This is a genomic window from Bradyrhizobium sp. HKCCYLRH2015 (assembly GCF_051168215.1).
Classification (GTDB): domain Bacteria; phylum Pseudomonadota; class Alphaproteobacteria; order Rhizobiales; family Xanthobacteraceae; genus Bradyrhizobium.
Map to the genome: position 1 here is coordinate 110,868 of NZ_JBNPUO010000002.1, position 113,549 is coordinate 224,416.

Below are 113,549 nucleotides of genomic sequence, written 5' to 3' on the forward strand. Positions count from 1 at the left end.
GCGTCATCTGGCCGTGCGGAACGGCCGATGAGCATTCGTCCTGTCACCAGGAAGCCGGTCACTGCGCGCGCTGGCAAATCGAAGAAGTCGACGCGACCAGACGCGACCTGAGCGATGCCGATTGCCGCCTTTGGCGGCACTCGGCATGACCGCAGTCTTCGGACGCACACCTCGATGCGCAGCCTCAACATGTAAATGCGATGGGGCATGACCGGATGTTGTCGAACATCGCCGCCTGATCTGCTGTTTTGCCTGCTTTGGTGTGACTCAAAAACCAATGCGTTTCGGCAATCAGGAGTTACGTCTTATCAATCGCTAAATTTATCTTCCGCGAATCAGTCCGCTGATTCATTTTCGCTGCCGGGGTCAATCTGGAGGCCAAGGTATGAACGTTATTGTTTTCGCATCGCGTAAGGGCGGTTCAGGCAAGAGCACCCTGGCCGCCCATCTCGCTGCGCAGATCAAGTCGAGCAAGTCTTGTCTGCTCATCGATGCCGACCCTCAGGGGTCGCTCACGCTTTGGCACAAGCTGCGCGGCACCAACGAGCCGCCGATCAAGACGGCCGTGAACTCGGTGAGCGCGATCGTGTCCGCCGCCCGCCGCGACGGCGTCGAGTGGGTGCTGATCGATACGCCGCCGACCATCTCGGCCGTCGTCGAGGATGCGATCAAGAATGCGACCATGGTGATCATCCCGGCCCGCCCCGGCGTGTTCGACGTCAACGCGGTGCAGGAGACGATCCAGACCTGCCGCGCCGCGCGCAAGCCCTACGCGGTCGTTCTCAATGGAGCGCCAGCGCGCCGCGACGATGCCGAAAGTCCGATCGTCACCATCGCCCGCGAGGCGCTGGCGAAGTTCAAGGCCCCGGTGTGGGGCGGCCAGATCACCAACCGCGCCGATCTGCTGATGGCGCTGGGCCAGGGTGAAGGCGTGCGCGAATATTATGCGGAGGGCCGTGCTGCGGCCGAGATCGCACGCCTCTGGGCTGCGATCGAGCGTTCGGTGCGGGCTATTCGCGGTACTGTGTCGGCCAACGGCGCCATGCACAAGCAGGCGGCCTGATCGCGGCATCAGATGGGGCATCGACGCGCGGTCCTCCGCGCGTTTTTTGCGTCGGGTCACAAGCTCTCGCGTGAGTGCCGAATTCGCGCCGCGCGAGAGGGCGCGGCGAGGTCAGGCAACCATCAGGAAATAGAAGGCGATTGCCGGCGTCAGGGTCAGGATCACGGACCAGATCCCGACCGCCCAGAGAATGTCTTCGACGCTGAAACCCTGATGCTCAGGGTATGGATGATCCTGCAAAGCCACGACGTCCTCGCGCTCTTTGACGTTTTCAACATCCATAGCGGAACATCTTTAAACACGAGGTTGCGGACTGCGCCGCTTTTGATCGCGTTTGTTAGCTCGGATTAACCACGGAGATTCTGCTCCGGCTCCGCAGCGGTGGCGCGGCTCTGCCTGGCCTTTCCGATCGGGAAGGCCAGGCAGAGCCGGCGAATAGGTCGGGGCGTGCTCAGGCAACGCGGTTCTGCGTGGTCGTCGGCTGGCGCCGCTCGATCTGCTGATCCAGCCGTGCGGCCAGCTCAGCGCCAACCTCCACCATTGGCAGCCGTACTTCGGGGCTCGCAATGACGCCGGTGCGCGCCAGCCAGTACTTGGCCGGTGCGGGGCTCGGCTCGGTGAACAGCAGTCGCGTGAGATGCTCGACCAGCGCCCAGCACGCTGCTGCCGCGTCGTGACGGCCGGCCTTCACGTGCTGCAGGATTGCGGCAAACGTCTCGGTCTCCAGATGTGCCGAGAGCAGGATGGCGCCGTCGGCACCGGCCTGCAGCGCATCGAAGCTCTGGGCGTCTTCGCCCGTCAGGATATGAAACCCTGCGCGCCGACGCGTGATCAGGTCGCGCGTCTGCGTGCGGTTGGCGCAGCAATCCTTGAGGCCAGCGATAGCGGGATGCTCGGCGAGCTGCAGCAATGTCTCGTTGTCGAGGCCAACCGCCGAGCGATAGGGAATGTTGTAGAGCACGATCGGATGGGCGGTGCGGTCGGCCAACGCGGTGAAATGCGCCAGCAGGCCGCGCTGCGACGGACGCACGTAAGGCGGACTCGAGATCAGATAGAAGTCGATCGGCCATGACGCGGTTCGGTCGAGCGCTTCGATCACCTCGGCCGTCGCCACGCCGCCGACACCGAGACAGATCGGCAGCGGCCGGCCGATGGTGTCGAGCTCGTCCCGGACCACGCTGATCAGACGGGCGCGCTCGTCCCATGACAGCGCCAGTCCTTCGCCTGACGTGGCACCGAGCACCAGTCCATCGATCGGCTTGGCGGCGTAGTGCCGAACCAGATTGCGTAAGGATGGTTCGTCGAGCGCGCCATCGCGGAACGGCGTGATCAGGGGCAGCCAGAGGCCCTGCAGTCGGGTCGTAACGTTGGTCATGGTCCATCTCCTTGGGTGGCAGGAGCCGGCGACGGGACATGCAAAAAAAGCCCCGTCCTCGCGGCGGGGCTGGTGATGCGGCGGTGAATTCGAGAGATTCTAGCGCGCGCGTCCACATGTCCCCGGGAGGGGAGCTTTTTTCGACAACAACTTGGCGTGCGAAGACGTGGACATGCGATCTAGATGCGCGGTGCAGGCGATGCTGTCAACGCCGCATCGGGCACGACACGGAAACATTCGGCAAAAAAATAGCCGGGCCCAAATGAGCCCGGCTGGAGGTATTGGCCAAAGAGGCCGACACAATCACCTTCCAAGAGGGATTTCTGAGCGCTCGCGCCACTGGAGGAGGGGGACAATGCGCAACGCCAACGCTCAGCACATGCTCACTATGGGCTCTCACATGGCGTCGCAGCAACCATGCAAGCCGCATGTCAGACATGCACAATGTCACGCCGGCCAGCGCTGCGCTTTGCTCACGACGAAGTCACGGAACACTTGAACGCGTGCGACCGTCTTCAATTCCTCGGGATAGACGAAGTAGGTGTCGAGCTGGATCGAATCCGACTCTCCGAACAATTGCACGAGACGGCTGTTTTCCTCGACGAGGTAGTCCGGCAGCGCGGCGATGCCGAGCCCTTGCTGGCAGGCGCGGACCAGGCCGAGAATGTTGTTGACCCTGAAATAGGCCTCGCGCGGACCGGATCCGTTGCGGCCGGCATCGACCAGCCAGCTGCGGTTCTGCAGATGCGGGGCGACCTGGCCGTCGGCCAGCATGATAATGCGATGATCATCGAGCTCGTCGAGGGTGCGCGGCGTACCGAAGCGCTTGACGTATTCCGGCGAGCAATAGGCGTGGAAGCTGATCGCGAACAGCTTGCGCTGGATCAGATCGGGTTGGGTCGGCTTGCGGGTACGGATCGCCACGTCGGCCTCGCGCATCGACAGATCGAGCTCCTCGTCGGTGACGATCAGCGAGATCCGGATCTCCGGATAGAGCGCGGTGAATTCCCCGAGCCGCGGGATCAGCCAGTTGATGCCGACGCCCGGGGTTGTCGTGATCTTCAGATCGCCGCTCGGCCGCTCGCGGCTGTCGGTCAGCTTGGCGCGCGCCGCCTGCAATTGCATGAAGACGTCATGCGCGGTCCGGAACAGCAGGTCGCCCTGCTCGGTAAGGATCAGCCCGCGGGCGTGACGGTGGAACAGCGAGACTGCGAGCTCCTGCTCGAGCGCACTGACTTGGCGCGACACCGCCGATTGCGACAGCCCGAGCTGCTCCCCGGCATGCGTGAAGCTGCCTGCTTCCGCCGCTGCGTGAAACACCTTCAGCTTGTCCCAATCCATATCCGTAAATCCATCCCGTGATCGTGGCATCGTCAGTTCATTCCGCCGCGGCGCGTTCGCTCGCGGCGTGGGCGAGGAAGCGTTCGGCTTCGAGGGCAGCCATGCAGCCCATGCCGGCGGCGGTGATCGCCTGCCGATAGGTTTCATCGGCGACGTCGCCGGCGGCAAACACGCCGGGAACGGAGGTCGCGGTCGAGCCCGGCACCACCTCGACGTAACCGGACGGTTTCAATTTGAGCTGACCGGCGACCAGCTCCGTGGCCGGCGCATGGCCGATCGCGACGAACACGCCGTCGGCGGGCAGCTCGGTGAGCGCGCCGGTCTTGACGTTCTTCAGCCTGACATGCGTGACCTTGGATGGCGAGCTCGCGCCGCAGATCTCATCCAGGGCGCTGTCCCAGACGACCTTGATCTTGGGATGCTTGAACAGCCGCTCCTGCAGGATGCGCTCGGCGCGGAAATGGTCGCGCCGGTGCACGACGGTGACGGCCGACGCGAAATTGGTCAGGAACAGCGCTTCCTCGACCGCGGTGTTGCCGCCGCCGACGACGATGACCTCCTTGCCGCGATAGAAGAAGCCGTCGCAGGTCGCGCAGGCCGAGACGCCGAAGCCCTTGAACGTCTCCTCCGACGGCAGCCCGAGCCAGCGCGCCTGGGCGCCGGTCGCCAGAATGACGGTCTCGGCGAGGTAGACGTCACCGGAGTCGCAGGTCAGGCGGAACGGACGCTGACCCAGCTCGAGCTTGGTCACGAGGTCGGTCTTGATCTGGGCGCCGACATGCGTCGCCTGCTTCTCCATCTGCTCCATCAGCCAGGGACCCTGGATGACGTCGGCAAAGCCCGGATAGTTCTCGACGTCCGTGGTGATGGTGAGCTGCCCGCCGGGCTGGATGCCCTGGATCAGCACCGGCTCCAGCATAGCTCGTGCCGCGTAGATCGCCGCCGTATAGCCGGCAGGGCCGGAACCGATGATGACGACTTTGGCATGGATCGGAGCTTGCATGTGACCGAAGACTCGCTGGAAGAGGGAGAATTGACGACGCAGCGAGCGGAATGCGCAAAAGAAACGCCCCGAAGCCCCATCGAAAATGTCAAATCCAAGTCTAAGCCATCTGGCAAGCTATGCAAGAATTGCAACGCATCTCGGCGAATTTTCCCTTCACGACCCGGTCAACGGGGGAAATCTAAAGTAATAAAATTGCGCAAATTGACCAGCCTGCGCTAAGAGAGTTGCCCATCGTCCCCCGGCGCCCCTGCGCCTCCTCCTATCCCGCCAGAGCCCACAATCCCCGTGTCCAAGAATCTTGATGAGATCGATCTCAAAATCCTGAGCGAAATCCAGGCCGATGGCAGGATCACCAATGTCGAGCTCGCCAAGCGGGTCGGCATCTCGCCGCCGCCTTGCCTGCGCCGGGTCAGGACCCTGGAGGAGGAAGGCTACATCACCGGCTACCGGGGCCTGCTCGACCCGCGCAAGCTCGGCTTCGATGTGACCGTGTTCGCCTCGGTCCACCTATCCAGCCAGGCGGACGCCGACCTGAAGGCGTTCGAAGAGTTCGTGCGGTCCGAGCCGCTGGTGCGGGAATGCTGGATGCTGTCCGGCGAGGTGGACTTCATCCTGAAATGCGTGGCACCGGACATGGCGACGTTTCAGGAGTTCGTGACCCACCTGACGGCGGCGCCCCATGTGCGCAACGTCAGGACCTCGCTGGTGCTGCATAACTCCAAATACGAGGCGGCCGTGCCGCTCGAGGTCAAGGGACGGAGTTAGGCCTCGAGGGTCATTCCGGGGCGGCCCCGCAGGGGCTGAACCCGGAATCTCGAGATGGCGTCGATAAGCTCTGGATTTCGGGTTCGATGCTGTCGCATCGCCCCGGAATGACAGTGGAGCGAGTGATCAGCTCTTCTTCCGCAGCAGCGCGTCCAGGCTGATCGGGCCGCCGCCGGCCGTCGCCAGATACAGGCAGGAGAAGCAGAACGCGATCGCCGCGGTGCCGTTGTTCAGGAGCGGCAGCCATACCGGCTCACCTGTCTTGAACATGTGGCCCATGAAGTAGGCGAAGGCCATCTCGCCAGCCAGGATGAATGCGACGGGCCGCGTGAGCAGACCGACCATCAGCAACGCGCCGAGCACCAGCTCGATCATGCCGGCCGTGTAGATCAGCGGCGGAATGTTGGCGAAGTACGGGATGACAGGAAACTTGAAGATCTTGGCCACGCCGTATTGAAACAACAGCAGGCCGGTGATGAAGCGAAACAGGCTGAGTGCAGCCGGTTGCCATTTCGAGAGCATCTGCTCCATGTGTGATCGTCCCCCAACAGAAAACCATGATGCGACGATGGCCGGTTCGGTCGTTGCCGCCCCGGCTCGTCGGCCGCAGATTTAGCTGATTACCGCAACTGCGTCACCGGCATGCGTCGTGACAGGCGATGAATTGGGCGTGTACTGCCGAAGTGGCGGCCCTTGCCGCCGTGCAACCGCCGGAAACGATGAAGGGCCGCGCCTCAGCGCAGCCCTTCGATTCGTTCAGCCGGGACGTTGCCCTGTCTCAGCGCCACTCGACCTTGGCGATCTCGTAGGACTTGGCGCCGCCGGGCGCCATGACCTCGACGGTGGTGCCCATCTTCTTGCCGATCAGTGCGCGCGCCAGCGGCGAGGTGATCGAGATCTTGCCTTTCTTGGCGTCCGCCTCGACCTCGCCGACGATCTGCCAGACCGTCTTCTTCTCAGTGTCCTCGTCGATCAGGGTCACCGTCGCGCCGAACTTGATCGTGTCGCCGGAGAGCTTGGTCACATCGATGATGTCGGCGCGCGCGAGCTTGTCCTCGAGCTCGGCGATGCGGCCCTCGTTGTGAGACTGCTCTTCCTTTGCGGCGTGATATTCCGCGTTCTCGGACAGGTCGCCATGCGAACGCGCTTCCGCGATATGTTCGATGATGCGCGGACGGTCCACCGATTGGCGCTGCTTGAGCTCGTTCTCCAACGCGGCGTAGCCCATCGAAGTCATGGGAACCTTTTCCACCATCTCTTCTCGTCCTTCAGTCGTGCGGGCGGGGGCGCGCACGATCAGCATCTTCAGAATAGGCCTTTGCGGCTCAAAGCAAAGCCTGAAGGCCCGGCAAGACCGTCCCGTCAAAGGCCGGTACAACATCGAACGGGGCGGCGAGTTCCTGCTGAAAGCTTCTATTGCCGATTGTTGCCAACCGCTTAGCAGGCGTTCGCCCGCGCGCTGCGATTAGTTTTCGGAAAAGTAACTCTGCAGGGTGCGGACCTCAAGGTCTCCCCCGAGATAGGCACGGATGCCTTGCGCGGCCGCCACGGCACCCGAAAGAGTGGTGTAATACGGCACTTTATGCAAGAGGGCAGCGCGCCGCAGCGAGCGGCTGTCAGCCAGCGCTTGCGGGCCTTCGGTGGTGTTGAAGACCAGCTGGATGTCGCCATTGGTGATGGCGTCCACGATGTGCGGCCGTCCCTCCAGCACCTTGTTGATCTTCTCGGTCGGCACGCCCTGGTCGGTCAGGAAACGCTGGGTGCCGGACGTCGCCACCACCTTGAAGCCGAGTTCGTGCAGCATCCGCACCACCTCCGTGATGCGCGCCTTGTCGCTTTCACGCACCGACACGAACACCGTGCCTTTGCGCGGCACGCGTGTGCCGCCCCCAAGCTGGCTCTTGGCGAACGCCACGGCGAACGAGCGGTCGATGCCCATCACCTCGCCGGTGGAGCGCATCTCCGGGCCGAGCACGGTGTCGACGCCGGGGAAGCGGGCGAACGGGAAGACCGATTCCTTGACCCCGACATGCTTCAGCGCGCGCTTCTTCAGCCCGAAATCGGCGAGCTTCTCGCCCGCCATGATCCGGGCCGCGATCTTGGCGACCGGCGTGCCAACCACCTTGGCGACGAAGGGCACCGTGCGCGAGGCGCGCGGGTTGACCTCGAGCACGTAGATCGTGCCGTCCTTGATCGCATATTGCACGTTCATCAGGCCGACGACGTCGAGCCCGAGCGCCAGCTCGCGGGTCTGCCGTTCCAGCTCGGCGATGGTCGCCTCGTCGAGCGAATGCGGCGGCAGCGAGCAGGCGGAGTCGCCGGAATGGATACCGGCCTCCTCGATGTGCTCCATGATGCCGACGATGAAGGTGTCCTTGCCGTCGGACAGGCAGTCCACATCGATCTCGGTGGCGTCGGACAGGTAGCGGTCGAACAGCAGCGGGTTCTTGCCCAGCACCGTGTTGATCTGGCCGGTCTTGTCGTTGGGATAGCGCGCCTTGACGTCGGCCGGCACCAGCTCCGGCAGGGTGCCGAGCAGGTAGTCGCTGAGCTGGTTGTCCTCGCGGATGATCTGCATCGCGCGGCCGCCGAGCACATAGGACGGACGCACCACCAGCGGCAGGCCGAGATCGGCCGCCACCAGGCGCGCCTGCTCGACCGAGTAGGCGATGCCGTTCTTCGGCTGCTTCAGATGCAGCTTGTCGAGGATGCGCTTGAAGCGGTCGCGGTCCTCGGCCAGGTCGATGGCCTCAGGCGAGGTGCCGAGGATCGGTACCTCGGCGGCTTCGAGCGCGCGCGCGAGCTTCAGCGGCGTCTGGCCGCCGAACTGCACGATGACGCCATGCACGGTGCCGTTCTTGCGCTCGGTGGCGATGATCTCGAGCACGTCCTCGGCCGTCAGCGGCTCGAAATACAGCCGGTCGGCGGTGTCGTAGTCGGTCGAGACCGTCTCCGGATTGCAGTTGACCATGATGGTCTCGTAGCCGGCATCGGCCAGCGCGAAACAGGCATGGCAGCAGCAATAGTCGAACTCGATGCCCTGGCCGATCCGGTTCGGGCCGCCGCCGAGAATGATGACCTTCTTCTTGTCCGACGGCGTGCTCTCGTCGCCGAGTCGGCCTGCAAACGGCGTCTCATAGCTCGAATACATGTAGGCGGTCGGCGAAGCGAACTCCGCCGCGCAAGTGTCGATTCGCTTGAACGCTGGACGGACGCCGAGCGCCTGCCGCTTGGCGGCGACCTCGGCTTCGGTGGTGTTGGCGAGCACCGCGAGCCGCGCGTCGGAGAAGCCCATCGCCTTCAGCGTGCGCATGCCGCTCGCGTTCGGCGGCAGGCCGTGGCGGCGGACCTTGTCCTCCATCTCGACGATTCCACGCATCTGCGCCAGGAACCAGGGATCGATCTTGCAGGAGTTGAAGATGTCCTCGTCCGACCAGCCGAGGCGCATCGCCTGGGCGACCTGGAGCAGGCGGTTCGGGGTCGGCGTGCCCAGGGCGGCGCGGATCGCATTCTTGTCGTCGCCGCGGCCGAGCCCCTCGATGTCGATCTCGTCGAGGCCGGTGAGACCGGTCTCGAGACCGCGCAGCGCCTTCTGCAGGCTCTCCTGGAAGGTGCGGCCGATCGCCATGACTTCGCCGACCGATTTCATCGAGGTGGTCAGCGTGGTCGACGCGCCCGGGAATTTCTCGAAGGCGAACCGCGGAATCTTGGTGACGACGTAGTCGATGGTCGGCTCGAACGACGCCGGGGTCGCGCCGCCGGTGATGTCGTTGGCGATCTCGTCCAGCGTGTAGCCGACCGCGAGCTTGGCCGCGACCTTGGCGATCGGGAAGCCGGTGGCCTTCGAGGCCAAGGCCGAGGAGCGCGACACGCGCGGGTTCATCTCGATCACGACCATGCGGCCGTCGGCCGGGTTGACGCCGAACTGCACATTGGAGCCGCCGGTCTCGACGCCGATCTCGCGCAGCACCGCCAGCGAGGCGTCGCGCATGATCTGATATTCCTTGTCGGTCAAGGTCAGCGCCGGCGCGACCGTGATGGAGTCGCCGGTGTGCACGCCCATCGGATCGAGGTTCTCGATCGAGCAGACGATGATGCAGTTGTCCTTCTTGTCGCGGACGACCTCCATCTCGTACTCCTTCCACCCGAGCACCGATTCCTCGATCAGCACTTCGTTGGTGGGGGAGGCATCGAGACCACGCTCGATGATGTCGAGATACTCTTCCTTGTTGTAGGCGATGCCGCCACCGGTGCCGCCCATGGTGAAGGACGGACGGATGATCGCGGGCAGGCCGATCTCGGACAGCGCCATCAGCGCCTGTCCCAGCGCATGCTCCTGATAGCGCTTGCGGCGCTCGTTCTCGCCGAGCGTCCATTGCCGGTCGAGCTCGTCGCGCGCGGCGCCCGACAGCGTCTCGCGCTCGGCCAGATATTTGTCGCGATATTGTTTCTTCAGCGCCGACGCATTGGCGAGCCGCGACTTCGGCGTCTGCAGCCCGATCTTCTCCATCGCGTTGCGGAAGAGCTGGCGGTCCTCGGCCTTGTCGATCGCGTCAGCCGTGGCGCCGATCATCTCGACGTCGAACTTCTCCAGCGTCCCCTGTCGGCGCAGCGACAGCGCGCAGTTCAGCGCGGTCTGCCCGCCCATGGTCGGCAGCAGCGCGAAACCGCCGGGGATGATGTGGCGTTCCTTCTCGATGATCTTGGCGACGATCTCCGGCGTGATCGGCTCGATATAGGTCGCATCGGCCAATTCCGGATCGGTCATGATCGTGGCCGGATTGGAATTGACGAGGACGACGCGATAGCCCTCCTCCTTCAGCGCCTTCACCGCCTGCGTACCGGAATAGTCGAATTCGCAGGCCTGGCCGATCACGATCGGACCGGCGCCAATGATCAGGATGGTCGAGATGTCGGTTCGTTTCGGCATTCAAGCTCACGGGCAAGAAACGGCAGAGAATTGGGCACAAAAAAAGGGCGCGCGTGCTGCGCGTCCCCGAAGGCCAAGGGCCAAGGCGCGACCAGTGCTCGCGCGCGAGCGGTCTTTAGACCAGTTTCCTCTGAGCGAAAAGGGTTTTGGCCCGAAATCAACGGTCAAATTGGCCGGAGCTGGCGGAAGGGCGGCGGATGGCTCGCAGAGCCGAAGCCGCGCAGCGGCGAAGGCTGGAGGCCCGGCCTGGACTTGAACCAGGTTCAAGAGCGTTGCACCGCTCTTCGCGTCGTAGCTTCCGCCACCGGGCCGGGAATGATCTTACCTCTCACGGCCGCGTGAGCCAGCCCGTGTTTCAGTTAACCCTAATCCGGTTGCTCGATGTTGGGCCAGCGCGCGGGCTGGTCGGCTCGGCCGGTCACGCGGTTCCCGTCACCGGCTGCGCCACGAAGGTCATGCGCCAGGGATTGTGGCCGATATTCTTCGGCGCTCGGACAGCGCTGAGGCCGGCCTTCTTCAGCCGCGCCAGGATCTCGGCCTCGCTGTAGCGCTGCAGGCCGACCTTCGTCCGCAGCTGCCGGTAATCGGACAGGGCAGTGGCGACCAGCCCGACCATGGCATCCTTGAGGAAGCCGTCCCGTGCGGCGAACATCAGCAGCGCGAGCACGTCGCGGCCCATGCCAACGTCCGGGCGCAGGACGTCGCCGAGGACGAACTTTCCGGACGGCTTCAGCAGCCGCCTGATCACGGCCAGGGCTGCGTCGAATTCCGCCTCGCTCATGTACTGTGCCACGGAGTTCATGACGACGAGGTCGATCGAGCCTTCCTGCATGTTGCGCAGCTCGTCCAGCGAGCGCACGCGGATCTTGGTGTTGGGGGCGAAACGCGCGATCAGCCGGCCGCGCACGCCCGGCGCCGGCTCGGCCAGGATCAGCGTCATGCAGGCGTCGGCGACCTTGGCGGCCGATAAGGCCTCTCCGCAGGAATAGTCGAGAACGACCGCGTCGGGCGAGGGGATATAGCCGACGATGTCGCGCGCAATCGCCTGGAAGTGCAGGTCGCGATGCAGCTTGCTCGCATAGATCGTGTGCGTGGAATCGTAATAGTCGATCCAGTCGTCCATGGCGGGTTCCGGCAAACACAGTTCCTTGATGGGAACTTGAGGGGTCAGCGAGCGTTAACGGGTCCGATCACCCGTGTCCATCGCTGCTTCTAACAGGAAGGCTGACCCGTGAGTAAAGCAAAGACCGACAAGACCGCCCCCGAGCTCGATACCCCGACCGATCTGTCGCCGGACGCCGTGAACAAGATTTCGACGGCGCTGAACACGCTGCTGGCCGATGCGTTCGCGCTTTACCTTAAGACCAAGAATTTCCACTGGCACGTCAGCGGCCGGCACTTCCATGACTATCACCTGATGCTCGACGAGCAGTCGGACGCGATCTTCGCCACGACGGACCAGCTCGCCGAGCGAGTTCGCAAGCTCGGCGGTACCACGGTCAAGTCGATCGGCCAGATCAGCAAGCTGCAGACCATCAAGGACAACAACGAGGAGTATGTGCCGCCGCGCGAGATGTTGCGGGAGTTGATGGAGGACAACAAGCACATGGCGGCCGCGATGCGGAAGGCGCACGAGCTGTGCGACGACAATGACGATCCGGCCACCGCGGGATTGCTGGAGACCTTCATCGACGAGACAGAGCGCCGCACCTGGTTCTTGTTCGAAGCCAGCCGCCAGGAAGGCAGCAACGCGGCGTAAGCGGGCCCGCGTCGAGTTGAGGCCCGGGCGCGCTGCGAGCACGCGGTGCGCCCGTCCAGTCTCTATGCCGGGCTATGCGGAGTGGCCGAGTGCCGACCAGCTCCGATAGATCATGTAAGCCGCCACCACGAACACCACAGTGGCAAACACCTTGTTCAGGGTGCCGCGCGTGCCTGACAGTCGAGCCGCCAGCTTCGCACCGACCAGGCCACCGGCGATGCCGGCGACAAGAAAGGTCGCCGCCAGCGTCCAGTCGACCAGTCCCGACAGCGCGTAGTTAGCCGCGGTCGTCAGTCCGAACGCCGTGACGGACACGAGCGAGGAGCCGATCGCGTAAAGGATCGGCATGCCCGTTGCAAACATCAGAGCCGGAACGATCAGGAAGCCGCCGCCGATGCCGAAGAAGCCGGACAGCGTTCCGGTGCCGAAGCCGAATGCCACTAGCGCCAACAGATTGTCGCGCGAAAGCTTGACGTCCAGCTGGCTGTTCGTGCCACGCTTGCGCAGCATCAAGAGTCCGATCACGATCATGACGAGGGCGAACAGCAGCAGCAGCTTCTGACCGTCGACCATCTTGCCGAGCGTCGAGCCGGCGAAGGCGCCGACCACGCCCGTTGCCGCGAACACCAGCGCACAAGGCCATTTGACGTTGCCGGAGCGGGCATGATTGGCGAGATTGGCCGCCGCGTTGATCGCCACGGCGACCGCGCTCGTGCCGATCGCGACGTGGGGATTGCCGACGCCTACCAGATACACCATGAGCGGCACGGCCAGCACCGATCCGCCCCCGCCGATCAGGCCGAGCGTGAATCCGACGAAAGAGCCGGACAGCGAGCCGAGCGCAAGCTCGGCAGCGGACAAGGTCATCCTGCGATGCTCCAGAGTGGCGTGCCGCGCCGGTGCCCGGCCGCTGCCAAATGGGAAAGCCGAGCCGCGACGTCTGCCGCGTGCTCGGTGGGGCGAGGGGTGTCTTAGAGTGCGTTGAGCGGCACTTTCAGGAAGCGCCGGCCGTCCTGATCGGGCGTCGGCAGCCGTCCCGCCTTCATGTTCACCTGCAGGGAGGGGATGATCAGTCTGGGCATGTCCAAGGTGCGGTCGCGCGCCTCGCGGGCGGCAACGAACTGATCCTCGGTGATGCCGTCGCGGACGTGGATGTTGTTCGCGCGCTGCTCGGCCACCGTCGTTTCCCAGCGGATGTCGCGGCCGTTTGGACCGTAGTCGTGGCACATGAACAGCCGCGTCGCGTCAGGCAGGTCCAGCACGCGGCGGATCGAGCGATACAGCGTGCGCGCATCGCCGCCAGGAAAGTCGGCCCGTGCCGAGCCGCCATCCGGCATGAACAGCGTGTCGCCGACGAAGGCGGCGTCTCCGATCACATGGGTCATGCAGGCCGGCGTGTGACCCGGCGTATGCATGGCGAAGGCGGTCATTGCGCCGATCCGGTAGCTGTCTCCATCATGGAACAGGCGGTCGAACTGGCTGCCGTCGCGCTGAAACTCGGTGCCTTCGTTGAAGATCTTGCCGAAGGTCTCCTGCACCATCCTGATGTTGGCGCCGATGCCGATCCTGCCGCCCAGCCGGGACTGGATGTAGGGCGCAGCCGACAGATGGTCGGCATGGACATGGGTCTCGATCAGCCAGTCCAGTTGCCAGCCGCGATCCTCGATCAGGCGGATGATCTTGTCGGCCGACTGCGGCGCGATGCGCCCCGAGGCATAGTCGATGTCCATGACTGAATCGATCACGGCGCAGGCCCGCGAGCCTGGGTCCTTGACCACGTAGCTGACGGTGTTGGTGGCGGGGTCGAAGAACGGTGTGACCTCGGGTTTCACCGACAGGTCGACCGGATGTGGCATGCCGGGCATTCAATCCTTCCTCATTCTGAAGTGACCGCGGCGAGCGAGGGCCGGCGGCGCGAGAGCATGCGGGCTGCGGCCATTCCGATCATCATGGCCGTGACGAACAGGACGACGGCAGGCGAGCCGTAGCCGAGCGCCACGAAGGCCGGGCCCGGGCAGATGCCGGCGAGGCCCCAGCCGATGCCGAAGATCGCAGGGCCGGTTGCGATCCGCCAATCCAGCATCTGCGAGGATGGCAGGTGAAATTGGTCACCGAGGACGGGACGCCGGCGCCGGAAAACCAATCGGAAGCCGATGAAGGCGACGCCCACTGCTCCAGCCATCACCAGGATCAGGCTCGGATCCCAGCCGCCGGAGCGGATCGCGGCGAAATCGAGGAAGTCGAGCACCTTCTCCGGATTGGACATGCCCGAGAGCAGCAGCCCGAGGCCGAAGACGAGGCCGACGATGAACTGGATGAAGATGATCATGGCGCCTCACAGCACGTGGCGAACGAGGAAGGTGGTCGCGACCGCGGTGGCCATGAACACCAGCGTGGCGACGATCGAGCGAGGCGACAGGCTGGCGATGCCGCAGACGCCATGACCCGAGGTGCAGCCGTTGCCCCAGACCGCCCCGAAGCCGACCAGCAGCCCGGCTGCAACCATATCGATCGGACCGACCTCCAGCTTCAGCGGCGGCAGGCTCCCGCTGACGATGCGGACCGCAAGGGCGGCCGCGACCAGGCCGCCTATGAAGGCGAGCCGGCCAGCGAGGGCGCTGTCCCAGGGCGGCAACAGCCGCGCGGCAATGCCGCTGACGCCGGCGATGCGGCCGGTCAGGCCCATCAGCATGACGGCTGCAGCGCCGATGAGGGCGCCGCCTGCGAGCGCCGTGACCGCTGTATACTCCGTGATCATATCGTCCTTGATTCCCTCGTCAGGGGGCATGTTGCAATCGGCTATCATGTGCATTATTGCATATATACGAAAATGAAGAAGTAACAATGATGACAACACAGGCCAGGCGCAAAACCCGTGAGGCCATGGTGGCGGCGCTCGACGTCAAGGCGGAGGAGGCGGCGGGCCTGCTCGCTGCCATGGCGAATTCGAAGCGCCTCATGGTGCTCTGCAACCTCATCGACGGCGAGCGCGCGGTCGGCGATCTCGCCGAGCAGGTCGGGTTGCGACAGGCGGCGCTGTCGCAGCATCTCGCCAAGATGCGCGCGCTGGATCTCGTCGCCACCCGGCGCGATGGCCAGACGATCTACTATCGGCTGGCGAGCCGCGAGGTCCGCGAGATCCTGCAGACACTGTATCGGCTGTATTGCGCCTGATCAGCGCGCCTGGTGCCACAGGCGCGTCAGTGGGCCGCCCGCACCGAGAACGGGATCGGTCGCGGGCAGCGGTACCGCCGGGATCGTCTTCAGGGCGCGCGCGTGGTTCTCCGGCGTCGGCCGCGTGATCTGCATCTTTGGTCCGGGCGGATAGGCGCCAACGATGCAGAAATCGCTGCTGGCGGAGATGCATTGATGTCCGGTGCCCGCCGGCAGGATGGCGACGTCGCCTGGCCGAAGCTCCAGTTCCCGACCGCGGTCGCCGCCGAAGCGGACCCGCGCCGTTCCGCTGGCGACGCCCAGCGCCTCATGCACGGTCGCATGATAGTGCAGATAGTCGTAGACTCCGTTGCGCCACATGTCGCCCCAGCCATTGGCGGCGAACATGCGCTCGATGTCGGCCGCCGGATCGGTGCTATCCAGATCGATGACGGCCTCGTAGACCAGGAACGGCAGCGGATTGTTGGGCACGAGGCCGTCGTCCGTGAATACGATGCCGAGCGGTTCGCTTGTCTTGACGCGTGGCGAGGGGGCGGCAGGCATGGCGACCTCGGAAAAAGATGAACCTCACCCCCATCAACCGGCCTGCGTGGCGGCCGTTCCAGTTCACGCCTTGGGCAGTTCGAACACCAGGCAAGTCGTAGTGGCGTGCGCCAGCAGGCGCCCTTGCGAATCGGCGATGCGTGCCTCGGCCGTCGCGGCGCGGCGTCCGAACGACAGCGTCCTGCCCTCCGTTCTCACGATGCCGGTGGCCTCGGTCATGGCCTTGATGAAAGAGACCTTGAATTCAAGCGTGGTGTAACCGCTGCCCCGCGGGCACATCGTGTGGACGGCGAGCCCCATCGCGGAATCCAGCAGGATCGCGGCGTAGCCGCCGTGCACCGAGCCGATCGGATTGTAGTGCCGCAAGGCCGGAACGCTGTGCATGACGACCTGGCCGGGCTCGGCGCTGCAGTCAAACGGCGCGACGGTCTGCATGATCGGCGGCTGCGGCAAAGTCCCGGCAAAGATGCCGCGCACGAAATCGAGCCCGGGCATCGACGCCAGCACCGCCAGCGGCACCACGCCGAAGTCACCGCGCAAATCCGTCTCGCTCATGTTGTCGACCTCCAAGGTATGACATCTATCATATAAATGCTGTGCGAAAAGATCGAGGACAATACCGACGCAGGCGATCACATGATTGCGGACAGAAAAATGCCCGGGACCAGCCCGGGCATTTCGAATTGTCTGGAGTCACCGGCCTCAGGCGGCGCTACGCTTCTTCTCGCGCATCAGCTCGGCAAAGCGTTGAAACAGATAGTGCGAGTCGCGCGGGCCGGGCGAGGCTTCCGGGTGGTACTGCACCGAGAACACCGGCTTGCCCTCGAGCTGGATGCCGCAATTCGAGCCGTCGAACAGCGAGATGTGGGTCTGCGTCGCGCCCGATGGCAGCGTATCCTGGTCGACAGCGAAGCCATGGTTCATCGAGGTGATCTCGACCTTGCCGGTGGTCTCGTCCTTGACCGGATGATTGGCGCCGTGATGGCCCTGATGCATCTTCTTGGTCTTGGCGCCGACCGCAAGTCCGAGCATTTGATGGCCGAGGCAGATGCCGAAGGTTGGCGTGCCCGACGAAATCACCTGCTGAATGACCGGCACGGCATATTTGCCGGTCGCCGCGGGATCGCCCGGTCCGTTCGACAGGAACACGCCGTCCGGCTTCATCGCCAGGATGTCCTCGGCCGGCGTCGTCGCCGGCACCACCGTCACCTTGCAGCCGACGCCGGCGAGCAGGCGCAGGATGTTGCGCTTGATGCCGTAGTCGATCGCGACGACGTTGAACTCCGGCTTGGTCTGCTGGCCGAAGCCCTCGTTCCACACCCAGGGGGTCTCGTCCCAGGTGAAGCGCTGGGCGGAAGTCACCATCGGCACGAGGTCCATGCCCTCCAGGCCCGGCCACTCCCGCGCTTCCTTCTTCAGGGCGTCGAGGTCGAAATGGCCGTCCCTGGCATGCGCGATCACGGCGTTCGGCATGCCCTTGGAGCGGATCAGCGCGGTCAGCGCCCTTGTGTCGATGCCGGACAGCCCGATGATCCCGCGCGCGCGCAGCCACTGGTCGAGATGGCGCGTGGCGCGGTAGTTCGATGGGTCGGTGATCGCCGTGCGCAGGATCACCCCGCGCGCGCCCGGCGTCGCCGCCATGTTCACCGTCTCGATATCCTCGTCGTTGGTGCCGACATTGCCGATATGCGGGAAGGTGAAGGTGATGAGCTGGCCGGCATAGGACGGATCGGTCAGGATCTCCTCGTAGCCGGTCATTGCGGTGTTGAAGCAGACCTCGCCCACCGCGTGGCCCTCGGCGCCGAGGCCGTAGCCTTCCAGCACCGTTCCATCGGCGAGCACGAGGAGCGCGGTCGGTTTATGGTCCGGCCAGGCGGCGTCAGTATCGATGTGTGTCATGAGGCCTCTACATAGTGCCCCTGGCGAGCGGCGTCAAAGCGGGAAGCGAGCGATTCACACGCGATTTCGGTCAATTTGCACGGAGAATGGCCTGGTTTACGAGTGAACGGCCGGAACGTATGCGGAACCGAGTTGTCTCGCCGGGACGAACCGCCTAGACCAGCCGCAACGGAATTCGAGAGGGCAAGATCATGCTGCGCGACGACATCAACAATGCGGTCAAGGAGGCGATGAAGGCCAAGGACGAGCGCAAGCTGTCCACCCTGCGCATGGTCAACTCGACCTTGAAGAACGCCGACATCGCCGCGCGCGGCGAAGGCAAGCCGCCCTTGACCGACGCCGACGTGCTCGCGGTGCTGCAGAAGATGATCAAGCAGCGTCAGGAATCGGTCGAGCTGTATGAAAAGGGCGGCCGCGCCGAGCTCGCCGCCGGCGAGCGCGAGGAAATCGCGGTCATCTCGGCCTATCTGCCGAAGCAGATGAGCGACGACGAGGTGAAGACCGCCATCTCCGCTGCGGTCGCCGAGACTGGCGCCGCCGGCATGAAGGACATGGGCAAGGTGATCGCCGTGCTGAAGGCGAAGTATACCGGCCAGATGGATTTCGCCAAGGCGAGCGCGCTGGTGAAGGCGGCGCTGTCGGGCTAGCCACCGCCTATTTTTGCGCACGGCGCGAGCCGCACGGGCAGTGCGCTCCCTCTCCCCGTTCTTCACGGGGAGAGGGTTGGGGTGAGGGGCAGACGCACGGGAAGTGCTGGTGGTGAGACCTGTACCCCTCACCCGGATTGCATCTTCGATGCAATCCGACCTCTCTCCCGCATCCGCCTTCGCTCTTCGAGCTACGGCGGACAAGAGCGGGGTGACGTAAGGAGACCGTGCAAGCGCCCATGCAATCGCCACCTCATGGGCGAAGCGCTTGAACTAACAACCGAGAGGGAAACGCCTCCTCCATGCTCAAGGAAACGTCCGACTACGAACAGCTCACGCGCGACTTCCGCTGGGACATCCCGGCGCAGTTCAACATCGCGGTCGCGACCTGCGATCGCCACGCCGACGGCTCCAGGCGTCTGGCGCTGATCGTCGTCGAGGAGGACGGCGCCGCACGGCGCGTCTCATTCGATGAGCTGCGGGAGCACTCCTGCCGCTTCGCCAACGTATTGAAGGCCGATGGTCTCGCGCAGGGCGACCGCGTCGCGGTGTTCCTGTCGCAGTCGCTGGAGCTGCCGATCGTCCATTTGGCGGCGTTTCGCGCCGGTCTCGTCTCGGTGCCGCTGTTCACGCTGTTCGGCGAGGACGCGCTGCAATTCCGGCTGCAGAACTCCGGCGCCAAGGTCGTCGTCACCGACACCACGGGCCTTGCGAAGCTTGCGCGCATTCGCGACCATCTGCCGGAGCTCAAGACGATCTATGTCACTGACGGCGACGGCCCCGGCGCCCGGCCGTTCTGGTCGACGCTGAAGCGCGCCTCGGATCAATTCCCGACCGTCGCCACGTCAAGCGACGACCCTGCCATCATCATTTACACCTCGGGCACGACCGGTAATCCCAAGGGCGCGCTGCACGCCCATCGCGTGCTGCTCGGGCATCTGCCCAATGTCGAGATGGTGCACGGCTTCCTGCCGAAGCCAGGCGACGTGATGTGGACGCCGGCGGACTGGGCCTGGATCGGCGGCCTGTTCGACGCGCTGTTTCCGGCCTGGTATCACGCGGTGCCGGTGATCGGTTATCGCGCGAAGAAATTCGAGCCGCAGGCCGCAATGCAACTGATGGCCGACTACGCCGTCCGCAACGTATTCCTGCCGCCGACGGCGCTGAAGCTGATGCGGCAGGCCAACGTCAAGCACGAGGGGGTCCGGCTGCGCAGCATCCTCACCGGCGGCGAGTCGCTCGGCGCCGAGCTGCTCGACTGGGTGCGCGCGACTTTCGGCATCGATGCGCACGAGATCTACGGCCAGACCGAGTGCAATCTCGTGGTCGGCAACAATGCAAAGCTGTTTCCGATCCGGCCGGGCTCGATGGGCAAGGCGACGCCCGGCTTCCAGGTTCTGATCGTCAACGACAAGGGCGAGGAGCTGCCGCGCGGCGAGAGGGGCATCATCGGCGTGCGCCAGCCCAACCCCTGCACCATGATAGAATATTGGCGCAATCCGGAGGCGACGCGGAAGAAGTTCGCGGGCGACGTGCTGCTGACCGGCGATCTCGGCACCCAGGATGACGACGGCTATTTCTGGTATGCGAGCCGCGAGGACGACGTCATCACGTCGGCCGGATATCGCATCGGCCCGGCGGAAATCGAGGACACGCTGCTCAAGCATCCGGCGGTCGCGCTGGCGGCCGTCGTGGGCATTCCCGACCCGGTGCGCACCGAGGCCATCAAGGCGTGGATCGTGCTGCGGCCCGGCTTCGTTGCAAATGACACGCTATCGCGAGAGATCCAGGACTTCGTCAAGGTGAAGCTCGCCGCGCATGAATACCCCCGCCACGTTGAATTCACCGACACCCTGCCGATGACGGCGACCGGCAAGGTGCTGCGGCGGGAGTTGAGGGCGCGGGGGTAGGGGCGGCGGTCCGACCGCCTTTTCGTCGGTAGTCGCTGAGATGTAAAGCAAGGTGGCGCGGCACGCTCGGTGCACCTCGCCCCGCTTGCGGGGAAGGTCGGATTGCATCGTCAGATGCAATCCGGGTGAGGGGGGACAGGTCTCGCCACGGACACTTCCCGTGCGTTTGCCCCTTACCCCAACCCTCACCCCGTAAGAACGGGAGAGGGAGCATACCGTCCGTGCTGTGAGAGCCTCATCGTCGGACGAGATGTGAAGGTCACGCCCTTATCCTCTGCCTACAAGTTGAAATTGAAATCCCCGCCCTCCCGCTGTTAGCATCGGTGCAAAGAACAACAGTCTGGAGGGTACGCCGATGACCGCATCCGTCTCGGGACGATCCGATCCCGTGGTGCGCCGCATCACCACGGCCGATATTGCCGAGGCCTTGACGCAAGGCCTCCGCGATTTTCAGGCTCAGCCCATGTTCGGCCTTGCTTTCGGGCTGATCTACGTGCTCGGCGGCATCAGCATCGTGCTGTGCGTCACCGCCTTCGGCATGGTCTACTTGGCCTATCCGCTGGCCGCGGGGTTTGCGCTGATTGGCCCGTTCGTCGCGATCGGTCTCTATGAGGTCAGCCGCCGCCGCGAACTCGGCCAGCCGATGTCCTATGGCGGGATCTGGCGCACGATCACTTCGCGCGGCGAGATCGGCTGGATGGCGTTCGTGACGCTATTCTTCTTCATCATCTGGATGTACCAGGTGCGCCTCCTGATCGCGCTGCTGCTCGGGCTCAATGCTTCTTTCTCCAGCATCAGGGAGTTCATGACCGTGGTGCTGACGACCAACGAAGGTCTGCTCTTCCTCGCGATCGGCAATCTCGACGGCGCCGCCCTGTCGCTGGTGCTGTTCTCGCTCACGGTCGTGTCGTTTCCGCTGCTGCTGGAGCGCGACGTCGATTTCGTGACGGCGATGATCACCAGCGTGCGCGCGGTCGTGACCAGTCCCGGCCCGATGATCGGCTGGGCCGCCGTCATCACCGTGCTGCTGATCATCTCGGCATTGCCGTACTTCCTGGGACTGCTGGTCACCGTGCCGGTGCTGGGCCATGCGACCTGGCATCTGTACCGCCGGATCGTAGCTCCGGCGTAAGGCAAGGGCGAGCCGCGACGAAGGTTCGATGGAGCATGGACGCCCTCGAACGGGCTCGTTTCGAAACGCGGCTCGCCGGTGGTCCTTCCGGCGCCAATATCGGAGGAGAATGATGCCGGACAACATCGCGTTGTTTGCCACGATCGTCTTGTTGCTGCCAATGTTCTATCTGCTGCTGGCCGCGCCGGCCTTTCTGCTGGTGCGGCTCGACATCGTGCCGGTCACCCGGCTCCTGCGCGGCATGTTCGACTCCTACTTCGTGGCGCTTTCGATCGCTGGTGGCATCGGCGTGCTGGTCGTTCTGGCCGACGGTCGCCCCGTTCTGGGGCTGGGCATTGGCCTGATCGCGGCGTTCGCGCTGCTCTCGCGCCGCTGGTTTCTGCGGCAGATGGACGCGCGCATCCGCGACAGGGATTCCGGCGATGCGACGGCCGTGCGTCGGCTGCGCCGGTTACATTGGGGTGGCATGCTGAGCAATGCGGTCCAGGTCGGCGTTGTTCTCGCCAGCATCCCACAGATCGCTGCGGTATCGTAGCAGGCCTTGTCGTTCAAGGCACTGCAATCCCCATCGCCTTCAGGGCCGCCAGCATGCGCGTCGGCGGCGTCATCTTCACCGCGAGCGGCTTGCCGGTCTCGAGCACGCTCTTGAGGCTCGACAGGATGGCCGGCCAGCCCTGGCGCCCGCCGGACAGGATGTCGTCGGAGAGCGGCCGCTCATGCGCTTCGGTCATCGTGAGACGGACGGCGTCGCCAGCCGGTTCGATCTCGTAGGTCACGAGCGTGCGGCCCAGTGCGTCGACGAGGCCCGGCCAGTTGACATCCCACGTGACCGTCAGCCGGTACGGCGGCTCGCAGACGATCACCTGGCCGCTGATGTGCTCGGAGCCGTCGGGCGCGCGCACGATGAAGGCGCCGCCCGCCTTCAGCTCGGCTTCAATCGCGAAGCCGAAGAAATATTGCCGGCTGAATTCGGCCGAGGTCAGCGCCTGCCACACCTTCTCCGGCGTCGCCGCGATGTAGATCGTGTACACCGTCTCCGGCTTGAAGTGCGCAAGATCGACGGCGTGGGTCTCCTTCGGGTCAGTCATCCCGTTCCTCCAATCGCTTCTTCAACTCACCGAGCGCGACGAGCTTGGCGCGCTCGAACTTCCTGATCCAGCGGTCGCCGATCTGGTGGATCGGCACCGGATTGAGGAAGTGCAGCTTCTCGCGGCCGTGCCGGAGCGTCGTGACCAGATTGGCCGCTTCCAGAATCGCCAGGTGCTTGGTCACCGCCTGCCGCGTCATGGCGAGGCCGTCGCAGAGCTCGGTCAAGGTCTGGCCGTTCCGCGCATGAAGCCTGTCGAGCAGCGCCCGCCGCGACGCATCCGCCAGCGCCTTGAAGACGTCGTCCATATGATGAAGAATAGGCAACCAAAAGGTTGCGTGTCAAGCGGAGCGCTGCAAGTTGTTCGACTTGGAATACGTCGAGATGTTGCAGCTTCCCTCTGCCGACATGCCGTGCATTAGTGACATCTCATCCACATCGAGGCGCCTCATGTCCCTGCAAGTCTATATCGCCTTCGTTGCCGCCTGCATCGGGCTTGCGCTGCTGCCCGGTCCCGTCGTGACGCTGCTGATCGCCAACGGTCTGCGTCACGGAACCCGTGCCGCGTTGATCAATATCGCCGGCGTGCAGACCGGGCTTGCGATCGCGATCGGCATCGTCGCTGTCGGCCTGACATCGCTGATGGCGACCATGGGCTATTGGTTCGAATGGGTGCGGCTGATCGGCGCGGCCTATCTGGTGTGGCTCGGCATTCAGCTCATCCGCTCGCCGATCGAGGGGATCTCGGCGGGCGAGGAGCCGCCTCCGCCGCCGCGCGGCGGCTTCTTCCTGCAGGGCCTGCTGGTGCTGCTGTCGAACCCGAAGGTGATGGTGTTCTTCGGGGCGTTCCTGCCGCAGTTCATGGACATGGGCCGGGATCACGTGCCGCAGGTCGGATTGCTCGGCGTCACCTTCATGGTGATCGCGGGTCTCACCGACGCGATCTATGCGCTGCTCGCGGGCCGTGCGCGAAAACTGTTCTCGGCCAGGCGGACCCGGCTGGTGTCGCGCATCTCCGGCGGCTTCATGATCGGGGGCGGGGTCTGGCTGGCGCTGACGCGGGCGCGGTGAGCCCGCATTGAGTTTAGGGCCTGCTCTCACCCCGGAGGGCCCGGGGGGGAGGGAGGAGGGGCCGTCGGCGTTACAGGCTGATCGTCCCCTTCACCACCGGCGCGACGTCGCCGCCGATCCAGATCGTGTCGCCGTCCTGCGCGACATGGACGCGGCCGGCGCGGCCGAGCACGGTGCCCTGGGACGCAACATATTGCTTCGGAGCAATTCCGGCTCCGATCAGCCATTGCGCCAGGCTTGCATTGAGGCTGCCCGTTACCGGGTCCTCGCCGCCGCCCCACATGAAGCCGCGGACCTCATAGTCGGCATCCGTGCCATCCTGCGCTCGATCCCATGGCGCGACCACGCCGATCGGCTGTTGCGGCAGCGCCGCCGGATTGAAGCGGATGTCGAGCAGCGCGCGGCGCGAGTCGAGGAGCACGCCGATCCAGCCCGGGCCGTTGTCGACCCACTGCACGGCGCGCATCGCGCTCGATTGGATGCCGAGCGCTGCTGCGATCCTGCTGGTCAGTTCGGCATCGACTTGGCCGGAGCGCCTGAGCGGCGGGGCTGCGAAGGCGAGCCGCTCTCCGTCGCGCCTGATGCGCACGAGGCCCGCGCCGCATTCCTGCACCACGTGTTCGCCCTTCGGCCGGCCGCCGAGCGCGAGCCATACGTGGCACGAGCCAAGCGTCGGATGGCCGGCAAAAGGCAGCTCGCGCTGCGGGGTGAAGATGCGCACGCGATAATCAGCGCCCGGATCCTGGGCACGCGACAGGAAGGTGGTCTCGGACAGGTTGGTCCAGTTGGCGATCGCCCGCATCGCCGCATCGTCGAGGCCGTCGGCCTCGGCGATCACGGCGAGCGGGTTGCCCTTGAAGGCGACCTTGGAGAACACGTCGACTTGATGGAACGTAAGCGTCGGCATTTCGGTGTCCTCCTCGTCGTCGTTGTCAGTCGCGCCAGAACGGCTTGTTGGCCTCTTCCTGGACGATCGCCGGATCAAGGCCGCAGTCGCGCATCTGGTCGCGGTCCAGCATTGCCAGTTCGGACCGCCAGAACAGGCGCTGCAGCCAGAGTTGCGGCACCCCGAGCAAATTGCTCTTTCCGTGGGCAACTTGCGGAGTTGCCCAACGCTGCGCCAGGGAATATGCCATGAGTCACCTATTGCTCTTCAATTGCGTTGTTCGAAGAGCAATCGCGCCATACATATCTCGGTGCAATCGAAACATTGCTCTCGGTACAATATAGCATGAATGCTTCGTATACGGCCCTGGTCGACGACATCGCCGAGGACATCGCCAACGGCAGGCTGAAGGCCGGTGACCGGCTGCCGCCGCAGCGCCAGTTCGCCTATGAGCGGGGAATTGCCGCATCCACGGCAGCCCGCGTCTATGCCGAATTATTGCGCAGGGGCCTGGTCGTGGGCGAGGTTGGGCGCGGCACCTTCGTCGCGGGTGAGGCGGTGCCGGTGCCACCCTCGCTGCGGCTGGAGCCGTTCGACGGCCGCATCGATCTCGAATTCAATTTTCCGACCCTGCCGGATCAGGCGGCCCTGATCGCGAAGTCGCTGGCCGCGTGGCAGCGGCCGGAGAAGCTGGCGCCGGTGCTGGCGCCGATCACGCAGCGTCGGCTGGCCGAGGCCGGGCGCACCGCCGCGGCCTTCTTCGCCAGCGAGCGCTGGCGCCCGCGCGCGGAGAATTTCGTCTTCGCCGGCAGCGGGCGGCAGTCGCTTGCCGCGGCGATCTCGGCGCTGGTGCCGGTCGGCGGCCGGCTCGGCGTCGAGGCCGTGACCTATCCAATGATCAAGGGCATTGCGGCGCGGCTCGGCGTGACCCTGGTGCCGCTCGCGATGGACGGCGAGGGCATCCGTCCGGAGGCGCTGACCAAGGCGCATCGCAGCAGCGCGCTCAACGCGATCTACATCCAGCCGGTGATGCAGAATCCGCTCGGCCTGACGATGAGCGAGGCGAGGCGCGAGGAGATCGTGCGTCTGGTGCGCAAGCACGAGCTGATGATCATCGAGGATCTGGTCTACGGCTTCCTCAGCGATCAGGTCTCGCTGGCGACGCAGGCCGAGGAGCGTGTCGTCGTGGTCGACAGCCTTGCCAAGCGGCTCGCGCCGGGGATTGCCGTCGGCTTTCTCTACGTGCCGGCAAGCATGCGCGAAAAATTCGCCGCCACGGTGCGCACCGGGGCCTGGTCGGTGACGTCGCTGGCGCTGGCCGCCGGCATGGGGCTGCTCGCCGACGGCACGGCGGCCGAGATCACCAGGCGCAAGCGCGCCGATGCGCTGGTGCGCCAGGCGATCGTCGCCGAGTGCCTCGCCGGCCATCACATCGAGGCCGATCCGCGCTCCTACCATGTCTGGCTGCACCTGCCGGAGGGCTGGCGCGCCGAAGCCTTGACGGCCGCAGCAGCCCGTGCCGGCATCGCGATCACCCCGGCGAGCGCCTTTGCGGTGGCGCACGGTCATTCACCGAACGCGGTAAGGCTCGCGCTCGGCCTGCCAAGCCACGAGGATCTGCGCACAGCTCTGTGGCGGCTTGCCGGATTGCTGTCGCATCACGACGCCTCCGACATGACGGAGTAGCAGGCTACGCGAGGCCCTTGCTGCGCAGCTCGGCCTCGATCTCGCCGAGAATGCGGATCAGCCGCTCGGCCCAGCGCTGCTGGCCCTCGGGCTCGGCGATTTCGTTCTGACGAATCTCGATGCCGGAATTGATCAGCCCGCGCGCCTCGCCATGCACGGGGATGGTGTAGTCGGTGCCGTCGCCGACCGCATAGGGCTGATTGTCGCCCACCACGAGATCGGGCTCGGCCCGCAGCGCCTTCAACAGCAGCGGCGGCAGCACACGGTCGTGCTGATACAGCGTGCCGATGTGCCAGGGCCGCCCGATGCCGGCATAGACGGGCGTGAAGCTGTGCAGCGAGACGAGGATGGTCGGCCGCCCCGCGACCTTGCGCGCATCGAGCACCGCGGTGATGCGGTCGTGATAGGGATCGAAGATGGCGCGCCGCCGCAGCTCGGCGTCCTCATGCGTCAGGCCCTCATTGCCGGGGATCGTGGTGCGCTCGCTGATCATCGGAATCGCGTTCGGCGCCTTCGGCGAGCGGTTGCAGTCGATCACCAGCCGCGAATAGCGCTGCGCGATCAGATGCGCATCTAGCGCGCGCGACACGGCCTCCGCCACGCCGGCGATGCCGATGTCCCAGGCGATGTGCCGCTCCAGTTCGCTCTCGTCGAGGCCGAGATTACCGAGTGCCCGCGGCAGCAGGCGGCCGTAATGATCGCAGGTGAAGACCAGCGCGGAGGCGCCATCCTGGTTCTGCTCGTAGACCGGCGGAACTTCGTCGCCCTGAAGGAGTCTTTTCGTATCGGTCGCGCGCGGCTGATTCATGATCACGTTCGTTGCTCATTCAGGCGGCATGACGATCTGCAATTGAGCAGGGGCCAATCTGGATCGGATCGCCGAAAACCGCGATGATGATTCGATGACGATGCCGATCCCGCGAGGCGATCACAAGGCCTGATATGGCCGGACCCGATCGGTTCTGTGGGTGGCGTTCGCGTCAGGCCGTCAGCGCCGCCGAGCCGCGTGCTGAGACCATCGAACACGCCGAGAGCCGCGCGTGCGGAAGAGGGGACTGATGGAGATCAAGGTCGGGTTCGAGATCGCCTACGCCGCGCCCGCGGCGACGCCGATGGTGATCATGCTGTCGATCCATCCCTCGCGCCGCCAGGACATCGTTGGCGCCGAGACCATCGTCGCCGAGCCGGGCGTGCCGATCAGCTTCTACCGCGACAGCTTCGACAACATCTGCGGCCGCCTGGTGGCGCCGAGCGGCGGTGTCACCTTCCACGGCAGCGCCATCGTGCGTGATACGGGCTTGCCCGATCTCGTCGAGCCCGCCGCGCAGCAACTGCCGATCGACCAGCTGCCGGACGATCTGCTGCTGTATCTGATGCCGAGTCGCTATTGCGAGACCGACAAGCTGACCGACGTCGCCTGGTCGCTGTTCGGCAGCGTGCCGGCGGGCTGGGCGCGCGTGCAGGCGATCTGCGACTTCGTCCACGATCATGTCAGCTTCGGCTATGAGCATGCGCATCACATGAAGTCGGCACACGACGTCTATCAGCAGCGCACCGGCGTCTGCCGCGACTTCGCGCATCTGGCGCTGACCCTGTGCCGCTGCATGGGCATCCCGGCGCGCTATTGCACCGGCTACATGGGCGACATCGGCATTCCGCCGGAGCCCTATCCGATGGATTTCTCAGGCTGGTTTCAGGCCTATCTCTCGGGCGAGTGGTACACGTTCGACGCCCGCCACAACGTGCCGCGCATCGGCCGCATCCTGATGGCCACGGGGCGCGATGCCGCCGACGTCGCACTGTCGACCTCGTTCGGCCGGATGACGCTGACCAAATTCCACGTCGTCAGCGACGAGATCGTGGCGGCCCGCGGCGTGGCGTGAAGCTGGCCTCGCCGCGCGAGGCCGGCTATGCAGGGCGATGACCTCCGACACGACATCCGATCTCCTGTTCGTCTACGGCACCTTGATGCGTGGCTTCGACCATCCGATGGCGCGGTTGCTGTCGGCCAACGCCGATTTCGTCGCCGAGGCCAGTTGCCGCGGCCGGCTGTACCGGATCCAGCATTATCCCGGCCTCGTGCTCTCGGATGACGCCGTGGATGCCGTCCATGGCGAGCTGTTCCGGCTGCGCCAGCCCGAGCCCATGCTGCGCGAGTTCGACATGTACGAGGCCTGTGGCGAGGGCTTCGCGCAGCCGACCGAGTACCTGCGTCAGCGCCTCAGCGTCACGCTGGCCGACGGCTCGGCCCGCGAGGCCTGGACCTATGTCTACAACTGGCCGGTCGACGAGGCCGCCCGCATCGCCTCGGGGCGCTTTCTGGCGCCTTGATCCCCTCTCTCCTCCCGTCATTCCGCGGCGCGCCCTGCGGTCGCCCCGGAATGACTGAAGGAGAGAGCAGGGCCTGTGAATAGCCCGGACAAGGGCGAGGAAGTTCACATTTCGTACACGGGTGCCTATATGCGTAAGTCCATCAACACAGGACCACCGCCTCACCCATGGCCCGCTTCACGCCGGAATTTCTCGATGAGCTGCGCGCCCGGCTTCCGGTCTCGGACGTCGTCGGCAAGCGCGTGAAGCTCAAGAAGGCCGGGCGCGAGTGGAAGGGGCTGTCGCCGTTCCAGCAGGAGAAGACGCCGTCCTTCTACGTCAACGACCAGAAGGGTTTTTATCACGACTTCTCCTCCGGCAAGCATGGCAACATCTTCGACTTCGTGATGGAGACTGAGGGCTGCTCGTTCCCTGAGGCGGTCGAGCGGCTGGCGGGGATCGCCGGCCTGGCCTTGCCCGCGGTGACGCCCGACGCGGCGCGCCAGGAGCGGCAGCGCAAGACGCTGTATGACGTGATGGAGCTGGCGGCGAAGTTCTTTTCTGACACGCTGGCGTCCCGTCATGGCGCGCGCGCCCGTGGCTATCTTGCCGATCGCGCGATCCTGCCGCAGACGCAGCTCCAATTCCGGCTTGGCTACGCGCCGCCGGATCGGTTCGGCTTGAAGGAATATCTTGGCGCCCAGGGCGTGCCGGTGGCCGACATGGTTGAGGCGGGATTGCTGGTCGGCGGCGACGACATTCCCGTGCCGTACGACCGCTTCCGCGACCGCGTGATGTTTCCGATCACCGATCTCCGTGGACGCGTCATTGCCTTCGGCGGCCGCGCGCTGCAGAAGGACGTGCCGGCGAAATACCTGAACTCGCCGGAGACGCCGCTCTTCCACAAGGGCGACAACCTCTACAACCTGCCGAGCGCTCGTCAGGCCGCGCATAACGGCGCGCCGATGATCGTGGTCGAGGGCTATGTCGACGTCATCGCGCTGGTGGCGGCCGGCTTTGCCGGCGCCGTGGCGCCGCTCGGCACCGCACTGACCGAGAGCCAGCTTTCGTTGATCTGGAAGATGGTGGACGAGCCGATCCTCTGCTTCGACGGCGACCGCGCCGGCCAGAAGGCAGCCTATCGTGCCGCGGACCTTGCTTTGCCGCATCTCAAGCCCGGCAAGAGTCTCCGCTTCGCGCTGCTGCCGGAGGGACAGGATCCCGACGACCTCGTCCGCTCCGGCGGCCGCGGCGCGGTCGAGGAGGTGCTCAAGGTCGCAAAACCTCTCGCCGAGGTGATCTGGTCGCGCGAGATCGAGGGCGGCAGCTTCAGCACCCCGGAGCGCCGCGCCGCGCTGGAGGCGCGGATCGGTCAGCTCACCGGCGGCATCGCCGACGAGGTGGTACGGCGCTACTACAAGCAGGATCTCAGCGACCGGCTGTACCGGGCGTTCGCGCCGGACGGTGGCCGGGGCTTTGGCCGCGGCTACGGTGCCGAATCAGGACGGCGGTTTGGCCCCCGCAGTCCCGGTTCCGGACAGCCGGGGCGGTTATCCACAGGGGGCGGCCGCCGCGGCGGCGCGCCATCCACAGGACCCGCGATGGCCCGCGGACCCTACCAGGCGGCGAGCCCCCAGCTCGCCATGAGCCCGATCATGCGCGGCCAGCGCTCGGCGATCTCGCGCCGGGAGGCGCTGATCCTGCAGTGCCTGATCAACCACCCCTGGATCCTGCACGACCACCTCGAGGAGGTCGCAGCCCTCGAACTGGCCCATCCCGAGGCGCACAAGCTCCGCGCCGCCATCATCGCGGCCTTCGCCCACGACCACCACCATTCGCCGGACCCGGACGAGCAGGCCGAGAAGATGCGGGCCGACCTGGAGAAGTCAGGCTTTTCCGAGCTTCTTCAACGGGTTGAGCGAGCGATCACGACCGCTGCGGTGTGGGCGGCGAAGCCCGGCGCGGCGCGCGATGACGTTCTTGCGACCTGGCACCAGCTCGTTGCCTTGCATCGGCAATGGCACTCCTTACTTAGGGAATTGAAGGATGCCGAGCTTGCCTTGGGCGAGGAGCCGAGCGAGCCGAACATGGGCTGGTTGAGGGACGTGAAGGCCAGGATGGCCGAGGTGGACGGCACCGAAGCGCTGATCGAAGGCTTCGGGGAACTGTCCGGTCGCACCAACCGCAACGTGTAGACCGGATGCCCGGCGCCCTGTCGCGAACTGAGCACATTTCGACCCGGTCCGCTTGCGCGGTCTCGGGTCCGCGCGAAAAGACTCGCCAAATCCATGGTTTGGCTGCAAAAACAGGGTTAATCGAAGTTTAAGAGGTCCGGGGCATTTTCTGCAGCAGATGGGTTGGTTTCGCTGTCGGACACCGCGCCTGCATGTCGGGCGCCGGATTCGATTGCAAAACCGGTATCGCTTTTGCAAGAAACGCGCGCCGGTCCGAAAACGGGACGACACCAGCGACAGACTTCAGGGGGTGGCGACGTTGAATGTGCGCCGCCCTTTCCGCGTCGAGAACAGTTTGAGTAGAGCAGGCGGGCGCCGCGATGCCAAGGGCGAAGATGCCACGGGCGGAGCGGGCGCGTTTCGGGAGCAATGAATGGCCACGAAGGCAAAGACGCTGCAGGTGAAGGACAAGGAAAAGGACGACAAGGCCGCGGACGCTCCTGAGAAGGACGCCGCCGATGCGCCTTCGCCGTTGCTCGACCTGTCGGACGCCGCCGTCAAGAAGATGATCAAGCAGGCCAAGAAGCGCGGCTTCGTGACCTTTGATCAGCTCAACGAGGTCCTGCCTTCCGACACCACCTCGCCGGAACAGATCGAAGACATCATGTCGATGCTATCAGACATGGGCATCAACGTGACCGAGGCCGAGGAGGCCGACGAGTCCGACGAGAAGGACGACGGCGAGGACGAGACCGACAACGAGCTCGTCGAGATCACCCAGAAGGCCGTCACCGAGGTCAAGAAGTCGGAGCCCGGCGAGCGCACCGATGATCCCGTGCGCATGTATCTGCGCGAGATGGGCACCGTCGAGCTCTTGTCGCGCGAGGGCGAGATCGCGATCGCCAAGCGCATTGAGGCCGGCCGCGAGGCGATGATCGCAGGGCTCTGCGAGAGCCCGCTGACCTTCCAGGCCATCATCATCTGGCGCGACGAGCTCAACGAAGGCAAGATCTTCCTTCGCGACATCATCGATCTCGAAGCCACTTATGCCGGCCCGGAAGCCAAGGGCGGTATGAATCCGCAGATCGCCGCGCCCGTGAATGGCGAGGGCGCTCCGGCCGAGGGCGGCGACGTCCAGGCCGCGGTCGCGCCGCCGGCCGCGCCGCAGCAGCCGACTCCGTTCCGGGCCGCACCGAACGGCGCGCCCGCCGAGGAGAAGGATCCCGGCGAGGCGGCGGCCGAAGCCGACATGGACGACGACGAGTTCGAGAACCAGATGTCGCTCGCCGCCATCGAGGCCGAGCTGAAGCCGAAGGTCGTGGAGACCTTCGACAAGATCGCGTCCGAGTACAAGAAGCTGCGCCGCCTGCAGGAGCAGGACATCGCCAACCAGCTCCAGAGCGAGTCGCTGTCGCCGTCGCAGGAGCGCAAGTACAAGAAGCTCAAGGACGAGATCATCGTCGAGGTGAAGTCGCTGCGCCTCAACCAGGCCCGCATCGACAGCCTCGTCGAGCAGCTCTACGACATCAACAAGAAGCTGGTCTCGTTCGAGAGCCGGCTGATGCGGCTTGCCGATTCCCACGGCGTCGCGCGCGAAGACTTCCTGCGCAACTACCAGGGCTCCGAGCTCGATCCGCGCTGGCTCAACCGCGTCTCCAAGCTCTCCGCAAAAGGCTGGAAGAACTTCGTCCATTACGAGAAGGACCGCATCAAGGACCTGCGCCAGGAGGTGCAGGCGATGGCCGCGCTCACCGGTCTCGAGATCGGCGAATTCCGCAAGATCGTGCATTCGGTGCAGAAGGGCGAGCGCGAGGCCCGTCAGGCCAAGAAGGAGATGGTGGAAGCCAACCTCCGTCTCGTGATTTCGATCGCCAAGAAGTACACCAACCGCGGCCTGCAGTTCCTCGACCTGATCCAGGAAGGCAACATCGGCCTGATGAAGGCGGTCGACAAGTTCGAGTACCGCCGCGGCTACAAGTTCTCGACCTACGCCACCTGGTGGATCCGGCAGGCGATCACCCGCTCGATCGCCGACCAGGCCCGCACCATCCGCATCCCCGTGCACATGATCGAGACGATCAACAAGATCGTCCGCACCTCGCGCCAGATGCTGAACGAGATCGGCCGCGAGCCGACCCCGGAGGAGCTCGCCGAGAAGCTCGGCATGCCCCTGGAGAAGGTGCGCAAGGTCCTCAAGATCGCCAAGGAGCCGCTCTCGCTTGAAACCCCCGTCGGCGACGAGGAGGATAGCCACCTCGGCGACTTCATCGAGGACAAGAACGCCATCCTGCCGATCGACGCCGCCATCCAGTCGAACCTGCGCGAAACCACCACCCGCGTGCTCGCCTCGCTCACCCCCCGCGAAGAGCGCGTGCTGCGCATGCGCTTCGGCATCGGCATGAACACCGACCACACGCTGGAAGAGGTCGGCCAGCAGTTCTCGGTGACGAGAGAGCGTATCCGCCAGATCGAGGCCAAGGCGCTGCGTAAGTTGAAGCATCCGTCGAGGTCAAGGAAGCTGCGGTCGTTCCTGGACAACTAATCACTGCATCAGTCGTCATTGCCGGGCTTGACCCGGCAATCCATCAAGGGACAACGGCGGACCGAGAGGTTCGCCGTTTTAGTTTGTGATCCATGTAAGCCAGGCAATTTGTCGACGTGACCTAACGCGCACGCCTGGCGCTCCAACGGCGCTCGAACTCTTCCTTCGAAATCTCTTCCGCCACGAATTGAGGATCCTGCCCGATCTCGTCGATGGGAGGAACAGCTATCTTCCCGAGCCGCGTCCGATCTGTCGCCTCGGTCGCGGTTGCGAAGCCGATGCTGCCGTCCCGAAAGATCTCCAGCTTTCGCGTCTCGAAGCGCTCGCCGTCGAGTTCGCTCCAGCGTTTTGCAAACCCTGGCGGCGACAGTGATGCGTAGGGTGGGCAAAGGCACGTGCACGGTGTCGAGATTGGCGACGGTGTCGTGCGCCGTGCCTACCGCGGCAGGCGGCCAATTGTGGGCACGCGCCGCCTTCGGCGGCGCTTCGCCCACCGTACGCATTAAGTTGGTACTCTGACGGCGATGGACGTGACGCGCTGCGGAAGGACCAATGACGGCATTCACCCAGCAAATTCCCGCAGAAAACATGGTTAATGAATTGTTTACGCTTGTCATCGAAGGTTCGGCGGGCGACCGAATGACGCCTGCATTCCGGCACTCTGCCCCGTCGTGACAGAACTTGGCGATGGCGGCTGATCCCTGGACGTTTTCAGCATGCAGCCAGCCTTGCGGAAAGGCGATGAGATCGCCGACCTGTTCGCCCGGGCGAGTGCGTTTCACCGCTCCGGCGATCTGGCCAAGGCTCAGGCCGGCTACAAGAAAATCCTCAAGAAGCGGCCGAACCATTTCGGCGCGCTTTATATGCTTGGACTGTCCGAGCACCAGAGCAACAATTCGGAGTCGGCGGAGCGCCTTCTGAAGCGGGCGCTGCTGGTCGACCCGCAAAACGTTGCGGCAAGGTATGCGCGGGCGGTCGTCCTGTCCGCGCTCCAGCGCGGCGACGAAGCGCTGACCTGCTTCGACGATCTCCTGGCCTTGAAACCGGATTTCTTCGAGGCGCAGCTGGAACGCGGCAAGCTGTTGTCGCGCCTCCAGCGCTTCGCGGAGGCGGTCGTCAGTTTCGACAACGCCCTCCGGATCAATCCGCAGCACCTCGACGTGTTGATGAACAAGGGCGAAGCGCTGCACTATCTCGGCCGGTTCGCCGATGCGATCGCATGCTACGACCAGCTTCTCGCGGCGAAACCCACGCATCTGGCCGCCATCATCAATCGAGGCTGCGCGTTCAAGGATCTGCGTCGATCCGATGAGGCGATCGCCGAATTCAACCGGGCGCTGGCCCTTGCGCCCGACGACACCACGGCGCTGATCAATCGCGGCGAGACGTTCCTCCAGCTCAAGCGTAACGACGACGCGCTCGCTGATTTCGACCGGGTGATCGCGCTCGATCCGCAATTCACCCTGGGCTGGCTCGGCCGCGCCAACGTCCTGATGCTCAACAAGCGGGTGAGCGAGGCGCTGGAGGCCTGCCAGCGCGCCGTTACGATCGAGCCGAACTCCGCGAAAGCGCTGAGCCAGATCGGTCAATGTCATGCGCTGATGGGCGATGCAGAGGCGGCTGTCGCACTTTTCGATCGGGCGCTCGCGATCGACCCGGCCGACGAAGTCGCACTGGCGAACCGCATCTTCTCGTTGGATTTCTGCGATGTCGGCTATGCGGAGCACCAGGCCGTCCGATCGGAGTGGTGGCGCCGGATCGGATCCAGGATCGCAGAGAGGCATCCGCCTGATCATACCAATGATCTTGACCCTCACCGACGGATCGTCGTGGGATATGTGTCGGGCGACTTCAAGGAGCATTCCGCCGCCCGCACGATCCGGCCCGTGCTGCAGAACCACGACAAATCGCAGGTCGGGGTGATCTGCTATTCGAACTCACCGGTCCAGGACGAGATCACCGAGACGTTCCGGGCGGCTGCTGATCGATGGCACGACGTGATGCAATGGTCCGACGATCAGCTCACGGATGCCATCCGGTCCGACCGGGTCGACATTCTCGTCGACCTGTCCGGACACTCCCGCGGCAATCGGCTGGCCACCTTCGCGCGCAAGCCGGCCCCCATCCAGGTCACCGCCTGGGGCCACGCGACCGGCACCGGTCTGGCGACGATGGACTACCTGTTCGGCGATCCCGTCATGGCGCCGCTCGAGGTGCGTCACCTGTTCACCGAGCAGATCTATGATCTGCCATGCCTGATCATCATCGAGCCGCCTCCGGCGGGGCTGCGCAGCCTCGAGGCGCCCGTGACGTCCAATGGCCATGTGACTTACGGCGCGTTCACCCGGGCGAACCGCTTATCGAGCGCCGTCCTCGACGTCTGGGCCCGCATCCTGCGCGCCGATGTAAGCGCCCGGCTGCTCGTCAAGGACTATCTGCTTGGCGATGCTGCGATCCAGGCCCGGCTGCTGGCTGACTTCGCCGCGCGCGGCATCGCGCCGGATCGCATCGACCTGATGGGGCCGACCTCTCGCGACGAGCATCTGGCCGCCCACCGGCTCATCGACATCTGGCTCGATCCATTTCCCAATGGCGGCGGCGTCTCGGCCTGGGAAGCCCTGCACATGGGCTTGCCGGTCGTGTCGAAGCTCGGCAACGGGATGTGCAGCCGCGCCGGCGGCGCGATCCTGACGGCGATCGGCATGGCCGACTGGGTCGCCACGACCGATGATGAGTATGTGGACATCGCTTTGCGGTCGACGCCGGACCGGCTCAGGATGATCCGTCACCAGCTTCCCGACCTCATCGCCGCACGTTGTGGTCCGGCCATCTACACCAGGGCCGTCGAAGCGGCCTATCGCGAGATGTGGCAGACCTATTGCCGCGGTCGACAGACCTAACAAGAAACAGTCATCGAGAAGCGGGAAGCCAAACGATCGTGCCGCAGGCGCAGCGGCGGTGACTGCGCCCTCGCCCCTTGTGGGAGAGGGCATGTAGGACAGTGCAACGACCTCGGTCGGGTGAGGGGTCTATCTCCCCGAGTTGCGCTCGCGGACAGAACCCCTCACCCAACCGAGCCCGCGGCTCCGCCAGCGCTGCCCTCTCCCACACGGGGCGAGGGCACTGCATCGCGCGGCGGTGGGGAGGTTGCAGGAAGGTTTGGAAGGTGGCGTCGAGGTGACGGGGGCCGACAAGGCCTCTTGTCCGCAGATGTCCGTGCCCTTGCCGCAAGAGGCTGAACTTTGCGCAGACGGCGTTGGGCGATCGACTGCTAGGGATTGGCGTCTCACCGGACGCGAACTCCCATGCACGACAACGAGGTTTCATCGGCCGCAGCGCAGTCCAGTGCCGCCGCCATCTGGCCGCCCCTGCGCCGCTTCATCGCCGCGGAGGCCCGCCTCGCGGCGCGTGCGGCCGAAACGCCGTGGACTGCCTTCCTCTATGAACTAAGTCGCTTCGGCGTGAAGCAGGGCTGGGCCTGCCTGTTCGGCGGCATCGCGCTGGCATTGATGCTTGTGACATGGCGGTTCTATCCGGCCGATGCGCCGCTGGCCCGGTACGACTTTCTCTTCCTCTGCATGCTCGCCGTCCAGGCCGCGCTACTCGCGGCAAAACTCGAGACCTTCGAGGAGGCCAAGGTCATCCTGGTCTATCACCTTGTCGGGACAGCGATGGAGCTGTTCAAGACCGCGACCGGCTCGTGGATCTATCCCGAGCCGAGCCTGATCCGCCTGGGTGGCGTGCCGCTGTTCTCCGGCTTCATGTATTCCTGCATCGGCAGCTATCTCTGCCGCGTCTGGCGGCTGTTCGATTTCCGCTTCACCGGCCATCCGTCGCGGCGCTGGCTGGTCGGGCTGAGCGCTGCGATCTATCTCAACTTCTTCACCGACCATTACAGGCTCGATCTGAGGCTCGTGCTGTTCGGCTGGGCCGCGCTGCTGTTCGCGCCGGCGACCGTCCACTTCAAGGTCTGGCGCGTGCACCGCTCGATGCCGCTGCTGCTCGGGCTGATCCTGGTGTCGCTGTTCATCTGGCTGTCGGAGAATATCGGCACGCTGTCGCGCACCTGGATCTATCCGGCGCAGGCCCAAGGCTGGGCCATGGTGTCGGTCACCAAGCTCGGCTCGTGGTTCCTGCTGCTGATCATCAGCTACACGCTGGTCAGCCTGATCAATCGGCCGCAGGAGATGGACACCCGGGAAAGCGTGCTGTTGCCGGAGCGACAGAAGCAAGCCGCATAGCGCCCTGCCGTAGGGTGGGCAAAGGCGCCTGCACGGTGTTGGGGCTGGCGCAGGTATCGCGTGCCGTGCCCACCGCGTTTCGCGGCAGGCACCTGATGGTGGGCACGCGCTGCGCGCTTTGCCCACCCTACGGCAGCGGGGCTTTCGCTACTTCTTCTTCGCGCCGACCCTCTCCAGCGACTTGATCGCCAGCGGCGGGCGGCCGGACTTTTCGGCGATGTCGCGGTCCTGCTCCATGATGAAGCCGCGGGCCGGCTCGTCGCCGTCGAGGCCGCCGAGCAGCTCGGCCGGCACCCGCCGGTTGGAGCGCTGCGAGCCGTCCTCATAGGTGACGTTGAAGAAGGCGAATTCGCCTTTGGGGTTGGTGCCGGGTTTCTTTGCCATGGTCGGCGGTCTACGGCGGCGGGGCCGGTCCGGTCAATGCAGGAAAATGCTTATCCGCTGCCCGAATTTGACTTTTCCGTCATATGATTTTCGTGGAATCGGAGGAGTGGCCGGGCACGGCCGCGGCCTCTCGAAAACTCCTCGAATTTGCCGGATGACAATGCGTTCATCGCGGCCCCGAACCCGCGGCGAATTCCCGACATGTCGATGCCCCAACTCACCGTCTGGTACAACACGCGCTGCCCGGTCTGCGACGCCGGCATCGACTGGCAGCGCAACAAGCTGCTGGCGCTGGTCAGGTCGGGGCGGGTCGCGTTCAGGGACATCAATGAAGAGCCGGAGGCGCTCGCCGCATTCGGCGCCGATGTCGACGCCGTCCGCCGCCGCCTGCACGCGACCGACGAGGAGGGGCAGTTGATCACCGGCGCCGACGTCGCGCTCTTGCTGTGGGCGCTGACGCCCGGCGAGGGCTGGCTCGCCAAGCTGTTCGGCAACCGTCTGGTGCGGCCACTGACGCGGTTCGGCTACGACCGGTTCGCCGATGTGCTGTTCGCCTGGAACAGGCGGAAGGGGCACTGGTGAGGGCGGCGATTGGACGCAGCGTGTCGCGCCGGCTTCAGTTTAACCTCTCCCCGCAAGCGGGGCGAGGGAGCACACTGCCGATGCGGCGCCCGTTCGCGTCCTAACCGCGCCGCGCCTTCACCCGCGCATGCACCCTTGTGCCGCCGCGCGGCTCGTCGTCATCGTCGCCGCGGCCGAGCGCCATGATCGCGGTGCCCATCGCGGTCGAGCCGAAGGTGACGAAGAACGAGCCGAGCAGCAGGCCGATGGCGACGCCGGGCGAGCGATCGGAGAAGATCAGGTGGCGCAGGCCGAAAGGGTCGAGCGCCAGCAGGCCGCCGACCAGCACCACGGCCATGCCGAGGCCGAGCGCGAGGTTGATCGCGAGCAGGCGGAACAGGGGGATCTGAAGCAGTCTGCGTCGTCGCTGGCCTGGCGGCATCGGCGATCTCCCGCGGATCGTGAACGACCTCGACATGGTAGCACCGGCCGCAACGGGCTCAAGGCCGAAGCCGTCCGGCAGGGACATGGCTGACGCGCCATCGCGGCGCGCCGTTTCTGGACGATGGCGCGCCGGGCAGGCCGCGCGCCGATGACCTCACGCCGCCTCGCCCTCGGCCACGCCATGCTGCTTGGCGATCACGCTCTGCCAGACGCTGGCGATCGCGCGCTGGGTCTCCGGCGCGATCAGGCAATGGCCCTCGGGATCGAAGCCGCAGAACCGCACAGACGGATCGTGCCTCGTCTCGATCAGCGCCTTGTTGATCATGTCCAGCGAGGCCATCACCTGGCCGATGTTCTGCAGCCGCGTATGATGCAGGATGTCGATCAGGCGGAACATCATCACCGGCGGCTGGCCGAGTGCGATGCCCGGGCGGCCGAACTCGAAGAACACGTTCACGGCCGGCAGCACGCCCTGGATCTGCGCCAGGATCTTGGCCGCATCGTCGGCCGAGCAGGCCACGAGGTGCGCGCCCGGCTCCGGCAGGGCGGGCGGTGCCGAGGGGGCCTCCGGCCCGAGCCCGAGTCCCGACAGCACCTGGTGCTCGATCCAGCGCCGCACCTCCGGTGGCGCCGAGCGGATCTGGTCGGCGGTCAACGTAATCCCGATCATGGCGTCGTCTCCAGTTTGGCCGCGGAGCTTAGGGAGCCACGATGGCACTGTCTTGACGAGGATCAAGCGGGTCGCGCGCCGTCTCAGGGCGCCACCAGCTCGACGCGCCGGTTGAGCGCGCGGCCTGCATCGGTCGCGTTGCTGCCAACCGGAGCGAGCAGGCCGACGCCCGCGGTGCGCAGCCGCGCCGGCGCGATGCGATAGCTCCGCGCCAGCTCGGCGGCGACCGCCTCGGCGCGCCGCCGCGACAGATCGAGATTGTAGTCGTAGCTGCCCTGATTGTCGGTGTGGCCGACGATGAAGACGCTGAGCTGCGGCTGGCCGGCGAGCAGCTGCGCGATCTGCTCCAGCGTCGGCCGGCTCTCCGGCTTCATCGTCGCCTTGTCGGTATCGAAATAGATGCCGTAGAGCGCGATGTGGCCCTTGTCGCCGAGGCCCTTCGCCATCTCGGCGGCGCTCACCATCTTGTTCTCCATCGCGCCGAGCTCGGCAATGGTGAGCTGGGCGTAGATCTGCTGGTTGTTCTGGCTGACCAGCACGCTGGCATAGGTCTCGAGTCCGCCTGCCGCCTTGTGGCCGGCGACATAGCGATAATCGAAGCCGTCGACCCACATCTGCGGCACCGGCAGCGCGTCGATCGCTTCGGTGAACGGGATGGCGCCGCAGCCATCGGTATCGCAGGCGAGGAGCGGCTCGAAGCCGGCCTTGGCGAGCTGGTTCTCGAAATTGCGCGACACTTCAAGGATCGAGGGACCGGGCGCGGTGCGATAGGCGATTCTGACGATGCGGCCTTCCGGGCGCCGCTCGTCGGTCGCCTTGCCATCCTTGAACGGCGCCGCCTGCATGCGCGCCGCATCGAAATCCTTGGCGACATAGCCGGTGATCACGCTGCCGGCGAAACGGCCGATGCCTGGATAATCCCTGGCTCCCGCGATGTCGCCGGGCTGGGCGGCTGCAGGCGCCAGCGTGTGACAGAGCAGAGCCGCGAACAGCGCGAGCTGCGTCAGTGCGCCGAGTCGGAACGTCATTCTCATGGGGGACCTCTCCAGGCAAAGGGCAGGCAAAGCGGGCTAACGCGTGTGGCGTGCAGAGGGCGCTCGATCAGCGCGCGCAAGGAATGCGACCGCGACGAAGACGCGCCTTGCATATGTGGCGGGGAGGCCGCGTTGCGTTCAAAGGAGCCGAAGACGCAATGCAGATCGGGGGCGATCCCTGCCGGCTGGCCTGCCGCCGCCAAATCGGGCATGGTGACCGCGCTTGGCGCCGCCTGTCCTCATCACGCTCTCATGCAGGGACCTTTCTTCTCATGCTCGTTGTCCGATCCCTCGTAGTTGTTGCGATCCTCTCATTTGCCTCTCCTGCCCTGGCCGCGCGCTGCGGCGGCGACTTCAATACCTTCATCGCAAACCTCTCGGCGGAGGCGCAGGGCGCTGGCGTCTCGGGCGGCACGATCAGCCAGGCACTGTCGGGCGTGACGCTCGATCCGGCCGTGCTCGCCTTCGACCGCCGCCAGCGCTACACCTTCAACAAGAGCTTCGAGCAGTACGTCTTGACCCGGGTCGGCGCGGGCCGCATCAATGGCGGGCGCGCGATGCTGCAGCGGCACGCGGCGCTGTTGTCGCGCATCGAGCAGCAATATGGCGTGCCGCGCCAGATCCTGGTCGCGATCTGGGGGTTGGAGACCGATTTCGGCAAGGGCGACATGGGCAAGCTGCCGGTGATCCGCACCTTGGCGACGCTCGCGCATGATTGCCGCCGCACCGAATTGTTCCAGGGCGAGCTGCTGGCGGCGCTGAAGATCGTCCAGCGCGGCGATCTCACTCTGCGCGATCTCGTCGGCGCCTTCGCCGGCGAGATCGGCCAGACCCAGTTCCTGCCGTCGTCCTACATCAAATACGGCGTCGACTTCGACGGCGACGGCCGCGTCGACCTGCGCCACTCGACCGCCGACGTGCTGGCCTCGACCGCCAACCTGCTGCACAGCAACGGCTTCAAGATGGGCGCGCCCTACGACGAGGGCTCGGCGAATTTCGAAGCCATGCGCGAGTGGAACAGGGCGGTGATCTACCGCAAGACCATCGGCTACTACGCCGATCAGTTGATCGGGCGGTAGCGCGTTTCGTCGCGCGCGGCGTGCGCTCAGGCCGCGCAGGCGCGGCGCGCGGCGGGGAGGCTTCAGAGGAGACGGGTCATGTCGCAGTTGTCGCCACGACCGTTCGCCGCGTTCGATGCCCAGGTCCAGCGCCAGAGCCAGAGCGGGCTGCGCGCCGCGATCACCTCGGCGTATCGCCGCGCCGAGCCGGAATGCATCGCGCCGCTGCTCGATCTCGCCGCGCTCCCGGAGGAAGGGTCGGCGCGGGCTGCCGGTCTGGCGCGGGATCTCGTGCTGCGTCTGCGCGGCAAGGCGCAATCCGGCGGCGTCGAGGGACTGATCCACGAATATTCGCTGTCGAGCCAGGAGGGCGTGGCGCTGATGTGCCTGGCCGAGGCGCTGCTGCGGATCCCGGACACGGCGACGCGCGATGCGCTGATCCGCGACAAGATCGCGACCGGCGATTGGCGCGCCCATATCGGGCACAGCCCGTCGCTGCTGGTGAACGCCGCGACCTGGGGCCTCATCGTCACCGGCACGCTGACGGCCGCCGCGAGCGAGGACAGCCTGGCGTCGGCATTGACGCGGCTCATTGCCCGCGGCGGCGAGCCGATCATCCGCAGGGGCGTGACGCTCGCCATGCGCCTGCTGGGCGAGCAGTTCGTGGCAGGGCAAACCATCGATGAGGCGCTGTCGAACGGCCGGCGGTGGGAAGCGCAGGGCTTCCGCTATTCCTACGATATGCTGGGCGAGGCGGCGACGACGGCGGGCGACGCCGCGCGCTATTTCGCCGCCTATGAGATGGCGATCCACGCGATCGGGAGGCATGCGGCCGGCGCCGGCATCTACGACGGGCCAGGCATCTCGATCAAGCTCTCGGCGCTGCATCCGCGTTACCTCAGCATCAAGCGCGACCGCGTCATGAGCGAGCTGCTGCCGCGACTGAAGCAACTGGTCGTGCTGGCGCAGCGCTACGACATCGGCCTCAACATCGACGCCGAGGAAGCCGATCGTCTGGATTTGACGCTCGATCTGCTCGAGGCGCTCTGCATCGATCCGGACCTCGCCAGCTGGAACGGCATCGGCTTCGTCATCCAGGCCTATCAGAAGCGCTGCGCCTTTGTGGTTGATTGGCTCATCGACCTCGCACGGCGCACGCGGCGCCGGCTGATGGTGCGCCTCGTCAAGGGCGCCTATTGGGACAGCGAGATCAAGCGCGCCCAGGTCGATGGTCTCCAGGACTTTCCGGTCTTCACGCGCAAGCACCATACCGACGTGTCGTACCTCGCCTGCGCCCGCAAACTGCTGGCCGCGCCCGACGCCGTGTTCCCGCAGTTCGCGACGCATAATGCGCGCACGCTGGCATCGATCGTGGAGATGGCCGGTCCCAATTACGAGCGCGGCCAGTATGAATTCCAGTGCCTGCACGGCATGGGCGAGCCGCTCTACGAGGAGGTTGTCGGACCCGCACGGCTCGGACGCCCGTGCCGCATCTACGCGCCGGCCGGCTCGCATGAGACGCTGCTGGCCTACCTCGTGCGCCGGCTGCTGGAGAACGGCGCCAACACCTCCTTCGTCAATCGCATCGCCGATCCCGCCGTCTCCGTCGACGATCTGATCGCGGACCCCGTCGCCATCGTTCGCGCGTCGGAACGCACCGGTGCCCCGCACGACAAGATCAGGCGTCCGCCTGCGCTGTTCGGCCCGGGCCGCGTGAACTCGGCCGGATTCGACCTTTCCGATCAGCGCGCGCTGGCGCGTCTCGGCGAAGGCCTGGTCACGAGCGCGAGCCTCGATTGGAAGGCTGTGCCGACCGGAGCGACGGGCAGCGAAGGTGCGCGCCTCATTCGCAATCCCGCCGATCGCCGTGACGTCGTCGGCGCGGCCAGGGATGCCGCGCCTGCCGAGATCGAGGCCGCACTGTCGCGTGCGGCGAACGCCGCGCCGGCCTGGGCCGCGACCAGCCCGCGCGTGCGCGCCGCATGCCTGCGTGCTGCGGCCGAAACGATGGAGGCGCGTCGCCTCGTCCTCATCGGCTTGATCGTCCGCGAGGCCGGCAAGACCTTTGCGAACGCCGTCGGCGAGGTGCGCGAAGCCGTCGATTTCCTGCGCTATTATGCCAGCGAGATCGAAGCGCTGCCCGACGGCGACATTCCCAGGCCGCTGGGTCCCGTGGTCTGCATCAGCCCGTGGAATTTTCCGCTCGCGATCTTCACCGGCCAGATCGCAGCCGCACTCGCGGCCGGCAATCCGGTGCTGGCGAAACCTGCCGAGGAGACGCCGCTGATCGCCGCCGAGGCGGTTCGCATCATCCATGAGGCCGGCGTTCCAGCGGATGTCCTGCAATTGCTGCCCGGCGATGGCCGCGTCGGCGCCGCGCTGGTCGGCGATCACAGCGTGCAGGGCGTGATGTTCACGGGATCGACCGACGTCGCGCGGCTGATCCAGAAACAGCTTGCCGAGCGCCTCACCGTCCATGGACAGCCCGTGCCGCTGATCGCCGAGACCGGCGGCCAGAACGCGCTGATCGTGGATTCCTCGGCGCTCGCCGAGCAGGTTGTCGGCGATATCATCGCTTCCGCCTTCGACTCCGCTGGCCAGCGCTGTTCGGCGCTGCGCATCCTCTGCCTGCAGGCGGACGTCGCCGACCGCATCCTGTCGATGCTGCGCGGCGCGCTGCGCGAGCTCGAGCTCGGCAATCCCGCGTCGTTGTCGGTCGATGTCGGCCCGGTCATCAGCGGCGAGGCCCGCGACACGCTCGATGCGCATGTCGCCACGATGCAGGCGCGCGGCCATGCCGTGGAGCGGCTGCCGCTGCCGCCGCAGGCTGCGCATGGCACGTTCGTCGCGCCGACCATCATCGAAATCAGCAACATCTTCGATGTCGAGCGCGAGGTGTTCGGCCCCGTCCTCCACGTCCTGCGCTATCGCCGCGAGCAGCTCGCTGACCTCGTCGACGCGATCAACCTGACCGGCTATGGCCTGACCTTCGGCATCCACTCGCGGATCACGGAGACAATTGCGCGCGCGTCGAGCCGCAGCGCCGCCGGCAACATCTATGTCAACCGCAACGTCATCGGCGCCGTCGTCGGCGTGCAGCCGTTCGGCGGCTCCGGCCTGTCGGGGACCGGGCCGAAGGCCGGCGGGCCGCTGTATCTGCGCCGGCTGTTCGCGATGCCGCCGCGCCAGCGGCTCATGGCGTCGCAGTCTGACGCGGTCTTGCGCTCTTACCTCGACGGGTTGCGGGCCAGCGGACATGCCGCGGCGGCGCTGGCGTGCGAGGCGCATGGGCCCCAGGTGCTGGCCGGGCTCGAGATCGAGTTGCCAGGACCCGTTGGCGAACAGAACATCTATCGCATCACCGCGCGCGGCGTCGTCGCTGCACTGGCGAGAAGCGAGCAGGCGTTGCTGGTCCAGATCGGCGTCATTCTGATGACCGGCAACGACGCGTTCGTCGAACGCGCGAATCCCGCTGCTGCCGTGTTGGGACCGCTCACCAGCCGGCTGCGCGGCCGCCTGCGGATCGTCGACAGCTGGCGGGCTCTCGGCGATCTGCAGGCCGTGCTTTCCGACGGCGAGGCGGATGAATTGATCGCGCTCGGCCGCGACCTCGCCGCGCGCCCCGGACCGATCGTCCCGCTCGTCACGCCGCGCGCCAGCGACGGCTGCTACGATCTCGACCGGCTGGTCACTGAGGTCAGTCTCTCCACCAACACCGCGGCCGCCGGCGGCAATGCCAGCCTGATGTCGATCGGCTGAGAAGACAGCTATTCCGTCCCGGGCTGGCTCGAGGCCGCAGGACAGGATAGGGGAGAATACTGTCATCGTCGGCTCGCTCCGCCCGCTGACGCACGCTTCGCTCCGATCGAGGACACCTTGATGTCGACCATCCTGTTCAAGAATGCCGCTCTGCTCGACCCGCTGCAGCCGGAGCTGCGCGAAGGCCATCACGTGCTGGTCGAGGACCATCTGATCAAGGATGTGTCGGACAAGCCGCTGCAGACCAGCGTCGACCAGACCATCGATCTCCAAGGCAAGACGCTGATGCCGGGGCTCATCGACCTGCACGTCCATGCGATCGCGGTCGAGCTCAATCTTGCCCAGCAAGTGCAGATGCCGAACGTGCTGGTGACCCTGCGCTCGGCGCTGCTGCTCAAGGGCATGCTGCGGCGGGGCTTCACGACGGTGCGTGACGCCGGCGGCGCCGGCTATCCGCTGAAGCAGGCCGTCGACACCGGCCTCACCGAGGGCCCGCGGCTGTTCGTCTCCGGCCGTGCGCTCAGCCAGACCGGCGGCCATGGCGACATGCGGGCGCGGACGGATTTCCTCTCCGACAACGCGCCTTGTCCGTGCTGCGTGCGCGTCGGCGCGCTGGCCCGCGTGGCCGACGGCGTCGATGCCGTGCGCAAGGCGGTGCGCGAGGAGCTCCAGATGGGCGCCGACCAGATCAAGATCATGGCGTCCGGCGGCGTGGCCTCGCCGACCGATCCGGTCGGCGCGTTCGGCTATTCCGAGGACGAGATCCGCGCCATCGTCGCCGAGGCCCGCGCGCGGCAGACCTACGTCCTGGCGCATGCCTACACGGCGGAGGCCATCGCCCGCGCGGTCCATTGCGGTGTGCGCACCATCGAGCACGGCAATCTCGTCGACCTTCCGACGGCGCGGCTGATGGCAGAGAAGGGTGTCTATGTCATCCCGACGCTCGTCACCTATGAGGCGCTCGCCAATGAAGGCGCGCAATATGGCCTGCCGCCGGAGAGCGTCGCCAAGATCGCGGATGTGCGCGATGCCGGCCTGCGCTCGCTCGGCATCTATCGCGAAGCCGGCGTCAAGATGGGCTTCGGCAGCGACCTCCTCGGGCCGTCGCAGCGCCTGCAGAGCGATGAATTCAGGATCCGCGCCGAGATCCTCGGTGCCCGTGAGGTCATCGCCAGCGCGACCGTGATCGGCGCCGAGGTGCTGGGCATGCAGGGCAGGCTCGGCCGGATTCTGCCGGGCGCATTTGCCGACCTGCTCGTGGTCGAGGGCAATCCGCTGCGCGATGTCTCGTGCCTGCTCGGCCAGGGCGATCACATTCCGCTGGTGATGAAGGCCGGCAAGGTGCACATCGACCGGCTGAACGCCTGAGGCAACTCGGCGCCGAAATCCACCGGGCCAACGGTCGACAGTCCCAGCGTTTGTGCGCGCTGTCATGGGGGACGTCCATCGTCTCTCCGCCGCCTCGACGCTGCGGGCGCCGACATCTGCGATGAGTGCTTCTTGGAACGCAGTCATTCGGCCTCGCGGCGCTCCCTGCGTCCGAGTTGTGCGGGTCGTTTCGCCCTCATCGACGAAGAGGGCGCAGGGAATGCCGGGAGCTGGCCGCCCCCATGGCCCGCCTGCGAAAAAAATGCAGGCGGCAGGTACCACAGGTTCAGCCGAGACATCCCGGCATTCCCCGCGCGATGGTTGGGCGGCTTATACGTCCTCTCCCCGGGGACCGGCTGTCTTGCCCCCGTCACGAACGGATCATCGTCACCGTCCGCTTGGCCTCAGCACCGGGAGGGCAGGACCCTACGATTTCGCCGGCGCATCGGGCTCGTTCGTCCGCACGATTGCTCGCGCTGCGATCCGATGCACCCACCGCATCCCGCACCCACGTCTCGTGACGATCGCGAAGCGCCCCTCATGGCGGGACGGGATGCGGGTAGTCAATCATGTTTTTCTGAAAAACGAAAGTGGAATATTTTTCGTGGGAGGACTGGACAAGGGTGATGTGCTTGAGGCGGTGAGCAAAATTAGCTTCTGGGCGCATCGCATCGGAGGTGTTGTTGTCAGTCGTGCGCGCCCGGCTCCGGGCCCGCGCGAGTCTCGAGAAGCATATCCGCTCAAGCCCAGCAGGCCGACGTCTTTGGCGGCGGCCGGAAGGTCCGAGAAGGGCGAATTGCGGACATCATGGGGGCAGTCCGCGGCCTCCGTACTGCCCCTCAACCAGTTCCGGACGCTGACGATCTATTGCTTTGTTCCAACTAAGATATAGAGAACGTTTTGCTGAAAATACGGGCTCATAGTTGCGTTTTGGTTGGCAGCGACGAGGAGTCGCTTGGGATCAAGAGCAGCAGATGCAAGGGCTCTCGTTATCCCTTCAATTGTAGGATCGTGCGAGCTAATAGTCGTGCCCTCAAATGTCGCCACGAACAACCCCTTGTCGCCCATTGTCCAATTTCGAAAACGCTCCGCATGCCATCCGGCCTTGACTAGAGCGTCGAAAATATCGTCGGCGAAGTCATTTCCTTCAGCGTCTAACAATCTGGAAACGACCGCGATTGTGGGAGGGCTCGGAACATTTACCAATACAGAAACAATAGCATCCCGCTGTTGGCTAGAGAGCCGTCTAGGCGCCAGCTTTGCCTCAAGTTTGACGCGCTCCAAACGCTCCAATTCCGCTGTGGAGATCGCTTCGGCTGCGCGCGCATTGGAATCCGAAACCCGTTTTTCTGTATTGAGCTTGAAAACCTCTAGTGCCTTCTCGGCACTTTCAGCCTCCCTCTTGTGTGAAACTATAGACCCGGTCGTTGCAATACCAACTGCTGCCGCGGCTAACGCCGCAAATATCACCGAAATAATTAGCCAAAAATCCCACCATTCGCCGTTGTGGCCAAGAAACACAGTCGAAGTCGCAGCGCTGGCGCTATCAATCGTTTCTGTCATCGGGGGACTCTTGGGATAGCAGTAGGAACATTCGGGCTTTGAGGATACGAATTCCATCGCACTCCGCCGCAGGTGGGCGGATCATGATCCGCCCTACGACCTGCTTAGGATGTACATCCTCCATGTCTAAACGTAAAATAGGCAAGGCGTCTGACGGAGCAACACACGGAGCAACACAATGCCCAACGTCAAGGTAGGAATGCCGACTGTCGAGGCGAGCGCACAAGATGGAACAGTACAGTATTGGGTCGTCGCTGCCGCCCATGATCAAGCTGTCGCTTATCGTACAAGAACTCCTGCCCGTTGGATTCACTGCACGACTATCCTCCAGGCGGTTTGCTCTAGGTCCAAAGCTGGAAGGCATGCGGCCGCGAGAGGCTCGGAAAATCGAGCAATGACCGCGTGGAAACGGCCTCTACTCGGGCGCTTGTGTCAGCCCTTAATCGATGTGAGAGTGGCCGACCAACGTCCGTTAAGAGCTGCTCGCTGCCCTCCCGGATCGGTCAGCGCCGCCGCCGCTGTGCCTCAGATCGCCAGCGACTTGCTGCATCGCACAAGTCGGCGGCCTTGGGCGACAAACGGACATGCAGTCTTCAGGGCTAATAGGCTTACTGATTGTGGGTCGGAAGGATAAGGCGACGCGGACACTAAAACCGGTCAACTGTGCGCAATAGCTATTACACCCGCCAACGCCAGAACGGCGTGGCTCCCGATCTCGCCGTCGAAGCACTTTCGATGCTTTCCTTGATCAGAGGAGCGACCTTCCGCAATAAGTCATCATACAGATCTGTCGCCACATAGTCGGCATCGCGGTCGGTCATAATCGTCCCCGGCCAACTGATACTTACATCGCTCGGAGGCCAAATGCGAAAAATGGATCCTCCGTCTGGCGGGGAGAACTTCCAGGTTTCAATATAATCATGCGCTGGTGAGCGCAATACATGGATGAAGAGTGATCCGATAACCTGTGTGGAACTGTGGCTATTGTAGAAGGTAGCAGCGAGATTCGCGCCGCGCCGCGCCTCTTGCTTGGGCGACAGATATAAAAAGGGCGACGAACCCCAGTGCGTCGGCCAACTAACGCGAAGATAGGCCCCAATCCAAACGGCCCATCCGTGCGCTGGTGGCGTCAATCGCTTCATCAAATACTTTCTCTGAGAGTGGTGCGTCGTAGCCCAGCTATGTGCGTCAAATTCAGCAACCATGGCTTTCAGCACCGCCCACGTTGCGATGATCTTCTGTTGGTGTGGCAGGACGCGCGTCGTTTCGCCACGCAAGAGAGCGTCTCTGTCGATCAGCGGAATCATGATTGGTCGAGCTAAATTTTCTACCCGACGCATCCACCCATTGTTGCAGTTCGTCTCGCAAACGCTTTGAACTTTCCAATCACGGATGTCGCCGGTGCGCTTAATCAGAAAACGATCTGATTGTGTGGGCTTGGCGTCAACCCTCGCAACGTCATACTTCTTCATGGATCGCGAGGGCAAAAACTTGTGCGACCAGCGCGAGAAAATGTGCTCTCCGTTCATCTGAGGCGCGCCGCAGAAGATGCAATGCGTCGCCTTTTGGAACGGAGCGTTGTCGTGCTTTCGTCTGGTCGTCCTAAACGTTTTCGCCATGGTCGGTTGCTCCTCAGCAACGATTGCACACCTTGAGGAGGGCAGCCAAAAGCTGCATTTACTGATCGAGGTCGACTGAATCCGGGATTTTATTCCTCAAGTACTACGTACGGCTCGCGGCAAAGACTTAGGTAGTCTCTTTCCAGGCGGAGAAACAACCGAAGGCCATGAAGGCGGGAATGCTCCACAGCGGCAAGTCAAAAAGCCAATCAATAATCTTTTGTGCGCCTGCCCATGACGTTAGTGGCACGCGCCAGCCTAGAAAATGAACGCCGTAGGAAATTGGAAGTGCCGTCCAGTAACCAGACTGGAGCCAGAGTAATGCCTGATAGGCTGGGACGCACAAAGCTAGGAGCAAGAAACCAACCCCGATCCAAAAGGCGCCCTTATCCTCTTTCCGAGGCTTAATGTTATCGAAGTATCTTAAAACCTCGTCTTCCTCAGGTGTGGCCATAAAGGTCCCCCGGACTTTGGGTATCTCACAACCTCGACGGAAAATGCCTGGGATGCTAGGTTACGCAACCGACCAATGTCCGTAAAGGGCTGAATGCGGATGCCGGTCATTCGGTCGCGAAGGTCTGCAGTTGACCAGAGGCAAGCTCGTCAACACGGGGCGGAAGTTAATCTCCTTCATCCGGCCCGCACGGTGAAGCGTCGAGCAGCCACGTGCGGCGAACGTCGCGGACGTCTAACGCCCACGATCAGCTCGCCGTGACATCTCCGCGGGCGTGCACGCCGCGCGCAAACCGGCCGAAGCGCAGCGCCAAGGTCGGCAGCACCAGCAGGTTCAGCGCCATCGAGGTCAGGAGTCCGCCGAGGATGACCACGGCCATCGGTCCCTCGATCTCGCGGCCCGGCTCGCCGGCGCCGAGGGCGAGCGGCAGCAGGCCGAGGCCGGTCACCAGCGAGGTCATCAGGATCGGCACCAGGCGGTCGGCGGCGCCGGCGATCGCGGTCTCCAGTGTCCAGGCGCGGCCTTCGGCGATGACCAGATGCTCGTAATGCGAGATCATCAGGATCGAGTTGCGCAGCGCGATTCCGAACAGCGTCACGAAGCCCACCATCGAGCCGAGCGACAGCACGCCGCCGGTCAGCGCGACCGCGATGACGCCGCCGACGAAGGCGAACGGCAGGTTGATCAGCACCAGCACCAGGTTGCGCCAGTGCCCGGTGACGAAGGACAGCAGCAGCACGATGCCGATCGTCGCCAGCAGCGAGTTCACCAGCAGGTCGCGCCGCGACTTGGCCTGCGCCTCGGCCGCGCCGGTGAACTCGACATGCGCGCCCGGCGGCAGCTTGACCTCCTTGGCGATCTTCCGCTTGGCCGCGGCCACGAAGGATTCGAGATCGCGCCCCGCGACGTTGGCGGTCACGGTCTGGACGCGCTGCCCATTGCGATGAAGCACGACATAGCGCCCCGCGGTGCCATAGACGTCCGCGACCTGCTTCAGGAGGATGTAGGCGCCGCTCGGCGTCCGGATCGGCATGTTGCCGATCTCGGTGGGGCGTGCCGTCGCATCGGGATCGAGCTTGACGATGACGTTGAAGACCACGTTGCCTTCATAGGCCTGGCCGACCACGTCGCCCTGATAGGCGGTGCGGATCAGCTCCAGCACCTCCACCGCGTCCAGGCCCCAGGATTGCAGATCGGTCGGGCGCAGGGTCACGTTGACCTGCGGCATGCCCGGCGGCGACTGCTGCTGGATGTCGATCGCGCCCCAGACCTCGCCGAGCTCGCGCGCGATGTCGCGCGCCGCGCGCTCGAGATCGTCGAGATCGGGGCCGAACACGTTGATGACCACGGCGGCGTTGAAGCCGGACAGCGTCTCCTCGATGCGCTCGGTCAGGTAGGTCTTGATCGACAGGTTGATGCCGGCGAAGTTGGCGAGCGCGGCGCGGATGCGCTGCTGCGCCAGCTCCTGCTGGTCGCCTGACAGCCCCGGCTTCAGATCGACCTCGATCTCGCTCGAATGCGTGCCGGCGGTATCGACGCCGGCTTCGGCGCGGCCGGCATGTTGCGCCACGCTGCGGACCTCCGGCACGCCCTGCAAGGCCTTGGCGATCAGCGTGCCCAGCCGCAGCGATTCGTCGAGCGAGGTCCCCGGCAGCGTCGAGACGTGGAGGATCAGGTGGCCTTCCTTCAGGTCGGGCAGGAAGGTGCCGCCGAAGAACGGCACCAGGCTTGCGCCGCCGGCGGTCACCAGCACAGCCGTCAGCATGACCGACTTGGGAAACCGGCCGAGCCGCCGCAACAGCGTCTCGTAGTGGCGGCGCGACCAGCGCACCAGTGGCGGCTCGCGTTCCTCGCGCGGCTTTTGGCCGGCCAGCAGCAGCATCGACAGCGCCGGTGTGACCGTCAGCGCGACGATCAGCGAGGCGACCACCGCGAGGATGTAGGCGATGCCGAGCGGACCGAACAGCCGGCCGGCGAGGCCCGGCAGCGCAAGGATCGGCACGAACACCAGGAGCACGGCGAAGGTCGCATAGGCGACCGCGCTGCGTACCTCGAGCATGGCATCGTAGACGACGCGCGCTTCGCTGCGCGGCGACGGCAGGACGCGGTTCTCACGCAGCCGGCGCACCACGTTCTCGACGCCAATCACGGCATCATCGACGACCTCGCCGATCGCGATGGCGAGGCCGCCGAGGGTCATCGTGTCCAGGCTCTGTCCCATCCACTGCAGGGCCAGCACGGCCGAGAACAGCGACAGCGGGATCGCGGTGCAACTGATGACGGAGGTGCGCCAATCATAGAGGAACAGGAACAGCACGATGATGACCAGGGCGCCGCCGATCAGCAAGGCGAACAGCACGTTCTCCGTCGCCGCATCGATGAAGGTCGCCGGACGAAACAGATCAGCGTGCAGCTTGACCTTCTCGCTGTCGAGCGCCGGGCGCAGCTCCCGCAGCGCGGCCTCGACGCGCGCCGCGACGTTGCGCGTGTTGGCGCCGAATTGCTGGCTGATCATCATCATGATGCCGGGCCGGCCGTTGATCAGCGCGCCCCCGATCGGCGGCTCCGGCGCGTTCACGACCGTCGCGACGTCGCCGAGCACCACGCTGGCGCCGCCCTGGTGCAGCAGGACCGTGCGCGCCAGCTGCTCGGGTGTGAGTGACTGGCCCTGTGTCTGCAGGATGACCCGTTGATTGGCGGTGTCGACGAAGCCGGCGCCGCGCACGCCGGTGGCCTTGCGCGCGGCGGCGACGACATCGTTCATGCCGACGCCGAAGCGGACAAGGTCGTCGGATCGCACCTGCACCTGCAGCGACCGGATGTCCCGGCCATAGGTCGTGACCTGTGCGACGCCCGCCACCGCCAGCAGCCGCCGGCTCACGGTCCAATCGGCGATCGTGCGCAGATCCATCAGCGAGCGCTGCTCGGAGGTCAACCCGATCGCCAGCACGGTGCCGGCCGCCGGCACCAGCGGCGTCATCGATGGCGCCCGCACGCCCTGTGGCAGGCTGCCGGCGACGACCGCGAGTCGCTCGGTCACCAATTGCCGCGCCCGGTAGACCTCGGTGCCGGGCTGGAAAATGACCGAAATGACGGACAGGCCCTGGATCGACGACGACCTCATGCTCTCGACACCGGCGAGACCGTTGATCGCGGTCTCGATCGGCTGCGTGACCAGCACCTCGACCTGTTCGGGACTGAGCCCCGGCGCCTCGGTCTGGATCGAGACCTGCGGCGGGGCGAATTCGGGAAACACGGCATAGTTGGCGCTGCCCAGCGACAAGATGCCATAGGCCAGAACAGTGCAGGCCAGCGCCAGCACGATGCCGCGGAAGCGGATGGCAAACGAGATCAGCGCCGCCTGGGGGCCGGCCGCGGCGCCGCGAACCCCGTCAATCATCGTCGCCGCCGCCGCGCAGCTCGCTCTTGGCTTCCTCCGACAACAGCACCTGCGCGCCGCGCAGGACGATCTCGGAGCCCGACGGAATGTCCTGCACGACATAGTCGTCGTCGGACACCGGCTGATCGGTGCGGATCGGATGGCGCTTGAAGAGATCGGGACCGGCGCGCAGATAGACCCATGAGCGGCCCTGCCATTGCACGATCGCCGTGTCCTCGATGAACACGCCGTCGAACGATTTGCCCGAGGGCACATAGGCGGTGGTGTTCATTCCCGGCAGCAATCCGCTGTCGCCGGCGGCGACGAAGTAATAGCTCACGCCCTGGATGCGCGGATCGGTTCGCGGCGCAGCCGACAGATAGCGCAGATCGATGTTGACGCTGCGGGTCGGCGCCTGCGCCAGCGCGGCGCGCGGCGGCTCGGCCAGAGTGACGCCGGGCGGCAGCGTGACCTGCACCAGCAACTGCTCGCGTTCGATCAGTTGCACGACCTGCGGCGAGCGCTCGATGATGCCTTTGCCGATGACGGCGCCCCATTCCTGCCGCGCCGTCGCCATCAAGGTTTTCACTTGCGATTCCGCCGCGGCCAGGGAGGCTTGATCGGTCCGGAACGTGCCCTCCGCCGCCTCGGCGTCCTTGCGCGGCATGGCCGCCGACTGCACGAGGTCGCGGGCGCGCTCGAACGCCAGTCTTGCGACGTCGAGCTTCGCTTGCGCCGTCTGCAGCTGCGCCTGCGCATTGGCGTAGTTGTTGGTCAAATCGGTCAGCCTGGCGACATCCAGTACCGTGCCGTAGGCGCGAAATTGCTCGGGATGGGATTCCGCCGCCAGGACGGCGGTCTGGAGCCCGATCTGCTTTTGTTGCGTCGCGGAAAGCTTGACCGACGCAGGTTCGCGCTCGGCTGTACCGGCAGTCTGCGACTGCGCGCGCGACGGCAGCGAAACCAGCGTGAACAGCACGGCACCGCATGCGGCCGCAGCCCTCGTCCGTTGCCTCACCATGCAGTCCCGGCCCCATCGATCGGGAAACGTCTGGACGACGTCGATGTCATTGCAACAACAGCTACTTCAGCTTCGAGGGTGTTTCAAGCCGCGTCGGCTGCAGAGCCAACGCATGGGATCCGGCGACATCCCCGGGCTTCTTTGGCGGGCCATCGTGTGGGGCACGGCGACGCCGTTTCGGTCGGATACAATCACCGTATTCGGGGAGGGAACGACGCGGTGCCATGCACGCTGGCGCCAATGCTTGTGGCGCCGCCCCCCTGCAAGCGAGCCGCATACGCGGCGGGCTCGTGGTCGAACAGGGACCGCAGCCGTGCTGCGGCGTGGACATCGGGCGTTCGGCATGCGTCTCGATATTTCTTCTTGAGCGTTAGAAGTATTCTTAGACACATTCCAGCGTATTCGTCCGCAACCCAAGCTTGTTGTCGGCCACGCGCGCGACGCTACACAAAAAGCCAAGACTAACAAACTTCTTAGGCGCGATTTTCCTCATCGAATGACCCGGGATTTTTTCCCGATTCTCCGACGGGAGCGAGAATCGTCACATTCATCTACCTGTCGGGTCATTGATGTGACCTCACTTCGCCATACCCCTCCGCAACGAGTCGGGAGTTCCGTCGACGTTGCAGCGAGGCAAGCTTGTCCACTCTGAACCCACTCTCCGATCGCCCGGCGCTCCGTGATCATGCGCAGGGCCATCCTTGTCGGTCAGCCTCTCGCCGAGCTTCCGCCGACGTTGCGGCCGACTTCAGAGAAGGATCTGCGCGATGAGCCAGCTGGTGAATGTGCGGCCCAACGAGGCCGGCGCGGGCGATCGCAAGGCGCAGGGCAGTGCAGCCGATCACGGCATGCGGCTGCTTGGTGCTATCGGCGCGGCAGCCCTGGAGCCGCAGTCGCCGACCGACGCCTGGGCGTCCTCGACGAGCGAAGCACTCGGCATGGGATCGGTCGTCGAGCCGTTGCAGGACGTGCTCGGCAGTCTGACCGAGATCATTCGTGCCGAGGGCTCCCCGGCGGAGCGTCAGCCGGATCATCCATTCGCCGACGATCATGGCTTCGCGCTCGACCAGGAGGAGCTGGCGGGCCTGCCGGGCGTGGTGATCAATACCTTCGATGTCGACGGTCCGGTCTGGCTCGCCGTCGAGGCGCTTGCCGCGACGGAGCCGCCTGCCATCGACTACGATCTCAAGACCTGGGTCGAGCCGTCGTCCGACCCCGACCGCCGTCCATCGCCGCACGAGAGCATCGTGGTCACGGTCGATGAGATCGAGAAGAACCGCCTCACCTTTGCCCGCCACGCGCGGCCCGAGGATTTTTCGCCGGCCCCGGAGCTGGGCGCCTGGACTGGACGGCTGCGCCTGGAGCAGCGTCCTGACCTCGTGCAGCGGATCGAGCGCTATATCAGCGGGCCATGGACCGCCTGGGCCGACACCGAGCGCATGCGCCGCCGGACCATGTCGATCCACCAGCGGCTGCGCGACATGGCGGCCACGGCCGGCGCCGATCAGGTCATGGAGGTCATGTGGGGCGTCGCGCTGTCGTCTTGGCGGCAGGGCGGGCGGGAATTCGAGTTGCCGCTGTTCGAGCGCGCGGTCGAGATCGAGATCATCGCGCGCCCGGATGCCGAGGTCAGGGTCCGGCCGCGCTTCGTCGGCGCAACCGTCAATTTGAGGGCGCTCGATGCCGTGGCGCCGGACGCCGCGCTTGCCGTGCGCGACAAGCCGGATCGCCTGGTCGAGGCGCTGGAGCAGCGCGCAGAGCTGTCGCCGTTCACGCCGATCGGGACCGATCAGATCCTGAGCGCCGCAGGCGTGCAATCCGGTCACAGGACGTCGCGCGATCCCGTGTCGTCGGACGGCACGCCGGCCATGGAGGCCGCCATCGCGGCGGGACGCTGGGTCATATCCGCGCGGCGGCGGCCGGAGAGCCTCGCCCTGCGCGACATCGACAGTCTCAAGACCGCGATCGAGCATGCGCCGCAGAGTGAGTGCTGCCTGTCGGGAGCCGTGAACGCGCTGCTCTCGCAGCCGGATGGACGTGGCCACGCCAATGCGCGCCGGCACCTGTCCGGCATCGTCGGGGGCCCGATCGACATTGCGCCTGCGCCAAAGCCTGCCGCGGTCGAGCAGGGTGATCTGTTCTTCCCGCTGCCAGCTGTCGCGGAGGATGTCGAGGTCGTGCGCGAGCTGTCGCGGTCGGATGGCCTGATGGTCCAGTCTGTCGCACGCGACGATCGGATCACGGCGCTCGTCAATGTCGTCTGCCATCACCTCGCGCTCGGCTCGCGCGTCCTCGTCGTGTCCAGGGACGAGGCTGCACTTTCCCTGCTGCATCAGAAGCTGCCGCCGGCCATTCGCGAGCTGACCGTCAGCTCGACCGGCTCCGACAAGGACGTGCTCAGGAAGGCCGAAGCCCTGGCGGGCCGGCTGCAATCGATCCTGGACGCGCCGAATCTGCGCGATCAGGTCGGCCAGATCGGCCGGCTCGAACGCGACATCATCTCGAAGCGCACGCAGATCGCATCGCTCGACGACGAGATCGCCGAGATCGTCCAGCGCAACCTGCGGCTCGCCGGCGGCTTGCCGGAGCTGCCGTTCGATCTGTTCAAGGCGCTGATCGGCGAACAGGAGGCGCATGCCTGGTTCACCGACCGGCCGAAGCGCCTGCTCGCGGCCACCGACCCGCTCGTCACGGCGGTCGACAAGGCACGCGAGGCGCGGCTGCGGCTTGCCGGTGATCTCAAGCACATCGATGTCGAGTTGCCAGAGCTCGCGGCGCTTCCCGACACTGCCGCGATCCTGCGTCTGCACGCGGAGCTGCAGCACCAGGCAGGGCTGACGTCGGACGCAGGCCGCGACGAGGATCTCGCGCTCGACGCCATTGCGACCTTCGGGCTCGACGCAACCAACCGCCTGGCGGCCGATCTCGATGCGCTGGTGGCCGGCCATCGCGCCATCGCGGAGGCGCCCTGGCTCGCGCGTCTGTCGCCGCTCGGCACCACCAAGGCCGACGAGCCCGTGGCTCTCGACAAGGTCGTGGGCTGGGCGCGTGATGCGTCGTTCCAGCTGTCCCGAAGCGCCGAATTCACGAGGCGCCAGGTGCAGGCGCCGGTCGAGGCGTTCACCAGGAGGGATGCGATCCGCGTGGTCGAGCGGCTTGCGGCCGGCGAGAAGCCGTTCGCGCGGTTCTCGCCGTCGCGCCGCGCGCTGAAGGCCGCCGTCGAGGCCATCACGGTGGACGGGGCCGCGCCGTCGAAGCCGGCGGATTGGCAATATGTCGGGCGCTTCCTGCTGTGGCGTCACGACCTGCATGCGTTGCGTGCGCGCTGGACGTCGATCGCAACGCAGATCGATGCACCCGCGCTTCAACTGGAATCGGCGCGGGCGTTCGATGACCTCGAGCACATCGTCAGGAGCGTCGAGGCCGCCGTCGTGACGGCCGCGCTCGCCGTCCGCAACGTGGCCGATGCCTGCTCCAAGCTGTCGATGCCGGACGGCGACGTCAGGGCGATGCTGGCCGATGCACAGCGGCTGGCCGCGTTCGGCGCGGCGATCCGGACCGTCATGACGCGCGTATCGGGACCGCTGGTCGAGCTCGCTCGCCTGGGCGAGTTGTTCGCCCGGGCGGGAGAACTCGCCGTCTCTGTTCAGGATGACGTGCTGTCGCGGGTCGGTGACGCCGAGACGGAGCCCCAGGAGCTCGAAACGCGGTGGACAGGCATTCTCGCAACCATGGAGAAGATCCGCGAGGCCAGCCCGGACTACGAACTCGTCAGGACCGCCTGCCGGATGGCGACTGCAGCGGGCGCGCCGAGTCTGGCGCAGCGACTGCGGTCCGCGCCGGCCGCGGGCGAGGCGAAGGATGCGACGACGCTCGCGGAATGGGTGGCGGCGTGGAATTGGGCCGTGCTGATGCGGATCGAAAGTCCGGAGGAGCGGCAGCTGCTGCATGACCTCGCGGCTCAGCGCGCGCGGCTTGAGACGCGCTCGCTCGCCCTGTTCGAAGCGGTGATCGGTGCCCGCATGTCGCTGGCCATCGCGCAGAATGCGGGCGGCGCCGTCAGGCAAGCGGTGAAGCGGTTCAGGGACTCGATGCAGAAGATGGCGTCGGCCTGCTCCGGTCCGACCGCGCGCCGGCTTCGGTTTGCCGCGCGCAGGTCTCTGGACGGCTGGCTCGAGGAGATTCCTTGTCACGTGATGCCGGCCTGGCGTGTCGCCGAGTTGCTGCCGGCCCGGATCGGCACCTTCGATCTTCTGGTCGTCGACCACGCCTCGCGCTCCGATCTGCGCGAACTGACGGCGATGCTGCGGGCCCGTAAGGTTCTGATCAGCGACGCGCGTCACGACGACGGGACCTTGGTCGAAGCCGGCCGCAACGATACTGTTGTCAAACGCACCGAGACGACCGCGCTGCGTAGCCTGCCGCCGGCGCTGCGGCGGCTGCTGATGCCGGGTGCCTCGCTGCGCGATCTCGCCGCGATCCTCTTTCCCGATCGCATGATCGAGCTGCGTGCGCGCCCTGCCGGCGTCGAGGCGGCCTCGGTCACAGCTCAGCTGCTGCCCGCCGATACGTCCAGATCGGCCGATGCACCAGCCGCCGAGCTGCCGCGGCCGGCCCGCGCGGCTGCGCCGGCGCCGAAGCAGCGGCCGCAGCCGCGGCAGGTCATCACGACGCACTCGCTCGAAGAGGAGATCGCCACTGTCGCGAAATATCTCTCGATGGCGCGCCGCTCGGGGACGGACATCGTCACGTCTGCCGCGGGCAAGCCGAGCGCGCCCGCGATAGCGCAGCGTGCCGAGATCCGCGCGGCTGCGCCCAAGCCCTCGCCGGAGATTCGCGTTCTGCGCCGGCGTCCGCCGCGCGAGCCGGCCGCGGACATCGTGACGCCGGCTTCGGCTCCGCCCGAGCTTCCGGCCGTCGAGGAGCCGGCCATGGTCGAGCCGACCCAACCGCGCGCGACCATCGTCGCCGAAGCGCCGATCATTGTCGCCGATCGGCTCGCGGTGCCGCAGCGCCCTGGCGAAAGCAAGGTGGTCACAGCAGAGATCGACGCGAAGCCCACGAGCGCCGCGTCGGCAGAGCCCGTGAAGACAGGCGTCGTTGCGACATCCGCTGCGGCAGCGGCTTCTGCCACCACTGAGCCTGCCGCCGCTGCCGCGGCTCCAGCCTCTGTTGCGGAGTCCGTAACGCTGGCGGCAGAGATCAAGATTCACCCTTCTCTCGTCGAGATGGCGTTCAAGGCGACGGAGAACGCCGCGGCACCACGCCGCCGTGTGCCGAGCCGGCGCGTGATGGCAGTTGCCGCGGCCGGGCTGCTGGCGATCGTCGGTGCGGCGGTGTCCTGGGAGCGCGCGTCGGAATGGATCCAGCCGGCCCTGAGCGGTGCGACGGCAGCGTCCGCGCTGCCGAGCGAACCGGGCGCCCGCAAGGTCAATGCCGAGCGGATCACGCCGGAGGCCAAGCCGGTGATCGCCGCTGCGGCCGAGGAGCATGCCACCGTCGGCATGAGCGTGCCGGTCAGCACGCCGGCGCAGGCGTTCCTCTATCACGAAGATCCGCAGGATCCGAAGGGCAAGCGCTATCCTGGCAAGGTCACCTGGTCGATCGAGCAGAGCAAGGGGCCGCGAGTCGATGCGGCGCCGGCGATCAAGGGGGAGATCGAGATCGAGAACGGCACCAAGGCCACGATCTCGCTGCGGCGGAACGCCGACATGGAGATGCCGGCGAGCCACATCATGGAGCTCAAGTTCGACTGGCCGGATCAGTCGGTGAGCGGCCTGACCAGCCTGAGGGGCATCGGCCTGAAGGGCGAGGAGGCCGAGCGCGGAACGGCGCTGGTGACCCAGACCGCCCGGGTGACACCGAAATACTTCATGGTCGCGCTGTCCGCCAACGAGGTCGACACCAAGCGCAACCTGCTGCTTCTCAAGGGCAAGCAGTGGTTCGACATTCCGATCGTCTACGAGGGCGGCAACCGGGCGCTGCTGTCGATCGAGAAGGGATCCGACGGCGACCGCGTGTTCAAGGACGTGTTCGCCAGCTGGGGTCAGTAACGGGGTTGGCGGGCATCACGAGCGAGGACAGCATGAGCGAGAGTTCAGCGTTGCAATGGCTGCGGGCTCCCAAGCTCGCCGAGGATGCGCTGCCGGAGGATTCCCGCGCGGTGGCTTGCCGGCGCTGCGGCCGCACGGTGCAGGTCTCGCTCAGCCCGATGCGTCCGCCGAGCTTCCTGCGCGTCGAGGATCAGGTCGAGTGTCCCGAGGTGCAGGAGCGCTGGACCGGCAAGAGCGAAGGCGGGCTGCTGCTGATGATGTGCGGCGCGCTCGAGCAGTCGCTCGATGCCGAATGGGAGACCGCAGAGCCGGAGGGTGCGGCTCGACGAGAAGCTGCGCCAGTCTCTCCGGTGCGCCCGTCGCTTGCGCCGGCGGCGTCCGGTCCGGACAGATGGGACGACGGCAGCGACGATGATCAGGAGGAGACGGGTGAGGGCGGCCGGCTGAACGTCCTCCTCGCACCGGCTCCAGGAAGTCGCAAGAAGCTGATCCGCGGAGCGCTCGGCGTCGGGGTCCTCGGCATCGTCTTCCTCGGCGGCGTGCTGCTGCCGTTACGCGAGATCAGGCTGCTGATTCAGGCGCCGCCTGGGTCAGGATCATCGAGCTCGCAGCAGGAGGCGCAGTCCGCCGCGCCGCTGCCTCCGCCGCGCCGGATCCTGCTGGAAGCCGCCAGCGCGCCCCAGGACGTTGCGCGATCGCCGTCCAGCGCCTTCATCGCGCCGCGTCAGCCGGCTCCTGCACTCGAGGCAACGCTGGCGCGATCATCCGGCACCGCGGCGATCCCGCCGGCGCCGGACGCCGAGCCGAAGCTGCTCGTGCCCGAGCTGGTTGCGATCGCCGGCGGCAGTTTTGCGATGGGCGGCGACGACGAGTCCGAGCAGCCGTCGCATCAGGTCAGCGTGCGACCGTTCTCGCTCGGCAAGCATCCCGTGACGATCGGCGAGTGGAAGCAGTGTGTCGCGGCGGCAAGCTGCGCCGACATCGCGGCCGTTGCGGATGATCGTCCGGTCACCAACCTGAGCTACGACGACACGCAGGCCTATCTCGCCTGGCTGTCGAAGGCGACCGGCAAGTCGTTCCGGCTGCCGACCGAGGCCGAGTGGGAATATGCCGCGCGCGCCGGCCAGCGCACCCGCTATTGGTGGGGCGATCGCATGCGCCCGGGGATGGCCAGTTGCAAGGGCTGCAACGGCACGGGCGATGCCGAGACGGATCAGCCGCCGAAGATCGGCAGCGTCCCGGCCAATCCTTACGGCCTGTTCGACATGGGCGGCGGCGTCGGCCAGTGGGTGGCCGACAACTGGCACAAGAACTACAGGGGCGCGCCGGCGGATGGATCGGCCTGGCTCGAGGAGGGCAGCTATGCCCGCGTCATCCGCTCGGGATCATGGAAGAACGGCGCGGCCGATGCGCGGGCCGGCAGTCGCGATCGCTATGACGGCCGCATCCGGCATCCGACGCTGGGTTTCCGCGTTGCGCTCTCACCATAGGGGATCTGCATGCTGCCGATGTCTGCGCGACTCCACTTCATCCTGATCGCGTCGCTCGTGCTCGCGCCGTCATTGGCGCCGGCCAAGGGAACGAAGGCCGCGAAGGATGCCCGCGTCTATTTCATCTCTCCTGCGGACGGGGAGACGGTGACCGGACCCTTCATCGCCCGCTTCGGACTGCGCAACATGGGCGTCACCCATGCGGGCGACGATTTCGCCGGCAGTGGCCATCATCATCTTCTGGTCGACGTCGACGAGACGATGCAGGCCGGCGAGGAGATTCCGCGTGACAAGAAACACGTTCATTACGCAGCGGGGGAGACCGAGGCGCGGATCGAATTGTCGCCCGGCAAGCACACGCTGCAGCTCGTGCTGGGTGACACCAGGCATCTCAACTTCGATCCGCCGGTGATCTCCGAGAAGATCATGATCACGGTGAGCAAGCCGAACGGAGGCGAGCAGGAGGCGCGCGCGACACGCGGCGTCACCGCCCGAAACCGACCGCAGATCCGATCCGTACCAGCCGAGCCGCCGGCCCAGCCCGAGCCGTCGCCGGAGATGACGAAGTCCCCCGAGAGCTCCGACTTCATCAGCCGCGTCTTCTCCGGGACGAAGTGACGACCTCTCCATTCCCAACCAGGGCTATCGCATATGAAGATCTGAGTGTTTCGCTGCGCTGCCTCCACGTCGTCATGCCCGGGCTCCGTCCCGGGCATCCACGTCCTTCCCAGGATGCCGAACGACGTGGATGGCCGGGACGGAGCCCGGCCATGACGGTGTGGAAGGAGCCGACCTCAAACTTGTATCGTCAAGTGCGATAGCCCTGATTCCCAATGGCCGGGCGCGTGATGCGCGTCGGCTTGCGCGCGACCGTGGGACGCAAGCTCGGTCGCTCCTCGAGGATCCATCGCTGAGGGCGGCGCTTGTCGCGCGATGGCGGCAAGGACGATCCACCATCCGGCAACGGTCGCTCGTCCGGGCGCGCGTCCATGGCAGATCCCGATGCAAGCGGGGACGTCGTCGCCGAGGCATCCGACACGTCGTTCTCCTGCAGCGACTCGCCTTCCCGGTCGGCAGTCCGTGTCGGCAAGGGCATCGCCCGCGCCCAGGATCAGGATGGCGCTGCCGCTGTCCGCACGTATGTGCGTCTGACGGCCGCGAGATCCGTTCGCAAGCAGCCGCATCGTCATCGTCCACCACCGATCTCGACCTGGTCGTGCGAACGAGCGCGACGCTCGGAAAATTTTTCTGAGGCTTAAGGTCGCAGCCTTGTAGCTGTCGGTTCCTTTCTCGCCTCACCATGGTCACAGCGGCAATCGGGCGGGAGTGTGGTCCCGCACGCAGTGCCGGCCGCGCCTTGTGCGGGAGCAAAGCGCATGCGCCTCACGACGTTGCTGCTACATCCTTGCGAATCAATGTCAGTTGCAACGCGCAGGGAGCCGGGCCCGTGGCCGCGTCCTGAAAAGATCGGCAGCCCGCCGACATGGTTCGATCCTGACTGAACCGCATGTGAGTTCGCATCTCAGCGACATTGCGGCCGGATGCGGAACGTTTCGAGCCGCGCCTGCGTGGTCGAGGCCATCCACCGCGGATGATGACGTCCAAGTTTCGTTGAAATCTCCCTCCCCTTTGTAGTCCGCGCATCGAGCGCTGTTGGCGCCGATGGCGCAGTCTTCGAGGAGGAATTTCATAATGAAGGTCATCAAACTGTTAGGCGTGGTCTTGGCGGCGGGTCTGGCGTCGGGCTCCGCGGCGCTCGCCGACGGCTACAAGGATTGCACCAGGCTCGACAAGGCGTCGTGGAAGACTACCGCCGAAGCCGAGGCGAAGGCGAAGGCCGCGGGCTACGAGGTTCGGCAGACCAAGATCGAGGGCACCTGCTACGAGGTTTACGGTGTCAAGGGCGGCAAGCTCTATGAGCTGTTTTACAGCCCCGAGGACCTCGCGCTGAAGCACACCAAGGCGAAGTGATCTGATGGTCATGCGTGACGCAGGCCAGGCGCAGCGGAGCGTCGCCTCCCCGACGCCGGCGAACTCACGTCCGGGGACCGTGGCGGTCTGGGATTTTCCGCTGCGCGTCTGGCACTGGTCGCTCGCGGCCTTCGTGCTCGTCGCCTGCGTCACGCCCAACACCTTCGATCGCCTGCACCGCCTCGCGGGCTATGCCGTCATCGGTCTTCTCGCCTTCAGGCTGATCTGGGGGCTGATCGGCAGCCGTCATTCGCTGTTCGCGCGGATCAGCCTCAAGCTGCGGGCGGCGCCTCAGTATATCGTGGGCATGCTGCGCGGAGAGACGGGACGCTATCTCGGGCTGAACCCGGCGGGGGCCGCGATGCTGGTCGTGATGCTCGCGCTTCTGATCGTCTCGACCATCAGCGGCGTCATGCAGGTCTCGGTCCGGTTCTTCGGCGTCGGCTGGATCGAGCAGGCGCATGCGCTGTCGTCCAATGCCATCATCGCCCTGATCGCCGTGCATGTGCTCGGCACGGTGTGGATGAGCTTGCTGCAGCGGGAGAACCTGATGCGCGCGATGGTCACGGGACGCAAGCGCGTGCCGGGCATCATGCGCGCCGCGCCGGCGCGCAGCGTCGCACGCCAGAGCCCGGAGCCCGAGCCCGTGGCGGACGAGGAGCAAATATCCGTCGTCCCCGATCTGCCGCCCCTGCGCGTGAATCCGGCGCCCGGCGCCGCGAAGCCTGCGCGTATGCCGCGATCCCTCAGCGTTCACGACAGGCGGCTGGGGGTCGGCAGATGAGACGGCGGGCATCGGTCGTGTGCGCTCGCCGGCGATATGGGCGAGCAGGCCCGCGCCTGATTTCATTTCTGGTGCGCGCGAGGCTCGTCCGCACACGGCTCGAGCTGGATGGGCGCACACGGATATTGCGGTCCATGCCGCATGAGACCAGTGCGAGCGCGTTCCTTCGTGCATCTCGCTCGTACTCGTCTCGATGAGCCGGTGCATGAGAATCATGCAGGTGCTGTACGCAGCGTAAGCGGTCGATCGTGAGCCTCGTGTGGTTCGCGGCGTGCGCGACGGCGCTGCATGACCTGTCGTGTCTCATATCAGCACAGCTGCGAACTCAGGTGATCGTGCTGCTCCCGACCGCGGAGACCGCTGATGTTCGTCGTTGTCGGTCGGCGCGCATCGGCGATGCTCGAGCCGACGCGTCTGCGCGGCGCCTCGACGCCGAACAACTAATAAATTCGCGCGCTTTGTCGCACACAACGATGTTGTCAAATTTCGACACGGCAAATTGCCGCATTCGGGACTTCATAGTCGTTCTATGAAGTGTCGGAGACTCGTCGAAGCAGGCGAGCGCCGGAAGACGTTCGGCACATTCGGGTGAATTCGGGACAGGGACATAAATCATGAATCTCTTTGGGAAGGGACAGGCAGCGGGAGCCGCCGTGCTGTTGATCGCGGCGTTCGCGCTGCCGGCAGGAGCGGCTGAGACGACCATCGAGATATCGGTCAAGGACAACAAGTTTCAGCCGGCGGAGATGAAGGCGCCGGCCAACACGCCGATCGTGTTCAAGGTCAAGAATCTGGATGGCGCGCCGGTCGAGTTCGAGAGCGAGCCGCTGGAGTTCGAAACGGTGATCAAGCCGAACATGGAAGGCGTCGTGAAGGTCAAGGCGCAGAAGCCGGGACGCTACGAATTCTTCGACGATTTCCATCAGGGCAACAAGGGCGCGCTGATCATCGAGTGATCCGGCTTCCGGTCCCGCGGCGCCGTGATGCCGGAATGCGTCACGCCGCGGGCGCCGCGCTTCGCAGGTTGCCGAACTCGACGGAGACGAGGCTTTTTGGAACGGGCAGCACGAGAGACGGTCGCTTCCAGACGTGGCATCGGTCGCGACGTCTCACGGTGTCAGGAGGAGACGGTGGCGATCACCGTGCTGCTCGTGACGCTGCTTGGAGCCGCGCCGTCGTCCGCTGAGACCGTCGTTCCGGGCAGCCAGGTGAGAGCCTATGCAGATCCCGGAGCCTCCGACGGGGGGCCGGTGGTAGTCGTGCCCAATCGCCGCCGGCAGCCGGCGCGGCCTGCCAACGGCAACGGACCGCTGGTCATTCCGCAGGTGATCGTTTCGCCTGGTGGCGTCGAGCCGGAGCCCAAGGCGGCCCCCCAGGAGGACGAGGCTCCACCGCCGCGGCCGCGATCTCCGGTCGATGCCGGAGCGGGCGCGCTCCCACAGGCCGCGCGCCGTGAGCCGGCGCCGCGCCTGGCGCCTGTCCGCAATGGCTTCTTCGGCACACCGTCAGCCGGCCTTCTGGTCGGTGGCTGCCTGTCGACGCCGGGCCGGTTGTCGGTCACGAACGTCCCCAATCGCTGCCTGGACGCGCTGGCGTTCGCCGTCAGTCCGCCGCCGGCGACGCGCGGCGTGCTGCCGCGCAATCTGCCGCCGATTCCGCGACAGGATGCACAGCCGATTCCGCCCGTTCTGGCCGACAAGCCGAAGATGCGGCTGCCGCCGGTGAACAAGGGGCAGAAGCCGCAGGATCAGCCGCAGCCGCCGATGATGGAGGAAGACCCCTATGAGCCCAAGGGCATCACGGTGGGAAACTTCATCCTCAAGCCTGCGTTCGAAATGTCCTCAGGCTTCGACAGCAATCCCGGCCGTGTGCCGCAGGGCAAGGGCTCGGCCTTCGTCAGCGTTGCGCCGGTCCTGCTCGTGCGCTCTCAGTTCGAGCGGCATCTGCTCAACGCCGATGTGCGCGTCGGCTACATCGACTATGCAAAGCTCCGGCAGCTCAGCAGGCCTACCGTCGACGCCAAGGTGAATGGGCGCTACGACATCACCGATACGTTTGCGCTCAACGGCGAGGGCCACGTTGCCGTCGATGCCGATGATCCCGGCACGCCGCGCTTCGCCGGCCGGTTCGCCAGGATTCCGCTGGCCTCCACCGTCGGCGGCTCCGCCGGCGTCACCAAGCGGTTCGATGAGGTCGAGGTCTCGACCAAGGCCGCGATCGACCGCGTCGCGTTCCAGAACGCGCCGCTCGTCGACGGCCAGATCGTCAGCAATGCCGATCGCAACTTCGTCCAATACGGCTCGCAGAGCCGCATCACCTACAATCTGACGCCGGAGATCCGCCCCTTCGTCGACGTCGCCATCGATCGCCGCGTTCACGACATCGCGGTCGATGCCGAAGGCTTCCGCCGCGACTCCACCGGGACGGCCGTCGAGGCCGGCGTGACATTCAACTACGCCGACAAGCTGACCGGCGACGTCGCCGTCGGCTACCTGACGCGCCGCTACCAGGATCCGATGCTCAAGCCGGTCAACGGCTTCATTGCCGACGCCAATCTGACATGGCAGTTCGCCAAGGAGACGGCGATCGCGCTGGGGGCCAAGTCGCAGGTGGTGGAGATCACCGAGCCCGGCATTTCCGGGGTGCTCAAGCGCGACGTCACCGTCGGCGTCGAGCATCAGTTCGAGCCCTGGCTCATCGGCACGTTCCTCGCCGGCTATGGCGAGGACGCGTTCACCGGCACGACGCGGGTCGACAACCGCTATCTGGTCGAGCTCGGCATGCTCTACAAGTTCTCGCGCCTGCTGCAGCTCAGGGCCAGCGTCCGGCGCGAGGAGACGCGCTCCAACTTCCGCGAAAACAATCTGTCGGCGACCGTGGTGCAGGTCGGCGCCCGGGTGCAGTACTGATCGGCAGCCCGGCACGCACCCGCGCGCGGCATCTGTGGTCTTCTGAGGACGTGCCTGGAGATCGCGCTTCTTGTCGTGACGCAGCCAACAGTCATCCCCCGGGCAAGGCCGCAAGCCTGGAAGCCGGAGTTTCCCGCTCTGGCTTCGCCGTGTAGTATAGCTCCCCTGCAACGGGTGGACGCGCAGCGGGAGTGCCCGGCTCCAGTCTCCAAAATGAAATGCAGCGCCCACGACGTGAGCGCTGCCAGGTCCGGATCTGCGCGGCAGTCCGGCCGCGACTATTTCTTCTGATTGAAGTTCACGTCGAGGCTGAAGCTGAACTGATCGTCCGTCAGTCCGGACGGCGGTGCAGGCACAGGGTCGGAGCGGCGGATCATCGCCAGCGCGGCATCATCGAACATCGAGTCGCCGCACGACTGCATGACGGACGCGGACACCACCTTGCCGGCCCGGCTCAGCACCAGCGCCACCTTGACCGTGCCATTGTGCTTCTTGCCTTCCGGATAGCGCTTGTGCAGCTCGAAATAGGCGCTGATCTTGCGGCCCCAATCGTTGGTCAGCTTCTGCTTGTCCTTGCCCATTCCCGGATTGGGGGCCTTGGCCGTCTCGGCCGGCGGCGCGGCCTCGTCCAGCGCCTTGCGGGCCGATTCCTCCTGCGCGGCAGATGCGACCGACGCCTCGGCCTGCTGGGTCGCCTGCTGCTGTTCCTCCTTCTCCGGCTTCTTGGGTTCGTTCTGCGTGACGACCCGATCGGCCTCCTCCTCGGTTTCGGTCGGCTTGTCCTTGACGGCGTCGGACTCCTTGACTTCGGCGGTCTGCTGCATCTGCTCCGGCGCAGCTTCGGCCGCGTCGCTGTCGGGACCCGGCGGAAGATCGTTGTCCTCGACCTGGGGCGAGGCTATCTCGAGCGCGAATTCGGCGCCGGCCGCGCCGAGGCCGCCGTCCACGTCATTGCCGCTGAGATGGACGACCGCGAGCGCGGCGCCGCCACCGTGCAACATGAGGGCGCCGATCGCGGCTGAGATCCACAAGCGGCGCGACGCTCCCTGATACTTGTGTTCGACCATTCTTCAGTTCCGTCGTTTCACTGGTTTCAATGTGCAGCCTGGGCGGCGGCCTGTGAGACGCCTTCGACAGTCACGAGCTTGATCTTCGGATAGCCGCCGGTCCGCAGCAGCTCCATCACGTCCATCAGCTCTCCATACGCCACGCCCCGGTCGGCGCGCAGGAAGATGAACTTGTCCTTTGCGGCCTCGGGGATGTGCTCGAGCGTGCTCACCAGGCTCGCCCGCTTCACCTGCTCCTCGCCGACGAACAGTGTCAGATCCGGCTTGATGCTGACATAGATCGGCTTGTCCGGCTTCTTCTGCGGCGTGGCCGTCGATGTCGGCAGATCGACCGGCACGTCGACCGTCGACAGCGGTGCCGCCACCATGAAGATGATCAGCAGCACCAGGATGACGTCGATGAAGGGCGTGACATTGATGTCGCTGGTCTCGCCGAGATCATCGTCGCCATCGCCTTCCGAGAGAGAAACGGCCATGCGGCTACTCCGCTGCCAGCGCCATCGGAGGCGCGGAGTGGACGTGGATCGGCTCGAAGCGCTCGCCGTGATGGCTCTGGCCGCGATCGAGGTCGCGCGACAGCATCCGAGCGGTGGCGCCGGAGGACCGGTTCACGAGCTCCATGTAGCCCTTCGTCACCCGCGTGAAGTGATTGTAGATGATCACGGCCGGGATCGCGGCGACGAGGCCGATGGCGGTGGCGAGCAGCGCCTCGGCGATGCCGGGCGCGACGACGGCGAGGTTGGTGGTCTGCGACTTCGAGATGCCGATGAAGCTGTTCATGATGCCCCAGACCGTGCCGAACAGGCCGACGAAGGGCGAGATCGAGCCGATCGTGGCGAGCAGGCCCATGCCGGTCCGGCAACGCCGGCCCTCGGCACGCACGATCTCGGAGAAACTCGACGCAGCGCGCTCGTTGACGCCGTGAGACGGCAGCTCGGACGACATCCTGATTTCGTGCATGGCGGCATCGATCAGGGTCGTCAGCACGTTCTGCCGTGATCCCAGCGCGAGCTTGGCTTCCGACAGCCAGCGTACGTCATCGACCTTGCGCAGCGCGCTGCTCAGCTTCCGGCGCAGGATGGAGAACTCGATGGTCTTGGCGATGAAGACGGTCCAGGTCGCGAGCGAGGCGAGCGCGAGCCCCATCATGACCGACTTCACGAGAACGTCGGCGGCCAGGAACATCGACCATGGCGACAGATCATGCGGAACGTGAGCTGACGGCTGCGCGCCGCCTTGCGCCGGCTTCTCTGCCTGGTCCTTCGCCTTGTCGCCCGCTGCCGCGTCAGTCACGGCTTCGGCCGCCGTCGACGGCTGGGTATCGGTCGTTGCGGCCGCCGGCGGCTGGCTCGGTGCCGCGGCTTGCGGCGTGGAAGCAGACGGAGCCGGCGCAGCCGTCGGTGCGACGCCGCTGGTCGTCGGAGCCGCGGGCGCAGGCGCAGCGACCTGCGGCGCGGGCGCGGCCTGGGCAACGGCCGGCGCCGTGGATGTCTGTCCCGTCGTCACCGGTTTCGGTGCCATGCTTTGAGCCGGAGCCGCATGCGCAGCGGCGGCCGGCGCACCGGCCGCGGTGTTGACGGGCGCAACTGCAGGCGTCTGCGTGGCGGCGGCTGTCGTCGCAGTCTGAACGGCCTTTGCTCCGGTCGCATTCGCTGGATTTGATGCTGTGGTCTGCGGCGCTGTTGCAGCCTGGCCAGGTCTCGGCGATGTGGCCGGCTGCTCGGCATGCGCCATGGCGCCGGCCGAAACCGCTGCGATCACCGCTCCTACTTGAAGAACGATCCTGAACATGTTGCTGAACACCCCTTGGTAGTTAACCGCTCCGTAATGTTTCCAGTCCTAACCCGGCTGTTTTGAGACGCCGCGTTGACTCAAAGCGGGAACATCGACGCCGGCAGTTGCCGCCGTGGGTGCGATGCCAAACGAAAAATCGAATCGTGCGACCTGCGTAACAGCCCGCGATGGCGTGCATCGCGTCTTAACTCCCTGAAAGTCCTGCTGTGAGGCGGATGCGCCTTGCGCAGCGTCGCCAATGCGGCTGCCTGTCACGCAAATGCCGCCGTTCGGTCTTCCATCAATTCTAATTAGTCGGTGCGGGCGTGATGGGCCCGTTCGGCCGGTGAGAGCACTTGTGCGTGCATCTGTGATGCCGTCCGACAAGCCAGAAGGCCTCGGGACCGAATCATAGTGCTGCTGAGATCGGCACGGTTCGAAAGATAGCGTGCGCCGCGCGACTCTCGTTTCGTCGTGATCAACGTCGATGTCGGCCGCAAGGGAATGGCGGTAGTTCGCGAAACGCACAATCTCTCCGGCATAGCTGCCGAATGTGAGCTCGGATGGCGGTCCATCGCGAGCGCGCCGAGAACAGTGCTGCAGCGAGCGGTCGCCATCCAAACGAATGAGCCGGGCTGCATCTCGTGCAACCCGGCTCAAAGGCGATCGAACTCAACGTGATCGGCGCGATTGGGGACGGAAGTTCAGTTCTCCGCCCAGTAGCGGATCAGGTTGTGATAAAGGCCGGTCAGCCGCACCATTTCCGGATCGTCGCGCCCCATCCGCTGCGACAAACCCTGGATCGTCGTATCGAGATCGAAGATCATGCTGCGCGCGAGGGGATCGCGGATCATGCTCTGCAGCCAGAAGAACGAGGCGACGCGGACGCCGCGCGTCACTGGCGTGACCATGTGCAGGCTCGAGGCGGGGTACAGCACGAGGTCGCCGGCGGGCAGCTTCACCTCGTGCGAGCCGTACAGATCCTCGATCACCAGCTCGCCGCCGTCGTAGTCCTCCGGCTCGGAGAGGAACAGCGTGACCGAGAGGTCGGTGCGAATGCGCAGGCCGGTGAGCTTGTCGCCGCGCACCGCGTTGTCGACGTGGATGCCGAAATGGTGGCCCGACTGCGCGCTGTAGCGGTTGAACAGCGGCGGAAAGATCTGCTGCGGGATCGCGGCGGCGAGAAAGCGCGGATTGGCGGTCATCGCCGAGATGATGCGGTGGCCGAGCTTGCGCGCCACCTCGCTGTCGGGCGGCAACTGCTCGTTGCGCTTGACCATGGCCGACTGGGCGCCGGCCGTCGAGCGGCCGTCCTCCCAGTCGCTGGAGTCCATGATGCGGCGGAAATCCGCCACATCGTCTTTGCTCAGAATTCCGGGGACACAGATCAGCATGAACTCATCACTTGATGTAGGCCCCGGCTTGGGTGAGCGATCAGAACCGTCCTGACAGGACGATCGATGCGCTTCGTCCCGGGCCGACGAGCACGAACGGCGTGGCACTCTGATAGAGAGCGTCGTAGTAGAGCTTGTCGAAGATGTTGGCAACAAACAGCTTCGCCGTCCAGTTCTTGTCGATCTTGGCCTCCGCGAACGCATCGAAGCGCCAGTAGCTCGGCAGCTCCGTGCCCTGGTTCGCAGCGAGCCAAGTACCGCCGAAGATCTTCGAGCGGTACACTGCCTGGCCGCCGATCTCCCAGGTGTCGTTGATCTGGTACTTCGTCAGCAGGCTGAACGACTGGTGCGCGGTGTTGGCGAGCTGCAGGCCGACATTGCTGGTGAACAGCGCGGTGTTGGCCGGCGGGATGTTCGACTTCGTGACCTCCGACTGCATCAGCACGATGCCGCCGAAGATGCTCCATTTGTCAGTCAGCTTGCCGCCCGCCTGCAGATCGATGCCGCGGATGCGGTAGGCGGCACCGGCCGAGAGACACGGCACGGAGCCGACGGTGCCTGCCGGATACGGGCAGTCCGCGGTGGCCTGCGCGGCGCTGGTGATGTTGCGCGACTCGCGGGCATTCTCCTTCTCGGTCTGGAACAAGGCGCCCGTGACCAGCAGGCGGCCGTCGAGCAGCTCCCATTTGGTGCCGATCTCGATCGAGGTGTTCTTCTCCGGCCCGAAGATCTGGTTGGCGCCGCCATTGGTCACCGCCGACAGGCCGCCATATTGCGGGCTGAGACCGTCGAACTCGGCGCCGACCGGGTTCGACGACGTGGCATAGGCCGCATAGAAGCTGGCGTAGGGCACCGGCTTCAACGTCATGCCGACGTTGAAGTTCGGCATGCCGCTGGAGGCCGCGGTCGAGCCCGGCGTGTTGGCGACGCCGTTGACCGTCCCGAAGCCATCGACCCGAACGTCGTATTTGTCATAGCGCACGCCGCCGTTGAGGATGACGAGATCGCGGTAGTTGACGCTGTCCAGGGCGTAGACGCTCGCCGAGTCGATCTTCACGTTCGTCGGGAATTGTCCCAGCGACGGAATGCCGAACGGCAGGTTGGTGAACTGCGGGTTGAACACGCTCACGCCCGACAGCGAACCGCTGCCGGCGAACGCGAGGCCTTGCTGCTCGGAGGTCAGGCCGGTGTAGCTGTTGATGAGCGCCTTTTCCTGCGAGACCTCGAGGCCGGCGAGCACGGTATGCCTGAAGTTGCCGGTGTCGAACTTGTAGGTCGCCTCGAGCTGGTTGGCGAGCACGTCGGTCTGCTGGAAGCGGCTCTGCGGATTGGCCCGGATCACCGAGTTCGAGAGAGGATTGGTGAGCGTCGGGCCTTCCGGCAGAGTGCCGATATAGTTCAGGGTCGAGCGCGATACCCGGAACTTGTCGGAGATCGTCAGGTCAGGGGTGACCTTCACCTCGGCATTGAGCGTGCCGATGTCCTGTCCGACGCGCGAGAAGTCGCGGTTGACGAAGCCGTACCAGGCGTTGCGCGGAGCGCCGACCTCGGGGAACGGCGCGCCGGCGGTGAGCGTGCTCGGCCGATAATACGGTACGCCGAAGTCCGGACGTCCCGTCACCTCGTTGTGGATGTAGTTGGCGGACAGCGTCACGGTGTCGAGCGGCGTCCACTTGGTGGCGATGAAGCCGCCGTTGCGGTTGTCGGTGACGTAGTCGCGGCCTGCGACGCCGGCATCCTGGAACAGGCCGCCGACGCGCGCGGCGAAGGTCGGCGTGATCTTCTGGTTGACGTCGATCACCACGCGCTTGGTGCGGTCGGTGCCGAGCGTGGTGTCCATGTTGTAGAAGCTGTTCTCGGTCGTGGCCTGCTTGGTCACGATGTTGATGGCGCCGCCGGTGGTGCCGCGGCCGGCGAACGAGGAGTTCGGGCCGCGCAGGATCTCGACCTGCTCGGTGAAGAAGTTCTCGCGCACGGAGACGCCGGCGTCACGCACGCCGTCGATGAAGACGTCGTTGCGGGCGTCGAAGCCGCGGATGAAGAAGCGGTCGCCGAACGCGTTGCCGCCTTCGCCGGTGCCGAGCGTCACGCCGGCGGTGGAAAGCACGGCGGATTTGAGGCTGGTGGAGTTCTTGTCGGCCAGGATCTCCTTGCTCAGCACCGTCACCGTCTTCGGCGTGTTGAGCAGCTTCTCCGGAAACTTGCCGGAGGCCTGCAGCCGCTCGCCCTTGTAGTCGGAGGCGGGGCTGGAATAGGGGTTGCGGTCGGGCGGCAGATTGCTCTTCGGCGCCGCGGCCTGCTGCTGTTGTTGCTGGCGGGCGGCGCGGCGCATCGCGTCGCGGGCGCGGACCTGGTCCGCGGTCGGGCGCGAGGCGGCCGGCTTGGGACGCGCGACCGGGGCTTCGACGTTGACGGACGGCAGCGGCGCCTGCTGGGCTTCGGCACTGGAGAACGAGGCAACCGCGATCAGGCTCGCGACTGCCGAGACTTTCACACCGGAAATCTCGGGAGATGGCTCCCACTCGTGCCCGCTTGCCCCTCGCAAGCTCCTTGGAAAGATTGCCTTACCCATACTCGACCACCCCGTTCGTTACGCAAAACTCTGACTTGGGTTCGTTTGAACGCCCGCAACCGGCGCGTGCCTGTTGCGAATGCAAGTCAAGAAGCGGGGGAAAGCGGTCCAAAGCTGGTTCCGCCGGTGGCCGGAATGCGAAAAGTTTCCATCCATTTCTGAAAATGAGAGTTGTTCGCAAAGTGTCGCGTCACGGCAACACTTGAAACCTCCTGGTTGAGCTGATCTCCGTCATTCAATTGCTGATGGGAGAATTGGCCGGCCTTCACCCCGTCCCGCGAGGTAAATCGTGCGCTTGATGATCACTTCGGCGATCTTCGGTTCGAGCTGCTTCCCGCCGCATCGCGAGATGCGGCGGGAATCTGGCGAATCTGTTTCCCGACCGGGACGCGCGCGGCCTTAGAACTTCGCCGTCGTGATCAGGTAGAACGCACGGCCGGGAGCGACCTGGGTGAACGGCACGTTGCTGCGGTAGAAGGTGTCGTAATAGAGCTGGTTGGTGAGGTTCTGGGCATAGACCTTCATGCTCCAGTTCTTGTCGATCTGCTTCTCCACGAAGGCATCGAACCGCCAGTAGCTCGGCAGCTCGTTACCGGTGTTGGCCGCGAACGTGCCGCCGAACACTTTCGAGCGGTAGACGGCCTGGCCGCCGATCTCCCAGCCGTCGTCGAACTTGTACTTGGTCAGCACGCTCAGCGACTGGTGCGCGATGTTGGCGAGCTGCAGTCCGGTATTGGACGCGACGCCGCTCTGCGTCACCTTGGACTGCATCAGCACGAGGCCGCCGAAGATGCTCCAGCGGTCGGTGAGCTTGCCTTCCGCCTCGATGTCGATGCCCTGGATGCGGTAGGCGGCGCCGGAGGTCAAAAGCCCGTTGACGGTCTCGCGGGCGTTCTCCTTCACCGTCTGGAACAGCGCGCCGGTCACCAGCAGATGGCGGTCGACCAGCTCCCATTTGGTGCCGATCTCGGCGCCCTTGTTGCGCTCCGGCCCGAGGATGATGGTGCTGTTCGGCGGAATGCCGCCGTAGTCGGTCGCGGTGCCGTCGAGCTCGGAGCCGAACGGATTGGCGGAGGTCGCATAGGCGGCATAGAGGCTGCCGATCGGCAGCGGCTTGTAGACGAGGCCGAGATTGTAGTTGATCAGGTCGGAATCGACGGTCGCCGAGGCGGTGTTGTTCGACGAGCGCATCGCATAGCCGTCATAGCGCAGGCCGCCGGTGAGGATGATGGTGTCGCGCCAGTTCGCGGTGTCGATCACATAGGCGCTCTTGCTGTCGACATCGTAGCGAGTCGGGTTGCCGGTCAGGAACGGCACGGTCGTGAACGGCAGGTTGGTGTAGGCGGGGCTGAACATGTTCTGGTTCTGCAAGCCCCCGCCGGTGGTGCCCTGCGAGCCGAACGCCTCCGAGGTCAGCCCGGCGTAGCGGTCGATCGAGATGTTCTCCTTGGAGAACTCCGTGCCGACCACGGTGGTGTGCTTGACCGGGCCGGTGTCGTATTTGAACGTGAGGTCGTTCTGGTTGGCCCAGTTGTCGACGGTCTGATAGCGGCTCTGCGCGCTGGCATTGAAGAACCATTTGGTCGGATCGGGGCTGGCCGTTCCCGCCACGCTCGCATTCGGCAGGGTGCCGATGTAGTTCAGCTCGGAATGCTCGCCGCGCAGCTTGCTCGTGAAGGTGACGCTGTCGCTGAGCTTGAGCTCGCCGGCCAGCGTGCCGAAATCCTGCCGCGCCGCCTGGAAGTCGCGGTTGAGGAAGCCGTACCAATTGTTGCGCGGGATGCCGGCCGAGGTCGCCGGAATGTTGCCCTGCTTGTAGAACGGCACGCCGAAGTCCGGATAGCCGGAGAGGTCGGTGTGGACGTAGTTGGTCGTGACCTTCAGCGAGTCCGTCGGAGTCCACTTGGTTGAGATGAAGCCGCCCCAGCGGTCGTCGGTGACGTGGTCGCGTCCCGCGACATTGGCGTCCTGGAACAGGCCGCCGGTGCGCACCGAGAAGGTCGGCGAGATCGTCTGGTTGACGTCGAGCGTCACGCGCTTGGTCTGGTCGGTGCCGAGGGTCGACTCCGCGTTGGTGAAATTGCGGTCGCCGGCCTGCTTGGTGATGATGTTGATGGCACCTCCCGCGGTGCCGCGGCCGGCATAGGCCGAGGCGGGACCGCGCAGGATCTCGACCTGCTCGGTGAAGAAGTTCTCGCGCACCGACACGGCGGGATCGCGGATGCCGTCGATGAAGATGTCGTTGCGGGCATCGAAGCCGCGGATGAAGAAGCGGTCGCCGAACGCGTTGCCGCCTTCGCCCGAGCCGAGCGTGACGCCCGCGGTCGAGCGGCCGACCTCCTTCAGCGTGGTGACGTGCTTGTCCTCCAGCACCTCCTTGCTCATCACGGTGATGGTCTTCGGCGTGTTCACCAGCTTCTCGGTGAACTTGCCGGAAGCGACGCGGTCGACCTTGTAGGGCGCGGCCGCGTCCGCGTAAGGGTTGGCGTCGGGCGGCGTCTGCGGTCCGGTCTGAGCCGGCGGCTGCTGCGGCTGGCGGGCCGCGCGGCGCAGCGCGCTGCGGGCGCGGACCTGGTCGGCCGACGGCCGCGACGGCGCCGGCTTGGCGCGCGCGGCCGGCGCTTCGACGGTCACGGAGGGCAGGGGCGCCTGCTGCGCCTCGGCGCCGGAGAACGAGGCGACGGCGATCAGCCCCGCGACCGCCGACACCTTGACCCCCGATACATCAGCGGAGGGATCGCCTCGAAGCGCGGTGCCCCCGCGCAAGCTTGCTGGAAAGACGGCTCGACCCATACTCAACCACCCCAATGGCTACTCAAGGACAAATCTTGTTCGTGGATTCGCCATCAGGATCACTCCTGTTGCGAACGCCTCTCAACAAGTCCTCGAAATTCGACCAAAACGGGTTGCGCTGGTGGCCCGCCTGGGATGATCGTACCTAATGCATGTGATAATCAGTCGCAGGTAAGGGTCGGTTGGTTATTCGTTACCGGTCGCGCCCAAACTCCCGCGAGGTCTCCGCAAACCGCGGGAGCGGCGCCTGCCGGATCTCGATACCGCCGGTCTAGCCGCGCGCGACGATCACCGCGACCGGCCCGCCGCCGTCGGGGCCCTGGTGCTCGGCGCCGCCCGAGACGAACAGGTCGGTGAAGCCGAACAGCCCGGCCAGCGCGCCGCCGACGAAGGCGCGGGCATGGCGGGTGGAGGAGACGTCGCTGTCGTCCAGCATGGTATGCCGCTGGCCGCGCAGCCGGCCGCTCTGCGCCGCCTCCGCCTTGGCGAGCACCGCGGCGATGCGGCTGCGGTCGGCCGCCGGCACCTGGCCCGTCACGTTCAGGCCGAGCCGGGCGAGCGCCTGCCGCGCCGGCTCGATGTCGATGGCATCGCCCATGACGGCATGATCGATCGCGAGCGGCCCGCTCCACTTGGCCGACATGCCGGCCACCATGATCTCGTGGTCGAGCAGCTCGACGCCGCCCGAGGTGGCCGCGCGTCCGCTGTAGCGCGAGACATCGGCGCAGATCGTCGCATCGGACAGATCGCCGGCGGCGAGCTCGCCGAGCGCGACGGCGACCCCGAGCGCCGAGGCGCCGCGCGAAAAGCCCATCGACTTCAGCGTATCGCGCACGGCGGTGCGCTGTCCCCGGGCCTCGACCGCCTCGATCCGCTCCATCGTCAGCAGCGGGCATTTCACCTGTACGTAGTGAACGTCGGCGGGATCGTCGATGCCGGCATCGGCCATCGCCGCACGCACGCCGGCGGCCACGAGCTCGACCTGCGGCATGCGGCCGAGATGCTCGCCCGCCAGCACCGGCGTGCGTGCGCGGCCCAGCGCCAGCGACGTCGGCACATCGCGCGGCTTCGCGGCATCGCCGCCGTCGCGTGCCTCGAACACGATCATGTGCGGCGACAATGCGCCCTCGGTGCCGCCGGACATCACCATCGCGATCTGCTGCACGGCGTCCGCCGCGAGATATCGGCCGAGCAGCGCCTCCAGCGAGCGCACGGCGAAGGCGCGGGTGAAGTCGTTGACGCAGCCATTGCCCTCGGTCTTGCCGAGAATGGCGACGATCCCTGCGGGATCGATCGCCCCTTGCGCGATTCCGGCCTCGAGCGCGCCGACATCGTCCGGGCTCCGCATCGGCAGGCGGTGAACGTAGGCGCGGCGCAGCCGGGTCGGCATGTCGAGAACTCCTCTGGTGCGGTCCGGCGACACTAGGCAATCACGAAGCCGCGCGCGACGGTGTTCCGAGATGGCCCGCATGCTATCCTTGGCATTCCCAACCCGGACGACCGGTGATCCATGCCTCTCTGGACCTGCTTTCAATGCGGCGCGCAGTTTCCCGATACGCCAGCACCGCCCGGCCATTGCGTCGTCTGCGAGGACGAGCGGCAATATGTGAACTGGAAGGGACAGAGCTTCCTCAGCCGCGACGATCTCGCCGAACGGCATCAGGTCGTCTGGCGCGACGACGACGGCCTGACCGGCCTTGCTCTTGACCCCGGCTTTGCGATCGGCCAGCGCGCACTGCTCGTTCCCGGGCCGGACGGCTGCGTGATGTGGGACTGCATTCCGCTGGCGACCGATGCGGCCATCGCCCACGTCCGCTCGCGCGGCGGCCTCAAGGCCATCGCGGTGTCGCATCCGCACTATTATGGCGCGGTCGCTGATTGGAGCGCGGCGTTCGGCGACGCGCCCATCTATCTGCATGGCGACGACCGCGCCTTCGTCACCCGGCCGCATCCCGCGATCGTGCCCTGGACCGGTGATCGCCTCGCCATCTCGGATGACGTCGTGCTGCTGCGGACCGGCGGGCATTTCGCCGGCGCCACCATCCTGCACTGGCGCAACGGCGCCGGTGGCAAGGGCGCGCTGTTGACCGGCGACATCGCGATGGTGGCGATGGATCGCCGCCATGTCAGCTTCATGTACTCCTATCCAAACTACATCCCGCTCGGCGCGGCCGCCGTGCGCCGCATCGCCGATGCGGTCGCGCCGTTCGCCTTCGATCGCATCTACGGCGCCTGGTGGCAGAAGAACATCGCCGACGATGCGAAGGCGGCGTTCGATCGCTCGGTGCAGCGCTATCTTCAGGCGATCGCTTGAGCCGCCGGCTTCGCCGGATCCCCGTAAAGTAACGGGGCGTTAGGCACAACCAGAAGGTTGTTTTAGGGCGTCTTGCAGTCTTTGGTCGGATGGTATCGAAGTATCCCGGGCGGAATGGGGTACCTCAATGCATTTGCCATCGTGCTCGCCGGCGACTGGCGCCATCGCGCCGGCCAGCCTCCTCGTGCATTCAGACTTCCGATCAGTCCCCCATCCTCCCGTGTCCGCCTCCAGCGCCGGCGAGCTGCCCTGGCGCTGGATCCTGCTGGCGCTGGTGCTCGCCATCGTGCTCGCGGTACCGTTTCTGTTGGTCGATGTCCCGCCGGTGCTCGACTATCCGAACCACCTCGCGCGGCTGTTCGTGCTGGCGCATCCCGACGATCCCGTGCTGTCGCAGATGTACGCGCCGAACTGGCGCATCCTGCCCAATCTCGGCATGGACGTGATCGGCGTCGCGCTGCTGCGCATCACCGACGTTCATGTCGGCGGCCGCATCCTGCTCGCGCTCAGCCTGTTCGCGCCGCTCCTCGGGGTCATCGCCTATCACCGCGCGGAGTTCGGCCGGCTGTCCTTATGGCCGCTGGCGGCCGGCATCGTCGCCTATGACGGCGTCTTCCTGCTCGGCTTCATGAATTTCCAGCTCTCGCTCGGTCTTGCCCTCGGCGGCGCCGCCGGCTGGGTGGCGCTGCGCCGTCGGGGCGGCTGGCTGCCGGCGATCGCCTGGGGGGCCATCACTGCGTCGGCTGCCTTCCTCTGCCACATCTTCGGCTTGCTGTTCTTCGCGGTCCTGATCGGCGCCGGAGAGGCCGATCGGCTGTGGCGGCTGCGCCGGTCGGCGGTCCTGACGCGGGAGCTGACGGTCGCGGCCTGTGCGCTCGGACTCACGCTCAGCCCGGCCGTGCTGCTCTATGGGCTCTGTCCGCTGGGCGAGGGAGGGTTGCAACTCGGCGACTGGGACGGACCGCCGAAGCTGTGGCGCATCATGACGCCGTTCCTGACCACCAGCGCCGAGCTGACGATCATCACGACCGTCGTGGTGATGTCGGTGCTGGTTCTCGTCCGGCGCCAGCTCGTCATCGCGCCGGGCATTCCGCTGGCGCTGGCGGCGCTGTTCACGGCCTTCGTCGCGGCGCCCTGGACGGCGCTGGGAGGAACGCTGATCGACATGCGCTTTGCCGCGATGGGCGGCCTGCTGCTGTTCGCCGGCCTGCATCCGGTCGTGTCCGGCAGGAAGGCGGCGCTCGTCGGCATCGTCCTCGCAGGGCTGATGCTGGTTCGGACCGCGGATATCGCATCGGCCTGGATCGATCACCGGGTCGACCTCGCCGAACTGCGCGCGGCGATCGCGCATGTGCAGCCCGGCGCGCGCGTCATCGCCGCGCATGGCCACGAGCAGCCCGTCTCCAGCCGGCGCGAGCGCATCCTGCCCGGCTTCCGTTATGTCGATTCCCATATGGCGGCGCTGCTCGTGATCGAGCGGCGGGCGTTCTGGCCGCTGATGTTCGCCCATCCGAACCAGCAGCCCGTCACGGTGCGTCCCTCTTTCGCGCGTCTCGCGCAGCCGCTGGCCGAGCCCGCCGCGTGGCGCTGGCTGCAGCCGGACACGCCGCCCGCCGACGTGTTGCCGCTCGCGCGCTATCTGGCCGGCTGGCGCTCGAACTTCGATGCTGTCCTGCTGCTCGACCCGCCGGTCCCGGAGCAGCCGGTCGCCGGCCTCTCGCCGCTCTATCTCGGCAGCTACATCCAACTGTTCCGCATCGGGCAGGGCAACGGCAAGGCCGCGGTGCGCGAGCCTGAACCCGCTCCGCCGGCAGCCTCGCCGTCCTGAGGCTGGGGCGACGGCCGCCGTCCCCATCAGTCCCGGGTGATCCTTTGTCTCCGCTTGGTCGTTGCCTGGTGCTTGGTCGTGCGCTGCGCGCGGTCGGCGGCGCCACCACGGAGAAGGGACATGCAGCGCATCGTGCCGGGGCCGGGACAGGAATCGGTGTGGGACTATCCGCGGCCGCCGCGGCTGGAGCGCTGCATGGCGCGGCTGCGCGTCGCATTCGCGGGCGTCACCATCGCCGACACGCAGGACGGCTATCGCGTGCTCGAGACCAGCCATCCGCCCGTCTACTACATCCCATCGCAGGATGTCGCGATGCAGTGGCTGCGGCGCGCGCCCGGCGGGTCGTTCTGCGAGTTCAAGGGCGTCGCCGGCTACTGGACGCTGGAGGTCGGCGGCCGCGTGTCCGAGCAGGCGGCCTGGAGCTACGAGCAGCCGACAGCGCCGTTCGCGCCGATCGCGGGCCATCTTGCGTTCTATGCCTCTCGGGTCGAGGCCTGCTTCGTCGGCGACGAGCGCGTTGCCGCGCAGGAGGGCGATTTCTACGGCGGCTGGATCACCTCCCGCGTCGTCGGACCGTTCAAGGGCGGGCCGGGTACGCGGCACTGGTAGAGACAGGCGCTCGTCCCGATGCGTGATCCGATGGCCGGTCTTGATCGTATGGGTGACGGGTGACGGCAGCCCGCGCATGCAGCGTGGCTTGACCTGGCAGGGCAGCGATCCCTGCCGGACGAGATCTCATCTTCACGACGCCGGGGGAATGCCATGCGACGGTTGATGAAGTTCCTGCACACGATGGGCGCGATCGGCATGATGGGCGCGATGGCCTGCCTCGTCGTGCTGCTCGGCCTGATCCCGCAGCCGTCGGTGTCGCTGTCGCATTATGCCGAGATGCGCGCGGCGATGGGCGCCATCGTGCGCTACGTGTTCTTTCCCTCGCTCGGCCTGACTCTGATCGCCGGACTGCTCGCGATCGCGATCAACCGCGCGCTGCACAGCGCCGGCTGGGCGCTTGCCAAGCTGGCCTCCGGCATCCTGGTCTTCGAATGGGGTTTTGCCGCCGTGCAGGGTCCGATGCAGGAGGCGGCCGAGGAGGCCGCCCGCGCCGTCGCCGGCCAGATCGACCCGGCGACGCTTGCGCCCAACTTCGGCACCGAGCAGGGCGCCATCTGGGTCATGCTCGGCGTCGCCACCGTGAACGTGATCCTGGGCGTCTGGCGTCCGAAATTTACGAATCTGCCGGATTGATTGACCCCAGCGTTCCGCGTTGCAGCGCGCCAGCGTTTTCCGCCGACACTACCGCTCTCTCCTCTCCCCTCCCCGCAAGGGGAAGGGGAGCGCACCGCCGCAGACCGATCGCTCTGCGGATTTCGCGAAATTCCTCTTGCTATTTTTCAGAAATCATGTTTATGTCCCTCCATCCCGCCTCGTGCAGAGGGACGTACGCGTCGTCACGAACGTGGAGGTGGGCTGCGATGGACGTGACGGCGGCGCCAGACGAGCGCAGTCGTGACGGACGGCGAAGTCGTGTGGTCCTGGCCTCTCGACGCTGAGGTCAAGTCCGCTTTCGATGCTGTGACGGCTCGGGCGGACGATGGGGGCAAGAAAGCCGATCCCCAGGGAGAGCACGAAGGACACCGTCAAAACCGATCGCGCGGGGGAGGCCGGTTGTCAGGCCCGACCTGTGGTGACTGCCGCCTGCTTTCTTGTTGCAGGCGGGCCATGGGCCGCGGTCAGCACCCGGCCTTCCCCGCGCCCTCTCGTCGAGAGGGCTGACGGCCGCATCACCCGGGCACCGATCGTGCCGCGGGATCGCGAGCACGCATGCAAGATCACATGTTCAGGATGACATCAGGGGGCGGGCGCGCAGCCTTCGACGACGCGCATTGTCTTCAGCCGGTCATGCCCGATGTCAGCGCCGCCTCGGCGCTGACGCCGGCCATGTCGACGTCTTCAGAGCTGCGTCGCCCGCAGCTCGATCGTGAGCGGCGTGGCCGTCCGCCGGGCGGCCGGGTCGGCCGGCATCTGCAGCACGCGGGCGCGCTGGCCGGTCGCCAGGTCGGTGACCTTGACGATCCGGCCATTGGAGAATTCGAGCGCATCGTGATGTTCGGTCGGCTTGTTGGTGTCGACCTGGCGGAAGCGGGCGAGATGCGCCCCGACCTTGCGGCGGAAGAAGAAGCCCTTGAGGCGCACGTCGCCCTCGAAGGCGAGCTCGGTGCCTGGACGCAGGCACACCGCGGTCAACGGGTCGTCCTTGGTGCAGAAGCCGCGGGTCTCCGTGCCGGGAAATCGACAGGAGACCAGCACGTCGGCAGTCTTGGCGTCACGGGAAGCAACAGTATGGAGGCTGTAGTCACACATGGAAAGCTCCTGAAGGCCACCAGCACTAAGCCCGCAACGGCGCAGCAGGAGAGTCGTTCCATGGTGTTGAAGCCCGTCACTCCGACGACGCCCGCCGCGGGACGGTCCCGCGGCGGGAACTCGCGATCAGGTGAGATGCGCGGCTTCTTCGGCCTCGTCCTCGGCGGCGCCCCAATGCGAGGCGTCCTTGATGGTCGGATCGATCAACTCGCCACGCAGCAGCGCCAGCGGCGACTTCCAGTACAGCGCGATGTTGTGGAACGGGTCGGTCAGCACCTTGAAGGCCCAGATCAGGCCGGTCGGGACATCCTGCGTCGCAAACAGCTGGATGACGCGAAACAGACCGCCGCCGATGCCGACCGCGAGCCAGAGCAGGCCGACGTGGCGGACGAAGTCCATCCGGCCGGCCGGCTCGGCGAACAGGCCGAACAGCGTCGGAAACGCGAACAGCGCCACCGGCACCAGGCCCCACACCGTCAGCAGCACGATCTTGCGGGTCTGATTGTAGCCGACCTTGACCGCCTCCTTGTAGTCATTGCTGACGCCGTTGACGTGGTCATAGCCGTTCGGTTCGAAGAAGAAGTGCCCGGTCTGCCGCGTCAGCATCGCGAGCCAGCCGACCAGGCCGGCCATCGCCGGATCCTTGAACAGCAGCGCATAGCACACGAGGAAGATCACGGCGCTGATCAGGTGCAGCGTCTGATTGATCCGGCTCTGATGATAGTAGCGATAGTCGTCGAAGCGCTGCGTCTGCAGCGTCTTGTAGTAGCGCGACATGCGAATCCCCGTGCCGTTGTGGAACGAGGCGAAGACGTAGAGGGCCTCAGTGAAGGTGGCGTGACATTATGATGTTGTCACAATGAAACCGGCCGGGAGCGGATCGGGAGGCGTTATGAGCGAGAACACGCCAACCCTGTGCCGGCGAGTGAGCCGCCTGCGGGTCTCTTTTCCTGCCAGAGAGCGCGCACGCGCGGCTTTGATCGGGATCAAAACCGCGCCGAAAGTCGAACAAGAATTGATGCGGTCAGCCGGCGGGCGACCTTGCCAGCCGGATCGCCTCGCTCAGGATCGCGCGGTCACCGATATGGTTGGCGAGCAGCAGCAAGAGCCTGGCGTTCATGCGCAGGGCCTCGTCCTCGCTGAGGTCGCGCTGGCCACCGATCAGCTCGGCATAGAAGTCGTCGGGATCGCGAATGTTCGGGGTGAGGGTGAGGCTCATGCTGCAAGCTCCTGCTGGGCCGCGGGGCGCCTGCCGCAGGCGCGCCGGACCGCATCCGTGATCGCGTCCCCGTCGAACTGCGGCCAGCGGGCGGTGACATATTGATCGGGGCGGAACAGATAGGTCGTGCCGGGCGAGGCGCCGTATCGCGCCGCGAGCAGGCCCTTGGGATCGGCGAGGTCGCGGCCGACGACGAGCACCCGCGCCGTGATGCCGTCGATGCTGAGCTGCTCGGCGGTGACGGCGTTGTCGAAGGTGACAACCGTGAAGCCCGAGCCGAGGCAGTTCAGGAACCAGCCGGGCTCGCCCGCGACCATCACCGGCGCGTCCGCGGCATTGATACCTGGCGTCATCGCGCCGGGTACGCTGCCGCCGTCAGGCGTGTTCAGGGACGATGCGGCATAGGGCGTCGGCGTCGACAGCCGGCCGCTGTTGACCAGCGGCCGCGCAAAGCTGTGGTGCTGCGCGAGGTCGAGCACGGCGTCGCGGAAGGTGCGGCTCGCTTGTGTCTTCGGCGTGATGAAGTCGGTCGCCCGCGTCGAGTTCAGGATGTTGTCGTCGGCCGCGTAAGCGCGTTCCTCGTGATAGCTGTCGATCAGGCTCTCCGGCGCCTCGCCGCGCAGCACCATTGCCAGCTTCCAGGCGAGGTTGTCGATGTCCTGCACGCCGGTGTTGGCGCCGCGGGCGCCGAAAGGCGACACCTGGTGCGCTGCGTCGCCGGCGAACAGCACGCGTCCCCGGCGGAAATTGTCGATCCTTCGGCAGGCGAACTGATAGATCGACACCCATTCGAGCTCGAACTCGGCGGTCTCGCCGAGCATCGCCCGGATGCGCGGGATCACGCGCTCGGGCTTCTTCTCCTCGTCCGGATTGGCGTCCCAGCCGAGCTGGAAGTCGATGCGCCAGATGTTGTCCGATTGGCGATGCAGCAGCACCGACTGTCCCGGATGGAACGGCGGGTCGAACCAGAACCAGCGCTCGGTGGGGAAGTCCGCCTTCATCCTGACGTCGGCGATCAGGAAGCGGTCCTGGAAGAACTGGCCGGTGAACTCGGCGCCAACCATCCGGCGGGTGTCGGAATTGGCGCCGTCGCAGGCGATCACCCATTGCGCCTCCATGGTGAAGATGCCGTCGGGCGTCTCCACCGCGAGCTGCGCGCAATCCTCGCTCTGCTTCAGGCTGACGAGGCGATGCTTCCAGCGCAGATCGACCAGCGGGCTCCTGCTGCAGGCGTCGACCAGGATCTCCTCCAGATAGTATTGCTGCAGGTTGATCATCGCCGGCCAGCGATGGTCGGGCTCGGGCAGCAGGTCGAACTGATAGGAGAGCTGGTCGCGGAAGAACACCTTGCCGATGTTCCAGCTCACGCCTTTCTCGACCATCGGCGCGGCGCAGCCGAGCCGGTCCCAGATCTCCAGCGGGCGCTTGGCGTAGCACACCGCGCGGGAGCCGATGCTGACGGTGTCGTTGTCGTCGAGCACGACCACCGGCTGGCCGCGGGCGGCGACATCGAGCGCCGCGGTGAGGCCGATCGGCCCGGCGCCGATCACGACGATCGGATGGCGGCGGGTCTCGCCGCTGCGCTGCTCCGCCGAGCAGACATAGGGAAATCGCGGATAGACATAGTTGCTCATGGCTGCCTCGCCTGGCGCGTTGCGGTCGGGACTGTCGGAACGAGCAATCGCTCAGTCGCTGCCGGCGAATTCCTTCTCGTGCATCCAGGCGGTGTGCCGCGGCGGCTTCCTGGTCGTGGCCCATTCGTCGACCATGGCGTGGGCGACCGACTTCATCCGCGTGATCTGCTCCGGCGTCGCGGTCCAGGCCGCGATCTCCAGCCGGTGGCCGCTCGGATCATGGAAATAGATCGACTTGAAGATGGTGTGGTCGGTGATGCCGACGACGTCGAGACCGGCGGCCTCGGCGCGGGCCTTGGCTTCCTCGAGCTCCTCCATGTCCTTCACCTGGAAGGCGATGTGCTGGGTCCATTCCGGCGTGTTCGGATCGCGCCCCATCGGCGGCGAGTTCGGCAGCTCGAAGAAGGCGAGGATGTTGCCGTTCCCGGCATCGAGGAAGATGTGCATGTAGGGATCTGGCGCCTTGGTCGAGGGCACCTTGTCCTCGGCGATCGCGCCCAGCAGGTCCATGTTGAGGACCTTCTTATAGAACTCGACGGTGGCCTTGGCGTCGACGCAGCGATAGGCGACGTGATGAATCTTCTCGATCTGCACGATGGTCCTCCCATGATCATTGTTGGCAGGATAGTAACGAATGATACGATTGTGTGGCTTTGATCCAGATCAACCCGATGTGGATCTGATCGAGGTCGCCGGGACGAGCGCCTGGAACGGACGAAGGCAGGGGATGCGATGACGAAGGTGGCCAACGAGACCCGCGGCCGGACAAATGGAGAGGGGGCCGCCGAGCCCGAGCTTCGGCTGCAGCGCTATTTTCCCTACCGGCTTGCCCGGCTCGCCGAGCAGGTGTCGCTGGCGGTGGCGAAGGTCTATGCCGACCGCTTCGCGCTGTCGCGCCAGGAATGGCGGATCCTGGCGGCGCTCGGCGAGCAGCCGCGGCTGCCGACCAAGGAGATCGGCCGGCTGACGACTCTCGACAAGATGAATGTCAGCCGCGCCATGCAGAGCCTGGAGGCCCGCGGCATCGTCAGCCGGAGCCGCGATCCCGCGGACGGCCGCGAGCGGATCGTGGCGTTGACGGCTGCCGGCAGAGGGCTGTACCGCAGGATCGTGCCCCATGCGCTGGCGCGCGAGGCCGATCTGCTGAGCGTGCTTTCGGCCGCCGAGATCGCGACCCTCGACACGGTCATCGACAAGCTGCTCGCGGCCGCCGAACGATCGGTCGACGATCCCCCTGGCCGAAAGGCTTGATCGGTGCCGCCGCCGCGCTATATCGACGGTCTCTCTCCACCCCTGATAGCATGGGCCAACGTACGACGATGACCGACACCGCCACCGTTAGCCATTCCTTCCAGGCCGAAGTCTCCGAGCTGCTCCATCTGATGGTGCATTCGGTCTACTCCGAGACCGACATTTTCCTGCGCGAGCTGATTTCGAACGCCTCGGACGCCTGTGACAAGCTGCGTTACGAGGCGATCGCCAGACCCGATCTGATCGGCGACGGCGAGCCGCCGCAGATCCGCATCATCCCGAACAAGGCCGCTGATACGCTGACCATTGCCGACAGCGGCATCGGCATGGAGCGCCAGGAGCTGATCGACCATCTCGGCACCATCGCCCGCTCCGGCACCAAGGCGTTCGTGCAGAAGCTGGCCGAGGCCAAGGACGGCACCGGCCTGATCGGCCAGTTCGGCGTCGGCTTCTATTCGGCCTTCATGGTCGCCGACCGCATCCAGGTGATCAGCCGCCGCGCCGGCGGCGGCGAGGTCTGGACCTGGACCTCGTCGGGCGGGGCGGGCTTCGAGGTGGCGCCCGCGTCAGAGGAGGATGCCAAGCGGGTTGCGCGCGGCACCGAGATCGTGCTGCACCTCAAGGACGACGCGAAGAAATATCTCGAAACCTATGAGATCGAGCGCATCGTCACCGCCTATTCCGACAACATCCAGTTCCCGATCATGCTGGTGCAGGAGGAGGGCGAGCCGCGCCAGATCAACTCCGCCAGCGCGCTGTGGCAGCGCTCCAAATCCGAGCTGACGCCGGAGGACTACAGCAAGGCCTACAAGTCGATCGCGCATGCGTTCGACGAGCCGGCGATGACGCTGCACTACCGCGCCGAGGGCCGCTATTCCTATGCCGTGCTGCTGTTCGCGCCCTCGACCAAGCCGTTCGACCTGTTCGAGCCGGCGCGCAAGGGCAAGGTCAAACTCTATGTCCGCCGCGTCTTCATCACCGACGACGCCGACCTGATGCCGGCGTACCTGCGCTTCATCCGCGGCGTGATCGACAGTGAGGATCTGCCGCTCAATCTGTCGCGCGAGATGCTGCAGAACAATCCGCAGCTGGCGCAGATCCGAAAAGCCGTGACGACGCGGGTGATCAGCGAGCTGGAGCAGCTTGCCGACAAGGACGCCGAGAACTTCGACAAGATCTGGGATTCGTTCGGCGCCGTGATCAAGGAAGGCCTGTACGAGGATTTCGAGCGTCGCGACAAGCTGCTGGCGCTGTCGCGCTTCACCACGACATCGGGCGAGCGGCGCTCGCTGAAGCAGTATGTCGAGGGTCTCAAGGAGAACCAGACCGAGATCTATTTCCTGGTCGGCGACAGCATCGAGCGGCTGAAGTCCAATCCGCGGCTCGAGGCCGCCAAGGCGCGTGGCGTCGAGGTGCTGCTGCTCACCGATCCGGTCGATGCGTTCTGGACCTCGGCGCGGCTGGAGTTCGACGGCAAGCCGCTGAAGTCGCTGAGCCAGGGCGACATCGATTTCGACCCGATCCCGGTGACGGAGCCGAAGTCTGAGGATGAGGCGCAGCCGGCGGCCGACGAGGCCAACACGATCGCGCTGATCAAGGCGAGCCTCGGCGAGCACGTCACCGACGTCAAGGTGTCGACGCGGCTCACCACCAGCGCGTCGTGCCTGGTGGCCGGCAGCCATGGTCCCGATCGCGAGCTGGAGCGCATCCTGTCGCAGCAGGCGCGCGGCGCGCGCACCAAGCCGATCCTCGAGATCAATCTGCGCCATCCGCTGGTCGTGGCGGTCGCCAAGGCCGCCGCCGACAAGGCCAGGGTCGACGACCTGTCGTTCCTGCTGCTCGAGCAGGCGCAGATACTCGACGGCGAACTGCCGGAGGATCCGGCCGCCTTCGCGGCCCGTCTCAACCGGCTGGTGCTGAAGGGCGTCGCGGGGGCCTGAGGCAGGCGGGTCGCCGGGCGCGGAGGTCAGTTCTTCGCGCTCACCTGCGGCACCAGCTTGCGCCAGTGCATGATCTCGGCGCGGTAGGTCGCGGTGTAGACGCCGACGTCGCCGATGAGCGGCGTGGCGCCGACCTCGGCGAACTGCCTGCTGATGTCGGGATCGGCCAGCGCGGCGTTGATCTCGCGGTTGAGCAGCTCGACGATGGCTTTCGGCGTGCCGTGCGGCACGGCGACACCATAGAAGCCGGAGGTTTCGAACGCCGGCAGCACGTCGGCGACCGGCGGCAGATCGGGGAAGGCGGCGGCGTGCTCGCGCGTCGTGACGGCCAGCGCCCGGACCTTGCCGCTGCGCAAAAGGTCGACGGCGGAAGCGGCGTTGTCGAACATCGCGTGGATGTGGCCGGAGGCGAGGTCGGTCAGGGCCGGACCCGAGCCACGATAGTGCACAGTCGACCACGTGAGGCCGCCGAGTGTCCGGAACAGCTCGGCCGACAGCAGCTGGACGGTGCCGGGACCGGCGGAGCCGACGCTGAGCTTGCCCGGGTTGGCCTTGGCATAGGCCAGGAATTCGGGCAGCGTCTTGACAGGCAGCTGCCGGCTGACCAGCAGCAGCAGCGGCATGCGCGCCATGCCGGCGACCGGGATGAGATCGCCGTCGGCGCCGGGCGAGTCGTCGGTCGAGGCGGTGATGACGTTGGCGGTCGAGGTCGCAAGAATCGTATAGCCGTCCGGCGCGGCGCTCGCGACGCTCTTGGTGGCGGTCGCGCCGCCCGCACCCGGCCGGTGATCGAGCACGAAGGGCTGGCCCAGGCGGCGGGTCAGCCGGTCGCAGATCAGGAGCGACAGCCGGCCGGTGGCTCCACCCGGGGCAAACGGAATGACCCAGGTGACCGGCTGAGCCGGATAGGGCGCATCAACTCCGGCGAACGCCGTGGTCGAAGTCATGGCTGCAACACTGCTCCAGGCGGCGCAGCGCAGCAATGCGCGTCGTGTCATCGTGTCCTTGGGCATGCCGGCCTTCGCGTTGGCATGTTCTGGGAGCGGTACGCTAACCGGCATTTCCGAGAACTTCGTAAAGGATCGCATTCGCATCAACAGCCACGCACTCTCGGCCGGTTAACCCTCCCGATTAACGGCTGGTGAGGCCACACCGCCTATAAGCACGCCGAATTGGGGTGAGGGCGTTCATGAACTCCGGGCCGTTGGATCGATCTGTGGAACTCAGCACGGCCTCTCGGAGCCCGTCGGCGGCGAAGATCTGGTTGAGAGCGATCGAGCTGACCTCGCGCATCGAGGCAGAGCCCACGCGGCTGTTCGCCGACGTGGTGGACGACTGGGCTGCGAAGCAGCCCGAACGGCCGGCGCTGATCTCCGATCGCGAGACGCTGAGCTATTCCGCCCTGTCTGCGCGCATCAGCCGATACGCCCGCTGGGCGTTGGCCAACGGCATCGGGCCTGGCCACACGGTCGCCTTGATGATGCCGAGCCGGCCCGACTACTTGGCCGCCTGGCTCGGGATCAGCCGCGTCGGCGGTCTTGTTGCGCTCATCAACGCCAATCTCATCGGACCGTCGCTCGCGCATTGCATCAATGTGGCCCGGCCAATCCATGTGATCGTCTCCAAGGACTTCCACGAAGCCTATACGGAGGTTGCGCAGTTGATCGCGGGCGGGCCGCGTGTCTGGTTTGCCGACGGCGGCGATCTCGACGTCGCGATCGCCGCGATGGATACGCACGCGCTCGACCCAACCGAGCGCCGCGCTGTGACGATCAACGACCGCGCGCTGCTGATCTACACCTCCGGCACGACGGGCCTGCCCAAGGCCGCCAGCATCAGCCATCGCCGCATCATGAACTGGGGCGGATGGTTTGCCGGCCTCACCGGCGCAGGTCCCGACGATCGCCTCTATGACTGTCTGCCGGTCTATCATTCCGTCGGCGGCATCGTCGCGCCCTGCAGCATGCTGCGCGCCGGGGGAGCCGCGGTGCTCGCCGAGAAATTCTCGGCGCGCAATTTCTGGCGCGACATCGTCCGTCACGATTGCACGCTGCTGCAATATATCGGCGAGCTCTGCCGCTATCTGCTGGCCGACGCGCCGTCCGATTTCGACCGCGCCCATCGGCTGCGGCTCGCCTGCGGCAACGGCATGCGCGGTGACGTCTGGGAGGCGTTCCAGGCGCGTTTCCGCATTCCTCAGGTGCTGGAATTCTATGCCGCGACCGAAGGCAACTTCTCGCTCTACAATGTCGAGGGCAGGGTGGGATCGATCGGGCGCGTGCCGTCGCTGCTCGCGCATCGCTTTCCCGCCGAAATCATCAAGCTGGACGCCGACCAGCGCGCACCCCTGCGCGGAGCTGACGGACGGTGCCTCGTCTGCACGCGCGGCGAGATCGGCGAGGCCATTGGCCGCATCGGTACGGCGGACAAGGGAGGCGGTCGCTTCGAAGGCTATACCGATACGGGCGAGACGGAGAAGAAGATCCTGCGCGACGTCTTCGAGAAGGGCGATGCCTGGTTCCGCACCGGTGACCTGATGCGCCAGGACGACCAGGGCTTCTTCTATTTCGTCGATCGTCTCGGCGACACCTTCCGCTGGAAGGGCGAGAACGTCGCGACCAGCGAGGTGAACGAGGCGATCCTGCAATGTCCCGGCGTGTTGGAAGCATCGACCTATGGTGTTGTCGTGCCGGGGACCGATGGGCGCGCCGGGATGGCCGCGCTCGTCGTCGGCGACAGCTTCGATCTCGATCGTCTCTCCGTCGAACTTGCCCGAAGGTTGCCGTCCTACGCGCGGCCGGTGGCGCTCCGCATCACGTCGTCGCTGCAGTCGACCGAAACATTCAAGCAGAAGAAGCAGGAGCTGATGCGCGACGGCTTCGATCCGTCGGTCGTGCACGAGCCGCTCTACGTGCGAGACGCCGGGACAGGTGCATATTACCCGCTCGATCGCGATCTGCATGCGCGGATCCTCGCCGGCGAGGTTCGTTTGTAGGTGATTTTAATCATAGGCCATGATGGGCATTTACCAACGGTCCCGAAACATCGCGGGCCAGTCCGGGTTCCTTCACCTTCTGGCCCTATGGTCGGTTTCATCGTTTGAACAGTGAGCGGATTGGCCCATGTCGGTACGGTTAAGAATCATTGCAGCGATCAAGCAGATTGCGGAAGAACAGAAGGTCAAGCTGCCGCCGCTGACCGACGAGCTGACGTTGCATGAGACCGGCTTCGACTCGCTCGCTTTCGCCATCCTGGTCGCCCGTCTCGAGGACGATCTCGGCGTCGATCCGTTCACCCTGTCCGAGGATGTGACGTTCCCCAACACGATAGGCGACTTCATCGGGGCCTATGAGAATGTCCCCGCGTGAGATCTTCGCCCTTCGCGACCATCTCGGGACCGCGCTGACCGAACGGACGATCTCCGATCCGCGTCACGTCATATCGCTCGCCGAGCTCTCGCGCGGGAGCTGCCTCGGCAGCCGCACCGAAGAGCTCAACGGACGTTCGGTGCTGCTGGCGACCTCCGGCCAGCTCCTCGCCGGCCTTGCGCTGATCGAGATCGATGGCGTCGCACGACGTCTCCTGTTGTGTCCGCCGGATCTCAAGGGCGAGCATCTCGCCAGCATCATTGCCGATGCGGACATCGACGCCATCGTGACCGATGAGGTCCAGCGTTTCGACGCCTGCGGCGTCGATCTCGTGATCGAGGTCGCCCTGCCGCAGCCTTCTGCCGCGGTCGTGCAGACGGTGCGCGCCACCGAATGGCTGATGCTGACATCGGGTACATCGGGCGTGCCAAAGATTGTCGGGCATACGCTGGACGGTCTGTGCGGCGCGATCGTCGGCGACCGTCCGGTACCTGGCGAAGCCATGCCGGTGTGGGCGACGTTCTACGACATCCGCCGCTATGGCGGCCTGCAGATCTTCCTGCGCGCCATCGTCGGCGGCGGCTCCATGGTATTGTCGGATCCGGGCGAGGGACTATCGGACTACGTCGCGCGTCTCAACGCACGCGGCGTTACGCACATGTCCGGAACGCCGTCGCATTGGCGCAAGCTGCTGATGAGTGGGGCAGTGGAAGGCTTCGCGCCGCGCTATGTGCGTCTCTCCGGCGAGATCGCCGACCAGGCCGTGCTCGATGGATTGAAGCTGGCATTCCCCCACGCTTCGATCGGTCATGCCTACGCCTCGACCGAGGCCGGCGTCGGCTTCGCCGTCAATGATGGGCTGGAGGGCTTTCCTGCGACGCTGCTTGGCGAAGGCCGCGGGGCCGTCGACATGAAGGTCGCCGACGGCTCGCTGCGCATTCGCTCCAAGCGCGCCGCGCACGCCTATGTCGGACGCGCTGCGGCCGCCCTGACCGATACGGATGGTTATGTCGATACCGGTGACATGGTCGAGCTGCGCGGCGATCGCTACTACTTCGTCGGGCGCCGCAACGGCATCATCAATGTCGGCGGGCTCAAGGTCCATCCGGAAGAAATCGAGGCCGTGATCAATGGCCATCCCGAGGTGCGGATGTCGCGCGCCAAGTCGCGGCGCAGCCCGATCACCGGCGGCATCGTCGTCGCCGAGGTCGTGCTGACGGCGGATGCCGATCCGGCGCGGAGTGAGACGGTTCGCAATGAGATTTTCGCCGCGTGCCGCGCGCGTCTCGCGGCCCACAAGGTGCCGGCGATGATCCGCGTCGTGCCGGCGCTCGACGTCACACCGGCCGGCAAGCTGGCGCGCGCCGATGCATAATGTTCTCGTCACCGGCGGCAGCCGTGGCATCGGGCTCGCCATTGCGCGCAGGCTCGCAGGAGCGGGCTATGACGTCATCGCGGTGGCCCGCCGGGAGAGCGAGGAACTGCGCGACGCGATGGCCGAGTTCAGCGCCAGCAGCGCCGGCATTCATTTCCGCGCCTGCGACCTCAGCATCGTTGACGAGCTACCGGCCTTCGTGAAGTCGGTGCGCGACGAGTATGGTCCGCTCTACGGTCTCGTCAACAATGCCGGTCTCGGCACCGAAGGGCTGCTGGCGACCATGCACAATTCGGAGATCGAGGCCCTGGTGCGGCTGAACGTTCTGGCGCCGATGATCCTGACGAAATATGTCGTTCGCCACATGATGGCCGCGGGCGAGGGGCGGGTGATCAACATCTCCTCGATCATCGCCTCCACCGGCTACAACGGCCTGTCCGTCTACGGCGCGACCAAGGCGGCGGCCAACGGCTTCACGCGCTCGCTGGCGCGCGAGGTCGGCAAGGTCGGCATCACCGTGAATGCGATCGCACCGGGCTTCATCGCCACCGAGCTGACGCAGAGCATGGACGAGGAGCAGCAGCGGCGCATCGCCGGCCGCAGCGCGTTGCGGCGGCTGCCGGAAACGGATGACGTGGCGGCGATGGTTGAATTCCTGCTCGGCGATGGCGGGCGCAATGTCACCGGCACCGTGCTGACGGTCGATGCAGGCAATACCGCCTGAGCCATTTGCGGCGATCGGTCGCTCTCGCCGTTGATTTCGCTCAAGGGTCCGACGGGCGGCAGCAGCGATAGTGCCGGCGCAATCCGGAACCGGTATCCATGTTCGAGCGCATTCTGCGGTGGACCCTCGTCGCGATCGCAATCGCGGGCCTCGCCGCGGGCGGCCTCGCGCATGTGCTCGGTCGCCCCGATCTTGCCGGGATCGCTTTTACGGCCTCGACCGTTCCGGTCATCCTGGGGCTGATCGTCTCGATCGTCCGCGATGTCCTGGCCGGCCGAATCGGCGTCGACGCGATCGCGCTGGTGTCGATGAGCGCGGCGATCATCCTCGGCGAGCCGCTGGCCGGCGCTGTCGTGGCGCTGATGTATTCCGGCGGCAATGTGCTGGAGGACATTGCCGTCGCCCGCGCCGAGCACGATCTGCGCGCGCTGGTCGATCGCGCGCCGCGCGAGGCACATCGCCGCCGTGGCGACCAGATCGACAACGTTCCGATCGCCAGCGTCGCGGTCGGTGATCGCCTGATGGTCCGCGCCGGCGAGATCGTCCCGGTCGATGGCATGGTCGAAGCGACCATCGCGGTCGTCGACGAGTCGGCGCTCACGGGGGAGCCGATCCCGGTGACGAAGACGCGCGGGATGGCGATCCTGTCGGGATCGGTGAATGCCGGCGACACGTTCGAAATGGCGGTCACCGCCACTGCGGGCGAAAGCACCTATGCCGGCATCGTCAAGCTGGTGACGACGGCCCAGACCGCGAAGGCGCCGTTCGTGCGGCTGGCCGACCGCTATGCCCTGATCTTCCTGCCCGTCAGCCTCGCCATCGCCGGGGCCGCCTATTTGGCCTCGGGCGATGTGATCCGGAGTCTTGCCGTGCTGGTGGCGGCAACGCCGTGCCCGCTGATTCTCGCCGCACCCGTCGCTTTCATTGCCGGGGTGGCGCAGGCGGCCCGAAGCGGCATTCTGGTCAAAGGCGGCGGCAAGCTCGAGGCGCTCGCGCGTGCGCACACCGTGCTGTTCGACAAGACGGGCACGCTGACCGTCGGCGGCGCGCGGCTGCTGTCGGTCGACGCCGCGCCGGGCGAGGACGCCGATGCGGTGCTGCTGCTCTGCGCATCGCTCGAGCAGGCCTCGCACCACGTGGTGGCGCACGCGATCGTTCAGGCCGGCCAGGCGCGCGGGCTGAAGCTGAAGGTGCCCGAACAGGTCAGGGAAACCATGGGCTCGGGCCTCGAAGGTCTGATCGATGGCCGCCCTGTGATGGCCGGCTCGCGCGACCTCGTGCTCGGCAGCCGGACGCCGCCGCCCTGGGCGGCGCGCGCGATCCGCCGGGCGTCGTGGCGGTCGGCGCTGATCGTCTTCGTTGCGATCGAGGGGCGCCCGATCGGGGCGCTGCTGCTGGCGGACGAACTGCGCGCGGATACGCCGCGCGCGATCCGCTGGCTCCGCGAGGCCGGCATCGCGCGCATGGTCATGGTGACCGGGGACCGCGCCGCGGCCGCCCAGGCGATCGGCGCGGCGCTCGACCTCGACGCCGTGCTGGCGGACCGTGTCCCCTCCGACAAGGTGGAGGCGGTCAAGAGCGAGCAGCGGCTGCATCCCACCATCATGGTGGGCGACGGCATCAACGATGCTCCGGCGCTGGCCTCCGCCGACGTCGGCATCGCGCTCGGCGCCCGTGGTGCCAGCGCCTCGTCGGAAGCCGCCGACGTGGTCATTCTCGCCGATCGGCTCGATCGGGTCGGCGAGGCGATCGTGATCGCGCAGCGCGCCCGACGCATCGCCCTGGAGAGCATCTTCGTCGGCATGGGCCTGTCGTTCGTGGCGATGGGGGCCGCGGCCTTCGGCCTGCTGCAGCCGGTGCCTGCGGCCCTGGTCCAGGAAGCCATCGACGTCGCCGTCATCCTCAACGCGCTCCGCGCTCTGTTTCCGGCCGGCCGCAGCAAAGCCGGCCGGATCACGGCCGAAGACGGCCGAGGGCTCAGGCATGATCACCAGGCGCTGCTGCGCGGCCTCGACCGCCTGCGCGCGATCGTCGATGCGCTCGACGAAGCCCCGCCCGACGGCGCCGTGGTGCTGATCATGGAGGCGAACGGCGTGGTGCAGGACAAGGTCGTGGCGCATGAGCGCGACGACGAGGGCTCGGTCTATCCGAAGCTTGCTCGCCTCCTGCAGGAGAGCCATGGCCTGTCGGCAATGAGCCGCGCGCATCGCGAGATCCTGCATCTGGCGCGCCTGCTCGGCCGGCTGGTCGAGGATCTGCCGTCCGAGCATGTGGACCGCTATCTGATCCGCGATGCGCAACGGGTGATCGAGGCGATCGAGACGCTGGTCCGCATGCACACGGCGCAGGAGGACGACATCTACGAGGCCGTGGTGGCGCGCTCGGCCGCCTGAGCCGTTCGCGTCAGCCTGGATGCCGCGGCAGGTCGATCCGTTCGTTGGCAAATTCCGCAGGACCTTCGATCAGGCGGCGGATCCGCCGCTCGCGCTCCTCGGCGGACAGGCTCGGATCGAGCATCCGATCGATCAGCCGGATCGCATTCTGCTCGATGGCGACGGGATCCCGCGACGTGGGCTGCCCGGCTGCGGCCGGCCGCGATGCATGCAGGCCGATCGTGAGCAACTGGCCGATGGCGTCGGAGCGTGTCATCTGGTGAGCCTCCGCCCAGGCGTCGATCTCGGCGGTGAGCTCCTGGGACAGCTTCACCGCGCTCACCGCATCATGTCCCAGCCGGACGGCCGGGCTGTGATCCCTGCGGACGTCGGAGAATGGCGTCATGTGTTTGCCGGACGTCATCTGCCTGTTGATCATATCAGCCTAAAGTATACGGGAGGGACGGGGATTTGATTTCGATCAAGGACGGCTTAAGAAAGCGACCTTCTCGCGACGGTTCCGCCGCCGGATGCCACGCGTGCCGCTGCCGCCAGGCAGGCCACGGAGCGCAATACCGTAGACAGTCAGCAAGCCCATGCGATTCCTCCACACCTTCCAGGTCTTCGACTTCCTCGACACGCTCGTGAGCCTGTTCACGGCGTTCGTGCTGGGCACGCTGATCGGTGCCGAGCGGCAATACCGGCAGCGCAGCGCCGGCCTGCGCACCAACGTGCTGGTCGCCGTCGGCGCGGCCGCCTTCGTCGACCTCGGCAACCGCCTGACCGGCGCCGACGGCGCGGTGCGGATCATCGCCTATGTGGTGTCGGGCATCGGCTTCCTCGGCGCCGGCACGATCATGAAGGAGGGCATGAACGTCCGCGGCCTCAACACCGCCGCGACGCTGTGGGCGTCCGCCGCGGTCGGCGCCTGCGCCGGCGCCGACCTGATCGCGCAGTCGGTGGCGCTGACGGTGTTCGTGCTGGCCGGCAACACCTTGCTGCGGCCGCTGGTCAATGCGATCGATCGCATCCCGCTCAATGCGCAGACCTCGGAGGCGAACTACGAGATCGTCCTGACCACCGACGGGCTGCGCGCCGCCGAGCTGCGCGAGGCGCTCGACGAGCGGCTGGAGGCGGCCAAATACCCGGTGCGGGAGACCGAGGTTGTCTATCGCTCCGAGGACATCGTCGAGATCATCGCGACGCTGGTGCCGCTCGCGGTCGATACGGTCGATCTCGACCGCGTCGTGTCCGAGCTGGCGAAGCTTGCCGGGGTCCGTCATGCGACTTGGAACGTCAGAGCGCTGGTGTGACGGCATTGGCGGACCAGCATCGCCGCGCCGGCGGCGGGGCGCTCGCCACACCTCGTGGCTGGCTGCCGCCGGCGACGGTCGCAAGCTCCCCACCCACGTCATGGTTCGACATCCCCCAGCATCGCTCATCGCGCCCATGCGAGAGTTCCATGCCGCGTCTGAACCATCGCTGAATGCGATGGCAGCCGGTCGAGGCTCTGCCGTCAATGCCCGCCGCGGGCGAAGATCTCGTAGAAGCCGAGCACGATCTCGCAGGCGATCAGGATGACGACGATGACCTCGAGCCGCAGCGAGCGCTTGGTGTCGATGATGTCGGCGAGCGTGGTCGCCGTCTCCGCGATCACCGCGAGCTTGCGGTTGAGGGTGTCCTCCCGCTCCTTCAGCTCATACTCGTCCTCGAGCCGTGCATAGAGCCGTTCCAGATCGGGCCGGTCCCACAACACGTCCGGCTTCTCGCCGACCGCCACGCGGCCGGAGACGCGGTGCTGCACCAGCAGCGCCTCGCCGAGCAGCTTGAGCATCGCCACCCGGCTCTTCGATGTTCGCCCCAGCAGCGCCAGCTCGCGCGCGAACGGCTCGATCGTGTCGAACACGTTGGCGATCTCGCGCTCGCTGCGGCCGAGCACGACGCTCTTGGCCAGCGCATCGGCGACGATGAGCAGCCGCTCCAGCGACAATTCCTTGACCAGGACCGGGCCGCCGACCGGGATCGGCTCGTCGGATTCGCGCGCGACCTGGACCTTGGCCGTCTCTTCCTCGTGCGGCGCGATCGGGCCGAACAGTCGCGCGCTCAGCCGGTCGAGGAAGTTGATCTCCTCCGCCACCGACAGGCCGATGAAGACGACGACGCCGTAGCGGAAGACCACGGCGATACCCGTCTCGCCGATGCGGACCGCCAGCGGCGTCGCCGACAGCACTTGGCCCTCGAAGCCGGCGGTATTGATGCGGTCCGCGATCTGGAGCGCGCGGGCGGCGAGTTGTGGAACGGGTGAGGCGTCGGCCATGATGGCGATAGGCTAGCACGTCAATGCCGATGGAACGATAACGCGGTGCAATCCGTCAGGCGACACGTCCGCTGCCGAATATCGTTGCCTGAACCCGCTTGACAGGAAAGAACGTAGCTCCTCATTGGACGCGCACCCCGGACGGATGCCTCTCAATGTCGAAGACCAGCGCTGCGGACTACTATGCCTCGATTCCGGTGTTTCGCGGCTTCGCGCGCCTGATGGAGCCGCAGCTCTACCAGCCGGTGCCGGATGACTGGCTGATCGGCACGGCTGACATCGTCGAGTCGACCAAGGCGATCGCCGACAGGCGCTACAAGGCGGTCAACATGGCCGGGGCGGCGGTCATCGCCGCGGTCACCAATGCCTTGGAAGGGCGCGAATTCCCATTCGTGTTCGGGGGCGACGGCGCGAGCTTCGCCGTCAGCCCGGATGACGAAGCGGCCGCGCGCGAGGCCCTTGCCGCGACCGCGACCTGGGTCAGGGAGGATCTCGATCTCGCGATGCGTGTCGCCCTGGTGCCGGTGAGCGCGATCCGCGCGCAGGGCCTCGACGTCCGCGTGGCGCGCTACGGTCCGTCGGCCAACCTGTCCTACGCGATGTTCGCAGGCGGCGGACTGGGCTGGGCCGAGGCCGCGATGAAGCGGGGCGAGTTCGCGATTCCGCCGGCGGCGTCCGGTGCGCAGCCCGATCTGTCCGGGCTGTCGTGCCGGTTCGAGGAGATCCCGGCGGCACGCGGCCTCATCCTGTCGGTGCTGGTGCTGCCGGCCCCCGGCGCCGATGCGCAGGCCTATCGCAAGGTGATCGAGGAGATCATCACCCTGACCGAACGCAGCCCCGATGCCGGGCGGCCGGTGCCGGCCGGCGCGCCGGCGCTGCGATGGCCGCCGCAGGGATTCGGCTACGAAGTCCGCGCCGCGCGCGGACCGCTGTTGTCGCGCTGGGCCCGCGTGCTCGGACGGACGCTGTTCGTCTATGCCGTGATGCGGTTCAACATCAGCATCGGCGGCTTCGTGCCGGATCTCTACAAGCAGCAGGTGGTCGAGAATTCCGACTTCCGCAAATATGACGATGCGCTGCGCATGATCCTCGACTGCACCGACGAGCTCGCGCAGGACTTGGAGCGCCGGCTTGGCGCGGCGGCGTCGCGCGGCATCGTCCGCTACGGGCTGCATCGCCAGGATGCCGCGATGATGACCTGCTTCACGCCGTCCGCGATCCGGCCGGATCACGTCCACTTCATCGACGGCGCGCGAGGCGGCTACGCGTCGGCTGCGACCGCGTTGAAGGCCGCGGTCGCCTGAGCGCTGATCAGCGCGCGCGGGTCCAGGTCTCGCCGCCGCACAGCGATCCGACGCAGCCTTCCACCTTCAGCGTGTCCGGGCCGGAGACGGAGATGTGGCTGGTGTAGCTCTGGCCGTCATCGGCGTTATAGATCTTGCCGGACCATTTGTTCGGCCCCTCCGCGTGAACGCCTTCGAACAGTTGCAGGCCGATGATCGGGCGGTTGGCAAGCGCGCGATTCGGATTCTTGTTGTCGACGGCCGGCTTGCCGGTGTCGGTGTCCATCGGCTCCTTCAGCCACACGACGGTGCCGCAGAGACCGGCGCCGCATTTGGCGACCTTGATCCTGGCGTCGCCGGCCTGGGTCAGCCAGGTGCCGGTCGGATCATCGGCAGCCAAAGCGGGCTGCGCCATCACGACGGTCGCCAGCGCAAGACCAGCCAAACGCAATTTCCAAATCATCTTACCCCCCGTTGAAGCCGCGTTTCCATAACAGCAAACGGCGCAGTTGCAATCGCAGAGCAGCGGTTGTCCAAAGCGGGATCATCACGATCAGGTGCATCGCCGACGGAACGTCTCAATCCCTTGCTCGGTTGTCTCATGCACTGGAAATGGCTTTGACTGCCGCGACAAACTCCATTGTCGTCCCGGCCTGGTGCGCAATTGCGCACGCGGCGCCGGGACCCATACCACCAGGGAGGGGTTTGAGGCAGACTGGTCATTGGCATTGTGCCCATCACGTCCGCCGCGGCGTATGGGTCCCGGATCGGCGCCGCGACGCGCTGGCGCGCGTCACGGCTTGTCCGGGACGACAGCGGTGGGTTTGGCGGATTTACGACTCAAACAGCTGATGACAGGGCCGGGACACGGCAGCGCGGCCTCGCGGCATGTGATGCCCGAGTGCTGCGATCCATGTGGCCCTCTTGAAAGTGCGGAGGGCGCAGGGAATGCCGGGTGAAGGCCTCACCCATGGCCCGCCTGCGAAAAAAATGCAGGCGGCAGGTACCACAGGCAAAGCCGAACACTCCGGCATTCCCTGCGCGACGGTCTTCACGCTTATACGCAGTCTCCCTGGTGCGCCGGGCTTGTTGGCCACCATGCCGCGACCATGCTTGCGCATTGCGCGGGTGACACCAGCGTCGGGGTGTCAGGACGCTGCGACTTCACGTCCGCGAGGTATCGTTCGTCCGCATCCTCGTCGAAGAGAATGCTGCGATCTCTCGCGGCCATCGCATCCCCACCTCGCGTGTCGTGACGATCGCGCGCTACGCCCCTCTGCGGTGAGGCGGGATGCACGGAGATAATCATGATTTCCGATAATGCGCAAGTGAATTATTTTTTCCAGAAGTTGCGCCGGGCGCTGCGCTGTCGTCCCGGTCGGGACATGGTTTGGACTGCCGCGACAAACTCCGCTGTCGTCCCGGCGAACGCCGGGACCCATACCCCCAGGGAGCGGTTTGAGGCACGCTGGCCGTTGGCCTTTCGCGTCTCGCAACCGCCGCGGCGTATGGGTCCCGGATCGGCGCCGCGACGCGCTGGCGCGCGTCACGGCTTGTCCGGGACGACAGCGGAAGGGAGAACGGATTTACGATTCAAACAAGGGAGGGGAGAACGGAGTCACCACGGCAATCCGCAGAGGTCGATGGTGCCGCGGGTCGGCGCGGTGCGCTTGACGTCGTGGACCAGCGCGGACAGCCGGTCGAAGCGGATGCGGCCCTGCTCGGGCTGCTCGGCGTAGACGTCGCCGTCGAACGGGATGAAGCCTCTCGCCGTGTAGAAGGGGATGCGATCCGCCGCGCAGAACAGCACGGCGTAGTTGATCGAGTCCTCGTGCCGCAGGGTCTGGATCGCCGCGTTCAGTCCCACCGTGGCGAGGCCGCGGTTGCGCATGTCGGGACGCGTCAAAACGCCGCCGATGCCGGCGACATTGACGTTCTGGCCGTTCCACTTCACGAGTCGGCGATAGATGCCGACATGGCACAGCACCTCGCCCCTGTCGTCCTGCACCAGCACCCGCAGGTCGGCATGCGCAAATGTGATACCAGCCCACGGCAAACCGGCGACCACCTCCGGCGGCCAAACCGCGTCGTAAAGCGGCTTGACCAGCGGCCAGGCGGCGTCATCATTCAATACGTCGATCTCGATGCTCATCAAAGCGGCTCGCTTTTTCCAAATTCACGGTGTTTTACGGTGTCGGAACCTTCTATAAGAAGGTCCCGTTAAATCCCGTCTTCCACAAGTTGCGGAACCGCCCCCATGACCTTTACGCTTCCCCCCCTGCCTTACGCCTATGAAGCCCTCGGACCCTACATGTCCAAGGAGACGCTCGAGTACCATCACGACAAGCATCATCAGGCCTATGTGACCAACGGCAACAATGCGATCAAGGGGACCGAATTCGAAGGCAAGTCCCTCGAGGAGATCGTCAAGGGCTCGTTCGGCAAGAACCCCGCCGTCTTCAACAATGCCGGCCAGCATTTCAACCACATCCATTTCTGGTCCTGGATGAAGCCGAATGGCGGTGGCTCCAAGCTGCCCGGCCGGCTCGAGAAGAAGATCGACGAGGATCTCGGCGGCTTCGAGAAGTTCAAGGCCGACTTCGCCGCCGCCGGCGTCGGCCAGTTCGGCTCGGGCTGGTGCTGGCTCTCGGTCAAGAACGGCAAGCTGGAGATCTCCAAGACCCCGAACGGCGAGAACCCGCTGGTGCACGGCGCGACCCCGATCCTCGGCTGCGACGTCTGGGAGCACTCCTACTACATCGACTATCGCAACCGCCGTCCCGACTATCTGAAGGCGTTCGTCGAGAATCTCATCAACTGGGACTACGTCGACGAGCTCTACGGCAAGGCTGTCTGATCGCTTATGATCCACGGAGGAGGGCGGTGAGCTCTAAGCTCGCCGCCCTTTTTCGTGACAGGATATTGACGCGACCGGTCCTTGCAAGCGAAGGCGCGTTTCGGCAAGAATTTTGCTGGTGAGGTGCGGAGGGTAGGGCATCCGTTCTCCGGCGCCGTGTGCAAGGTCAGGTTCTGTGAATCAATTGTTGGGCTATCTTCTCGTCTTCGTCGGCGGTGGCTGCGGCGCCTCGCTCCGGCACGCGATCAACATGGCGAGCGCCCGCGCGCTCGGCACCGATTTTCCGTGGGGCACCTTCATCATCAACATCACTGGCTCCACCGTGATGGGGCTGATCGCCGGCTACCTCGCCTTCAAGGGCGGCGCCTCTCAGCATTGGCGGCTGTTCCTGATGACCGGCATCCTCGGCGGCTACACGACCTTCTCGGCATTCTCGCTCGATACCGCGCTGCTCTATGAGCGCGGCGCACCGGGGCTGGCGGCGTTGTATGTGCTGGGCTCGGTCGGCATCTCCATCGCCGGCCTGTTCGGCGGCCTGGCGCTGGTGCGGGTCTTGAGCTGAGGCATCTTCGGCTCCCGCTGGCGCTAATGGCCCCGGAAACATTCCGGGCCTCATGGTTCGAGACGCGCCTTTCGGCGCTCCTCACCATGAGGGGCAGCTTCGTAGCCAGCGTGGCACGTTGATCGGAAACAGCGTGTTGACGGCGCGAGGGCCGCTGCGATCTGCTCAGTCCAGTCCAGAGTGCGAACCTTCGCTCCTCACCCTGAGGAGCCCGCCGCAGGCGGGCGTCTCGAAGGGCGAGGCCCGCACGAGCGGGCGTCAATGGTGACGGCCTTGCATAGCGCGCCGCCGGTGGACAGGGGTGATGTTATAATGTAACATTATAACGAAATGACCCAGTCCGCGCTCCAGAGCCACGATCACAGCCATGCGCATGGCGCGCACGGGCATGGCCACGGCCACAATCACGCCCACGGTCATGGTCCGGGCGCGCCGCATCCGGCGCAGCCGGCGTCCTGGTCGATCCTGCGGATGCCCGTGACGACACGGCTGGGGGCCGCGATCGCGGCCAGCGCGGTGCTCTGGGTCATCGTCATCATGGCGATGCGGTGAGGATGGCGATGGTGCAGCTGCAGTTCCGGGACGTCACGCTCGGCTATGACCGGCACCCGGCCGTGCATCATCTTTCGGGCGACGTGGCGGAGGGCGCGCTGCTGGCCGTGATCGGTCCCAACGGCGCCGGTAAATCGACCTTGTTCCGCGGCATCGTCGGCCTGTTGAAGCCGCTCGCCGGCAGCATCACGGCCGCCGGCCTCAAGCCGCGCGAGATCGCCTATCTGCCGCAGATCGCCGACATCGACCGCTCTTTCCCGATCTCGGTGTTCGATTTCGTCAGCACCGGACTGTGGCGCAGCACCGGCATGTTCGGCGGCATCGGCGCGGCCGCGCGCGAGAAGATCGCCCGGGCCATCGCCGCCGTCGGCCTCACCGGCTTCGAGGGCCGCGGCATCGGCACGCTGTCGGGCGGCCAGATGCAGCGCATGCTGTTCGCGCGCGTGCTGCTGCAGGATGCCCGCGTGATCGTGCTCGACGAGCCGTTCAACGCGATGGATTCCAAGACCTCGGCCGACCTTCTGCAACTGATCGAGCACTGGCATGGCGAGCGGCGCACCGTGCTGGCGGCGCTGCACGACATGGACATGGTGCGCGCGCATTTCCCGCAGACCCTGCTGCTGGCGCGCGAGGCCGTGGCCTGGGGGCCGACGGCGGAGGTGCTGACAACGGACAATCTCGCGCAGGCGCGCCGGATGTGCGAGGCGTTCGACGACGCCGCCGCGCCCTGCGTGCCCGCGCCAGCCTCCAAGGCGGCATGATGCTGCGCGAGGTGCTGTTCGCTCCGTTCTCGGATTTCGAGTTCATGCGCCGCGCGCTCGCCGCGGTCATCGCGCTGTCGCTCGGCTCCGGACCGATCGGCGTCTTCCTGATGCTCAGGCGCATGAGCCTGGTCGGCGACGCCATGGCGCATGCGATCCTGCCGGGAGCCGCGATCGGCTTCCTACTGTCGGGGCTCAATCTGTTCGCGATGACGACCGGCGGGCTGATCGCAGGCTTCGCCGTGGCGCTGCTGTCGGGCCTGGTGTCGCGCTCGACCGGGCTGAAGGAGGACGCGTCGCTCGCGACCTTCTATCTGGCGTCACTGGCGATCGGTGTCACCATCGTCTCGGTCAAGGGCACCAATATCGATCTGCTGCACGTGCTGTTCGGCAACATCCTGGCGATGGACGATCCGACCCTGCTGATGGTGGCCTTCAATGCCACGCTCACCCTGGTCGTGCTCGCCGTGATCTATCGCCCGCTGGTGGTCGAGAGCGTCGACCCGCTGTTCCTGCGCACCGTCAGCCGCGCCGGCGCGCCGGCGCACCTGATCTTCCTCGGCCTGATCGTGGTCAACCTCGTCAACGGCTTCCAGGCGCTCGGCACCTTGCTCGCGGTCGGCCTGATGATCCTGCCGGCGGGCATCGCCCGGTTCTGGTCGCGCGACGTCACGCCGATGATCTGCATCGCCGTCACCTCCGCGATCGTCTCCGGCTATGTCGGCCTGGTGCTGTCGTTCCAGACCCGCATTCCCTCGGGGCCAGCGATCATCCTGGTCGCGTCGCTCCTCTATCTCGGCTCGGTGCTGTTCGGACGCGTGGGCGGCGTGCTTCCGCAACTGTTTCCGGGACGTCACCTCGAAGCCTGAAGTCCATCCCCATGAAACGTTTGCTGTCCGTCCTCACTCTGCTGCTGTCGCTCGTCGCCCCCGCATCGGCCGAGACCCGGCTGAACGTCGTCACCAGCTTCTCGATCCTCGCCGACTTCGTCCGCCAGGTCGGCGGCGACAAGGTCAGTGTCGCCTCGCTGGTCGGGCCGGACAGCGACGTGCACGTCTACACGCCGACGCCGCATGATGCGAAGGACGTCGGCGCGGCGCGGCTGCTGATCGTCAACGGCCTCGGGCTGGAGGGCTGGCTGCCGCGGCTGCAGCAGGCCTCCGGCAGCAAGGCGCCGATCATCACGGCCACGCAGGGCATCAGCCCGCGCAAGCGCGGCACGGATGCCGATCCGCATGCCTGGCAGTCGGTCGGCAATGCCAAGGTCTACGTACGGAATATCCGCGACGCGCTGGTGGCGGCCGACCCCGCAGACGCGGAGGTCTTCAAGGCCAATGCGGAGCGCTACCTCGCCGAGCTCGATGCGCTCGACCGCGAGGTCCGCGCCGAGATCGACAAGATCCCGGCCGAGCGGCGCAAGGTGATCTCGACCCATGACGCCTTCGGCTATTTCGCCGATGCCTATGGCGTCGCCTTCATCGCCCCGCTCGGCGTCTCCACCGAGACCGAGCCCTCGGCCCGCGACGTCGCCGAGATCATCCGCCAGGTGAAAAAAACAGGGATTCCGGCCGTCTTCCTGGAGAATTTCAACGATGACCGGCTGGTCGGCCGGATCGCCGCCGAGACCGGCGCCACGATCGGCGGTACGCTGTATTCCGACGCCCTGAGCGATGAAAAGGGCCCCGTTCCCACTTACATTGCCATGGTCAGGCACAATATAAGGGCCTTGACGAGCGCGCTGGTCCGTTAGGGTTTTCAAGCCCTCGCGGCCAGCGCTTTTGAGCCATTTTCGATGCGATCTGAGGTTTTCGGAGTGAGCATGTCCGACGCGAGCAAGACACCAGTGACGGTCCTGACCGGCTATCTCGGGGCGGGCAAGACCACGCTTCTGAACCGCATCCTCTCGGAAGACCACGGCAAGAAGTACGCCGTCATCGTCAACGAATTCGGCGAGATCGGCATCGACAACGATCTCATCGTCGGCGCCGATGAGGAAGTGTTCGAGATGAACAATGGCTGCATCTGTTGCACGGTGCGCGGCGACCTCGTGCGCATCATCTCCGGCCTGATGCGGCGCAAGGGCAAGTTCGACGCCATCATCGTCGAGACCACCGGGCTCGCCGACCCCGCGCCGGTGGCGCAGACCTTCTTCGTCGACGAGGACGTGCAGAAGAACGCCCGGCTCGATGCGGTGGTGACGGTGGCCGACGCGAAGTGGCTGTCGGACCGGCTCAAGGATGCGCCGGAGGCCAAGAACCAGATCGCCTTCGCCGACGTCATCGTGCTCAACAAGACCGATCTCGTCAGCAAGCCGGAGCTCGCCGAGGTCGAGGCGCGCATCCGCGCCATCAACCCCTACGCAAAGCTGCATCGCACCGAGCGCTGCCAGATCGCGATCTCCGATGTGCTGGAGCGCGGCGCGTTCGATCTCGATCGTATCCTGGAGATCGAGCCGCAATTCCTCGAAGCCGGCGACGACCACGATCATCACCATCATGATCACGACCACGGTCATGATCATCATCACCACCATCACGATCACGGCCTGAAGCACTATCACGACGAGGAGATGCAGTCGCTGTCGCTGCGTTCCGACAAGCCGCTCGATCCGTCGAAGTTCATGCCGTGGCTGCAGAACCTGGTGCAGACCGAGGGCGGCAAGATCCTGCGCTCCAAGGGCATCCTGGCGTTTCAGGACGATGACGACCGCTACGTCTTCCAGGGCGTGCACATGATGCTGGAAGGCGATCATCAGCGGAAGTGGAAGCCGGATGAGGCGCGCCAGAGCCGCGTCGTCTTCATCGGCCGCGAGTTGCCGGAAGACGCCATCCGCGAAGGCTTCGAACGCTGCATCGTGACCTGATGACGTCGTTCGACCAGGGCGGCGAGGCCGCATCCATCGTCTCCGTCACCGACAAGGTGAAGCAGGTCGCGCTCGGCATGGCCGTCACGGCCGTGCACTATCTCGGCGACCGCGCGGTCTTCGTCGGCACCGAGGAGAGCGTCGCGGTTGTCGACGCCGAGGGCGAGATCAGCAAGATCGAGGTATCAGGCGGCGGCATCCTGTCGGCGGTGTCGGACGGATCGCGCATCCTGTTCGGCGGTGATGACGGCAAGGTCTCCGCGCTCGACAAGGCCGGCAGCGTCAGCGTGCTCGCCACCGATCCGAAGCGGCGCTGGATCGACAACGTCGCGGTTCATCCGGACGGTGCGATCGCCTGGTCGGTCGGCAAGACCGCGTTCGTGCGCGCGCCGAAGGGCGAGGAGAAGTCGCTCGAGGTGCCCTCGACCGCGGGCGGACTGGCGTTCGCGCCGAAGGGCCTGCGGCTCGCGATCGCGCATTACAACGGCGCGACCTTGTGGTTTCCGAACATGGCGGGCGAGCCGGAATTCCTCGGCTGGGCCGGCTCGCATCACGCCGTCACGTTCAGCCCGGACAACAAGTTCCTGGTCACCGCGATGCACGAGCCGGCGCTGCATGGCTGGCGGCTGGCCGATTCCCGGCACATGCGCATGACCGGCTACCCGTCGCGGGTCAAGTCGATGTCGTGGGGCAGCGGCGGGCGCTTTCTCGCCACCTCCGGCGCCGACATGGTCATCCTCTGGCCGTTCGTCGGCAAGGACGGCCCGATGGGCAAGGAGCCGGCGATGCTGGCGCCGATGAAGGCCAAGGTCACCGCGGTCGCCTGCCATCCCAAGCAGGACATCCTGGCCTGCGGCTACGAGGACGGCACCGTGCTGATGGTGCGGATGCAGGACGGCGCCGAGATCCTGGTGCGGCGGAACGAGACACCGCCGGTCGTGGCGCTGGGCTGGAATGCCGCGGGAACGTGGCTCGCTTTCTCCGATGAAAGTGGCGAGGCGGGCCTGCTGCGGCTGTAACGGCGCGTTCCAGGGCGGGGATGGGGCGTTGGGGCGCAGGTCCCAATGGGAACCTCGCCCCCTTCCATTCGTTGTTCCGCACATCACATGATGCGGATGACAGCCATGGCCTCGATCAACAGCAAACGGACGTTGCGAAGGGACCTGTGGCTCGCAGGCGGCCTGCTCGGCCTTGGCGCACTGGTGGCGATCATCTCGCTGACCGAGATCAAGGCCAACCATCTCGACCAGGTGGCCCAGGCGACGCCCGAACCGTCGGCGACGCCAGCCGAATCCAAGCCCGGCGGCACCCGCCCGACCACACCGGCGCCCGAGCCGGCGCACCCCGATCCGGCTGCTCAGCAGGAAGGCGCCAAGCCCGCGCTGCCGCCGGCTCCCGCCGAGAAGGTCGCGCCGCCGATGCAGAAGAAGTAGCTGGCCGCTGCGAGCTAAGTGCTCGATCATCCGCACTCTGCCTCAACATCGTCATGCCCGGGCTCGTCCCGGGCATCCACGTGTTTCCGGCTGCGCAGGCTTCGTGGATGGCCGGGTCAAGCCCGGCCATGACGGAGGAGAGAGCGGGGCGCGAACGCGGCGACAATTCCGCCGTCGTCCCGGCGAACGCCGGGACCCATAACCTCAGTAGTTCGGGGCAGGCTATTAGCTCCACCTCCCGCCACATACTCGTCACGGAGTATGGGTCCCGGCTCGAGGCCGGGACGACGGCGAGGGCTTACCGCACCAGGATGTTGCGGAACTGCCAGGGATCGGACGTATCGATGTCCTCCGGGAACAGGCCGGGGCGATCGTTCAGCGGGGTCCAATCGGTGTAGTAGCCCTTGACCGGGCCGAGATACGGCGACTGGATTTCCAGGCAGCGGCGGAAGTCCATCTCGTCGGCCTCGACGATGCCGGCGGTCGGGTTTTCCAGCGCCCACACCATGCCGGCGAGCACCGCCGACGACACCTGCATGCCGGTGGCGTTCTGATAGGGCGCGATGCGGCGGGTTTCCTCGATCGAGAGCTGCGAGCCGTACCAATAGGCGTTCTTGCCGTGGCCGTAGAGCAGCACGCCGAGCTCGTCGATGCCGTCGACGATCTCGTTCTCGTCGAGGATGTGCCACTTCTCCTGCATCTTGCCGGTGGCGCCGAAGATCTCGTGCAGCGACAGCACCGCGTCGTTGGCCGGGTGATAGGCGTAGTGGCAGGTCGGGCGGTACACCACCTTGTCGCCGTCGCGCACGGTGTAATAGTCGGCGATCGAGATCGACTCGTTGTGGGTCACCAGGAAGCCGTATTGCGCGCCCGGGGTCGGGCACCACGAGCGGACGCGGGTGTTGGCGCCGGGCTGCAGCAGATAGATCGCGGCACCACAGCCCTCGGTGTGGCAGCGGCCGTTCTCCGGCATCCACTTTTCATGCGTGCCCCAGCCGAGCTCGGCCGGCTGCATGCCCTCGGACACGAAACCCTCGACCGACCAGGTGTTGACGAACACGTCCATCGGCTTCGGGTTCTTGGAGCGCTGGGTGTCGCGCTCGGCGATGTGCACGCCCTTGACGCCGAGCTTCTGCATCAGCTGCGCCCAGCCCTCGCGGCTCTTCGGCTCGACGATCTCGGTCTTGGTGTCCTTGGCGATGTTCAGCAGCGCCTGCTTGACGAACCAGGAGACCATGCCGGGATTGGCGCCGCAGGTCGACACGGCGGTGGTGCCGCCCGGGCTCTTGCGGCGCGCCGCCAGCAGCGTCTCGCGCAGCGCGTAGTTGGAGCGCTGCTCGACACCCTTCTGCTTGTCGAAATAGAAGCCGAGCCACGGCTCGACGACGGTGTCGATGTAGAGCGCACCGATCTCGCGGCACATCGTCATGATGTCGACCGAGGAGGTGTCGACCGAGAGATTGACGCAGAAGCCCTGGCCGCCGCCTGCGGTGAGCAGGGGCACCAGGAGCTCGCGGTAATTGTCGCGGGTCACGCCCTGCTGGATGAAGCGCACGCCGTGCTTCTTCGCCAGCGCGCCGTCGTCATGCGGATCGATGATGACGAAGCGGCTCTTGTCGTAATCGAAATGGCGTTCGATCAAAGGCAGGGTGCCCTTGCCGATCGAGCCGAAGCCGATCATCACGATGGGGCCGGTGATCTTCGCGTGGATCTGCGAGCTCATGAATGGTTCTCCGCGAAAGGTGCGTGGGATGGATGGATTCAGGCGGCGCGCGCCTTCAGATGCCTCGCCGCGTTTAGGAGCCGCGGCGCTTGGCGGTGACTTCGATCTCGACCTTCATCTCGGGCTTGAGCAGCGCCGCGACGACCACCATCGTGGCGGCGGGGCGGATGTCGCCGAGGACCTCGCCGCAGACCGCAAAATGCGCGTCGGCGTCGCTGACGTCGGTCAGGTAGTAGGTCGCGCGGACGATATCGGCCATCTCGAACCCGCCCTCCTGCAGGGCGGCCGCGATGGTCTTGAAGCAGTTGCGTGACTGGCTCGTGACATCGGCCGGCATCGTCATCGTGCTGTAGTCATAGCCGGTGGTCCCGGCGACGAAGGCGAAGTCGCCATCGACGACGGCGCGGCTGTAGCCGGCGGTCTTCTCGAACGGTGATCCGGTAGAGATCAGGCGGCGGGACATGGCGGACCTCGTGGGGGGATTTTCGGGGGTTAAAGAGCTTTTGCTGCACCTGCGCAACCCCTCGCGGGGCTGCTGCGGCGCCCGTTGCCGGAATGCCTAACGCAGGCGCGTGACGTCGGGTCCGGCAGACGGGCCGCTGCTCCAGCGCCGAACCACGATGTCGCGGACGATCATGATGCCGAGCAGGATCAGCACCAGCGTCGGCAGCCAGGTCCGCCGCGGCGGCTGCGCCGCCGCCTTGGTCCTCACGCCGCGCATGGCAGCGGCCGCTCCTTGCGGCGGCGGGCCTTGCGCTGGGCAGAGCCGGTGGCGACGATCATACCCGATGCGCCGTCCAGCGCGCCGTCGACCAGCTCGAGGCCGAGCAGGCGGGCGCGCTCGAACGCGCCGGGCAACTCGAGCGCGGCCGCCTTGGCCGCATCGAAGCCGAAGCGGGCGTAGTAGGGCGCATCGCCGAGCAGCACCACGGCGCCATGGCCGCGCGACGCCGCGATCATCAGCGCGGCATTCATCAGCGCCGCACCGACGCCGAGGCTGCGCGCCTCGGCGGCGACCGCCAGCGGGCCGAGCATCAGCGCGTCGCGTCCGCCGGCGCTGACGTGCCACAGCCGCAGCGTTCCCACGAGGACGCCGCCGCGCGTCGCCGACAAGGCGAGGCCTGCGGCGGGCGCGCGTCCGTCGCGCAGGC

Annotated in this window: 101 protein-coding genes and 1 tRNA gene (1 of these 102 only partly in view); 50 read left to right on the forward strand and 52 right to left on the reverse strand. The window is 66.0% G+C overall.

The features are described from left to right. Positions 1–385: 385 nt before the first annotated feature. A complete protein-coding gene (locus ACQR1H_RS04610) occupies positions 386–1,063 on the forward strand; it encodes a ParA family protein (RefSeq protein ID WP_231327589.1) in 678 nt (225 codons plus the stop codon). Positions 1,064–1,174: 111 nt separating this feature from the next. On the opposite strand, the gene ACQR1H_RS04615 is transcribed toward ACQR1H_RS04610, so the two are convergent. From ACQR1H_RS04615 to trxB, 4 genes are all read right to left on the reverse strand, one after another. Next, a complete protein-coding gene (locus tag ACQR1H_RS04615; protein WP_315802635.1) occupies positions 1,175–1,345 on the reverse strand; it encodes a hypothetical protein in 171 nt (56 codons plus the stop codon). 169 nt (positions 1,346–1,514) lie between these two features. Then, positions 1,515–2,438 (reverse strand): 4-hydroxy-tetrahydrodipicolinate synthase, encoded by a 924-nt coding sequence (gene dapA, locus ACQR1H_RS04620; protein WP_315802636.1) that lies wholly within the window; start codon positions 2,436–2,438, stop codon positions 1,515–1,517. Positions 2,439–2,885: 447 nt separating this feature from the next. Further along, positions 2,886–3,809 (reverse strand): LysR family transcriptional regulator, encoded by a 924-nt coding sequence (locus ACQR1H_RS04625; RefSeq protein ID WP_315717522.1) that lies wholly within the window; start codon positions 3,807–3,809, stop codon positions 2,886–2,888. A gap of 7 nt (positions 3,810–3,816) precedes the next feature. Beyond that, positions 3,817–4,782: a thioredoxin-disulfide reductase gene (gene trxB, locus ACQR1H_RS04630; protein WP_315802637.1), complete on the reverse strand. Its 966-nt coding sequence runs from the start codon at positions 4,780–4,782 to the stop codon at positions 3,817–3,819. A gap of 288 nt (positions 4,783–5,070) precedes the next feature. Between trxB and ACQR1H_RS04635 the strand changes: the two genes are divergently transcribed. Further along, positions 5,071–5,550, forward strand: a complete 480-nt coding sequence (locus tag ACQR1H_RS04635; protein WP_015664493.1) for an Lrp/AsnC family transcriptional regulator — start codon at positions 5,071–5,073, stop codon at positions 5,548–5,550. Positions 5,551–5,676: 126 nt separating this feature from the next. Here ACQR1H_RS04635 and ACQR1H_RS04640 read toward each other — a convergent pair whose 3' ends face one another. The 5 genes from ACQR1H_RS04640 to ACQR1H_RS04660 form a co-directional block, all read right to left on the reverse strand. After that, entirely contained in the window at positions 5,677–6,081 is a 405-nt protein-coding gene (locus ACQR1H_RS04640) for a DoxX family protein (protein ID WP_315802638.1), read from the reverse strand. 247 nt (positions 6,082–6,328) lie between these two features. Further along, positions 6,329–6,805, reverse strand: coding sequence for a transcription elongation factor GreA (greA, locus tag ACQR1H_RS04645; protein ID WP_315717519.1), 477 nt, complete (start codon positions 6,803–6,805; stop codon positions 6,329–6,331). A gap of 210 nt (positions 6,806–7,015) precedes the next feature. After that, complete coding sequence (gene carB / locus ACQR1H_RS04650) at positions 7,016–10,480, reverse strand: carbamoyl-phosphate synthase large subunit (protein WP_434907220.1); 3,465 nt, start codon at positions 10,478–10,480, stop codon at positions 7,016–7,018. A 234-nt stretch (positions 10,481–10,714) separates the two neighbouring features. Next, positions 10,715–10,791, reverse strand: a tRNA-OTHER gene (locus tag ACQR1H_RS04655). A gap of 107 nt (positions 10,792–10,898) precedes the next feature. Beyond that, positions 10,899–11,603, reverse strand: coding sequence for a class I SAM-dependent methyltransferase (locus tag ACQR1H_RS04660; RefSeq protein WP_315802640.1), 705 nt, complete (start codon positions 11,601–11,603; stop codon positions 10,899–10,901). Between the two features lie 108 nt (positions 11,604–11,711). On the opposite strand from ACQR1H_RS04660, the gene ACQR1H_RS04665 reads away from it, so the two are divergent. Beyond that, positions 11,712–12,239, forward strand: coding sequence for a Dps family protein (locus ACQR1H_RS04665; RefSeq protein ID WP_315802641.1), 528 nt, complete (start codon positions 11,712–11,714; stop codon positions 12,237–12,239). 72 nt (positions 12,240–12,311) lie between these two features. On the opposite strand, the gene ACQR1H_RS04670 is transcribed toward ACQR1H_RS04665, so the two are convergent. The 4 genes from ACQR1H_RS04670 to ACQR1H_RS04685 form a co-directional block, all read right to left on the reverse strand. Beyond that, positions 12,312–13,106, reverse strand: coding sequence for a sulfite exporter TauE/SafE family protein (locus ACQR1H_RS04670; protein ID WP_316236732.1), 795 nt, complete (start codon positions 13,104–13,106; stop codon positions 12,312–12,314). Positions 13,107–13,210: 104 nt separating this feature from the next. After that, positions 13,211–14,104, reverse strand: a complete 894-nt coding sequence (locus ACQR1H_RS04675) for an MBL fold metallo-hydrolase (RefSeq protein WP_316236733.1) — start codon at positions 14,102–14,104, stop codon at positions 13,211–13,213. 11 nt (positions 14,105–14,115) lie between these two features. Beyond that, positions 14,116–14,568 (reverse strand): DUF6691 family protein, encoded by a 453-nt coding sequence (locus ACQR1H_RS04680; RefSeq protein WP_316236734.1) that lies wholly within the window; start codon positions 14,566–14,568, stop codon positions 14,116–14,118. A gap of 6 nt (positions 14,569–14,574) precedes the next feature. Continuing rightward, the gene (locus tag ACQR1H_RS04685) at positions 14,575–14,997 is read right to left on the reverse strand and encodes a YeeE/YedE family protein (protein WP_315802865.1); all 423 of its coding nucleotides are present in this window, start codon (positions 14,995–14,997) and stop codon (positions 14,575–14,577) included. Between the two features lie 89 nt (positions 14,998–15,086). Between ACQR1H_RS04685 and ACQR1H_RS04690 the strand changes: the two genes are divergently transcribed. Next, positions 15,087–15,413, forward strand: coding sequence for an ArsR/SmtB family transcription factor (locus ACQR1H_RS04690; RefSeq protein ID WP_315802866.1), 327 nt, complete (start codon positions 15,087–15,089; stop codon positions 15,411–15,413). Here ACQR1H_RS04690 and ACQR1H_RS04695 read toward each other — a convergent pair whose 3' ends face one another. The 3 genes from ACQR1H_RS04695 to carA all read right to left on the reverse strand — a co-directional run bounded on the left by ACQR1H_RS04695 (position 15,414) and on the right by carA (position 17,855). After that, positions 15,414–15,956 (reverse strand): cupin domain-containing protein, encoded by a 543-nt coding sequence (locus ACQR1H_RS04695; RefSeq protein WP_434873587.1) that lies wholly within the window; start codon positions 15,954–15,956, stop codon positions 15,414–15,416. Between the two features lie 63 nt (positions 15,957–16,019). After that, on the reverse strand, positions 16,020–16,511 hold the full coding sequence (locus ACQR1H_RS04700) for a PaaI family thioesterase (RefSeq protein WP_434882319.1): 492 nt from the start codon (positions 16,509–16,511) through the stop codon (positions 16,020–16,022). A 147-nt stretch (positions 16,512–16,658) separates the two neighbouring features. After that, on the reverse strand, positions 16,659–17,855 hold the full coding sequence (gene carA, locus ACQR1H_RS04705) for a glutamine-hydrolyzing carbamoyl-phosphate synthase small subunit (protein WP_316179737.1): 1,197 nt from the start codon (positions 17,853–17,855) through the stop codon (positions 16,659–16,661). Between the two features lie 191 nt (positions 17,856–18,046). Between carA and ACQR1H_RS04710 the strand changes: the two genes are divergently transcribed. The 4 genes from ACQR1H_RS04710 to ACQR1H_RS04725 all read left to right on the forward strand — a co-directional run bounded on the left by ACQR1H_RS04710 (position 18,047) and on the right by ACQR1H_RS04725 (position 22,079). Continuing rightward, complete coding sequence (locus ACQR1H_RS04710; RefSeq protein ID WP_315717508.1) at positions 18,047–18,502, forward strand: GatB/YqeY domain-containing protein; 456 nt, start codon at positions 18,047–18,049, stop codon at positions 18,500–18,502. A gap of 302 nt (positions 18,503–18,804) precedes the next feature. Beyond that, positions 18,805–20,412, forward strand: a complete 1,608-nt coding sequence (locus ACQR1H_RS04715) for an acyl-CoA synthetase (RefSeq protein ID WP_434887906.1) — start codon at positions 18,805–18,807, stop codon at positions 20,410–20,412. A gap of 355 nt (positions 20,413–20,767) precedes the next feature. After that, a complete protein-coding gene (locus ACQR1H_RS04720) occupies positions 20,768–21,544 on the forward strand; it encodes a DUF2189 domain-containing protein (RefSeq protein WP_316179733.1) in 777 nt (258 codons plus the stop codon). Positions 21,545–21,656: 112 nt separating this feature from the next. Continuing rightward, on the forward strand, positions 21,657–22,079 hold the full coding sequence (locus ACQR1H_RS04725) for a hypothetical protein (protein WP_434887905.1): 423 nt from the start codon (positions 21,657–21,659) through the stop codon (positions 22,077–22,079). A 13-nt stretch (positions 22,080–22,092) separates the two neighbouring features. On the opposite strand, the gene ACQR1H_RS04730 is transcribed toward ACQR1H_RS04725, so the two are convergent. Together ACQR1H_RS04730 and ACQR1H_RS04735 are read right to left on the reverse strand one after the other, a co-directional pair. Beyond that, the gene (locus ACQR1H_RS04730) at positions 22,093–22,632 is read right to left on the reverse strand and encodes an SRPBCC family protein (protein WP_316236740.1); all 540 of its coding nucleotides are present in this window, start codon (positions 22,630–22,632) and stop codon (positions 22,093–22,095) included. Then, the gene (locus ACQR1H_RS04735) at positions 22,625–22,939 is read right to left on the reverse strand and encodes an ArsR/SmtB family transcription factor (protein ID WP_316179731.1); all 315 of its coding nucleotides are present in this window, start codon (positions 22,937–22,939) and stop codon (positions 22,625–22,627) included. Before ACQR1H_RS04735 ends, ACQR1H_RS04730 begins: the two co-directional genes overlap by 8 nt. A gap of 142 nt (positions 22,940–23,081) precedes the next feature. Between ACQR1H_RS04735 and ACQR1H_RS04740 the strand changes: the two genes are divergently transcribed. Continuing rightward, on the forward strand, positions 23,082–23,702 hold the full coding sequence (locus ACQR1H_RS04740; RefSeq protein WP_315802652.1) for a LysE family translocator: 621 nt from the start codon (positions 23,082–23,084) through the stop codon (positions 23,700–23,702). 70 nt (positions 23,703–23,772) lie between these two features. On the opposite strand, the gene ACQR1H_RS04745 is transcribed toward ACQR1H_RS04740, so the two are convergent. Both ACQR1H_RS04745 and ACQR1H_RS04750 read right to left on the reverse strand, forming a co-directional pair. Continuing rightward, positions 23,773–24,609: a PhzF family phenazine biosynthesis protein gene (locus tag ACQR1H_RS04745; RefSeq protein WP_434907221.1), complete on the reverse strand. Its 837-nt coding sequence runs from the start codon at positions 24,607–24,609 to the stop codon at positions 23,773–23,775. Positions 24,610–24,634: 25 nt separating this feature from the next. Beyond that, entirely contained in the window at positions 24,635–24,838 is a 204-nt protein-coding gene (locus tag ACQR1H_RS04750; protein ID WP_315802654.1) for a hypothetical protein, read from the reverse strand. A gap of 26 nt (positions 24,839–24,864) precedes the next feature. On the opposite strand from ACQR1H_RS04750, the gene ACQR1H_RS04755 reads away from it, so the two are divergent. After that, the gene (locus ACQR1H_RS04755) at positions 24,865–26,274 is read left to right on the forward strand and encodes a PLP-dependent aminotransferase family protein (RefSeq protein WP_316217913.1); all 1,410 of its coding nucleotides are present in this window, start codon (positions 24,865–24,867) and stop codon (positions 26,272–26,274) included. 4 nt (positions 26,275–26,278) lie between these two features. Here the strand turns inward: ACQR1H_RS04755 and ACQR1H_RS04760 are convergent, their stop codons facing one another. Then, positions 26,279–27,082: an N-formylglutamate amidohydrolase gene (locus ACQR1H_RS04760; RefSeq protein WP_315802656.1), complete on the reverse strand. Its 804-nt coding sequence runs from the start codon at positions 27,080–27,082 to the stop codon at positions 26,279–26,281. A 250-nt stretch (positions 27,083–27,332) separates the two neighbouring features. On the opposite strand from ACQR1H_RS04760, the gene ACQR1H_RS04765 reads away from it, so the two are divergent. From ACQR1H_RS04765 to rpoD, 4 genes are all read left to right on the forward strand, one after another. After that, positions 27,333–28,157, forward strand: a complete 825-nt coding sequence (locus ACQR1H_RS04765) for a transglutaminase-like domain-containing protein (RefSeq protein ID WP_315802657.1) — start codon at positions 27,333–27,335, stop codon at positions 28,155–28,157. Between the two features lie 37 nt (positions 28,158–28,194). Beyond that, the gene (locus ACQR1H_RS04770) at positions 28,195–28,605 is read left to right on the forward strand and encodes a gamma-glutamylcyclotransferase family protein (protein ID WP_315802658.1); all 411 of its coding nucleotides are present in this window, start codon (positions 28,195–28,197) and stop codon (positions 28,603–28,605) included. Between the two features lie 167 nt (positions 28,606–28,772). Then, a complete protein-coding gene (gene dnaG / locus ACQR1H_RS04775) occupies positions 28,773–30,779 on the forward strand; it encodes a DNA primase (RefSeq protein WP_434887901.1) in 2,007 nt (668 codons plus the stop codon). A 412-nt stretch (positions 30,780–31,191) separates the two neighbouring features. After that, entirely contained in the window at positions 31,192–33,300 is a 2,109-nt protein-coding gene (gene rpoD, locus ACQR1H_RS04780; protein WP_315802660.1) for an RNA polymerase sigma factor RpoD, read from the forward strand. 121 nt (positions 33,301–33,421) lie between these two features. Here the strand turns inward: rpoD and ACQR1H_RS04785 are convergent, their stop codons facing one another. After that, on the reverse strand, positions 33,422–33,712 hold the full coding sequence (locus tag ACQR1H_RS04785; protein WP_409997933.1) for a DUF6881 domain-containing protein: 291 nt from the start codon (positions 33,710–33,712) through the stop codon (positions 33,422–33,424). A gap of 140 nt (positions 33,713–33,852) precedes the next feature. Here ACQR1H_RS04785 and ACQR1H_RS04790 point away from each other — a divergent pair, with 140 nt between their 5' ends. The 3 genes from ACQR1H_RS04790 to ACQR1H_RS04800 all read left to right on the forward strand — a co-directional run bounded on the left by ACQR1H_RS04790 (position 33,853) and on the right by ACQR1H_RS04800 (position 37,541). Then, positions 33,853–33,975: a hypothetical protein gene (locus ACQR1H_RS04790; RefSeq protein WP_315802661.1), complete on the forward strand. Its 123-nt coding sequence runs from the start codon at positions 33,853–33,855 to the stop codon at positions 33,973–33,975. Positions 33,976–34,016: 41 nt separating this feature from the next. Beyond that, a complete protein-coding gene (locus tag ACQR1H_RS04795; RefSeq protein ID WP_434907222.1) occupies positions 34,017–36,200 on the forward strand; it encodes a tetratricopeptide repeat protein in 2,184 nt (727 codons plus the stop codon). Positions 36,201–36,605: 405 nt separating this feature from the next. Beyond that, the gene (locus ACQR1H_RS04800) at positions 36,606–37,541 is read left to right on the forward strand and encodes a DUF817 domain-containing protein (RefSeq protein ID WP_434907223.1); all 936 of its coding nucleotides are present in this window, start codon (positions 36,606–36,608) and stop codon (positions 37,539–37,541) included. 147 nt (positions 37,542–37,688) lie between these two features. Here the strand turns inward: ACQR1H_RS04800 and ACQR1H_RS04805 are convergent, their stop codons facing one another. Beyond that, positions 37,689–37,925: a hypothetical protein gene (locus ACQR1H_RS04805; RefSeq protein WP_316217907.1), complete on the reverse strand. Its 237-nt coding sequence runs from the start codon at positions 37,923–37,925 to the stop codon at positions 37,689–37,691. A gap of 207 nt (positions 37,926–38,132) precedes the next feature. On the opposite strand from ACQR1H_RS04805, the gene ACQR1H_RS04810 reads away from it, so the two are divergent. After that, positions 38,133–38,507, forward strand: coding sequence for a thiol-disulfide oxidoreductase DCC family protein (locus ACQR1H_RS04810; RefSeq protein ID WP_315802867.1), 375 nt, complete (start codon positions 38,133–38,135; stop codon positions 38,505–38,507). A 100-nt stretch (positions 38,508–38,607) separates the two neighbouring features. Here the strand turns inward: ACQR1H_RS04810 and ACQR1H_RS04815 are convergent, their stop codons facing one another. The 3 genes from ACQR1H_RS04815 to ACQR1H_RS04825 form a co-directional block, all read right to left on the reverse strand. Next, on the reverse strand, positions 38,608–38,928 hold the full coding sequence (locus ACQR1H_RS04815) for a hypothetical protein (RefSeq protein WP_316179716.1): 321 nt from the start codon (positions 38,926–38,928) through the stop codon (positions 38,608–38,610). A 156-nt stretch (positions 38,929–39,084) separates the two neighbouring features. Further along, a complete protein-coding gene (locus tag ACQR1H_RS04820) occupies positions 39,085–39,600 on the reverse strand; it encodes a hypothetical protein (protein ID WP_316179714.1) in 516 nt (171 codons plus the stop codon). Positions 39,601–39,683: 83 nt separating this feature from the next. Further along, a complete protein-coding gene (locus ACQR1H_RS04825) occupies positions 39,684–40,628 on the reverse strand; it encodes an OmpA family protein (RefSeq protein WP_434907377.1) in 945 nt (314 codons plus the stop codon). Positions 40,629–40,906: 278 nt separating this feature from the next. Between ACQR1H_RS04825 and ACQR1H_RS04830 the strand changes: the two genes are divergently transcribed. The 3 genes from ACQR1H_RS04830 (at position 40,907) to ACQR1H_RS04840 (ending at position 46,819) form a co-directional block, all read left to right on the forward strand. After that, the gene (locus ACQR1H_RS04830) at positions 40,907–41,713 is read left to right on the forward strand and encodes a lytic murein transglycosylase (protein WP_434907224.1); all 807 of its coding nucleotides are present in this window, start codon (positions 40,907–40,909) and stop codon (positions 41,711–41,713) included. Between the two features lie 78 nt (positions 41,714–41,791). Next, positions 41,792–45,451 (forward strand): trifunctional transcriptional regulator/proline dehydrogenase/L-glutamate gamma-semialdehyde dehydrogenase, encoded by a 3,660-nt coding sequence (putA, locus tag ACQR1H_RS04835; RefSeq protein ID WP_434907225.1) that lies wholly within the window; start codon positions 41,792–41,794, stop codon positions 45,449–45,451. A gap of 120 nt (positions 45,452–45,571) precedes the next feature. Beyond that, positions 45,572–46,819: an amidohydrolase family protein gene (locus tag ACQR1H_RS04840; RefSeq protein ID WP_434907226.1), complete on the forward strand. Its 1,248-nt coding sequence runs from the start codon at positions 45,572–45,574 to the stop codon at positions 46,817–46,819. 864 nt (positions 46,820–47,683) lie between these two features. Here ACQR1H_RS04840 and ACQR1H_RS04845 read toward each other — a convergent pair. The 5 genes from ACQR1H_RS04845 to ACQR1H_RS04865 all read right to left on the reverse strand — a co-directional run bounded on the left by ACQR1H_RS04845 (position 47,684) and on the right by ACQR1H_RS04865 (position 54,855). Continuing rightward, positions 47,684–48,382 carry a hypothetical protein gene (locus ACQR1H_RS04845; protein ID WP_434907227.1) on the reverse strand — a complete coding sequence of 233 codons (699 nt, stop codon included), beginning with the start codon at positions 48,380–48,382 and terminating at the stop codon, positions 47,684–47,686. A 677-nt stretch (positions 48,383–49,059) separates the two neighbouring features. Beyond that, positions 49,060–50,001: a hypothetical protein gene (locus ACQR1H_RS04850; protein WP_434907228.1), complete on the reverse strand. Its 942-nt coding sequence runs from the start codon at positions 49,999–50,001 to the stop codon at positions 49,060–49,062. Positions 50,002–50,128: 127 nt separating this feature from the next. Further along, positions 50,129–50,455 carry a hypothetical protein gene (locus ACQR1H_RS04855; RefSeq protein ID WP_434907229.1) on the reverse strand — a complete coding sequence of 109 codons (327 nt, stop codon included), beginning with the start codon at positions 50,453–50,455 and terminating at the stop codon, positions 50,129–50,131. Between the two features lie 247 nt (positions 50,456–50,702). After that, positions 50,703–53,855 carry an efflux RND transporter permease subunit gene (locus ACQR1H_RS04860; RefSeq protein WP_434907230.1) on the reverse strand — a complete coding sequence of 1,051 codons (3,153 nt, stop codon included), beginning with the start codon at positions 53,853–53,855 and terminating at the stop codon, positions 50,703–50,705. Next, entirely contained in the window at positions 53,848–54,855 is a 1,008-nt protein-coding gene (locus tag ACQR1H_RS04865; protein WP_434907231.1) for an efflux RND transporter periplasmic adaptor subunit, read from the reverse strand. The genes ACQR1H_RS04860 and ACQR1H_RS04865 overlap by 8 nt, the downstream gene beginning before the upstream one ends. A gap of 767 nt (positions 54,856–55,622) precedes the next feature. Between ACQR1H_RS04865 and ACQR1H_RS04870 the strand changes: the two genes are divergently transcribed. The 7 genes from ACQR1H_RS04870 (at position 55,623) to ACQR1H_RS04900 (ending at position 68,062) form a co-directional block, all read left to right on the forward strand. Then, on the forward strand, positions 55,623–60,908 hold the full coding sequence (locus tag ACQR1H_RS04870; RefSeq protein WP_434907232.1) for an AAA family ATPase: 5,286 nt from the start codon (positions 55,623–55,625) through the stop codon (positions 60,906–60,908). A gap of 32 nt (positions 60,909–60,940) precedes the next feature. Continuing rightward, complete coding sequence (locus ACQR1H_RS04875; protein ID WP_434873573.1) at positions 60,941–62,398, forward strand: formylglycine-generating enzyme family protein; 1,458 nt, start codon at positions 60,941–60,943, stop codon at positions 62,396–62,398. Between the two features lie 9 nt (positions 62,399–62,407). Next, complete coding sequence (locus ACQR1H_RS04880; RefSeq protein WP_316217218.1) at positions 62,408–63,016, forward strand: DUF4399 domain-containing protein; 609 nt, start codon at positions 62,408–62,410, stop codon at positions 63,014–63,016. 1,074 nt (positions 63,017–64,090) lie between these two features. Then, entirely contained in the window at positions 64,091–64,369 is a 279-nt protein-coding gene (locus ACQR1H_RS04885; protein ID WP_315802676.1) for a PepSY domain-containing protein, read from the forward strand. 10 nt (positions 64,370–64,379) lie between these two features. After that, positions 64,380–65,153: a cytochrome b/b6 domain-containing protein gene (locus ACQR1H_RS04890; RefSeq protein WP_315802869.1), complete on the forward strand. Its 774-nt coding sequence runs from the start codon at positions 64,380–64,382 to the stop codon at positions 65,151–65,153. A gap of 614 nt (positions 65,154–65,767) precedes the next feature. After that, the gene (locus ACQR1H_RS04895; RefSeq protein WP_315802677.1) at positions 65,768–66,109 is read left to right on the forward strand and encodes a cupredoxin domain-containing protein; all 342 of its coding nucleotides are present in this window, start codon (positions 65,768–65,770) and stop codon (positions 66,107–66,109) included. 174 nt (positions 66,110–66,283) lie between these two features. Then, entirely contained in the window at positions 66,284–68,062 is a 1,779-nt protein-coding gene (locus ACQR1H_RS04900; protein ID WP_434873572.1) for an outer membrane beta-barrel protein, read from the forward strand. Positions 68,063–68,340: 278 nt separating this feature from the next. Here the strand turns inward: ACQR1H_RS04900 and ACQR1H_RS04905 are convergent, their stop codons facing one another. The 7 genes from ACQR1H_RS04905 to ACQR1H_RS04935 all read right to left on the reverse strand — a co-directional run bounded on the left by ACQR1H_RS04905 (position 68,341) and on the right by ACQR1H_RS04935 (position 79,051). Continuing rightward, positions 68,341–69,129: an energy transducer TonB gene (locus ACQR1H_RS04905; RefSeq protein WP_315802679.1), complete on the reverse strand. Its 789-nt coding sequence runs from the start codon at positions 69,127–69,129 to the stop codon at positions 68,341–68,343. A 26-nt stretch (positions 69,130–69,155) separates the two neighbouring features. Continuing rightward, positions 69,156–69,605 carry a TonB system transport protein ExbD gene (gene exbD, locus ACQR1H_RS04910; protein ID WP_315736414.1) on the reverse strand — a complete coding sequence of 150 codons (450 nt, stop codon included), beginning with the start codon at positions 69,603–69,605 and terminating at the stop codon, positions 69,156–69,158. A 4-nt stretch (positions 69,606–69,609) separates the two neighbouring features. Beyond that, complete coding sequence (gene exbB / locus ACQR1H_RS04915; RefSeq protein ID WP_434907233.1) at positions 69,610–70,650, reverse strand: tonB-system energizer ExbB; 1,041 nt, start codon at positions 70,648–70,650, stop codon at positions 69,610–69,612. Between the two features lie 956 nt (positions 70,651–71,606). Then, positions 71,607–72,296, reverse strand: a complete 690-nt coding sequence (locus tag ACQR1H_RS04920; RefSeq protein ID WP_434839619.1) for a Fe2+-dependent dioxygenase — start codon at positions 72,294–72,296, stop codon at positions 71,607–71,609. A gap of 40 nt (positions 72,297–72,336) precedes the next feature. Further along, positions 72,337–74,868, reverse strand: coding sequence for a TonB-dependent receptor (locus ACQR1H_RS04925; protein ID WP_316179690.1), 2,532 nt, complete (start codon positions 74,866–74,868; stop codon positions 72,337–72,339). Positions 74,869–75,267: 399 nt separating this feature from the next. Continuing rightward, positions 75,268–77,661, reverse strand: coding sequence for a TonB-dependent receptor (locus ACQR1H_RS04930; RefSeq protein ID WP_316236763.1), 2,394 nt, complete (start codon positions 77,659–77,661; stop codon positions 75,268–75,270). 271 nt (positions 77,662–77,932) lie between these two features. Further along, on the reverse strand, positions 77,933–79,051 hold the full coding sequence (locus tag ACQR1H_RS04935; protein ID WP_316236764.1) for a ring-opening amidohydrolase: 1,119 nt from the start codon (positions 79,049–79,051) through the stop codon (positions 77,933–77,935). 120 nt (positions 79,052–79,171) lie between these two features. Here ACQR1H_RS04935 and ACQR1H_RS04940 point away from each other — a divergent pair, with 120 nt between their 5' ends. The 4 genes from ACQR1H_RS04940 (at position 79,172) to ACQR1H_RS04955 (ending at position 83,048) form a co-directional block, all read left to right on the forward strand. Then, on the forward strand, positions 79,172–79,975 hold the full coding sequence (locus ACQR1H_RS04940) for an MBL fold metallo-hydrolase (protein WP_316236765.1): 804 nt from the start codon (positions 79,172–79,174) through the stop codon (positions 79,973–79,975). Positions 79,976–80,195: 220 nt separating this feature from the next. Next, positions 80,196–81,803: a hypothetical protein gene (locus ACQR1H_RS04945; RefSeq protein ID WP_434907234.1), complete on the forward strand. Its 1,608-nt coding sequence runs from the start codon at positions 80,196–80,198 to the stop codon at positions 81,801–81,803. A 120-nt stretch (positions 81,804–81,923) separates the two neighbouring features. After that, complete coding sequence (locus tag ACQR1H_RS04950) at positions 81,924–82,412, forward strand: DUF427 domain-containing protein (protein ID WP_316179682.1); 489 nt, start codon at positions 81,924–81,926, stop codon at positions 82,410–82,412. Between the two features lie 153 nt (positions 82,413–82,565). Next, positions 82,566–83,048 (forward strand): hypothetical protein, encoded by a 483-nt coding sequence (locus ACQR1H_RS04955; RefSeq protein WP_316179681.1) that lies wholly within the window; start codon positions 82,566–82,568, stop codon positions 83,046–83,048. A gap of 705 nt (positions 83,049–83,753) precedes the next feature. Here ACQR1H_RS04955 and ACQR1H_RS04960 read toward each other — a convergent pair. The 5 genes from ACQR1H_RS04960 to ACQR1H_RS04980 all read right to left on the reverse strand — a co-directional run bounded on the left by ACQR1H_RS04960 (position 83,754) and on the right by ACQR1H_RS04980 (position 87,611). Next, entirely contained in the window at positions 83,754–84,164 is a 411-nt protein-coding gene (locus ACQR1H_RS04960) for a hypothetical protein (RefSeq protein WP_434907235.1), read from the reverse strand. 126 nt (positions 84,165–84,290) lie between these two features. Continuing rightward, a complete protein-coding gene (locus tag ACQR1H_RS04965) occupies positions 84,291–84,941 on the reverse strand; it encodes an Mpo1-like protein (protein ID WP_315802691.1) in 651 nt (216 codons plus the stop codon). A 247-nt stretch (positions 84,942–85,188) separates the two neighbouring features. Next, entirely contained in the window at positions 85,189–85,383 is a 195-nt protein-coding gene (locus tag ACQR1H_RS04970; protein WP_434907236.1) for a DUF2783 domain-containing protein, read from the reverse strand. Further along, entirely contained in the window at positions 85,380–87,017 is a 1,638-nt protein-coding gene (locus tag ACQR1H_RS04975; protein ID WP_434907237.1) for an FAD-dependent oxidoreductase, read from the reverse strand. Before ACQR1H_RS04975 ends, ACQR1H_RS04970 begins: the two co-directional genes overlap by 4 nt. Positions 87,018–87,068: 51 nt before the next feature. Next, a complete protein-coding gene (locus tag ACQR1H_RS04980) occupies positions 87,069–87,611 on the reverse strand; it encodes a VOC family protein (RefSeq protein ID WP_315802694.1) in 543 nt (180 codons plus the stop codon). 138 nt (positions 87,612–87,749) lie between these two features. On the opposite strand from ACQR1H_RS04980, the gene ACQR1H_RS04985 reads away from it, so the two are divergent. Beyond that, on the forward strand, positions 87,750–88,268 hold the full coding sequence (locus tag ACQR1H_RS04985; RefSeq protein WP_434907238.1) for a MarR family winged helix-turn-helix transcriptional regulator: 519 nt from the start codon (positions 87,750–87,752) through the stop codon (positions 88,266–88,268). 68 nt (positions 88,269–88,336) lie between these two features. Beyond that, positions 88,337–90,208, forward strand: coding sequence for a molecular chaperone HtpG (htpG, locus tag ACQR1H_RS04990; RefSeq protein ID WP_434907239.1), 1,872 nt, complete (start codon positions 88,337–88,339; stop codon positions 90,206–90,208). Positions 90,209–90,234: 26 nt separating this feature from the next. On the opposite strand, the gene ACQR1H_RS04995 is transcribed toward htpG, so the two are convergent. Beyond that, complete coding sequence (locus tag ACQR1H_RS04995; protein WP_434873561.1) at positions 90,235–91,221, reverse strand: Bug family tripartite tricarboxylate transporter substrate binding protein; 987 nt, start codon at positions 91,219–91,221, stop codon at positions 90,235–90,237. A gap of 176 nt (positions 91,222–91,397) precedes the next feature. Between ACQR1H_RS04995 and ACQR1H_RS05000 the strand changes: the two genes are divergently transcribed. From ACQR1H_RS05000 to ACQR1H_RS05020, 5 genes are all read left to right on the forward strand, one after another. Beyond that, positions 91,398–93,203, forward strand: coding sequence for a long-chain-acyl-CoA synthetase (locus ACQR1H_RS05000; RefSeq protein ID WP_434873560.1), 1,806 nt, complete (start codon positions 91,398–91,400; stop codon positions 93,201–93,203). A gap of 127 nt (positions 93,204–93,330) precedes the next feature. Further along, a complete protein-coding gene (locus ACQR1H_RS05005; protein ID WP_315802699.1) occupies positions 93,331–93,576 on the forward strand; it encodes an acyl carrier protein in 246 nt (81 codons plus the stop codon). After that, positions 93,563–94,951, forward strand: a complete 1,389-nt coding sequence (locus tag ACQR1H_RS05010; RefSeq protein ID WP_434873559.1) for a class I adenylate-forming enzyme family protein — start codon at positions 93,563–93,565, stop codon at positions 94,949–94,951. The genes ACQR1H_RS05005 and ACQR1H_RS05010 overlap by 14 nt, the downstream gene beginning before the upstream one ends. Further along, entirely contained in the window at positions 94,944–95,675 is a 732-nt protein-coding gene (locus ACQR1H_RS05015) for an SDR family NAD(P)-dependent oxidoreductase (protein ID WP_434873558.1), read from the forward strand. Before ACQR1H_RS05010 ends, ACQR1H_RS05015 begins: the two co-directional genes overlap by 8 nt. Positions 95,676–95,773: 98 nt before the next feature. After that, positions 95,774–98,068, forward strand: a complete 2,295-nt coding sequence (locus tag ACQR1H_RS05020; protein WP_434873557.1) for a heavy metal translocating P-type ATPase — start codon at positions 95,774–95,776, stop codon at positions 98,066–98,068. Positions 98,069–98,078: 10 nt separating this feature from the next. Here the strand turns inward: ACQR1H_RS05020 and ACQR1H_RS05025 are convergent, their stop codons facing one another. After that, complete coding sequence (locus ACQR1H_RS05025; protein WP_434839635.1) at positions 98,079–98,486, reverse strand: hypothetical protein; 408 nt, start codon at positions 98,484–98,486, stop codon at positions 98,079–98,081. A gap of 157 nt (positions 98,487–98,643) precedes the next feature. Here ACQR1H_RS05025 and ACQR1H_RS05030 point away from each other — a divergent pair, with 157 nt between their 5' ends. Beyond that, a complete protein-coding gene (locus ACQR1H_RS05030; protein WP_315802704.1) occupies positions 98,644–99,360 on the forward strand; it encodes an MgtC/SapB family protein in 717 nt (238 codons plus the stop codon). Between the two features lie 203 nt (positions 99,361–99,563). Here ACQR1H_RS05030 and ACQR1H_RS05035 read toward each other — a convergent pair whose 3' ends face one another. Then, positions 99,564–100,364 (reverse strand): RMD1 family protein, encoded by an 801-nt coding sequence (locus tag ACQR1H_RS05035; protein ID WP_434882751.1) that lies wholly within the window; start codon positions 100,362–100,364, stop codon positions 99,564–99,566. Positions 100,365–100,519: 155 nt separating this feature from the next. On the opposite strand from ACQR1H_RS05035, the gene ACQR1H_RS05040 reads away from it, so the two are divergent. Next, positions 100,520–101,668: a DUF3095 domain-containing protein gene (locus ACQR1H_RS05040; RefSeq protein WP_316236774.1), complete on the forward strand. Its 1,149-nt coding sequence runs from the start codon at positions 100,520–100,522 to the stop codon at positions 101,666–101,668. 7 nt (positions 101,669–101,675) lie between these two features. Here ACQR1H_RS05040 and ACQR1H_RS05045 read toward each other — a convergent pair whose 3' ends face one another. Together ACQR1H_RS05045 and ACQR1H_RS05050 are read right to left on the reverse strand one after the other, a co-directional pair. After that, positions 101,676–102,110, reverse strand: a complete 435-nt coding sequence (locus tag ACQR1H_RS05045) for a DUF2147 domain-containing protein (RefSeq protein ID WP_315802707.1) — start codon at positions 102,108–102,110, stop codon at positions 101,676–101,678. Positions 102,111–103,265: 1,155 nt separating this feature from the next. Further along, the gene (locus ACQR1H_RS05050; protein WP_316217199.1) at positions 103,266–103,799 is read right to left on the reverse strand and encodes a GNAT family N-acetyltransferase; all 534 of its coding nucleotides are present in this window, start codon (positions 103,797–103,799) and stop codon (positions 103,266–103,268) included. Positions 103,800–103,904: 105 nt separating this feature from the next. Between ACQR1H_RS05050 and ACQR1H_RS05055 the strand changes: the two genes are divergently transcribed. The 9 genes from ACQR1H_RS05055 (at position 103,905) to ACQR1H_RS05095 (ending at position 110,675) form a co-directional block, all read left to right on the forward strand. Beyond that, positions 103,905–104,504: a superoxide dismutase gene (locus ACQR1H_RS05055; protein ID WP_315801788.1), complete on the forward strand. Its 600-nt coding sequence runs from the start codon at positions 103,905–103,907 to the stop codon at positions 104,502–104,504. A gap of 175 nt (positions 104,505–104,679) precedes the next feature. Further along, on the forward strand, positions 104,680–105,066 hold the full coding sequence (gene crcB, locus ACQR1H_RS05060) for a fluoride efflux transporter CrcB (protein ID WP_315801789.1): 387 nt from the start codon (positions 104,680–104,682) through the stop codon (positions 105,064–105,066). Between the two features lie 330 nt (positions 105,067–105,396). Beyond that, the gene (locus ACQR1H_RS05065) at positions 105,397–105,618 is read left to right on the forward strand and encodes a hypothetical protein (RefSeq protein WP_315801790.1); all 222 of its coding nucleotides are present in this window, start codon (positions 105,397–105,399) and stop codon (positions 105,616–105,618) included. A 2-nt stretch (positions 105,619–105,620) separates the two neighbouring features. Then, the gene (locus ACQR1H_RS05070; RefSeq protein ID WP_315801791.1) at positions 105,621–106,379 is read left to right on the forward strand and encodes a metal ABC transporter ATP-binding protein; all 759 of its coding nucleotides are present in this window, start codon (positions 105,621–105,623) and stop codon (positions 106,377–106,379) included. Continuing rightward, positions 106,376–107,248, forward strand: coding sequence for a metal ABC transporter permease (locus ACQR1H_RS05075; RefSeq protein WP_316236776.1), 873 nt, complete (start codon positions 106,376–106,378; stop codon positions 107,246–107,248). The genes ACQR1H_RS05070 and ACQR1H_RS05075 overlap by 4 nt, the downstream gene beginning before the upstream one ends. Positions 107,249–107,259: 11 nt before the next feature. Then, complete coding sequence (locus ACQR1H_RS05080) at positions 107,260–108,129, forward strand: metal ABC transporter substrate-binding protein (RefSeq protein WP_434882750.1); 870 nt, start codon at positions 107,260–107,262, stop codon at positions 108,127–108,129. Positions 108,130–108,198: 69 nt separating this feature from the next. Next, on the forward strand, positions 108,199–109,242 hold the full coding sequence (locus tag ACQR1H_RS05085; RefSeq protein ID WP_409997906.1) for a CobW family GTP-binding protein: 1,044 nt from the start codon (positions 108,199–108,201) through the stop codon (positions 109,240–109,242). Beyond that, positions 109,242–110,261: a WD40 repeat domain-containing protein gene (locus tag ACQR1H_RS05090; protein WP_316217195.1), complete on the forward strand. Its 1,020-nt coding sequence runs from the start codon at positions 109,242–109,244 to the stop codon at positions 110,259–110,261. Before ACQR1H_RS05085 ends, ACQR1H_RS05090 begins: the two co-directional genes overlap by 1 nt. A gap of 105 nt (positions 110,262–110,366) precedes the next feature. After that, complete coding sequence (locus ACQR1H_RS05095; protein ID WP_434907240.1) at positions 110,367–110,675, forward strand: hypothetical protein; 309 nt, start codon at positions 110,367–110,369, stop codon at positions 110,673–110,675. Between the two features lie 298 nt (positions 110,676–110,973). Here the strand turns inward: ACQR1H_RS05095 and ACQR1H_RS05100 are convergent, their stop codons facing one another. The 4 genes from ACQR1H_RS05100 to ACQR1H_RS05115 form a co-directional block, all read right to left on the reverse strand. Beyond that, positions 110,974–112,398, reverse strand: coding sequence for a homospermidine synthase (locus ACQR1H_RS05100; protein ID WP_434907241.1), 1,425 nt, complete (start codon positions 112,396–112,398; stop codon positions 110,974–110,976). Positions 112,399–112,471: 73 nt separating this feature from the next. After that, complete coding sequence (locus ACQR1H_RS05105) at positions 112,472–112,861, reverse strand: RidA family protein (protein WP_316217192.1); 390 nt, start codon at positions 112,859–112,861, stop codon at positions 112,472–112,474. Positions 112,862–112,957: 96 nt separating this feature from the next. Then, positions 112,958–113,119 carry a hypothetical protein gene (locus tag ACQR1H_RS05110; RefSeq protein WP_434889563.1) on the reverse strand — a complete coding sequence of 54 codons (162 nt, stop codon included), beginning with the start codon at positions 113,117–113,119 and terminating at the stop codon, positions 112,958–112,960. Then, positions 113,107–113,549, reverse strand: the 3' portion of a protein-coding gene (locus tag ACQR1H_RS05115; RefSeq protein ID WP_434889562.1) for a GNAT family N-acetyltransferase. Its footprint extends 148 nt past the window's final position; the window shows 443 of its 591 coding nt (coding positions 149–591); its start codon lies beyond the right edge, outside the window; it ends in the stop codon at positions 113,107–113,109. The genes ACQR1H_RS05110 and ACQR1H_RS05115 overlap by 13 nt, the downstream gene beginning before the upstream one ends.

Coding starts and splice junctions, on each gene's coding strand:
- ACQR1H_RS04610 (WP_231327589.1), top strand. CDS start 386: ATGAACGTTATTGTTTTCGCATCGCGTAAGGGCGGTTCAGGCAAGAGC.
- ACQR1H_RS04615 (WP_315802635.1), bottom strand. CDS start 1,345: ATGGATGTTGAAAACGTCAAAGAGCGCGAGGACGTCGTGGCTTTGCAG.
- dapA (WP_315802636.1), bottom strand. CDS start 2,438: ATGACCAACGTTACGACCCGACTGCAGGGCCTCTGGCTGCCCCTGATC.
- ACQR1H_RS04625 (WP_315717522.1), bottom strand. CDS start 3,809: ATGCCACGATCACGGGATGGATTTACGGATATGGATTGGGACAAGCTG.
- trxB (WP_315802637.1), bottom strand. CDS start 4,782: ATGCAAGCTCCGATCCATGCCAAAGTCGTCATCATCGGTTCCGGCCCT.
- ACQR1H_RS04640 (WP_315802638.1), bottom strand. CDS start 6,081: ATGGAGCAGATGCTCTCGAAATGGCAACCGGCTGCACTCAGCCTGTTT.
- greA (WP_315717519.1), bottom strand. CDS start 6,805: ATGGTGGAAAAGGTTCCCATGACTTCGATGGGCTACGCCGCGTTGGAG.
- carB (WP_434907220.1), bottom strand. CDS start 10,480: ATGCCGAAACGAACCGACATCTCGACCATCCTGATCATTGGCGCCGGT.
- ACQR1H_RS04660 (WP_315802640.1), bottom strand. CDS start 11,603: ATGGACGACTGGATCGACTATTACGATTCCACGCACACGATCTATGCG.
- ACQR1H_RS04670 (WP_316236732.1), bottom strand. CDS start 13,106: ATGACCTTGTCCGCTGCCGAGCTTGCGCTCGGCTCGCTGTCCGGCTCT.
- ACQR1H_RS04675 (WP_316236733.1), bottom strand. CDS start 14,104: ATGCCCGGCATGCCACATCCGGTCGACCTGTCGGTGAAACCCGAGGTC.
- ACQR1H_RS04680 (WP_316236734.1), bottom strand. CDS start 14,568: ATGATCATCTTCATCCAGTTCATCGTCGGCCTCGTCTTCGGCCTCGGG.
- ACQR1H_RS04685 (WP_315802865.1), bottom strand. CDS start 14,997: ATGATCACGGAGTATACAGCGGTCACGGCGCTCGCAGGCGGCGCCCTC.
- ACQR1H_RS04690 (WP_315802866.1), top strand. CDS start 15,087: ATGACAACACAGGCCAGGCGCAAAACCCGTGAGGCCATGGTGGCGGCG.
- ACQR1H_RS04695 (WP_434873587.1), bottom strand. CDS start 15,956: ATGCCTGCCGCCCCCTCGCCACGCGTCAAGACAAGCGAACCGCTCGGC.
- ACQR1H_RS04700 (WP_434882319.1), bottom strand. CDS start 16,511: ATGAGCGAGACGGATTTGCGCGGTGACTTCGGCGTGGTGCCGCTGGCG.
- carA (WP_316179737.1), bottom strand. CDS start 17,855: ATGACACACATCGATACTGACGCCGCCTGGCCGGACCATAAACCGACC.
- ACQR1H_RS04710 (WP_315717508.1), top strand. CDS start 18,047: ATGCTGCGCGACGACATCAACAATGCGGTCAAGGAGGCGATGAAGGCC.
- ACQR1H_RS04715 (WP_434887906.1), top strand. CDS start 18,805: ATGCTCAAGGAAACGTCCGACTACGAACAGCTCACGCGCGACTTCCGC.
- ACQR1H_RS04720 (WP_316179733.1), top strand. CDS start 20,768: ATGACCGCATCCGTCTCGGGACGATCCGATCCCGTGGTGCGCCGCATC.
- ACQR1H_RS04725 (WP_434887905.1), top strand. CDS start 21,657: ATGCCGGACAACATCGCGTTGTTTGCCACGATCGTCTTGTTGCTGCCA.
- ACQR1H_RS04730 (WP_316236740.1), bottom strand. CDS start 22,632: ATGACTGACCCGAAGGAGACCCACGCCGTCGATCTTGCGCACTTCAAG.
- ACQR1H_RS04735 (WP_316179731.1), bottom strand. CDS start 22,939: ATGGACGACGTCTTCAAGGCGCTGGCGGATGCGTCGCGGCGGGCGCTG.
- ACQR1H_RS04740 (WP_315802652.1), top strand. CDS start 23,082: ATGTCCCTGCAAGTCTATATCGCCTTCGTTGCCGCCTGCATCGGGCTT.
- ACQR1H_RS04745 (WP_434907221.1), bottom strand. CDS start 24,609: ATGCCGACGCTTACGTTCCATCAAGTCGACGTGTTCTCCAAGGTCGCC.
- ACQR1H_RS04750 (WP_315802654.1), bottom strand. CDS start 24,838: ATGGCATATTCCCTGGCGCAGCGTTGGGCAACTCCGCAAGTTGCCCAC.
- ACQR1H_RS04760 (WP_315802656.1), bottom strand. CDS start 27,082: ATGAATCAGCCGCGCGCGACCGATACGAAAAGACTCCTTCAGGGCGAC.
- ACQR1H_RS04765 (WP_315802657.1), top strand. CDS start 27,333: ATGGAGATCAAGGTCGGGTTCGAGATCGCCTACGCCGCGCCCGCGGCG.
- ACQR1H_RS04770 (WP_315802658.1), top strand. CDS start 28,195: ATGACCTCCGACACGACATCCGATCTCCTGTTCGTCTACGGCACCTTG.
- dnaG (WP_434887901.1), top strand. CDS start 28,773: ATGGCCCGCTTCACGCCGGAATTTCTCGATGAGCTGCGCGCCCGGCTT.
- rpoD (WP_315802660.1), top strand. CDS start 31,192: ATGGCCACGAAGGCAAAGACGCTGCAGGTGAAGGACAAGGAAAAGGAC.
- ACQR1H_RS04790 (WP_315802661.1), top strand. CDS start 33,853: ATGACGGCATTCACCCAGCAAATTCCCGCAGAAAACATGGTTAATGAA.
- ACQR1H_RS04795 (WP_434907222.1), top strand. CDS start 34,017: ATGCAGCCAGCCTTGCGGAAAGGCGATGAGATCGCCGACCTGTTCGCC.
- ACQR1H_RS04800 (WP_434907223.1), top strand. CDS start 36,606: ATGCACGACAACGAGGTTTCATCGGCCGCAGCGCAGTCCAGTGCCGCC.
- ACQR1H_RS04805 (WP_316217907.1), bottom strand. CDS start 37,925: ATGGCAAAGAAACCCGGCACCAACCCCAAAGGCGAATTCGCCTTCTTC.
- ACQR1H_RS04810 (WP_315802867.1), top strand. CDS start 38,133: ATGCCCCAACTCACCGTCTGGTACAACACGCGCTGCCCGGTCTGCGAC.
- ACQR1H_RS04815 (WP_316179716.1), bottom strand. CDS start 38,928: ATGCCGCCAGGCCAGCGACGACGCAGACTGCTTCAGATCCCCCTGTTC.
- ACQR1H_RS04820 (WP_316179714.1), bottom strand. CDS start 39,600: ATGATCGGGATTACGTTGACCGCCGACCAGATCCGCTCGGCGCCACCG.
- ACQR1H_RS04825 (WP_434907377.1), bottom strand. CDS start 40,628: ATGACGTTCCGACTCGGCGCACTGACGCAGCTCGCGCTGTTCGCGGCT.
- ACQR1H_RS04830 (WP_434907224.1), top strand. CDS start 40,907: ATGCTCGTTGTCCGATCCCTCGTAGTTGTTGCGATCCTCTCATTTGCC.
- putA (WP_434907225.1), top strand. CDS start 41,792: ATGTCGCAGTTGTCGCCACGACCGTTCGCCGCGTTCGATGCCCAGGTC.
- ACQR1H_RS04840 (WP_434907226.1), top strand. CDS start 45,572: ATGTCGACCATCCTGTTCAAGAATGCCGCTCTGCTCGACCCGCTGCAG.
- ACQR1H_RS04845 (WP_434907227.1), bottom strand. CDS start 48,382: ATGACAGAAACGATTGATAGCGCCAGCGCTGCGACTTCGACTGTGTTT.
- ACQR1H_RS04850 (WP_434907228.1), bottom strand. CDS start 50,001: ATGGCGAAAACGTTTAGGACGACCAGACGAAAGCACGACAACGCTCCG.
- ACQR1H_RS04855 (WP_434907229.1), bottom strand. CDS start 50,455: ATGGCCACACCTGAGGAAGACGAGGTTTTAAGATACTTCGATAACATT.
- ACQR1H_RS04860 (WP_434907230.1), bottom strand. CDS start 53,855: ATGATTGACGGGGTTCGCGGCGCCGCGGCCGGCCCCCAGGCGGCGCTG.
- ACQR1H_RS04865 (WP_434907231.1), bottom strand. CDS start 54,855: ATGGTGAGGCAACGGACGAGGGCTGCGGCCGCATGCGGTGCCGTGCTG.
- ACQR1H_RS04870 (WP_434907232.1), top strand. CDS start 55,623: ATGAGCCAGCTGGTGAATGTGCGGCCCAACGAGGCCGGCGCGGGCGAT.
- ACQR1H_RS04875 (WP_434873573.1), top strand. CDS start 60,941: ATGAGCGAGAGTTCAGCGTTGCAATGGCTGCGGGCTCCCAAGCTCGCC.
- ACQR1H_RS04880 (WP_316217218.1), top strand. CDS start 62,408: ATGCTGCCGATGTCTGCGCGACTCCACTTCATCCTGATCGCGTCGCTC.
- ACQR1H_RS04885 (WP_315802676.1), top strand. CDS start 64,091: ATGAAGGTCATCAAACTGTTAGGCGTGGTCTTGGCGGCGGGTCTGGCG.
- ACQR1H_RS04890 (WP_315802869.1), top strand. CDS start 64,380: ATGCGTGACGCAGGCCAGGCGCAGCGGAGCGTCGCCTCCCCGACGCCG.
- ACQR1H_RS04895 (WP_315802677.1), top strand. CDS start 65,768: ATGAATCTCTTTGGGAAGGGACAGGCAGCGGGAGCCGCCGTGCTGTTG.
- ACQR1H_RS04905 (WP_315802679.1), bottom strand. CDS start 69,129: ATGGTCGAACACAAGTATCAGGGAGCGTCGCGCCGCTTGTGGATCTCA.
- exbD (WP_315736414.1), bottom strand. CDS start 69,605: ATGGCCGTTTCTCTCTCGGAAGGCGATGGCGACGATGATCTCGGCGAG.
- exbB (WP_434907233.1), bottom strand. CDS start 70,650: ATGGCACCGAAACCGGTGACGACGGGACAGACATCCACGGCGCCGGCC.
- ACQR1H_RS04920 (WP_434839619.1), bottom strand. CDS start 72,296: ATGCTGATCTGTGTCCCCGGAATTCTGAGCAAAGACGATGTGGCGGAT.
- ACQR1H_RS04925 (WP_316179690.1), bottom strand. CDS start 74,868: ATGGGTAAGGCAATCTTTCCAAGGAGCTTGCGAGGGGCAAGCGGGCAC.
- ACQR1H_RS04930 (WP_316236763.1), bottom strand. CDS start 77,661: ATGGGTCGAGCCGTCTTTCCAGCAAGCTTGCGCGGGGGCACCGCGCTT.
- ACQR1H_RS04935 (WP_316236764.1), bottom strand. CDS start 79,051: ATGCCGACCCGGCTGCGCCGCGCCTACGTTCACCGCCTGCCGATGCGG.
- ACQR1H_RS04940 (WP_316236765.1), top strand. CDS start 79,172: ATGCCTCTCTGGACCTGCTTTCAATGCGGCGCGCAGTTTCCCGATACG.
- ACQR1H_RS04950 (WP_316179682.1), top strand. CDS start 81,924: ATGCAGCGCATCGTGCCGGGGCCGGGACAGGAATCGGTGTGGGACTAT.
- ACQR1H_RS04955 (WP_316179681.1), top strand. CDS start 82,566: ATGCGACGGTTGATGAAGTTCCTGCACACGATGGGCGCGATCGGCATG.
- ACQR1H_RS04960 (WP_434907235.1), bottom strand. CDS start 84,164: ATGTGTGACTACAGCCTCCATACTGTTGCTTCCCGTGACGCCAAGACT.
- ACQR1H_RS04965 (WP_315802691.1), bottom strand. CDS start 84,941: ATGTCGCGCTACTACAAGACGCTGCAGACGCAGCGCTTCGACGACTAT.
- ACQR1H_RS04970 (WP_434907236.1), bottom strand. CDS start 85,383: ATGAGCCTCACCCTCACCCCGAACATTCGCGATCCCGACGACTTCTAT.
- ACQR1H_RS04975 (WP_434907237.1), bottom strand. CDS start 87,017: ATGAGCAACTATGTCTATCCGCGATTTCCCTATGTCTGCTCGGCGGAG.
- ACQR1H_RS04985 (WP_434907238.1), top strand. CDS start 87,750: ATGACGAAGGTGGCCAACGAGACCCGCGGCCGGACAAATGGAGAGGGG.
- htpG (WP_434907239.1), top strand. CDS start 88,337: ATGACCGACACCGCCACCGTTAGCCATTCCTTCCAGGCCGAAGTCTCC.
- ACQR1H_RS04995 (WP_434873561.1), bottom strand. CDS start 91,221: ATGCCCAAGGACACGATGACACGACGCGCATTGCTGCGCTGCGCCGCC.
- ACQR1H_RS05000 (WP_434873560.1), top strand. CDS start 91,398: ATGAACTCCGGGCCGTTGGATCGATCTGTGGAACTCAGCACGGCCTCT.
- ACQR1H_RS05005 (WP_315802699.1), top strand. CDS start 93,331: ATGTCGGTACGGTTAAGAATCATTGCAGCGATCAAGCAGATTGCGGAA.
- ACQR1H_RS05010 (WP_434873559.1), top strand. CDS start 93,563: ATGTCCCCGCGTGAGATCTTCGCCCTTCGCGACCATCTCGGGACCGCG.
- ACQR1H_RS05015 (WP_434873558.1), top strand. CDS start 94,944: ATGCATAATGTTCTCGTCACCGGCGGCAGCCGTGGCATCGGGCTCGCC.
- ACQR1H_RS05020 (WP_434873557.1), top strand. CDS start 95,774: ATGTTCGAGCGCATTCTGCGGTGGACCCTCGTCGCGATCGCAATCGCG.
- ACQR1H_RS05025 (WP_434839635.1), bottom strand. CDS start 98,486: ATGATCAACAGGCAGATGACGTCCGGCAAACACATGACGCCATTCTCC.
- ACQR1H_RS05030 (WP_315802704.1), top strand. CDS start 98,644: ATGCGATTCCTCCACACCTTCCAGGTCTTCGACTTCCTCGACACGCTC.
- ACQR1H_RS05035 (WP_434882751.1), bottom strand. CDS start 100,364: ATGGCCGACGCCTCACCCGTTCCACAACTCGCCGCCCGCGCGCTCCAG.
- ACQR1H_RS05040 (WP_316236774.1), top strand. CDS start 100,520: ATGTCGAAGACCAGCGCTGCGGACTACTATGCCTCGATTCCGGTGTTT.
- ACQR1H_RS05045 (WP_315802707.1), bottom strand. CDS start 102,110: ATGATTTGGAAATTGCGTTTGGCTGGTCTTGCGCTGGCGACCGTCGTG.
- ACQR1H_RS05050 (WP_316217199.1), bottom strand. CDS start 103,799: ATGAGCATCGAGATCGACGTATTGAATGATGACGCCGCCTGGCCGCTG.
- ACQR1H_RS05055 (WP_315801788.1), top strand. CDS start 103,905: ATGACCTTTACGCTTCCCCCCCTGCCTTACGCCTATGAAGCCCTCGGA.
- ACQR1H_RS05065 (WP_315801790.1), top strand. CDS start 105,397: ATGACCCAGTCCGCGCTCCAGAGCCACGATCACAGCCATGCGCATGGC.
- ACQR1H_RS05070 (WP_315801791.1), top strand. CDS start 105,621: ATGGCGATGGTGCAGCTGCAGTTCCGGGACGTCACGCTCGGCTATGAC.
- ACQR1H_RS05075 (WP_316236776.1), top strand. CDS start 106,376: ATGATGCTGCGCGAGGTGCTGTTCGCTCCGTTCTCGGATTTCGAGTTC.
- ACQR1H_RS05080 (WP_434882750.1), top strand. CDS start 107,260: ATGAAACGTTTGCTGTCCGTCCTCACTCTGCTGCTGTCGCTCGTCGCC.
- ACQR1H_RS05085 (WP_409997906.1), top strand. CDS start 108,199: ATGTCCGACGCGAGCAAGACACCAGTGACGGTCCTGACCGGCTATCTC.
- ACQR1H_RS05090 (WP_316217195.1), top strand. CDS start 109,242: ATGACGTCGTTCGACCAGGGCGGCGAGGCCGCATCCATCGTCTCCGTC.
- ACQR1H_RS05095 (WP_434907240.1), top strand. CDS start 110,367: ATGGCCTCGATCAACAGCAAACGGACGTTGCGAAGGGACCTGTGGCTC.
- ACQR1H_RS05100 (WP_434907241.1), bottom strand. CDS start 112,398: ATGAGCTCGCAGATCCACGCGAAGATCACCGGCCCCATCGTGATGATC.
- ACQR1H_RS05105 (WP_316217192.1), bottom strand. CDS start 112,861: ATGTCCCGCCGCCTGATCTCTACCGGATCACCGTTCGAGAAGACCGCC.
- ACQR1H_RS05110 (WP_434889563.1), bottom strand. CDS start 113,119: ATGCGCGGCGTGAGGACCAAGGCGGCGGCGCAGCCGCCGCGGCGGACC.